Source organism: Novosphingobium sp. PP1Y, assembly GCF_000253255.1.
Taxonomy (GTDB): domain Bacteria; phylum Pseudomonadota; class Alphaproteobacteria; order Sphingomonadales; family Sphingomonadaceae; genus Novosphingobium.
The window spans coordinates 1,053,523-1,168,865 of the sequence record NC_015580.1 but is presented as its reverse complement, the minus strand read 5'-3'; the positions used below and the strand labels follow the sequence as shown (position 1 = coordinate 1,168,865).

Below are 115,343 nucleotides of genomic sequence, written 5' to 3'. Positions count from 1 at the left end.
CCCCATGTCCTCGTTGCTTGTGGAGCCGCCGCGCTGTTCGGCACCGGCTGGGGCATGACCTGGCTCTCCGCCCATGTGCTGATCCTGCGCTACTTCGGTGCGGCCATCGCCGGCGACATGACCGCGATGGCAACCACGGCGACCACGCTCGCGGTACTGGGCCCGGTCGGCGCAGGGACCATCGCCGACCTGACCGGCAGCTACGCCCCGGCCATGCTGGTCTTCTCGATCCTTCTAGTCGGCGCGACCGCCGTCGCCGTGCTGTTCCTGCGTGCGCCGCAGCAGCGCCCGCAAGGCGACGAGGCACAAGGCGGGACGGACGGCGTCGGAGAACTCGTTCCGGCCGAATGAGCCCGAGCGTGGCGGGGCCCAATGCCAAAAATCACTACGCCCAGCGCAAAGCCGCCCCCCTGCGAAGCGGCTAACCTCCCAATATCGTCGGAAAGCGCACGAGGCGCATTCCACCGGTTCGCCCAAAACGGAAACAGGCCAGAATGACTCTCCTCAACGACCAGTTTTTCGACAGTCTCGCGAGTTCCAAGCTCGACACGCTCGAGGCCGACACCCTGCCGCCGGCCTGCTATACGAGCGAGGAATTCTTCCACTTCGAGATGGACGCCATCTTCCAGCATGAATGGCTGTGCGTCGGCCGCGAGGAATGGCTCGGCGAGCCGGGCGACTTCTTCACGGTGACCCGCGCCGACGAGCCGATCATCGTATCGAAGACCCGCGACGGATCGATCAAGGCCCTGTCGGCCGTGTGCCAGCACCGCGCGATGCTGGTTGCCGAAGGGCAAGGCAACGCACGTGCCTTCGTCTGCCCCTACCATCACTGGACATACGATCTCGACGGCACCCTCGTCGGCGCGCCGGCCATGAGCAGGACCTGCAACTTCGACAAGAAGGCCGCGGCCCTGCCCGAGATCCGTCACGAGACCTGGCACGGCTTCATCTTCATCAACCTCGATCCCGAGGCAGAACCGCTGACCCCTCGCCTTGCCGCGTTGGAGCCAGTCGTCGCCAATTACGACTTCGCCTCGCTGCGCGGCCCGCGCCCTGAGGAGCCGACCGTGTTCCCGTGGAACTGGAAGGTCATGCTGGAGAACAACAACGACGGCTATCACGCCAGCCGTCTGCATGCCGGCCCGCTGCACGACTTCATTCCCAGCGGCCTCGCCAGCTTTCCGGAAGTTCCCGAGAACTCGGCGGGCTACTACCGGCTCAACGGAACGCTTCACAGGAACGCCGCATTCAACGCCACCCAGCGCTCGGTCTTCCCGGTCTTCCCGAAGCTGACCGAAGAAGAGCAGAACCGGCTGCTTTTCGTGAACTTGCCGCCGAGCCTCTCGCTCGTCGTGCTCAACGATACTGTCCTCTATCTCATCATGGACCCGCGCTCGGCCGGATCGCACGCGCTGACGATCGGCACGCTCATGGTTCCCGAGGCAATGGACGATCCGCTATTCGACCTGAAAATGAAGATGAACGACCAGGCGGTCGAGGAAATCGTGGCGCAGGACTTCCACGTCGACGAACTCGTCCAGCAAGGGCTGCGATCCAAGCACGCCCCGCGCGGCCGCTATTCCTGGCAGGAAGGGGCCCAACGCCTTCTCAACGTCTGGCTCGTCGAACGCTACTGGGCTGAGTGGGACCGCCGTCGCGGCCCCTCGGCTCCGGTTACCGAGATCAAGCGCTCCGGCGCTGCCTGATCTCACTTATTGCACTGTCCATTCCCGACGGCTGCGGCGTCCGACTCCGGTCGGGCGCCGCCTTTTTGCATGGGCCGTCGCCGCGCCGAAAATCGTCGCGCGAGATCAAGGAATTGTGCGCGTGGCGCCGAGCAAAGTTCCCGCGCCACACTAGGCCTTGTTCCCAGCACAAGGGAGCTATCGATGACCAACAGCCTGATTTTCTTCGACTTTGCCACTGACAATCCGGACAAGGCCGGAAAATTCTACGCCGAAGTCTTCGGTTGGGAAGACGATGCGCGCATGGGCGGGCTCTATCACCGCATGGTCCCGGGCGGCTTCTTCAAGAACAAGGACGGGTCGGACAGCCAGATCGGCAATCTCCACTTCGGCGTATTCGACGCCAGGAACGCTCGCCCCAATCCCAATCCCGACGGCGCGGAGCCGCGCACGCTTTCGACTGAAGGGCGCAAGGCGCGGATCTGGGTACTGGTGAGCGATGACGACACCCCGGAGCGCATCCTCGACACCGCGGAAAAGCTCGGCGCCAAGATCCTGTGGCGCAACCACTACTGGAAGGAATTCAACGGGTTCAACCACTGCTTCGCCGACCCCTGGGGCAACGAGATCCTGCTCTGGGTGAAGGCCGGCGAAAACCCGCAGATCCCGGAGGGCTATACCTGCGAATAAGGCCCTCCCCTTCCCGGTCCTGCGGCAGCGCGACAAGTTCTTGTGCGCCGCGCCGCAAGACCGGGAACACGGCCCCGGCCTAGCCTTCCCCCAACAGCAAAAGATCTACGGCGCCCATCGGGTCGGTCGCCGCGGGAACTCAACGGAGCACACGACAATGAGCCGCCTCCCCATCGTCTTCTTCGGACATGGCAGCCCCATGATCGCCCTGGAAAAGAGCGACGTGACGAAGACCTGGAACGAGATGGCCACGCGGATCGGCAAGCCCAGGGCGATCCTGTGCATTTCCGCGCACTGGCAGACCCGCGGCACGGCCGTGACAGCAATGGCCCAGCCGCGCACGATCCATGACTTCGGAGCCTTCCCGCAGGCGCTTTTCGATGTCCAGTACCCCGCCCCCGGCGATCCCGAGCTGGCCGCCCGCGTCAAGGAACTGCTGGCGCCCATGCCGGTCGGCCTCGATGCCAACTGGGGCCTCGACCATGGCACCTGGTCGGTCCTCGTCCACGCCTATCCCGAAGCCGATGTGCCGGTGATCCAACTCGGCATGGACATTGCCAAGACCCCGGCGGAGCACTGGCTGGTGGGGCGTATGCTGCGCCCCCTGCGCGATGAAGGCGTGCTGATCATGGGCACCGGCAACATCGTCCACAACCTGCCCGCGATGGACTGGGCCAATCCCGCCGCCGCGCCATACCCTTGGGCCGAGCAGTTCAACACCGCGATGTGCCAAGCCATTGCCGGCGACGATCCCAGGACCGTCATCGATTACGAGGCGCTTGGCGAGGCCGCGCGCCTGTCGGTGCCCAGTTCGGACCACTTCCTGCCGCTGCTCTATGTCCTGGGCGCCAGGCACGAGGGCGAAAACGCCCGGTTCGACCCGCATTTCATCCAGCACAAGTCGCTCAGCATGACGAGCGTCCTGATCGACGAGGCCTGAGCCGCCCCTTTCCCGTTTCCACCTGTGTCACAGGAGTTTAGATGGCACTGATCGACCTGAAGCCCGAGTTCGCCAAGCAGACCGCCGCGCCCAGCGCCCTGCACCATCTCAAGGCCACGCCGGAGACGGTGCACTGGGGTTACTTCTCTCCCGAAATCAAGCCCGCCCTGACCGTCAGGAGCGGCGACCTGATCTCCGCGCAGGCCGTCACCCACCATGCCGGCGACGATCCCGAGCTGATGTTCGACGACGATATCCGCCGGATCTTTACCGAGATCGATCCCAGCACCCGCGCACCGGGCTGCCACATCATGACCGGCCCGATCTACGTCGAAGGCGCGGAGCCGGGCGACATGCTGGAAGTGCGCTATTTCCAGATGAAACCGCGCATGAACTACGGCTCGAACCTGCAGGCGAACTGGGGCCACCTCTACGAGGAATTCGGCGAGACCGAGCGCGTGACGATCTACAAGATCGATCCCAACGCCAATACCGCCAGCGCTCTCTATGCCTATGACGTGGCGGAAAAGTACGTCGAACCCGGTCGCATTACCCATTGCCCGGAATGCGACCGCTCGCCCGCCCTGCCCGGCATCACCCTCCCTGCCCGTCCGCACCTTGGCACTGCCGGCGTCGCGCCCGCCGTCAACGATCCGGTCAGCACGATCCCGCCCGGCCTGCACGGCGGAAACATCGACAACTGGCGCATCGGCGCGGGTTCGACGATGTACTACCCGGTGCAGGTCAAGGGCGGCCTGTTCTCGATCGGCGATCCCCACGTCAGCCAGGGCGACGGCGAGATAAGCGGCACTGCCATCGAAGCATCGCTCGACGTCCTGTTCCAGATCATCCTGCGCAAGGACTTCTCGTTCCCCTCGCCCCTGCTCGAGACGCCGGACTGCTGGATCGTCCACGGCTTCGGCGAGGATCTCGACCAGGCCATGAAGGGCGCGTCGCTGGATATGCTCCACCTGCTCACCGAGCATCAGGGCCTCTCGCGCCATGACGGCTATTCGCTGATGAGCGTCGCGGCAGACTTCGGCGTGACCCAAGTGGTCGATGGCACCCAGGGCATCCACTGCCGCATCGAACGGCGCATCTTCCCCGAGAAGGGCACCGTGATCGATCCCGAATGAACATGCCGATTACCGAGAGTGTGCCGGGCGTTCCCAACCGTCCGGCACACGCCTGTTGCTTCTGATGACGAAGGAAAGTGGACGATGGGGTATGAAATGATCGAGGTGCGCCCGATGACCAAGCGGATCGGCGCCGAGATCTTCGGCATCGACTTGCGAGAACCGCTGGGCAACCAGGCCTTCGCGGAAATCCACGATGCCCTGATGAAGCATCAGGTCGTCTTCTTCCGCGACCAGCGGATCGACCACGAAGCGCACAAGGCCTTCGGCCGCGCCTTCGGCAAGCTGCACATGCATTCTGCCGTGAAGGGGCTGGACGATCACCCCGAAGTGGTCGCCATCCATGCCGACGAAAACAGCAAGTTCGTCGCCGGCGAGAAGTGGCATTCCGACCTCTCGTGCGATCCCGAACCGCCGATGGGCTCGATCCTCTACATGCACACCCTGCCCGAGACCGGGGGCGATACCCTTTTCGCCAGCATGTACGCCGCCTACGAAGGCCTGTCAGAACCGATGAAGGCGTTTCTCGAACCGCTGAGCGCGGTCCACGATGCGAACCCGGTCTACAAGGCGCTGTTTCCGGACATCCAGAAAACCTACGAATGCAACAGCCACCCGGTCATCCGCACCCATCCCGTGACAGGGCGCAAGCTGCTCTTCGTGAACTCCTCCTACACCACGCGCATCAACGGGCTTTCACTGGAGGAAAGCGATGCGGTGCTCGGCTTCCTGTACGAGCACATCAAGAACGCCAACTTCCATGTGCGCTTCCGGTGGGAGCCTCACTCGATCGCGTTCTGGGATAACCGCTGTACCCAGCATTTCGCGGTGTGGGACTACTTTCCGGAAGTGCGCTCAGGCTTCCGCGTTACGGTCGCAGGCGACCGCCCCTTCTGATCCACTTCCGTCACTCCGTCGCCAATGCCGACGGGGTGACGAGCGACCTCAGCTGGTGAACAGTGCCTTGCGGATCACCGCATGTACGCCGAAGTTTCCGTTTACCACCTGGCTCACACCGAAATCGACACCTACCGATAGCAGCGATATCGCCTCGTCCTCGCTGAGCTGCTTGGCCGTCATCAGGAAACGGCGGGCCTTGCGGAATGCGTCGCGCATCGCGGAATCGATCGAGGACTGCTTGTACACCTCGCTCTGCGCGTCTTCGCCCAGTTCCTTGAGGTAATCTGGGTGGCTGAAGCCCATGACCACCCACTCGGTCTCGGTCTCGATCAGCGGGTAATCGACATCCTTCAACTGCTCGATAAGGCCCGAGGCCTTGTGGTGGACGACCTGGATCAATCCGGTCATCGAGCATTCGATAGCCGTGCCGCACAGTTCGCTATCGCCTTGCGAAGCATGCGGATCGCCAAGCGAGAGCAATGCCCCGGCTACCTGTACCGGCAGGAAGACGCGCGCGCCCGGGCCGGTGCGCCAGTTATCGAGATTACCGCCGAATGAAGCCGGAGGGACCGAATCCACCAGTCCACCATAGGCAGGTGCGACTGCGATCACGCCGAAGTGCGGGCGGATCGGGATCTCGACATTTCGCAGGACGTCGTAATTGCGCTCGATCGTCGCGGGATCGACAGGGACGCCCGGATAGTCATAGCGGCTATGGGCAATGCCGGAGGGATCGACCTGTTCAGTCCAGCGATACTGGTAGACGGCGTGGGCCGTGGGCGTGCGCGCGCCGGTCGCCTCGACCTCGTAGATCGTGATGACTTCGCGCTTCTTCGGCTCGGTCAGCAGGTCCTGGTAGTGGAAGCCCCAGTAAGTCGCGGCATTGCTGCCGAAACACTTGCCTGCAAAGCGCGGGTTGCCGCTGGGACGGGGCTTGAGATCGAGAATGCGTACTTCCACGAGGTCGCCCGGCATGGCGCCCTCGATCGCAATGGGACCGGTGCAGATGTGAACGCCGAACCCCTCGCCCGGCCCGCGGCCGAAGGCGCTGGCATCCATCGGGCCTGCGCCGCGCCGGTCAACCGCCTTGCCGTGCTCATCCCAGTGGTAGACGCTTTCCGCGCCCGGATCGCCGTGAACCATGCGCTCGGGATCGTCGTTGGCGTGATGGGTCAACGTCTCGATAGTGATGAAATCGCCCGAGCGGACGTGAAGCGCTGGCTTCAGGTCCTTGCTGAGATAACCCCAATGCACTGTTTCGGGCGAGGCCGGAAGATGGTGATGGCGGACCGGCTGGCCGTCGGGCAGGAACTGCGCGGCATCGAGAGCGGGAGCTGACGCCCCCTCCTCCTCGCCGTCCGCGTCCTTGTCGGGCTCGCGTCGGGGGTCCGGCTCCTCGGCAGCATCGACCAGCTTTTCTTCGCCGGAACTGTCCTGCTTTGCCGCACTGCGTTCACCGCGGGCCGGACGGCCGCGCCGGAGCAGCTCTACCGCCTCCTGCTCCTGTGACTGGGCCTTGCGATATTCGCGCGGCGAGATGCCGTACTGTTCGCGAAAGGCCCGGCTGAACGAAGCAGAATCGTTGAAGCCCCATTCGAACAGGATGTCCGAAATCGACTTCTGCACATGAAGCGGGCTGCGCAAGTCGAGGCGGCAGCGCTCAAGGCGCCGCACCTTGACGTAATGGCCGAAGGAATCGCTGATCGATTCGAACAACTTCTGGAGATAGCGCGGCGAAATCCCGTGCTCCGCGGCAACCTGCTGGTAATTGAGATCGGGGTCGGACAGGCGGATCTCGATCGTCTGGAAAATGCGTTCCAACAGTGCCGCACGCATGCCTGCCGCGCCGCCCAATGCCTTTGCCGGCGCGTTGTCTAGCAGGCTGGTGACGAGGAATTCGGGGAACGCCAGTTCAATCGGCCGCGCCTGGTCGGTGGTGATGTCCGAGATCGTGTCCGCAAGCGAACGAAGCATCCCGGCAAAGACGCGCGCAGTGCCGGTATCCGTCGCGATCTTGCGCGGTGCGCCGCCGATTGGCGTCTTCAACCGCATTGACAACTCACTGTGCGGCACCTGCACGATCAGGCTGCGGTTATCGCCCGCGAATGACAGATGCACCGGTGAATCGCCTTTGCCACAGATCATCTCGCCGTCGCCGAGCCGGATTTCCTGCTGCGCGTCGCGCATCGTCGCACTACCGTCGAGAATAATCGCCAGCCAGTAGGTCTGCGGCTGCTCGCGAAAGTCGATCGACCAGGACTGCGGCGTGCCGGTGACACGAATGAAGTCGATATTGGTGCTGGAGCGGAATTGGATCAACTCACCATAGAGCGTCGCCTCATCTACCTCGTCGAGCGTGAGCGACAGGCGCTTGAGCGCAAATCGCCACGCGTCACGGCGCTGTTCCTTGGGATAGACGTTCGTTGTTATGCGCAAAGCGAGGACCACCCGATAAGCTGGTGGCACCCTGTCCCGGGCTATGAACGCTTCTTAACTCTGGCGACCTTTCTGCAAGGTTTATCCAGCGTTTAGGCTACCGGCAAGGGGCATTTCACCCGGTCAGAAAGGCGTATCGTTACCGTACACGCTGGATATCCCGGCAATCTGTCCAGGCGCATCGCCACGGCCGCAAACCGCCAGCATCGTCAGCGCATAAACGAGCGCGCTGGAGGCCATGTCATCGCGCGTCGGCCGCCAGCGCGGCATGCCGGTGGTGACTGCCGGAACGCGGTGCATGTTGAACACATTGTGATCGCGCCACATGCTCGAATAGACCGGATGTGCGGGCTCCAGCGGCGCTCCGCGGGCCAGCCTGGTGGCGGCATCGACCGCACCGACAAGCGGAGCGACTTCGTCCGGGCGGGCCTCGAAACCATGGCGCACGACAACAGGCTCGACATCGAAGTCCTGGCCCGCGACCCCGCGCATGGCCTCGACGATGCCGTGATAGGCGTCCGCCGCCTTCTGCCTGGGGTTGAGCGAGACGTCGATATAGAGCGCGCAGACTTCGGTGCCTGCCCCGAAGTCGATTGGCATTCCGCCGCGCACCGACGCGATCTGGACCTTGGGCGCGATGGCACCGCTATCGGTCTCCAACCGGCTCCTGCGTTCGAAGTCCAGCCCCCAAGCATGAAGCGCATCGATTACAGGGCCAAGGCGGTAGATCGGGTTGGGATGAGCCCGCGCATCCTCAGGCGCATCGAGAATCGGCGAGAACACACCCTGGCCGAATATGCGGACCCGGAACAGCGCATAGCCGCAGCCCTGCCAGGTCAGGCCGTAATCGGTGCCTTCAGCGGCAATCGCATAGTCGGGCGCCACGCCGCCATGATGGAACAGGTAATGCGCGCCGATGTCCTTTCCGTTCCAGTCGATGCCTGTGAATTCCTCGATCGGTTCAGGACCGATCTCACCCGGACAGGCCGTAAGCCAGGTCTTCCCGGCCAGCCCGATACCCGCCTTGCGCAGCGCCTTGGCGGCGATGAGGAAGCAGGACATCGGCCCGCGATCGTTGGAGATCGGATAACCGCGCAGCCGCCCTTCCTCATCGACCCAGCACTTCGTCCATTCCGGATCGGCCAGCGTACTCTCGCGGTAGCGGAACTTGTCGTGTTCGCGCATTCCGCTGGGACTCTCGGTATCGAGATGCGCCGTGAACAGCAGGTTCGCCCCGCGCCCGTTGCCGCCGTATTCACCGATGACGTTCGGCCGCTCAGGCGTTGCGCCGACCTTGCGCGGGCGAAAGCCCTCCTGCGCCATCCAGTCGTGCACGAATTCGGCTGCCGCCAGTTCCTCGCGCGAGCGACTGGGAATATTGCCGAGGGTCAGGGCTAGTTCGACGAGTTCGTCCGCATCGATGGCAGCGGCGATCGCGGCGCGCTCTTCTTCGCTCACCGCATAAGGCGCGCTGGCAGGATCGGCGAAGCCCCCTGCGGCGGCCAGTTCGTTCTCGCAATAGTCAGCCAAACCGGCCTCCCCAAATTCTGGTTTCGTGCATGATCAGTGGCCCGCGACCATCAGGCCCTCGGTCGATTGCCCCGAGCGGATGTAGCGTGGCAGCAGGGTGAGCAGCAGCGCGCCTGCGACGAGCGCGCCGCCGACCCCGATGAGCGCGATGCGATAGGAATGCTGTGCATCGTAAACGGCATCGAGCAGGATCGGCGTCGTCCCCTGCGCCGCAATCACCGCCGAATACATCGCTCCAATGATAGAGCCGAAATGCCGCACGCCGAAATACCGGGCGATGAAGTAGGGCAAGGCGCCAAACTGTCCGCCCAGCCCGACCCCCAGCAACGCCCCGCCCAAGATCAGCTGCGGCATCCCCTGCCCGGTTTCGAGCATGACAAGACCGACGACCGCCATGAGGTACATCGGCACCGCTACCCGCGGGGTCTGGATTCGATCCATGATGCGCCCAGTGGCGATCTGCCAGCCCGAGGTGACGAGCGCGAAAACGCTGACGACCGCGGTCCCGGTAGCAACCGAGAAGCCGCGATCGCTCAGGATCGGGACGACATGGCTGAATACGGCCGTTGTCCCGCCTGCCCCGGCCGCCAGAGCGATGAGGACCAGCCAGAACGACGGCGTCTGCGCCGCCTCGCCAAGCGTCAGTCCGTCACGCTCCGGCGCTTGCTCAAGATTCCCGCCCGCGTTGCGATCGCGCAGCAGCAACCATAGGAGCGGGAAGGCGATCACCATCATGAAACCGCTGATACCCAGATATCCGGCGCGCCAGCCCCAGGCCTGAACCAGCACGGCGGCAAGGACCGGAAGAACTACCGAACCGAGCCCGCATCCGCCGCCAGCGCTTACGCCCAGCGCCGTGCCCCGGTTCTGCTCGAACCAGTCGGCGATCACTTTCTGGAAAATCGGCGTACCAGCCATAGCGCCGAAAACGGCAAGGACCGCGAAGGTGGCATAGAACCGGACCAGACTGCCGCCCGTGAATGACAGCGCCGCGATCGAGATCGCAAGCCCGAAGATCCCGCTAAGCAGCGTGCGCCGCGCTCCGTGCCGGTCGACATAACGCCCGATCATCGGATAGCTCACTGCGCCGACCAGAGCGAGCACCCCAAGCACTCCGGATATGCTCGCGCGGGCCCAGCCGAACTCCTCTGACAGCGGCACCAAGAACAGGCCGAAGACGGCATGGACCGCAGGTGTGACGCTGACGGAATTTCCAAGGGTGCAAGCGGCCAGGACGCCGGCTGGCGAGCCTATCGCGAACCCCTGTCCGCGCTGGCCGCCGCGGTTCAAGACCAGGCCTCCACCAGGTCACTGCAGGTCGTCAGCAAGGCCAGGTTCTTCTGCATCACCTTGAGCGAGGCGATGTGCAGATCCGGCTCATAGGCGGCGCAGGCGTCCGAAACGACGAAAACGTTGTAACCGCGATGAAATGCCCCCCGTGCAGTGGAATCGACGCAGCATTCGGTAGTGACGCCGGTCATCACCAGGGTTTCGATCCCTCGCACCTTGAGCTGGTCGTCAAAGTCGGTCCCGTGGAAACTGTCGAACAGCAATTTCTCGATCTCGATATCCCCGGCTTCGGGATACAACCGATAATAATCGGCGCCCGGGTGATCGGCGCGGCAGATCGCCTCGCCTCCGGCACTGCCCCGGCGGGCCATCAAGGTCTTCAAAGCGGTTGAATCGGTCTCGGGCCGGGTTACCACGCGCATGAAGGCGACCGTCACACCCGCCTTGCGCGCCGCAGCGATCAGGGCCTCGATCCGGTCGATAACCATTTCGATCGGTTCCAGGTCGACCCCGAACGTGCCGGCCAGTCCGTCAGCTGCGGCAAAGTCTTTCTGGATGTCCACCACGACGAGCGCCGTGCTCGCCGGGGGCAGCATCACCTCGAGATTCCCCGCAGCGACATGCGGCAGGTCGAGCACTTCAGCCATGACTCCCGACCTTCACCTTGCCGGGAAATCGCTCACGCAGGACGGGCAGCACCTCCTGGCCGAATTTGGGAATGCCGGTCATGTAATCGGGGAAGATCAGCATGAGACCATCGGTCTGCGACACTTCGAAAAGTTCGGTCAGCCGGTCGATCACGGTCTGCGACGAACCCGCGACATGCGCGGACATGAAACTGGAGCGGGCCTTTTTGGTGAAGGCGTTTTCCTTGCCGATCTCGGCATCGAGGAAGCCGTAAGCGCGCATCATGCCGTGCATTGCGCCCTCATCGAAGCCCGCGGCATAATGCCTGGCGGTCGCTTCGGCTTCCTCATCGGTATCGGCTAGCAGGACCGTCATCATCGAATAGGTGCGCACATACCGACCCATCGCCGCTGCGTCCGCCTTGGCCGCGTGGCTCGCTTCGGCAAGTTCTTCCGGATTGCCGCCGCTCAGGAAGATCGCGTCCATCTCCTCGGACGTGAAATGCATGCCTTTTTTCGAAGAGCCGGCGCAGACGAGAAAGGGCCGCCTTTCCGGCTTGGGCCAGGATTCGCAGTCATCGAGCTGGAAATACTTGCCGTCCATCGTCACCGAGTCCTCGCGCCAGAGGCGCTTGATCGCGGTGACCCATTCCTTGGCGAGATCGTAGCGACCGTCATGGTCGACACCTTCAGGCCATGCCCCCATCTGCGCGAACTCCCCCTTGTAGGAGCCGGTGACGACGTTGAGGCCGCTGCGGCCCTTCGACACCTGGTCGAGCGTGGCCATCATCTTGGCGACGACCGCCGGGTTCTGCAGGATCGTGTGGACCGTGGTCCAGACCTTTACCTTGCTTGTCACCTCCGCCAGCGCGGCCATTAGCACGACCGGATCGAGCGAGCTGTTCCAGTGATGCGTCTCACCGCCGTAACCGCGGAATTTCGACATCGACATGATGAAGTCCAGCCCAGCCTCCTCGGCGAGGATGGCGCAGTTGCGGTTGTAGGCATAGGAGCCATCGAGTTCGGGCTTGTTCTTAGAGAGGATCCACCCGCCATTCGCGATCGGCAGGAAAATGCCGAGGTCCTTGCCGCCGCTGTCGGACGGAATATCGAAGGGCGTGGGCTCGAACTGTGTCATACTCAAGGACTCCCGATCCGCGTCTGGTCGATGTTGGATCAGCTTAGGGAAGCGGCCGCCGGGTTCTTGATTGGCAGCGCATGTTCTGTTGCCGAACCGGAAAGCAGGTCGAACACCGCCCCGCGCGCAGGCATCGAAGGGACCGCGCCGCGGCCGAGAGTGCACAGGGCCGCCGCCGCGCTGGCGATGGGCAAGGCTTCTTCGAGGCGCCTGCCTTCATCGAGCAGCGCCGCCAGTGCGCCGCAGAAGCAGTCGCCCGCGCCGATGGTGTCGACGGAAATGACCGGCACGGCCGGAATGTGGCGATACGAATCCCGCCGTATCGCAAGCGCGCCGTTGGCCCCCAGCGTAACGACGATCGCCTGATCTGCCCGCGCCAGCAAATCCCGGGCCCGCGCAACGATTCCTTCGTGCGAGGGCGGCTCTCCCGTCGACGGGACGTAGACACCCAGCTCATGCTCGTTAAGGACGAGAATATCGACAAGATCGAACAGACAGCGCGCTTCGAGCAGGGCGGGTGCCGTGTTGAGAATGCGGACCGCCCGAGACTGCGCGAAGACCGGCGCCAGGGCGGCAACCGGCACTTCCAGTTGTGAAAGCAGGACACCTTCTTCCACCGGCGCAGGTGCCTTGAGCCTCGCATTGGCGCCCGAGACGACGATGATCTGGTTCTCGCCCTCGGCATCCACAGCGATATAGGCGGTTCCGGTCTCTTCGCCGGGAACGACTTCGACACCGGAAATATCGATGCCTTCCGCCGCCAGCCGGTCTTTCATCCAGCGCCCGGCATCGCCTTCACCCACAGCCCCGATCATGCGCGTGGCCGCACCCATGCGGGCGGCCGCCACGGCCTGGTTCGCGCCCTTCCCCCCGGGCAGACGCGCGGTCGCCCCGGCCAGAACCGTCTCGCCCGGAATGGGCAGGCGTTCGAGCGATGTAATGATGTCGATGTTGATCGAACCGACGATGTGAACAGCCAAGTCTGCGCCCCGTCTTTTTTGCATGTGCTGCGAAGGTGCAGCATGGGACCTGCCACCGGTCAAGCGCGAGGAGCCCGCGTGCGCCCAGGCACAAGATTTGCGGTCGCCAGCGCAAAGAGCGCGACTCCTGCGGGCCATTAGGTTCCTCATCTGCAACAGGAAGGTGACGACGATGACGAATTGGCTGATCACGGGAATCGGTGGCGGTCTGGGCCGGGAACTCGCCAGGGCGGCGCTTGCCCGCGGAGACACTGTAGTGGGCACCAGCCGCAGGGCCGAGGACGCTGAATTCACCAGCTTCGCTCCGGACCGCGCCCACCTGCTGTGCATCGACCTGCGCGACGAGGCTTCGGTGCGTGAAGCCGTGGCCCGCGCCGAGGCGCTGACTGGCGGGATCGACCGTCTCGTGAACAACGCCGGCTATGGATTGATCGGCGCCATCGAGGAAGTGTCCATCGATGAAGCCCGCGACCTGTTCGAGATCAATGTCTTCGGCGCCATGCGCATGATCCAGGCCATGCTGCCGCACATGCGCGGCCGGCGCGCAGGGCATGTGGTCAACATCACATCGGTCAGCGGCCATGCGCCCTGGGCAGGCACGGCCATCTACGGCGCGAGCAAGTATGCGCTCGAATGCCTGGGCCAGACGCTGGCGCAGGAAGTCGCCCCGAAGAACATTCGCGTCACCAATGTCGCCCCGGGCGGCATGCGCACCGAATTTGCCGCATCGGGCCTGCGCATCGCCGGCGCGGACATTGCCGACTACGACGAGGTTGCCCACTTCGCGCGGCGCAGCCTTACCGAGAATGCCGGCAAGGAAAAAGGCGATCCCCGGCGCGCGGCGGCGGCGATCCTCGAAGCGCTGGATGCGCCCGAGCCGCCGCTGCACCTTTTCCTGGGCGAAGACGCCTTGCACTATACGACCGATCAGCACGCCTTCGTCGCCGCGCAGATCAGGGACTGGGAAAAGCTTTCGCTTTCGATCGCCTTCGAGGAAGCCTGATGCACAGGATAGAACTGCCCGACTGGGCAGTTGAGCGCGGGCGCGGGTACAATAGTTTCGACGCGATCGACCCGGAGCGCACGGCGCTTGTGGTGATCGACATGCAAACAGCTTTCGTTGCCGAGGAAGGTGTGTTCGGCAAGGAAAGCGCCCGCGCCATCGTCGAGCCGATCAATACCCTGGTGCGCGCCATGCGCGACGCCGGAGCCTGCGTAATCTGGACGCGCCAGACTGTGAGCGATGCACCGCACCTGGCCGTGCCCGCCTGGCAGTACGACCTCGCCGACCCGTTCGTCGCCCGGGCAGTGGCGTCGCTGCGCAGCGGTACCGCTGCTCATGAAATATATCCACCGATGGCCTGCGGACGCGACGACCTGGTCCTGGACAAGTTTCGTTACGGTGCCTTCTCATGCCCTGCCGGCGCCCTTGCCCGGGTTCTGCACATGCGCGGGATCGAACTCATCGTCCTTGTCGGCACGCTCACCAATGTCTGCGTCGAATCCACCGCCCGAGAGGCCAACATGCGCGGGCACAAGGTGATCGTGGTCGCGGATGCCTGCGCTGCCGCCACCGACGCCGAGCACAACGCCGCACTGCTCAACCTGCGTCTGAACTTCGCCGACGTGCAATGGACACGGGACATCCTGGCCTTGTTGCAGGAGCCCGATCGGCATCTCCCGCTCCTTGGGTAGGCGGCGCCGGTTCCGTGCCGAACCGACGCCGCCATCTCCCAATCCACAGGTGCCGTACGCTCAGGAAAGCAGGCGCGGCACCGCCACGGAAAATATGTCGAAATGCCCGTCCGGGTGCTCCTCGGCTCCACCGCGAGGGGCTGCTCGGTGTTGGACGACGCCATTCTTGCCGAACCCTGGAACCACTGGCCGCCCGGCGTCGCGGCTCAGCCAGAGGCGCAGAAGGTGGCGCTTGCGCTGCGGCTCGGGCCAGTCCCGGAAGGTCGTCCGGGCGTGAAGCGCTGCATAGTTCGACAGCCACTGGATATCGCCTGGCCGGAAGTCCATCGCGATCGCCATGCCTTCCTCGTAAGTGATCTTGTCGAAGAGCTCGAGTACCTCGATCTGTTCGGGCGTCAGCTTGGGTACGCCATCGTATTCCTGCGCAGTGAGGATGTAGAGCGAGCCTGCGTACATGGAGAACACGCCATCGACGAGACTGACGATGGGCGAGGTATAGGTGTCCGCCGGCGCATTGTGGTCCTGGCGCCGCCAGTCCCAATGGAACGGCTCGAGCAGCAGAGGCGCAAGATCGGGTCGGCGCTCGAGAATCTCGTTGTAGATCTGCGCGCCCGAGACCAGACAGGACAGCCCGCCCTCCTTGGCCGGGCGCAGGCACATCAGCGCCACGATGTCCGAACTGTCGGAGTGATAGACGAGCTTGTCGCGCACCTTCGATGACAGCGCGGTCGGATCGTCCATGGTCTTGTCCGAAGTCGCATAGACATGGTCGATCAGGTCGCCCATCTCGTTCTGGCGTATCGGATCGCCCATGTGCAGGCCGAGGATGTAGTAAATCGCGCTCGAAAGCGCGTCGGAATAGAGCTGGGTTCGCAGGCCCCGCACCAGGACGAAGCCGCGGCCGTAATCGACATCGCCACCCCATTCCTTCACCGCGTCGGCGCAGGCTACAAGCGGGTAGTCCTCGGCCCTGACCGTGCGCAGGTCCGGATTTTCAGCCAGGAAGCGCGCACCGAGAATTTCCAGCTCGTCCACCTGCGCATCCGACAGCATGTAGATCCACTCGCCGCTCTGCTCCAGCGCATCGCCGCGCCAGGCCGCGGCGGTCGTGACCGGGGGGACGGCCTCCAGCGATGTGGTAGGGTTGCTGGCCATGCGCTATTCCTTTGCTCCGCACTTCATGACTGATCCGGCTAGCTTAGAGCGGCGCGGTTGCGTCGACTTGTCGCGTCATGTCCGAAAGGTTTTCCCGACACGTACAAGTCGGCTCAGTCGCTTTCGAGGAATTCCAGCACGTTGTCCGCCCTGTCACGGATGAACAGGCCGCGCCCGAAGCGCTCGCCCACTTCCAGCACGATCTCGACGCCGCGCGCGACGAGATTGGCGCGAAAGCCCTCGTAGTCGTCAACCGTGAAAGCGACATGCTTGTTGCCCAGCGTCTGCAGGTCCTTGCGCGGATCGAGGCGGGCGGGAGACATAGGTTGGGGATCGGCAACCTGGAACAGCTCGATCCGCAAGCCGTCGCGTTCGAGGAACATGGCCTTCGTACCGCCCGGGATCGCAAAGCGCCTCTCCACGCGAAAGTCGAGAACTTCCACGTACCATCGCGCGGCCGCTTCGATGTCGGCCACCGACATCGCCCCGTGATGAAAGCCCAATCGCGCCATGCCCTGCCCAATCGTGTCCTGACCGCTCGCGCCCGGTCAGGCCAATGCGGCGCGAATGACGTCCAGCGCCGTCTCGGCGTCGATGACCTCACCGATCTTGGCGCGGATATCGAACAGGTTGCCTTCGTGCGGGCGCGGATCGCGGTCGGCGCAGGCATCGGCAACCACGAGCGGCACGAAACCGTGGCACAGCGCATCTAGAGCGCTGGCCCTCACGCACCCCGAAGTCGAATAGCCGCCGATCAGCAGGGTATCGATGCCCTCCGCCACCAGCATGGGCGCGAGTGCGGTGCCGAAGAAAGCGGAAGGATAGAACTTGGTGATCACGCGGTCGCCGGGCCTTGGAGTCAATTCCTCGGGAAAGGCGCCCAGCGGCGAGCCGGCCATGAAATTGCGCAGCCCCGGCACCTTGCGGAAGAACATGCCGCCTTCCTTGCCGTCGACATATTCGACATTGGTCAGGATCACCGGCACCCCGGCCGCTCGAGCGGCGTCAGCCAGACGGACCGCCTGCGCCAGCGCTGCCTCGCCCTGCGCATAGAGCGGCGATTGCGGATCGAGATAGGCCATGACCATGTCGACCAGCAGCAGGGCTGGACGCTTGCCGGGTTCCAGGCCGCCGCCAAAACCGGCCCCCACGTAGTCGTTGTCGAGATCGGATTTCTCAGCAGCCATATTTCGCCCCTTGAGCCAGCAGCGATTGTGCGCCGGTCAGTTCGTTCAGATCATGAAGCATGCCGGTCTCCTCGCGCAAGCCAGTGCTGGAGCGTGCCGCGGCAAGTCCGGCGAGCCAACGCGGCGCGCCGGTCACGAGCCCGCCGAGCAACAGCATCGGATGCAAGGCGACGGCTATTCCAAGCCTTTCCAGGCACTCTTCGTCATCGGTCGGCGTTACCCCGCCCGCGACGAGATTGTGCACCAGCGGCACACGCCCAGCAAGGCGGGCGGCAATGTCCTCCAGTTCCTGCATGGTGCGGGGACCTTCGATGAAGACAGCATCCGCGCCTTCGGCCAGGAAACTCTCGGCGCGTTCCATTGCCGAGGCGAAGCCTTCGACGCCCAGTGCGTCGGTACGGGCAAAGACCAGCATGTCGACGCGCGCATCGAGTGCAGCGCGAATGCGGCCCAATGCCTCGTCATGGGGCACGACCTGTTTGCCGGCCATGTGCCCGCAGCGCTTGGGAAAGGTTTGGTCCTCGACTTGCACGGCGCTCGCCCCTGCCCGTTCCAGCATGCGCACGAAACGCTGCAGCGTCAGCGCATTGCCGAAACCGGTGTCGCCATCGACGAGCAGCGGCAGATCGCTGGCATCGCGCATCAGCGCCACCGTATCGACGACCCTGTCGGCCGGAACGAGACCGAGGTCGGCTCGACCCAGCGCCGCCATCGACAACGCTGCGCCGGAAAGAAAGCCGGCTTCGCAACCGGCCTTCTCGATCAGCAGCAGGGACAGCGCATCCCAGCATCCGGGCATCGAAACGAGCCCGCACTGCGCACGATCCGCAAGACGCTCGCGCAGCCGGACAACATGCCCGGGCGCACTCATCCCAGTTGGCCGGGAATGTGGCTTTCGTGGTTGGCGAGATACCACTCGGCGATTTCTTCGCGGGTCGCCCACCAGACGCCGGGCAGCGACTTCGCATGTTCGATGAATTCGCGCAGGGCCCGCACGCGATGCGCGCGCCCGGATACGTGGGGATGCAGGCCGACGTTCATGATCCGCCCGGTCTTCTCACCCTCGGCATGGAGCACGTCGAGTTCCTCGATCAAGGCATCGCGGAACTGGTCGGTGGTGAAGTTCTTGCGGGTTATGAAGGTGAAGTCGTTGATTTCATTAGAATATGGAACCGAAACGATCGGCCCGTTGGGCGTGCGCAGCAGCGAAGGCTGATCGTCGTTCATGATGTCGCAGTAGAACGTGCAGCCTTCGCCGGCGAGGATATCGGCAGTCTGCATCGTGCCGCGCAGACTGGAGGAGAGCCAGCCCTTGGCCTTGCGACCGGTGAACTTCTCATACTGTTCGAGCGAGCGCAGGACGACCTGGCGCTCCTTCTCGGGATCGCTTGCAAAGCCGGTGAGCAGCTCTCCCTGTTCCCAGTTGTGCGCCAGCAGTTCCCAGCCACGCTCCAGCACCGCGTCGGTCATCGCCTTGCGGCGCTCGAAAGTCACGGCATTGGTCGTGCAGCTTGCCGGTACGCCAAGTTCGTCGAACAGCTCGAACAGGCGCCAGATGCCGACACGCTGACCGTATTCGCGCCACGTATAGTTGGGAAAGTCGGCGACATTGCCGGGCAGGATATCGGGCAGGATTGCCGGTCCGCCTGCATAATAGGGCTTGTCCGTATCCTTCACGAGATCCCAGGTTTCGAGATTGAAAGTGAGGATCAGGGCAACCCGCGCGCCGTTCGGCCACTTGAGTGGCTTGCGATGCGGCAGGGGGACGTAATCGTATTCCATTACAAGGATCTCCAGGCGTTCTTCTACGCGCCGAGCGAAGTGCGCTCCCACAAGCTCCGGACTAATTCGCTACCCTGCCCCCGGCCTAGCGCGATCGGGCAGGGTGATCGCCTGTCGAACAATGCAGGTCATCGGGGCGTTGCGACGGGTCCTTCACGCGTTATCTGCGGATCGCGGTGCCACCGGAACCACGAGCGCCGCAAGGAAGAAAGGCTAATCAATGGCTCGGCACGTTTCAATGGCATCGCACTTCCATGCAGCCCTGGCGCTTGCGACGGCACCGCTTGCCGCCACGAGCGCGACGGCGGCCGATATACCCTCGAATCCTACCGCGCAGATCGTATCGCGAGATCCGGTGACCATACCGCAGGGACCTGACGGACGCGCCCTCGTCATGCGGATTACCGTTCCGGAGAAAGGCAACGACCTGCCCGTCCTCATCCTGAGCCACGGCAACCTGCTCAATCGGTCGGACTATCGTCCGCTCGTCGAATTCCTTGCGCGAGACGGCTGGATCGTCATCCAGCCCGACCACCCGGACGCGTCGCAGGACGGCTTCCCGCCTGCACCCTATCCTTCCGACACCTGGCGCATTCGGCTCGACCAGGTCGACTGGATCGCCACGCACCTGGGCGCAGTCCTTTCGCGCGTGCCCGGTCTTGCCGCGCGCGCCGACATGAAGCGGCTTGCACTGCTCGGCCACAGCTTCGGCGGGCACACGGCCGCACTGGCAATGGGCGCACGGGTAGAAGACGCCGGCCAGCCTTCACCGACCGGCAGATTCAAGGCTGCCGTCCTGCTGTCGGCTCCCGGAAACTGGGAGGGGCTGACGCCGCAGTGGCAGAAGCGCGGTCCTTATCTCAAGGTCGACTGGTCACAACTGCGCGGCCCCGGCCTGATGATCAACGGCACAAACGACATGGCCGCACTGACCGATCTTGGACCGCAATGGCACGATGACGGCTATCGCCTCTCTGCGCCGGATGCGGACTTGTGCCTGATGCATATCGAAGGTGCCGGGCACTATCTGGGGGGGATCGACTCAGTCCTGCGCCCACCCCAGGGCGACGCGACGCCCGAGCGACGCAAGACCGTCCTGACAGCAGTGGCCGCCTTCCTCGACAGCCGGACCGGCCGCAGAACCGACGCAGCCAGTCGCTGGCTGGCGATCCGGTCCGGCCTGACCTGCAAACTCCAGGCGGAATCGATCAGCCGGCCCTGAGCGCCACCAGGATATTGTCGACGACCTGCTGCCGGCGCCGGGCCAACCGCTCTTCAGTAGCCGCATCGGGTTGATAGGCGTCGATATCCTCTGAAGTGATGCCGTGACGGGCCAACAAGGCCTCGGTCACGATCTGGCGGTCGCACACGACCCATAGCTCACGGGCGAGAGCGATTACCGCTTCGGCCACGTCATCGATGCGCTCGGGGGGTAGAATCTGTCGCTCTGCGGTCAGATCCCGACCGGTCGCTGCAGCGGCGGACTGCGTGGAAATCTGCTCGGTCATACGGGCTTGCGTCCATAGATGATGTAGGGGTCACGCCCCGGATTGGGCTGCCAGCCCCTGACGTCGACGAAGCCGGCCGCGCGGGCCATGGGCTCCATGTCCAGCTTGGCAGTGGAGCGCCAGAAGGGCTCGCCTCCCCAACGCGCCAGCCAGTCGAAACGCCAGGCGGTCATGCGGTCGAGACTCTGGGTCCGCGCGACGTCGGCCATGATCATGTCGCCGCCCGGTTCCAGCACGCGAAATGCCTCGGCAAAGATCGCCTCGATCGCCTTGACCGGCATCTCGTGGTGAATGGCATAGGCGGTCACGAGGTCGAAGCTGGCATCGGCGAACATCGGCATCGTCTCGCCGACGCCTGTGTGCAGGTCCCAGGAAAGGCCCTTTTCATTGGCAACGCGCTGCGCCTGCTCCAGCATCCGCAGCGAGGGATCGATGCCGGTCAATCGGGCATCCGGAAAGACCTCCGCAATCGCAACCGAATGATGGCCCGACGAGGTGCCGATCTCGAGAATACGGCGATAATCGGCGCGTGGCAGGCTTTTCAGAACGGCCCGGCGGTTACCGTAGATGTCGCCCGGAAAGATCTTCGATACGTACTTCTTGTGGACCAGCTCGCCGTGGATGAAACCGTTCCACGGCCCGGCATCCCAGCCTCCCCGCGTGCGGTGGAACCACGTCTGCGACCAATAGCGCGGCGCGTCGACGTCGTGGACGGTGATCGTCGTCCCGCCTTCGCGAAGCTGCTCGAGCGCGGGCACGATGCTCCCGGAAATCTCCTCGAATGCCTGCTCCGCGGCGCGGCCGTGCTGCTTGGCGCACCATTCGCCCAGCAGCGCACGCGCCTGGTACGCCGTGGAACCGGCCAGCGCGCTGTCGATCACCCGGTGCCGTTCTTCCATGTCCTCGGGCAGACCCTGCGCGTCGAGGCCCGCATCGGCCAGTTCGCCTTCGACTGTCTGCTGCAGGCGCGAAGCCGCCAATCGGGTAGTCACTTCGAAATCCATCATGGCACGGCCGCGTTGGCCGAGGTCGAACTGCATGAGTCGCTTCTCCTTTGCGCCTGCATTTCAATGCCACGCCGTAAGCCCTTGTGCCATCTCGCGTTCCCGGCGCTATCCGCTCTGCGACAAGACTCGATCGAACCCGTATGGCGCGCCGCAGCCTTGTGACAGCAATGTCTGCAACGCGAACAACGCCGAGCCTTGCTGAGCATTCGGCCAATTTAGGGATGGAAACTTAGATGAAGAATTTCTGGCTTGCTGGTTCCTCGATCGGACTTGCCCTCATGGCCACCCTTGCCGCACCTGCCATGGCTCAGACCGCAGCATCGGCCGGGGCTTCCACGGGTGCCGACAACGACGTCATGGGAGGCGACATCGTCGTCACCGCCCGCAAGCGCGAGGAAACGATCCAGTCGATCCCCGCCGCGGTCAGCGCCGTCACGCAGGAAACCCTGACCCGCGCCGGCGCCCAGTCGCTCGACGACGTCGCCCGCCTCACACCGGGCCTGACCTTCAACTCGGGCAATGCCGGCGGCCTCGCCGCCCCGACGATGCGCGGCATCACCAACATCACCTCAACCACCTTCGACAACAACGTCGGCGTGTTTCTCGACGGCGTCTACATGTCGTCCAAGTCGAACCTCGACATCGACTTGTACAACCTTGCCCGGGTCGAGGTGATCAAGGGCCCGCAAAGTGCGCTTTACGGCAACAACGCCTTTGCCGGCGCGATCAACTACGTTCTCGACCGGCCCAAGGACTACCTGACCGGCCAGATCAAGGCATCGGTCGGCACCGACAGTCTCTATGAAGTGGCGGGCAAGATCTCCGTCCCGATCACCAGGTCGCTCAGCATCATGGGCGTCGGCACCTATTCGCACTTCGGCGGCACCATCAAGAACGTGCAAGGTTCGAACCTGGGTGGCTGGGACCACAAGATCTCGGCCTCGGGCATGATCGACTACCACCCAGAATCCGATTTTTCCGCCTCGCTGTTCTACTACCACTATGAGGACGAGCTCGACGGCGGCGCGAACTACATGTTCACCAACGACTGCGGCGGCACGATCTCCCCGACGATCCTGCCCAATCGCGGCGGCAGCACACTTCGCTTCAAGTGCGGCACGCTGCAGGCTCCCGACGAGGTCGACGTCGATTCCGCGTCCTACTCGAAGCGCAAGACCAACCTTGTGATCGGACGCATGGCCTACGAATTCGGGCCGGTCACGCTGCGCTACACCGGATCCTATGCCAAGTACGATACGATCGCGCTGCAGGACCAGCACCTCAACAGCTACGGCGGCACGCTCTCTTCGGCGCAGCGCCGCTTTACCCGCCCCTTCGTCGGACCGGTTCGCGAATGGAGCAGCGAAGTCCGGCTCGAATCCTACGACAACGCATTCCTCGACTGGGCGGCAGGCGGCTACTACTATGACCGCGCGGCGAACCAGACCGTCGTCGTCGGCAACAGCCCCGAGCAAGTGAGCCGGTCGCTCGACCTCAACAACGACGAAAATGCGACGATGAAATCGGTCTTCGGGCTCGTGAACTTCAAGTTCACCCCGACCTTCAACATCGAAACGCAGGGACGGTGGACCTGGGAAGACAAGGACGCGGTCCTTACCAACAACCTGACCGGCCTTGTCCGCACCCCCAAGGCAGACTTCTCCTACGGCACCTACCGCGTAACCGCGAACTGGGAATGGAACCCCGACCGCATGCTCTACGCGGTCGTCGCCAGCGGCACCAAGTCCGGCGGGTTCAACAACACCTCGGTCTTGTCCGAACAGTCGTACGGCCCCGAGAAGAATACCTCCTTCGAAATCGGTTCCAAGAACACGTTCCTGGGCGGTCGCGTGATCATGAACGTTGCAGCCTACTACGTCGACTGGAACGATCTGCAGATCTCGGTCCCTTCCTCGGTCACCGGCCAGACCAACCCTGTCACCAACATCGGATCGGCTACCGTCAAGGGTTTCGAGTTCTCGACCGCGGTCAAGCCGTCTCCGAACTGGGACGTCAGCTTCGGCTACAACTACGCGGATTCCACCTGGGATGACGGCACGATCGATTACAGCTCCTCGCGAATCTGCCCGACCGCGGCGGACTGCGGCCTGACCCCGGCAGGGTCCGGCATCGACGTGGGCGGCTTCCAGATCCCGCGCACATCGAAGCACCAGTTCTCGGCGGCAACCAACTACACCATTCCGCTCGCGACCTCGGAGCTCTACCTGCACGCAGACATGTCCTATCGCTCGGAGCAGGCGACCAACGCGATCGCCTTGCAGAAGGTCCCGCAGCAGACCCTCGTCAATGCCCGCATCGGCTGGATCAAGGACGGATACGAGCTTTCGGTCTTTGCCAAGAACCTGTTCGACAAGAACTACATCGTTTCGTCGATCAACGAACCGGAGTTCTTCCCCTCGACCACCTTCACGACCGGTTTCGTCGGCAATGGCCGCGTGATCGGCGCCACTGTCGAGGCCAAGTTCTGATCGCCATGCCCAGCGATCACGCGAATACCGGGGGGCAGGCGCAAGCTTGCCCCCTTCCCTTGCGAGGGGCAAGGTCCGGGGCGATGAGACACCTTCTGTCAACGCTCCTGACCTTGCCGCTTGCGGCATCGGCGCTGGCGGCCTGCACGGCAACGGGCGCGTCAACCGAACCTTTCCGACTTGCCGCGCAGGCAGCCGACAGCGACGCCGGTCCGCCGCCGGACTACGCCCTGGCATCCAGCTGGGCCGCACGGGAAACAAAGTCCGCCGCGCGCGATGCCGACGTCTTCTATATTCATCCCACGACGTTCCAGTCCCGGGACTGGAACCAGAAGATGGACGACAAAGCCACGCGCGCGTGGACTGTGCAAAGCGTGGCCCAGCGCCAACTCAATGCGTTTGCCGCCTGCTGCCGGCTTTTCATGCCGTTCTATCGGCAGGCTTCGAGCCGCGCCTTCATAGAGCGCGACGGGCGCGGGGCGCAGGCTTACGACTTTGCCTATCGTGACGTGCGCCAGGCATTCCGGAACTACATTGCAAAGCTGGGCAAGGGGCGCCCCTTCATCATCGCAGGACATAGCCAGGGCGCCCTGCTCGGCCTCAGGCTGCTCAAGGAAGAGATCGCCGGTACGCCTCTCGCAGATCGGCTGGTCGCCGCCTATCTGCCGGGCATCGGCATTCCCAAGGGCACGCTTCCATCCGATGTTCCCCCTTGTACCTCACCGGGACAGACAAGGTGCGTGGCATCATGGAACGGCTTCAGCGAAAGCGCCGAAACCACCGCGTGGAAACAGCGCTCTGTTGCCGACTATGGCGCCTCCGGACAGGACCCCGCTCTCGTCTGTACCAATCCCATGACTTTCGACGCAACCCTGCCCGCGGCCGGGTTTGCGGACGGCAAAGGCATGCTGCCGGTTGCACAAAAGGATCGGCCCGCCGCGCCCCTTGTTCATCGCGCCGTGGCGGCACGCTGCGTCGATGGGATACTGCGAGTCCGCACGGCATCGACTGTGGAAGCGCAGCCGCTACCCAACGGCAGCCTGCACATGCATGACATCGCCCTGTTCTGGGCCGACATTTCAGCGAACGCGGCACTACGCGCACAGCGCTGGCAAGAGGATCACCGATGACGTCTTTCGCCTCCCTGCCCCGCCGCGCCCTGCTCGGTGCCGCGGCCTCGTTGCCGCTGCTGACGGGAACCCTGCGCCCAGCCGCGGCAAGTGTAGCTCCACGCCCGATCGACGGTCCGTGGACCGAAAGCGGCACCCTCGCGCGTGCGGGAGGCGTGCTGGCCTGGCATGCGCTCGGCCCAAAGGACGGGGAGCCGGTAATCCTGCTGCACAAACTCGGGGGCTGGGCGGCGGACTGGCGCGGCGTCGCACCGCGGCTCGGCCCGGACAAGCGGGTCATTGCCTTCGATCTGCCAGGCCACGGCGATTCGGCCATGAACGGACTCCCCCCCTATGTTCAGACGGTCCCAGAAACGGCGACCATGCTGCTGGCCGCGCTCGATGAACTGGGCATCGCGCGGGCCAGCTTCGCCGGCAACTCGCTGGGTGGGGTCATCTCGACCGAAATTGCGGCGCTCTGGCCCGAGCGCGTGAACAAGCTGGTGCTGGCCAGCGTCAGCCTGTTTCCCGGCTACGATCGCGCCCGCCTTGCCGAACTGGAGGCCCATCGCGATCCGAAGGTCTATACTGCCGATTGGCGACCGGTAGCCCGCGCGACCGGCGGAGCGGGCGATTTTGCAACGCTCGACCCGCAAGTCGAGGTCGAGCAGGACGCAAGCCGCGCCCGGGCCGATCGCTGGATACGGCCGAGCGAGCGTGGGGTCGGCCTGTTCAACACCCAGGCGGCACTGGCCCGCACGATCGCGCCGCTGCTGTTCATCTACGGCGACCGCGGGCACTACGTGAAGTACATCGAGACCGGCATGAATCTGCGCGGCGATGCCGAAGTGATCGAGCTGCCGCAGACCGGTTCCTTCGTCCATCAGGAACGGCCCGTCGAAGTTGCCGCCGCCATGCGCAGCTTTCTCGACGCGCCGCTTTGAGAATCAGGCCACCAGCCTGATCGTGAAGTGCCCCGCCCGCTCGCGCATCGGCGCCAGAGCGCGATATTCCGGCGAGGTGATGTAGGCGCGCGCGGCTTCGGCATCAGCAAAGCCGAGTGCGACCACGATTTCGCCCTCGATGGCGTCGCCCTCCAGGACCTCGCGCACTCCTCCGCGTACCAGCATTTCGCCGCCGAGTCTGGCATTCACCTGGCCCACGGCCGCCCTGTATTCGCCAAATGACTGGCTGTCGGTGATAGTGACCGTCGTGAGAATAAAGGCGCCGTGCATTCGCTGTCTCCCGGGATTGTGATGACCGAGGGCTAGCAGCGAATTCAAGGCAGGCCGCCTGCCCGGCACGCCTCTGCTCACCCTGCGATAAGTCCCTCCTCGCGCCAGCGCTTGGACGACCGGCCCCGTGCTAGCGCGCTCGCGTCACCACCCAAAGGACCGGACGATGATGCAGGAAGCCGAAACGATCTACAGCGAAGTACCGCAGGACGTCCCGAGCTGGCTCGCCGGACTGGGCCTGGAGCAGACGATTGCCAATCGCGATGTTGCATCGCCGTACAGGGACGTGGTGCATCCGGCCAGTGGCGCGATCATCGGCCAGTGCCCCGAAGCGCAAGTCAGCGATGTCGATGCGGCCGTCACCGCCGCCAGGGAAGCATTCCCCGGCTGGGCCGCTCTCGACTGGCAGGAACGCCGCACCCGGCTCGAAGCATTTGCCGATGCGCTGTGGGACAACCGCAAGTCGCTTGCCTTCATCGTCGCAGCGGAGACCGGGCGCCCGCTACGCCGCGCCTGGAGCGAAGTGTTCTTCTCTGTCGACTATGTACGGACGATCGCCGCACAGGACCTGCCCGAGATCGTCTACGACCGCGCGGGCCTGAAGGCACGCCTCGTCCATCGTCCGCTCGGCGTTGCCGGCGCTATCGCGCCGTGGAACGCACCGGTCATCCTTGCTGTCGCCAAGATCGCCAACGCCTTGCTGGCGGGCGATACGATCGTGCTGCGCCCTGCCCCGCAGACCCCGCTCTCGGCGCTCTACATGGGCCAGCTCGCGCGCGGGATCTTCCCGGCCGGCGTCTACAACACGATCACCGGCGATGCATCGGCGGGGGCGGCGATGACCTCGCACCCCGGCATCGCCAAGATCTCCTTCACCGGATCGACCACGACCGGGCGCGTAATCGCCGCAGCAGCCGCACCGACGCTCAAGAAGCTGACGCTCGAGCTGGGCGGCAACGACGCAGCGATCGTCCTGGACGATGCCGATGCCGACGAGCTGGCGGCTTGGACCTATCGCATCGCGCTGGAAAATGCCGGGCAGTTCTGCGCCGCGATCAAGCGCCTCTACGTGCACGAGAGTCTCTATGACGCGGTGCGCGACAAGCTGCTCGCCTTGATGGCGGGCGCAAGCGCGGGAAGTCCCTTCGCTGCCGAGACGACGATGGCCCCCTTGCAGAGCCAGGCCCAGCTCGCCCGCGTCGAAGGATTCGCGCGCGATGCCGCGGAACGGGGCTGCACGGTCCACCAGACTGCATTCGCGCCCGGCACCGCCGGCTACTTCCTCGCCCCCACGCTGGTGGAGGGCTGCAGCGCCGGAATGCCGCTGGTCGACGAGGAGCAGTTCGGGCCGGTCCTGCCGATCATGCCCTTTACCGACGAAGATGCCGTACTGCGTGAAGCCAACTCGTGCGAATACGGCTTGGGGGGGTCGGTCTGGAGCCGGGACGTCGATCGCGCGCTGGCACTTGCGGCCCGGCTCGAATGCGGAACGGCGTGGGTCAACCAGCACGGCGCCTATTCGGCATCCCTGCCGCTCCCATTTGCGAAGCAATCGGGCATCGGCATGGACTATTCGCACTTCGGAGTTCTTGAGCACTCACGCGCTATGCTGCTCAACGCGCGGCTGTGAAGGCCGCGCAAACATTCTCACCAGACGAACAACCCGCCCACTTCACCTCGCCCGAAGCGAGGACTGAACATAATCTGAAACCATCGAACGCAGGAGCCGGGCTCGCAATGACCATGGAACAGACAGCAGTGACCAAGTCCGCGGAACGCGGGCCCGACAATCTAGGCTTTCGGCGCCTGTTCGGCGTTCTGGGCCCCTCCACCAACACGACCGTGCAGCCCGACTTCGACGCAATGCGTCCCTATGGCGTGACCAACCATTACAGCCGCATCATCGTCGATGATGCGCAGGCGGTATCCGATGAGACTTTCATGGCCGGGACCATGGAAATCGACGCCAACACCGCCGACGCGGTGCGCGGTGTGCTGACCTGCCACCCGGACTATCTGGTCATGGGCATGTCCGCGGTCACATTCTACGGCGGCGCCGAAGGCGGGCGCAAATGGCGCGAGCAGATCGAGGCCATCTCGGGCCTCGGCGTATCGACCGGTGCCGAGGCCGTCGTTGCCGCGCTGAAGGCCTATGGCAACATACGAAGGGTCGCGGTCATCTCCCCCTACTGGCCAAGCGCCAATGCGCAGGTGAAGACCTACCTTGCCGACCACGGTTACGAAGTGGTCCGCGACCTGCCGCTGCAATGCCGTTCCTGGACGCAGATCGCGCAGGTCACGCCGGAACGGCTGCGCGAAGGTTTCCATTCGCTGGAGGGCGACGATGTCGAAGCGCTGATCCAGGTCGGCACGAACCTCTCGACCGTCGCCTTCGCCGCCGCTGCCGAACTTTGGCTCGGCAAGCCGGTCATTGCCATCAACACGGCCACCTACTGGCACGCCCTGCGCGCCAACGGGATCGCCGACCGCATGCCCGGATTCGGACGCCTGCTTACCGATTTCTGATCCATTGCCCACGCGTCCGCCAGATTCCGAACGGGCGCGGGAGCGAACCGCTTTCCCTCCCAACAACAGGAAAAACATGTCTTCCATTCGCAGGACCCAGGTTGTCGTCGCCGGTGGTGGCCCGGTCGGTAGCGTTGCTGCCGCCTACCTCGCCAAGCATGGCATCGACGTCGTTCTGGCCGAGACCGGCGCCGATTGCGCGCAAGACTTGCGCGCCAGTACCTTCCACCCGCCGACGCTGGAAATGCTCGACGAGCTGGACGTCACCCCCGCACTTATAGAGATGGGCCTGAAAGCACCCGTCTACCATTGGCGCGACCGACGCAGCGGTGAGATCCTGCCCTTCGACCTGAGCGAGATTTCCGACGTCACGCGCTACCCCTTCCGCATCCAGTGCGAGCAGTATCACCTCGCCCGGATGCTGACCGAACGACTGGCCAAACTCGATCGTGCGCAAGTCCTGTTCAACCACCGCGTCGTCCACTTCAAGCAGGACGAAACCGGCGTCGATGTCGACCTGGAAAGCCCTTTCGGGATCGAGACGATCCGCGCCGACTACCTGATCGGTGCCGACGGCGCGAGTTCGATCGTGCGCAAGTGGCTGGGCACCGAATTCGACGGTTTCACTTATCCCGAACGCTTCCTCACGCTCAGCACCACCTGGCCGATCGAAGAGGCGATGAAGGGTCTGGCCTACGTGAACTACGTGTCCGATCCAGAGGAATGGCTCGTCCTGCTGCGCGTTCCCTCGGTGTGGCGCGTGCTCGTTCCCGCGCATGAGGAAAGCGAGGACTACCTGCGTTCGGACGAGAAGAAGAACGCTGTATTCGACGGCATCATGGGCGACGGCGCGGCGGTGGAAACCCAGCACCGCACCATCTATCGGGTCCACCAGCGCGTCGCCAAGCAGTTCCGGCATGGCCGGGTATTGCTGATGGGCGATTCCGCGCACCTCAACAATCCACTGGGCGGCTTCGGCATGAACAGCGGCATCCACGATGCCTTCAACGCCTGCAGCAAGCTGGTCGAAATCATCAAGGACGGGGCGCCGGACAAGCTCCTCGATCTCTACGACCGCCAGCGCCGCAAGGTCACGTTCGACTTCACCCAGCGCCAGACCATGGACAACATGGAAGCCATGCGCGCAACGCAGGACGAGAACCATCGCAAGCGCGAGGCGGCGATGCGCGCCCTGCTCGAAGACGACGAGAAGCGACGCGCATACCTGCTGCGACAGGCGATGTTCGAAAGTCTCGATCAGGCCGCGGCGATCGTCTGATCGCGCATGCGACGATGCGGATGCCACAAGGATTGAAAAGGGAGGGCCCGGTGCCCTCCCTTTTTTCGTTCCTGCACAATCCCCGCTAGATGGCGCCGCGATAGGCGGAAAGGATGTCGCGTGGTGGGACCTGCGCCTGCCTTCGGGCGATCTTGTCAGGGGTCAGCCATGAGAGAATCGCGCCGTTGTCCTGTCCGGCCTCGAGCGCCTCGCGCACCCACCGCGCAATGGTCTCCGGATGATCGCCGATAACATTGACCACCGCCTCGCGCGCAGCGCGGTTGGCTTGCGGTACGCGGGCGTGTTCCCGAAAGAAGCCCTCTGTCATCACGAGGCCCGGGCTTAAGCCGCCGACGCCGTAGCACTGCCCCTCGGCTTCCGCCGCAAGCGCGCGGGTCATGAATGCAAGCGCCGCCTTGCTGGCAGCATATCCGTTCATGCCGGGCACGGGCTGTCCATCCCATCCCGCGCCCAGCATGTTCCAGATCTCGCCAAGGCCCTGCGCGCGCATGCCGGCGATCGCGACGCGGCAGGCGTTCATCGTGCCGAGCACGTTGATCTCGATCATCCGCGCGAAATCGTGGCCATCGATGTCGGACAACGGCCGGCCGGTCAGCGCGAGGCCGGCATTGTTGATCCACCAGTCGATCCTGCCCGCTTCGCCCGAAACCTTGTCCCACAGCGCCTGCACCTGCGCTTCCTGCGTGATGTCGCAGGCAATCATGCGCAATTGCCCCGAGCCGACGGCTTGTGCGCCTGTGTCGACGACATGAGGGCTGCAGCCGAAAACCCTGTGACCGGCTTCGGCAAGATCGAGGGCGATGGCTCGGCCCAGGCCCTGCCCTGCCCCGGTGACCACGGCGACGCGTCCCTGGCTTTCAGTCATGTCCTTGAAAACTCCTTTCGCGGCTCAGCGATAGATCCAGCCGCGATATTCCCGTCCGGCGACGCGCTGCGGCAGGAAACGATCCAGATCGGCCTCGCGGGCGATGGCGGACAGCGCCCGCGAGGCATTGGCGATCACTTCTTCTTCGTCCCAGCGGGTCGAACGGCCATTCTCGATCAGCTTCTCGCCGGCGACGAAGACTGAGTGGACCTGGCTCGCATGACCGCCCCAGACCAGCGAACCGAGCAGCCGGCGCCCCTCCCACGTCGGCGCGATATCGGCACGCGCGACATCGAGCATGACCGCATCGGCGGCCTTACCCACTTCAAGCGAGCCGCACTCGCTTTCCATCAGCAACGCCCTCGCGCTGCCCAGCGTAGCCATCTCGATGACGGTTTCTGCATTGAGCCAATGGCAATGCTCGGGTCTCTCGCGGCCCTGCGCGGCCTGCGCCTTCACGGCAATGTTCTGTCCAAGGATCGCATGGCGCATGTTCTCGAACGGGTCCTGACTGTCGCTCACCAGCGGCGCATCCGTGCCCAGGCCCGGCAGTATCCCGGCGCTGAGAAAGTCGTGCAGGGGAACGCCCTGCCCATCGAAGAAGCGCAGCGTCGGAACCACCGCAATCCGGGCATCATGCTCGGCGAGGATCGCATATTCGTGGGGCAGCAGGTTCACGCCCTTGCCGGCGTAGATCGGACCGTGATCGAGCAGGCCATGCCTGCGGTACCAATCGACCTGCCCGCCTTCGAACCCCTGACTGCGCAGCAAGGCGCCGCGGCTGTTGTCGGTCATGTCCACGCCGAAGGGTATGCCAAGCGCCAGCGCGCCCTCATGAATACGGCGCATGTCTTCAGGATCGGAACGGAAGCTGTAATTGACGAAGCTTGCGCCCACACTCACCCGGTCACTGGCGAAATGCCGCAGGCGTTCGACTTCGCAAAGCCCCTCCTCGACAGTCTCGCGACCTGACTCGGGGATGCGATCGTCGACGATGCAGCGGAACAGAAGGCCGCGCATGCCGCTCTCGGCAATGGCCTGCCAGCTGCCCTCGACACTGTCCTTGCGGACATTGGTGAAATGCTCGTCATGCGTGGCCGTGTAGCCTGACTTGAGCATCTCCAGCGCGTGGAGGCGCACCAGCGCGTGAGTGCGCTCGGCATCCATGCGCCCGCTCGCAGCGAAAAGCTGTTCAAGCAGGCTGCGCACGGCCTTCGGGATATCGAGGACCGGCCAGCGATCGTCGTTGTAGCCGCGAAAGGCGTTCTGGATGAGGTGATTGTGGCCGTTGCCCATGCCGGGCATGACAACCATGCCCCCGGCGTCGATCGCCTCGCGCGCCTTCGGCATAGCCTCGCCCATCGCCCCGACCGCCACGATCCGACCATCGCGGAAAGCCAGGAATCCCCGTGTATAAACCGTGCGCTGCGGATCGAGCGTCACGAGGTAGGCATCACGGATTAGCGTATCCGCGATGCCTACCTGCGGCTGGGGGCCGGTAGTCTCGATCACCCGTCCTTCTCGGCCTGCGCGAACTTCTTCTCGTCAAGGTCGTAGAAGCTGAGCGCGAAGATGCTGCAGACAAGGAAGGCGAAGGGAATGAACGAAGCGAGCCAGTAGATCGCCGTAATCGCCGAGGCCGGCTGCGCCTGACCGGCGGCATTCTGGATGTAGCCGGTCTGGCCGAGCACGATCCCGGTCAGGGCCGCGCCCAGGGCATAGGCCAGCTTCTCGACGAGGGTATAGACGGCCGCGAGCATGCCTTCGCGGCGCATGCCGGTGCGGCGATAGTCCCATTCCATGGTATCGGGCAGCAGCGACTGGCCGAACAGCAGCACGGCGCCGCCCATGCCGCCCAGCGCCACCGCGCGCAGATAGACCATCGAAAGCGGCTCGTCCGCACCGACGAAATACCAGCTGAGATAGATCGCGCCGTATAGCAGCGTGCCGGCCATGTAGATGTTGCGTTTGCCGCGCAGCTTGGCGAGCCTGACCCAGATCGGCTGAACAAGGATCATCGTGCCGTAGAAGACCAGGAAGTAGATGCCCATCTTCGCATCGCCCAGCTTGAGCACGCGCTGGAAGAGGAAGGGCATGGCCGCCTGCGTGACGGCCAGCGCCATCAACTGCAACAGTTTCACCAGAAGCAGGATGATGAAGGGCCGGTTCCCCGCGAGAGAACGGATCTTCTCGCTCCAGCTCGCCTTCACTGCGGGGCTGAAGTGGAACGCCGCACTGCGGGTCCCGATGAAGCAAGCGAGCGATGCGCAGAGCACCACCACGGCGAGGAACACGGACAGGACAGTGTGGCCCGGGCGCCCGCCTCCCGCGAGGCTCATCAGTTCCGGGCCGACGAACACGGCCAGCAGCGAGGCTACGGCAACGGCGGAGACGCGGAAGGATATCAGGCGCGAGCGTTCGTGGAACGAGGACGTCATTTCGGCTGGCATCGCCATGTATGGCACGCTGAACATGGCGTATCCGGTCGCATAGACCAGCAGGGCAATGACGAAGAAGGTGACCGAAAGCGTTCCACCGCCCGCCGGAATATTGAACAGTGCCAGCGCAGCGATAGCCAGCAGGATTCCGCCCGCCAGAAGGAACGGGCGACGGCGGCCCATGCTGGAACGGGTGCGGTCGCTAGCCGCGCCGACGACCGGATCGATAAAGGCATCATAAAGCTTGGACGCGGCGATCAGGCCTCCGGCGAGAGCGGCGCTGATCCCGGCATAGTCGACGACATAGCGAAGCAGCAGGACATTGACCGAATTGAACAGCGCAGCGACTGCCACCGTCCCCAGTCCCCAGGCAATGCAGGTCTTGACCGGGAGCGTGGTCGGCAGGTCCGACGTGGCGGCCTCCGACGTGTCCGGGGCAGTTTCAACAGTGGCAGTCGATACGGTCACGCAATAAGTCTCCGAGCCTGTCAGTTTGCCGCAGAGCGGACGGATACGGGCACTTCAAGGCCCGCTCGTTCTAGAATTTCCGGCACTGAACGATGCGTGGCCGCAATCGGTGCGCCGGCCACGAGCCGGGCGAAGCGCTCACGCTCGGCGGTGATGGCCGCGGCGAGTTCGCCGGTGGGGACGAATTCGTCGATGTCTTCACGCGTCACGGATCCCTTCGTCTCGAGCAGGTACTCGGTCACGATCTGGCGGTCGCGCATGACCCACACTTCGGAGAACAGCGCCATGAGCATGCGCGCGACGTCGGTCACGCTTTCCGGTCCCAGGTAGTCCTTGCCGGTCGGTTCCATCATGCTGCCTCCGCTTGTGCTTGTGCGCCGGGCTTCATCGCCCGCGTGATCCAGGGGTATTGATCCCGACCGATGGCATAGGATTCGACGTTCACGAAGCCGGCTTCGGCCAGCATCTCATCAAGGCTGTCATGCAGCACGGCCGAAAAGAAGGGCTCCTCGCGATTGTCAGTATCCCAGTCAAGGATGACCGCATGGAAAATCGATACGGCGCGGAACGGCGGCGGATCGGAGATGACGATGTCCGCGCCCGGCTTCATGATGCGGAACATCTCGCGGAACATCTCGCGATTGGCCTTGGGCGGCAGTTCGTGATGCAGGGCGTAAGTGATCACGCCATCGTAGCTCTCGTCCGCCTCTCCGGTGTCACTGGCGCAGTCGGCCAGCTTGAGGTGCACCGGAAAGCCGAAGCGCGAGGCCATCTTCTGGCCATTCTTCAGCAGCAGCGGCGAGAGGTCCGCGCCGTGCAGTTCAGCCTCGGGGAATACCGAATTGACCGCCTTGAGCGTGGAGACACCCCCACAACCCGGTTCGAAGATGCGCCCGTAACTGTCCTTGGGGAACTGCTTGATCGTGTTGACGCGCTGGCTGGTGATGTCATCGCCAATACCCACGGCAGCATAACCGCCGAGGCTGAACACATAAGGGCCTACGCCATAGGCGAAAAGCGCGCCGTAGAGATCGTATCCATCCCAACCGCCCGGCTCGAGGTGCCATTCGATACGGTCATAATACTTGGGAACCGGCACCGACGCATTGAGGTCGAGCGTTCCGAGCAATTCGGTCTCGGCCTGGGCAGCGTTGAACGCCTCGAACTTCTCGCGCCGTTCCTCGATCGCAGGGATACCGCGATTGAAGTTCTCTTCGGCCACGTAACGCTGGAAGAAGCGCTCGAGCCGATACACCGGATCGGACTCGCAGACCTTCCTCGCCTCGGCAATCCGCTCGCGCGGGGACAGTTCGGGTTCTTCCGCCTGATGATCCGCGGCCAGTTCCTTACCCCGCTGCGAGGCATCGAAATTCTCCGCCGCGATCGGCCGAAGCACGCCCGACGAGAATTTCTGCAGGGCGCCCAGCACCTGCATTCCCGCCCGGCCGCGCTGCGAGAGCGTGAAGGTCGGCACGGAGCCGGCCTTCAGCGTCTTGTCGTCGAGGTTGGTGAGAAAGGTCATGCGAGTTCTCTCCTGTCTTTCTTTTCCCGGCCCGCTCAGAAGCGTACCGAAAGGTCCGCACCGATGGTCCGGCGCTGGCCGGGATAGATGCGGGTGTAGCTCACACCCGAAGTCGGGCCGCCGTCGGCTGTCGAGGATACGACGGTCGTGCGGGCGATATACTTGTCCTGCAGCAGGTTCTTCGCCCAGATTGCGAGCTCATAGTTGCCGAACTTGAGGCCGGCGCGAGCGTTGAGCAACGAGATCGATCCCTGATTCTGCATGTTGAGGCTGGTCGAGTACTTACCTGCCTGCCAGCTGTAATCCGCCCGGACATAGCCGTCGAGGCCATCGACGATATCGGGGATGGTCCAGGCCCCGCCCAGCGCGAACTGCTTGTCCGAGGTGCGCGCGATCTGGTTGCCGCCGACCGACGAGGTGCACATGCTTTCGTCGACCGTCGAGTTCGCCAGTTCGCCGCAGATGAACGAGACTTCGCCGTCGATCACGCCATTCTTGTACTTCGGATCGAGCAGTGCGCCGCTGGCGGTGAGCTGGATGTTGCGGGTCAAATTGTAGGCGATCTGCCCCTCGATGCCCTTGACCTCGGCATTGCCGTTGTTGCCGACCACCGAGAGGGTCGAGAACGGCAACTGCTTCTGGGCATTGATGTCCTTCCAGTCGACGTAGAAGACGTCGGCATTGATGGTCAGCGCGCCGCCCAGCCAGCTGGTCTTCACGCCGGCCTCGTAGGTCCAGTTGGTTTCCGCGCCGTAGGTGAAGTATTCGGTGGCGGCCGCGTTGGCATTGAAGCCGCCGGTCTTCACGCCGCGGGCCGCCGTCGCATAGACAAGCAGGTCGGTGCTCGGCTTCCAGTTAACCGAGAGGCGCGGGGTCAGGTACTTGAAGGTCTGGTGCCCTTCGACGCCGAGCGCCGAGCCGGTTCCGCTGAAGTCCTGATCGTCGATGGTATAGCGCAGTTCGCCCTGGATGTTGAACTGGGGCGTGATCTCGAAACCGAGCATGCCATAGATGGCATGACCCTTGGTCTTGAGAATGCCGCCACGGCTCGAATAGACCGGCGGGAAGCTCGTGCCGGGCTCTGTACCGAGCGTCTGGAAGTTGAGCGTCAGGATGTCGGAGACCAGCGAGTCGTAGTAATTGACGCCGACCATCCACGATAGCGGCGCGCCAGGCTTCGATGCAAAACGCAGGTCGTAGTTCCAGTCGGTGGACTTATCCGTCGCCGCATTGGTGAAGAGCTGGCGCGACAAGCCGCCGAACAACGGCGAATTGATCGCATCTGGATTGCCGGTCGTGTCGATCAGAAGCGCGAACTTGGCAGTGGTGTAGCTCACCAGCGCAGTCGCATCGAGCACCTCGCCCGAATAGGACAGCTTGCCATAGTAAACTTCGTTCGAACCGGTCAGGCCGAATGCGGTCTTGTCGTCGAGATTGAACTCGGTCGGATAGGGCACTTTACCGCAGAAGAACGTGTAAAAGGGTTGTCCATTGACCGTTGTGGTCGAACCGCAGTTGTTCAGCGTGGTCGGCAGCGCATAAAGCGAAGGCTGGTCGTTCTTGGTTTCCGAACGCACGCCGAACAGGTCGAGCGTGAGATTGTCGGTAATCTCGGCCTTCACGGCGGCGCCTGCGCTCCAGCGGTCCTTCCAGCCGTCCAGGTATTCCCCGTCGAGGTCGTTCTTGATCGTTCCGTCGAACTCGGAGAAGCCGCCGAACACGCGCACGGCTACGCCGCTGGCGATCGGCAGGTTGATCGCGCCCTTGGCTTCGTGGCGATCGAAATTGCCCAGGGTGAAGGTGGCGTGACCCGAGAACTTCGTCGGGTCGGGCTGCTCGGTCACGTAGTTGATCGCACCGGCGAAGGTATTGCGACCGTAGAGCGCGCTCTGCGGGCCCTTGACTACTTCGATCCGGGCAAGGTCGTACTGGTCGAAGGCCAGCGCCGAACGGTTGTTGAGATAGACGCCATCGATGAAGATGCCGACATTGCCCTGCGGTCCGGTCTGGTCGATCTGCGCAACGCCGCGCAGTACCGGCGCGGCATAGGCGCCGTTGACGTCCTGGAAGGCCAGGCCCGGGGTCGAGGCGGCAAGATCGGCGAGCGAGGAGATGCCCTTCTCCGTCAGATCCTTGCCCGAATAGGCCGAAATCGCGAGCGGCACGTCCTGCAGCTTTTCCGAGCGCTTCCGGGTGGTGACAACGATGACGTTGCTCTCACCGGCTGAATCGGCCTCCGGACCGGTGGCCGAATCCTGCGCCATGGCGGGCGCGGAAATGGCAGCCAGCGCCATGGCTCCGGAAAGCAGGGCGATGCGCAAGTGGGTCGTACGCGATGCAAAATTCTCGTTCATTCGATCCCTCATTCGTTTCTTGTTGATGCCTTGCCCCGCGAAGCGCGCCTCCCGCGCACCGAGGCGATTACTCGTCGTCAGTCAGGTACAAATGCGATGAGATCGAGCAGGGCATTAGCGCCCGGCACGACCAGTGGTCCCCCGATCTTCATGGTGGTGCTTGCAGGCTTCACGCCCGGGAACCACGACGCCCATTCCTCGATGGAATCGGCGAAGTGGGTGCCTTCGTCGTGGAAACAGGCCCGGCGTACGATGTTCTCGACGCGGGTGCCGCCGGCCTCGCAGATGGCCGCTACATTGCCCAGCATGTAGCGCATCTGGTTCTTGCCCGGCAGACCGTACCACGGGAAGTTCTCATGCCGCAGCATGCCTTCGGCAAGCACACCGCGCGAATCGCAGGCCATCTGCTGCGACAGGAACAGGAAGTTGCCGACCTTGACCGCCTGCGGCTCATGGCTGAACGGCTCGGGTGCATCCGAAGTCTCGACCCGCTCGATCCTGAGTGCGGCATCGTCGGCCAACAGAGTCAGCGCTATCTCGACACGGCTGCCCCGCGTGCCCAGGCCCATGTAGGGGATGACGCAGCGCGCCGGCGGGTTGTCCTTGAACCAGCGCTTCCAGGCCCGGTCCAGGCCCGCATAGTCGGAAGGATCGCCGATATAGACATCCGCCTTGACCGCATTCTTCAGCGAACCGCCCGCGGCCTCGGCAATCTTCTCCAGTTTCGACAAGGTGTAGTCGGTCTGCACCTCGATGTCCGAACCGTACCAGACGTGCGGATTGGTGCGCGCCTCGCGGGCCAGTGCACCGGCTTCGCCCATGCTGCGATATTCACCGTAGTCGCCTTGCCAGTCGGTCGGCACTTCACCGGCCAGGAATATCCAGTCGCCGCGGCGCAGCGCCGGAGAGTAGCCGGCAAGCGGGGCAGGTACGCCTTCGGGCGCGGCGAAGCCTTGCGGTTCGCTGCCGTCGACGATGGCAATGACGTCGATCTCTATGCGGGCATCGCGCACCGGCAGCGCGCGGATGCTGACCGCGGTCGATGCCGGGCGCGGATCGCGGATAAACTCGTTGCGCACATCGAGGTACGGCGTGATGCGCAGTCCTTCGGGATAGCAGTCACCCGAAGCGAAGGCTTCCATTGACGGCGTTTCCCAGGGGAGCCATTGCCAGATCCGGGCAACGTCCTTCGCGAGATCGGCGCCGCCCGCGGCGAGCGTGCGCTTCAGCGTTTCCATGACGAAGCGCGACTGCAGCGCCTGCTCGTCGACCAGATTGCCGTTCGCGGGGATCGCTTCAGGCGCAATCCCGGTTTTGAAATCGCTGGCCAGCTGGCCGGAAACAAAGATCCAGTCGGCGGCTTTTACCGCTGGCGAATAGGGCATCAGCGGCTGGGGAATGTCCGGCCAGATCGCCTGCGGCGCCTTGGGGTCAGTCACGTACCTTGGCTCCTTGGAAACGTAGTGAAGAGAAATCGAATGCGAATTTGTTCAAACCAGACCGCCATCGACCACCAGCGTGCGCCCGGTGACCCAGCCGGCATCGCCGGAAAGCAACATCGCCACGGCGCCGGCGATATCCTCGGGCTCGGCAACGCGCGAAAGCGGCGTCTGACCGGCAATGCCGTCCATCGTGTCGTCGTCGATCCATGCGGTCATCGCCGTGCGGGTTGCGCCTGGGGCGACGGCGTTCACGCGGATCTTGCGGCCGCCCAGTTCCCGGGCGAAGCCTTGCGTCAGACTGGCCACCGCGGCCTTGGTCGCGCAGTAGAGCGTCAAGCCCGGAAGCGGCGCGACGGCGAGATTCGATCCCAGGTTCACGATTGCGGCCCCCTCTCCCATGTGCGGCAGGCAGGCCTGCGTCATCAGCACGACGCTGGCGACGTTGACCGACAATTCGCGGTTCACCGCAGCGGCCGACATTTCGCCTACAGCCATGGCCTTGCAGACACCGGCATTGTTTACCAACGCATCGACCGAGCCGAACCGCTCGACCACCGCGCCGACCATGGCCTCCACCTGCGCGGCATCGGTAACGTCTGCGCTCACCGCCATGGCCTCGCCGCCTGCACCGACAATGTCATCGACGACGGCCTGGGCCGCTGCAGGATTGCTGTTGCCATGAACGACCACCCGGTGGCCCCTCGCCGCCAGCAGACGGGCAACGGCAGCACCGATTCCACCCGAACCACCGGTGACGATAGTTGCTCCCTTGCGCGCTTCAGGCATCAGCAAATGGCCTCGCTCAATTGATCTTTTGATATAGCTATAATACAAAATGAATAGCGTCCAGAACGTGTGTTCGCGTTGCGTGCAGGCAGACGCTGAAAACTCCCCGAGCAAAGGCATCAAGTTGTTGGAAAACAGTCATATTAACCTGGATAAAGGCAATTCCACCACTATCCGCAGTGCGGATATGGGGGCGCTCAGGACCTTCGTTTTCACTGTCGCCTGCGGTCTGCTGGCTGCGAACCTGTACTACGCGCAGCCCCTCATCAGTGCGATCGGCAGCTCCCTTCACGTGGCCGAGACGACTCTTGGCCTGATCGTGACCCTCACCCAGATCGGCTACTGCCTCGGCCTGCTTTTCGTGGTCCCGCTCGCGGATCGGATGGAGAACCGGAAGCTCGTCTGCATCCTGGTCGGGATTGCCGCGCTGGCCATGGCAAGCGCCGGGCTCGCCACGAGCGCGACGGTCTTCTTTGCATCGGTTGCGATTGCGGGGCTATCGTCTGTCGGCGCACAAGTGCTGGTGCCGCTCGCCGCCCACCTGTCGCCACCAAGCCAGCAGGGCCGGGTAATCGGGACGATCATGGCAGGCCTGCTGACCGGTGTCATGCTTGCCCGGCCGGTTTCCAGTGCCCTTGCCGGGATCGGTGACTGGCGCCTCGCGTTCCTGCTCCCCGCAGGTCTGCTCGGCATCCTGGCTGTCACGCTATGGATGATCGTACCCGACTATCGGGGCAGTCGGAATCTCGGCTACGGCGCGATGTTGCGCTCGATGTTCGGACTGCTCGCGCAGGAGCCCGTTCTGCGACGCCGCGCCTTCTACCAGGCTTGCCTGTTCTGCGCTTTCAACCTGTTCTGGACAGGGGTGCCGCTGCTGCTGAACCGGCGCTTCGGTTTCGGGCATGAGGAAATCGCCCTATTTGCCCTCGCCGGCGCCGGCGGAGCCCTCGCCGCCCCCCTCGCAGGCCGCATGGCCGATCGCGGCCTGACCCGGATCGGGTCGGGACTGGCCATGCTGACCCTTGCCGTCAGTTTCGCACTGATGATCCCGGCGACATTTGCCGGCATGGTGATCGTGCTGGCCCTGCTCGCCATTGCCCTCGACGCCGGGACCCAGGCTAACCAGGTGCTCAGCCAGAACGTGGTTTACAGCCTGCGTCCCGAGGCCCGCGGCCGGATCAATGCCATTTACATGGCCATCATGTTCGTGGGCGGCGCAGTCGGTTCGGCGCTCGCCCCGCTGCTCTACATCAAGGGTGGCTGGAATGCCTGCGCCCTGGCGGGCACGATCCTCGCACTTGTGGCGCTCGGCACTTTCGCCACGGAAAGGCGCCCGGCACGCGGCGTTCAATGACATCAAGGGCCGCCCGTGCATCTGCTCGTGCGGCCCCAGCGATAGGTATGGATCGCGGGCCCGTCAGTGAGGGTCGGGAAAGAGGCCCGCGTACCTATGGAATGCGATCAACGCTCGGGGCGGGCCCTTGCCATGCCGCCCAGCACCTTCCAGGTCCCGTCCTGCACGATCCAGGTATGCGTCACCTCGTAGTGCTGGTCGACAGGTGTACCGTCGGCAAGCATGGTCCGATGCGTCTTGTAGTAGACGACGGCGGTATCGCCGTTGAGCGCCATGTCGAGAAAGGTCATCTCGAGCCGCTCCTTGGTCTTACCGGCCATCGACGCACCGGTTGCGCGCAGCCCTTCATTGCCCTTGGGCACCTCGTTGAACGGCGGCCAGGCGATGTAATCCGTGGCGGTACTGGCAAGATACAGGGACAGGTCGCCGCGACTGCGGCCCTCGTATATCGCCAGTTCCTTCGGCCAGATCTCGTCCTTCACCGCAGTCCAGCGCCCGGTGTGCGCCTGCCGGACGACCGGGGGCACGGCACCCTCTTCCCGGGCCATGGCACAGCCGCCGCCTGTCAGCGCTACACAGGCCATGGCAATCTTCATGATTTTCACGCAGCGTTCTCCGGAAGCGAGGCAGCCAGTTCACTGGCTGTAACAAATCGGGTCTCGGCTTGCGCGGCGAGCCATTCCAGCAGGCCTTCGAAAGCACCCATCCGGAACGGCAGGCCCATGACGTAAGGCGTGAGGTGGAGCGGCAGCACACGCGGCCCGCTCTCCGCCGCCAGCCAGCCGAAGGCGTCCTGCATCTGCTGGACGTAGCTTTCAGCCGAATGCTGCTGGACGACGATGATCTGGCGGTCCGACAATTCGTGATTGTAGGGAACGCTGACCAGTGACCCGGCCTCGGTCGTCTGCAAGTAGGGCAAATCGTCGTTCACCCAGTCGAGGCAATAGCCGAAGCCTTCCTCGACAAGCAGGCGCGGCGTGTTCCAGCTTTGCTGGCGCGCGATCGACAGCCACCCCTTCGGGGCCTCACCGATCGCGCCGCCAAGCGTGTCGCGCGCCTTGACGATCATCGCGCGTTCGTCCGCTTCGGGCACGGTGCTGTCGATGGTTGCATCCATGCCCGTAGCGTGCGCAACGATTTCGTGCCCGGCCGCGACTACGTCGGCGATGATCGAGGGATAGCGTTCGGCAATCGCGGCATTGACAGCGATCGTCGCCTTCACGCCGACTTTCGCAAATGCATCGAGCAGTCGGTAGAAGCCGACCCGCGTCCCGTATTCGCGCGCAGTGTAATGGCGATAGTCGGGATAGGCGGTCTGCATGTGCCCGGGCGCGGCGAACGGCGCCTTGCCCGGCACGATCGGAAACCATTCCAGGCTGACGAGCGGCGCCACCGCCATCTTCGCTCCACCGGGCAAGCGCAGCGGCTCGCGCTCATGCATGTTCGACCAGGCATAGAGATGGTGATCCATACCGCGGCGGCGCATCGGGTATTCGAGATAGGCCGGATCAAGTGTCATGCCCGGTCCTCCCCGCCCCTGACGGCATAGCGCGCCGCGTCTGTTTCAGCGGCCTCGTAGGCGCCGCTGGCAAGGAAATGGTCGGCAATATCGCCGCTGCGGGTAATCCAGGCCCGGCCGTCGGCGGCAATGTGCCTCAGGACTTCCGCAAATGGCCCGATGCGGTGCGGCTGGCCGATCAGATAGGCGTGAAGCGGAATGCACATCACCGTCCCCCCTTCGTCCGCCAGCCTGTCGTACTGGCGGATCAAGGTTTGCGCATATTCGCGCGGGCTCATGTTGTAGACGAAGAAGCCGTAGTGATCGTTGACCTCCAGGCTGTAGGGCATCGAGATCAACTTGCCGCTTTTCACATGAACCGGATTGGGCCTATCGTCGTGATAGAGGTCGCAGGTATAGGTCAGCCCATATTCGGCTATCAGGTCGAGCGTGCGCGGCGTGTGCGTCAGTGCCGGCGCCAGCCAGCCCTTTATCGTCTGCCCCGTCGCCTCGCGGACGGTACGGATCGAATCCTCGATGATCGAACGTTCCTGCGCCTCATCCATGCCGTAGGAATACCGTGTGTTGTAAATGCCGTGGCTGAAGAACTCCCAACCGCGTGCATCCGCGTCCGCGACGATCTCTGGCATATGCTGGCACATCGAGACCGAAAGGCTTACCGAACCCGGGAAGCCATGCCTCGTCATGACGTCGGCCATGCGCCAATGGGCAACGCGATTGCCGTAGTCGCGGTGGCCATAACCTACGACGTCCGGGTGCACGCGCGGCCAGGATTTGCGGTGCGGATTGGCCGGTGGGTCGATTTCGTAGAACTCGAGGTTTGGAGAAACCCAGACGGCTACTTGCTTGCCGCCGGGCCATTCGAGCGGCGGCCGGTCGCGCCAGGGACGAAAGTCGTAAAGCCCGGGATCGCGCTCGCCTTCCCTCATGCCGCGCCTCCCTGCCGCGCCTCCAGCCAATCGACCACTTCCTGCACAGGCACGACATCGGCGTACTTAAGCTGCAGGTCGGTAAGATTGGCGAAGTGGTAGGATTCGTGCTTGTCGGCGCAGGTCTCGATCGGGACAATTGTCCGATAACCCCGGCTCAGGCTATCCACCGCGGTGGCGCGAATGCAGCCCGAAGTGGAGCCCCCGGTTACGACCACGGTATCGACCTTGTGCCAGACGAGAAGGCTCTGCAGCGGCGTCTCGAAAAAGGCGCTGGGCATGCGCTTGGTGTAGATGGCATCGACCGAAGCATCGATTTCACAGCGATCGTCGAAAGCATGTCGGCGGCTTTCGTACTTGATGTTCTGCAGCGAGTCCGGCGTATCGGTCCGCGTCCCCCAAACTCCTGCATCCGCGGCGCTGTCCATGTAGGCGACATGGGTCCAGATCACCGGCATGCCGGCATTGCGCGCAAGCGCGGAGATCGTGTTCACGTATTCGATCTGCCGTGGATCGGTCTCGTAGGCCGTCTTGAATTCATCGATGCGCGTATAGGCGTTCTGGAAATCGACATTGACGATGGCCAGCTTCTCGCCGAACCCGAACCTCGCCCGAGCCGGATTGGCCATTACGTCCTCGAAGATCTGGCGTGCAGTGCGATCGTCGCGCACCATCCGGGTGCCGGGAATGGTCATGCGAAAGTCCTCAGCTTTTCGGTTGATTGGCCTGGAGCCGACCAGCCCTTGGGAATACCGGCATCGGCGATGAAACCGTATAGCGGCTCGCCAGGCAGCGCGGCCGCGACGACCCGGCGCGATTCCATCAGTCGGTCAAGGTCGATCCCGGTGCGGCACCCTTGCGATTCCAGCATGAATACAAGGTCCTCGGTAACGATGTTCCCGCTGGCACCGGGTGCAAAGGGGCAGCCGCCCAACCCGCCGATCGAGGAGTCGAACGTGCCGATGCCGACTTCAAGACCGGCCAGGACATTGGCAAGACCCAGGCCGCGCGTGTTGTGCAGGTGCAGCCCGGTCACGGCCGCGTCGCCCACCTCGCCGCGAACCAAGCGCACGACGCGCTGCACCTCGTGGGGCGTGGCATAGCCGGTGGTATCCGACAGGCCGACCTCGTCACAGCCGGCCTCCATCAATGCCGCGGCGAGCCGCAGGATCGTCGCATCCGAAATCGCTCCTTCCAACGTGCACCCGAAGACGGTCGACAGGCTGCCCTCGAAGTGTGGCCGCCGCTCTTTGGGAAGTTGAGCGAGCATCGCGCAGATTTGGCGCACTTCGCCCAGCACCTGTTCGTGGGTCTTGCGCAAGTTGGCGAGACTGTGCGTCTCGGACACCGAAAGCGGCAAGGTCAGTTTTTGGACGCCGGCAGAAATGGCATCGGCGGCACCGCGACGGTTTGGCACCAGGGCTGCAACCGTCACCCCTTCATGCCTGCGCGCATGAGCGACGATTTCGGGCGTATCGGCAAGCTGCGGGATCAACTTTGCCGGAACGAAACTGCCGACCTCGATCTCCTTGACCCCGGCGGCGACGAGTTCGTCGATCCAGACTTTCTTGGCTTCGGTAGGCATGACCCGCTTGACGTTCTGCAGACCGTCGCGGGGCCCCACTTCACTCACCAGAATGTCCATGACTATCGTGACCTCGTCCGAACCAGCTTAATAATTGTTCTATTCCTATATCAATTGAACCCGGATGCAAGGGCCTGCCGTCAGGCGAATGCTCGCCTGCCGATCAGACCGGCATCGAATCAGCCGTAAGTCGGCGAAAACTGTCCCTGCTCATGCATGTCGAGCGTGATGCGATAGCGGTCGGCGCGGTAATAGGCATTAGTCACCAGCACCGTCCGCCCTTTGTCGTCTTCGACCAGACGCTCGACGTGCAGGATCGCCGCCCGCGGTTCGGATTGCAGTTTCTCGGCAAGGTCGGGGTCTGCAACCATCGCCTCGATCGTCTGGACAGCACCGCCGATCCTGACCCCGGCATCGCGCAGCAGCGACAGTATCGGCAGTGCAGTGAGCCGCTCGGGCGTGACCGACACTCCCAGCCCCGAACGCATGTGGCTCACGATCAGACCCAGCGGGCCCGACTTGCCCGAACGCAGCCGCACTGCGCGGATCGCCGGTTCGCCTTCGGCGATGCCCAGCTTTTGGGCGGTCGCCGCAGAGGCCGGCTCGGTCGTCACTTCGATCACCTTCACCGCCGTATTCTGACCGAAGGCGATCAGCGATTCCACCGCCTGGTCGATATTGGCCTCGATCGGCTTCGACGGCCTGCGGAAAATCACATGGGTACCCAGCCTGCGACGCCTTTCGACGAACCCGCCCATCGCCAGTTCGTCCAGCGCCCGTCGCGCCGTGATGCGCGAGACGTTGTAGTTGTCGGCCAGTTCCATTTCCGTAGGCACTGAAGATCCGAAAGGCCTGTCGCCGCGCGTGATCTCGTCGCGCAAGGTGAGATAGATCTGGTGGTACAGCGGAATGGCCGCCCCGCGCGCGAGGTTGGAATTACCTGCGCGGCTTCCATTCGTAGCCGACCTGTTCATCACTACCATATCCGCTCCAAAACTTCGTGAGCCACCCTAGACCGCCCAGTACTGCTTCGCCAACACCCCCGGCACATTGATCGCCACGCGAACATTTGCATCATCCATGTGACGTGCAGCCGATCAGCCGATTGCATTGCCTCCAACATTTGTACTATTTATATATCAATTTGAAGCTGAAGATTGCAATAGAGCGCAGGGGAAAGACACTTTGGACATAGCGCGCGAACCGGATTCGAGCGGTCCGGCACCGCTTTCGGGAATTACCGTCATTGAATTCACGCACATGGTCATGGGGCCTTCGATCGGCGTGATCCTTGCCGATCTCGGTGCCGACGTGATCAAGGTCGAACCGCCCGAAGGCGATCGCACGCGCAATCTGCTGGGTTCGGGCGCCGGCTACTTCCCGATGTTCAACCGCAACAAGCGCAGCATCTGCCTCGACCTCAAGGCTCCGGAAGACCTCGCCCAGGCGGAGCGGCTTTGCGAGAAGGCCGACATCCTCATCGAGAACTTCCGCCCCGGCACGCTTGCCCGTCTCGGCCTCGGCTACGAAAAGCTGAGCGAGGCCAACCCGCGCCTGATCTATTGCTCCGCCAAAGGCTTCCTCAAGGGGCCTTATGAAAACCGTACGGCTCTGGACGAAGTCACCCAGATGATGGGCGGCCTCGCCTACATGACCGGGCCTCCGGGGCGCCCACTTCGCGCAGGTTCCTCGGTCATCGACATCACCGGCGGCATGTTCGGCGTGATTGGCATTCTTGCCGCGCTCGAACAACGCCACCGCACCGGTCGCGGCTCACAGATCAAGTGCAGTCTCTACGAGACCACGGCTTTCCTCGTCGGCCAGCACATCGCGCAAAAGGCCGTGACCGGGGCGGCCGCGCAGCCGATGCCCGTGCGCATTTCGGCCTGGGCGATCTACGACGTGTTCGAAACCGCCAATGAAGGCGAGCAGCTCTTCGTTGGCGTCGTCAGCGACGGCCAGTGGAAGACGTTCTGCGAAGCCTTCGGACTGAGCGATTTCGCAGCCCGCACCGAATGGGAAACCAATAACGAACGGGTGAAGGCGCGCGATGAGATCATTCCGCAGGTTTCCGCGCTGTTTCGTTCGATGCCGCGCCAAGAACTTGTGTCCCGCCTTGAAGCATGCGGCCTGCCCTTCGCCCCGATCGTTCGGCCCGACGAGCTCGTCGACGATGCGCATCTCAACGCAGCCAACGGCATGCTCGACGTGACGCTGTCCGACGGCACCGTGGCACGCCTGCCGGCACTGCCGCTGGAGATCGACGGCGCGCGGCCCGGCCTGTTTCGCGACCTGCCGCTTCCCGACGAGCACGGCGAAGCCCTGCGCGCTCAGTTTGCGGAAAAGCCGAAGGGGGGCTAAACGATGCCACGCACCCTGTTCGAGAAACTCTGGGACATCCACCAGGTCAGCGATCTCGGCGGCGGCACCGGCCTTGTCCAGATCGACCGGATCCTGCTGCACGAACGCACCGGCGGGATCGCGCTCAAGACGCTGGAGGAGAGCGGCCGCAAGGTGCGCGATCCTTCGCGGGTGTTCGTGACAATGGACCACGTCGTAGACACCCTCCCCGGTCGTGGTGACCGCACGATCATGCCCACCGGCACGCAATTCATCCTCGCCACCCGCGAAGCGGCTCAGCGCGCCGGGGCGACGCTGTTCGACATCGGAGATCCGCGTCAGGGCATTGTCCATGTCATCTCGCCGGAGAACGCCATCGTCCTGCCCGGACTGACACTCGTGTGCCCCGACAGCCATACCTGCACGCAAGGCGCGCTGGGGGCGCTGGCATGGGGTATCGGCTCCAGCGAAGCCGAACATGCCCTTGCAACAGGAACCCTGCGCGTCGGCAAGCCGGCGCAGATGCGCGTGACGATCGAAGGCACGCTTCCCGCTGGCGTCACCGCCAAGGACCTTGCGCTTCACGTCGTGGCCCGGCTCGGCTCTGGCGGCGGACGCGGCCATGCCATCGAATATGCCGGATCGACGATTGCCGCGCTCCCGGTCGAAGCGCGCATGACCTTGTGCAACATGGCCACCGAACTTGCCGCCTTTACCGCCGTCATCGCCCCCGATGCGACGACGGTCGACTGGCTGGAAGGCCGCGCCTACGCCCCAAAGGGTGAAGACTGGGACGCTGCCGTCGCGGCCTGGGCCGATCTCAGGAGCGACGCGGATGCCCGCTTCGATCGCGAGGTCTCGATCAATGCGGCAGATGTCTCGCCGATGGTCAGCTGGGGCACGAGCCCACAGCAATCGATCGCGGTCGACGCGATGGTTCCTGCCTTTGGCGCCCCTGATCCCGATACCGCCGCAACGACGGCAGATGCCCAGGCCCGCGCGATCGAATACATGGGTCTGGTCGAAGGCGCGCCCCTGCTGGGCCTGCCGATCGATGCCGCCTTCATCGGCTCGTGTACCAATGCCCGGATGTCCGACCTGCGCAGCGCCGCGCGCTTGCTCAAAGGGCGTACGGTCGCCCCGGGCATCCGCGCCATCTGCGTGCCGGGCTCGAGCAGGGTCAAGGCACAGGCAGAAGCCGAGGGGCTCGACAGGATCTTCCTTTCCGCCGGGTTCGAGTGGCGTGAGGCCGGCTGCTCCATGTGCTTCTTCGCCGGCGGCGAGAGCTTTGGAGAAGAAGAGCGCGTGATCAGCACGACCAACCGCAACTTCGAGAGCCGACAGGGGCCGCGCACACGCACCCACATCGCCTCACCAGCAACGGTCGCGGCTTCTGCCATTGCCGGCAGGATCGCCGATCCGCGGACGCTGGAGGCGCACTGATGGAAAAGTTCCTGACCTTGCGTTCCACCGCAGCTCCGCTGATCCGCGACAACGTCGATACCGACGCGATCATCCCCTCGCGCGAGATGAAGTCGGTAAGCAAGAGCGGGCTTTGCGATGGTCTCTTCGCAGGCTGGCGCTACAGCGATGTCGATGCACGTATTCCCAATCCCGCCTTCGTCCTGAACCAGCCGGAATACGCGGACGCCCGGATCCTGCTGGGCGGCGCCAACTTCGGTAGCGGCTCGAGCCGAGAGCACGCCGTATGGGCGCTGGCCGAATATGGATTTCGCGCCGTCATCGCCAAGGGGTTCAGTCCGATCTTCAGGGGCAACTGCATTCGCAACGGGATGCTGCCCATCGTGCTCGATCCCGAGCCGTTCGACCGGCAGGGGCTCGTGCTGGAAATCGACTTGCCCGAACAGGAAATACGCGCCGGCGCAAAGACCTGGCGCTTCGACATTGACGAGGAAGCGAAACTCATGCTGACCGAAGGGCTCGACCCGATTGCGCTGACCCTGATCAATAGCGCCGACATAGAAGCGCACGAGACCGCCGACCGCACAACGCGGCCCTGGGCCTGGTCGGTACTCCCAAAGGGAGACGAGGCATGAGCGAGACGATGCATGTCCCCGTCGTCGTGATCGGGGCCGGCGCCACCGGGCTTTGCGCAGCGCTCGCCGCGACCGATGCCGGCGTCGAGGTCCTCGTGATCGAGCGTGACGATACACCGCTGGGCTCGACGGCGATGTCGACCGGCCTTATTCCTGCCGCTGGAACACCCGAGCAAGCCGAGCAGGGCATCGTCGATTCCCCGGAAATCTTCGCGCAGGACATCGCAAGGAAAACCAAGGGTACAGCCGATCCGGACATGGCGCTGAATCTCTCGCGCGAGTCCGCGGAGACCGTCGGCTGGCTGCGTAAGAAGCACGGTATTCCGCTCGACCTGCTGGACGGCTTCACCTACCCGGGCCACAGCGCCCGGCGCATGTACGGCACCCCCAAGCGTTCTGGCGGAGAGCTCATGGGCTGCCTCCAGGGCGCCGCCGAAGACGCCGGCGTCATGCTGCTGACCAGCGCGACCGTCACCGAGCTCGTCGCCGAGAACGGCCGCGTCACGCTTGTCCGCTTCCAGCGCCCCAACGGCGCCCTTGAGGAAGTGTCCTGCGATGCCCTGATTCTCGCCTGCTCGGGCTTCGCCGGCAATGCCGAACTCGTCGCACGGCACATCCCCGAGATGGCCGAGGCGACTTTTCATGGGCATCCCGGCAACAAGGGCGATGCCTTGCGCTGGGGCGAGCAGCTGGGGGCAGCCATGGCCGACCTCACCGCCTATCAGGGGCATGGGGGACTTGCCGCCGGACACGGAATCCCGATCCTGTGGCCGCTGATCATGCAGGGCGGCTTTCAGGTCAATCTGCAAGGCGAGCGGTTCAGCAACGAGGCCGCCGGCTATTCCGAGCAGGCGGCCAAGGTAAATGCCCAGCCAGGCCATGTCGCCTGGTCCATATTCGATGCCCGCCTGCACGAACTGATGTGCGATTTCGAAGACTATCGCGATGCTCTCTCGGCCAATGCGGTGGTCAAGGCAGGCACGCTCGAAGAGCTTGCCAAGGCGACGAAATTACCCGCCGATGTGCTGGCACGGACCACGGAAGACGTAGCTGCAATGACCCGCGGGGAAGCGCCCGATCCTTTCGGACGCGATTTTACCGGCAAGCCGCAACTGGCCGCTCCCTGGTACGCCGCCAAGGTGACCGGGGCACTGTTCCACACGCAAGGCGGCCTTGTGGTCGACGATCATGCCCGCGTGCTGCGCGCCGACGGCAGCCCGCTGCCCAACCTCTATGCCGGCGGAGGAGCTGCGCGGGGAATCTCCGGCGACGGAGCAGACGGCTATCTTGCCGGAAACGGCCTGCTTACGGCTACAACCCTCGGGAAACTGGCAGGAAGGGCTGCTGCAGCGCAAGTCGAGGTGAAATAGGGACGAAGCCGCGACCGGCGCCTGTCGCCAGTCCGGTCAAAGAATTTGCCATATATGTATTACATTTGTAGCATTGGTGATCTCCACTCCCCGCTCCCAACCGCAAGCAAATGGACATTCAGCGCATGGCTTCATCCGCGATTATCCCGCTCAATCGCAGATCGTACGAAATTCCAGAGACAGCCAACGATGCCGAAGACGGCGCGGCAGGCGGCCGCGGCATTCCCATTCGAGCCATAAGCCGCGCGATCAGCGTGCTGCAGGCCATCAACCGCGCCGGTTCGCTGAACATGATGGAAATTTCGCAGGCCTCGCAGGTTCCCTATCCCACGGCCTGCCGGATCGTGCAGACGCTGCTGCACGAAGGCCTGATCGAGCGCGAGGAACGTCGCAAGCGCTATCGCCCGACCGCGCTTGTCCAGACGCTCTCGCACGGTTTTCAGGGCCACGGCGATCTGGTGCGGGCCGTTCACCCGCACATCGCCCAGCTCACCCGCGAGATCGGCTGGCCCATTTCGCTCTCAACCCATGTCGGCAGCACCATGGTCCTGCGCGATTCCACCCATTCGCTGACTTCGCTGACTTTCAACGAATACCATCCCGGCTACACGATGCCGATTCTCGACTGCGCGGCAGGCCTCGTCCATCTGGCTTTCTGCTCGGCAGACGAACGCGAAACCATACTGGAGAACCTCGAACGCTTCGGCGACGAGGAAACGCGCAACCTGCTTCTACTCCTGCGCGAAGGTGGATTGATCGATTCGGTGCGCAGCAGCGGGTATGCGGCTCGCGGCTACAATCGCTTCACTCTCAACCCGGGCAAGACCTCATCGATCGCCGTGCCGCTTCTCGTCGACAAGGACATCAGGGGCTGCCTGACGGTCGCTTTCTTCGCCACGACGATCGACATGCGGGACGCCGTGCGAGAGTTGCTGCCCAAACTGCGCGCATGCGCCCAGACTATCGGCAATGAACTGGCCAAGGAGGCCCGCGAGGACTGAACACAACGCCAAGACCCGAATATCCGGTCTCCACTGCGCCCCTTGCCCGCGGCAAAGCCTAGACGCCTTGAGATACTTGACCCTGGACGGCGCAATTACTGGCCCTTTGGGGTAAGTCCGAGGGCTTACTTGTGTGCCTGTGTTCACAATGAGACGATAGGCGCATCGGGGGAATACGAATCCTACCAGTGCGACAGTCTCCCGGCGCCGAGGGTCATTTGCATGGTCTATCCTTCTGAACTGTCAGACTGGCGAGCGGACGGACCGCTCGGCAAGGAGGCAATTATGGATGACCGCGACGAGGGTGCCGGGGAACGGTTCAACAAGGTAGCCGCGTTGGCCTATGCCCGTTGGGAGGCCCTTCGCGAAGATGACCAGTTGCCCTCGATCGCCCACAGCGCGATCGAGGAAACCCGCCTGTTCACGCCAAACTGCGTACAGGTGGCATGGGATCCGGAAATCACCTTGCCGACGATTTCCTATCTCGGCGAAGATCTTGCGCCGCAATTGGCGGAGATCTCCGGCGATCCTTGGCCGAACCTCCCGATCGAGAACCCGATAGTCCTGCTTTTGCATCGTATTTCGCAGCAGGCAGTCGAAGAAGCCGATGCGACGGAGTTCAAGGAATGCGTCACGGACTGCAATGGCATGGTCAGGGAATGCCGGGGACTGGCCCTACCCTTTCTCGGGCGCGAGCGGGGGACATTTCTGGTCGACGTCATGTTTAATCTCGACCAGCCCATACAGCCGCTCGAACAGGCCGAGGAGCTTGGCGAACTTCTGCTCGAACAGGAGTTCAATCCACAAGAGATGCCGCGGCTGGCAACAGCGCCGCAGCAACCGCCGGTGCTTTTCGTCTGCGTGTCCGGGGATCGCGACCGCGTTGCCGCACCGCTGCCGCAGCGCCCCCACGATGCGACCATGAAGCCGTATCTCCTGCCGATCAGTGCCGAGATACCGGCCGAGGACGAGGTAAAGGCGAGCAAGCTCGAGGAGGATGAGCCGCTCCTCCTGACCGAGACGTTCGAGGCGCCATCGGCGGACGAAAACCTGCTGATCAACTACGACGAGTTCCTGATGTCGCTGGAAGAGGCGCGCCATCAGGTCGAAGCGGCCAGTTCAAGCGAGGAACGATCGCATGTCGCCCTCTATAAGGCGATCGGCGCGGCCTATGACTTTTCACTCTATGCTCTCGACGCACCCGACCGGCTGGAACGCATGGTTCTGGAAGCGGGTCTGACGATGCAGGCGCGTGCGCCGATGACACCGATCGTAAAACTGGTCTTCGGCAGCCATTACGATCGCTCGCGGCTTGCCGAATATGCAACTGCGCTGGCCCATGGCCGGCGCAAGGGCGTGGCGGCCGGTGGCTTCGTCGCCTATCTGCTCACCTACGATGGCGGACTCAAGGGCATCGTCAAGACCGAGCGCGCACGCAAGCGCAAGGTCGGGGCGCCGCGCCAGTCGAGGATGGAAAGGATCGAGAGCAAGCTGCGGGAGCTTCCCGCAGTACCCGCCCAGGCGATTACACCTAAAGGCGAAGAGTTCGCCCTCGTCATCGCCCGTCGCATGCCCGACGGCACCATCGCGCTGCTCGGCGAAGTGCCGAACGACGAAAAGCTGCTCTGCACGGCCGCGCAAAAGCTTCTGAAGTCATAGGTTTTCATTCGGGCTGACCGCATTGGCTTAACATCGCTGACCGGCCATACCCATTTCGCGTGCGACCTACCGAATCCAGCCATGGCCGGTTGTGCGAGCCCAGCCGGCAACGCGGAATAAAGGGGCATTCCCAAGGAACTATCCCCAGTCCTGCGGTACTTATCGCCCTCTACTTCGAACGCTCCGTCGCCTACTCCAAAAGCTCGCTGGCAAGCCAATCCGATCAACAGCATCCTGCCTCCCGTGAAGTTTCCCGCCCCCCCAGGTTTCGCCCGTTCGCGCATGGCGGCAACGCCGGCCAAACACGTGAAGCAGATGCTCCTCGACCGTGAGACGAAGTACGCGGTCGCGGGGGTCGTTCCCGTCTTCGTGATGGTGATGATGCTGGCCCACAGCGCCAGCCCGGCACCCACGCGCCACGAGGCGATACCGCGCCTCGGCGATACAGTTCCCCCGGCATCGGTCAGATCCGCGAAATTGGTCCAGGCCGCACTGCCGGCTTCACACTGGGTCGGCTCGCCGCAACAACCGGCCATGCTGACTGTGACCTATGCCAAGCCTCGCAGTGCAGCGCCGTTTTTCTACAAGGGGACGACCAGCGACCGCGAACGTGCCGTCAATTGCCTGGCCGCCGCTGCGTGGTACGAAGCCGGAAACGATCCGGAAGGACAGAGGTCGGTTATGCAGGTCGTCCTCAACCGCGTCCGCCACCCCACCTTTCCCAGTTCCGTGTGCGGCGTCGTGTTTGAAGGCAGCGAGCGCACGACCGGATGCCAGTTCACCTTCACTTGCGACGGATCGATGCAGCGCCGTTTCCCCTCGCCGCGGCAGTGGACGCTGGCGCAGGCCCTGGCGGAGAAGGCGCTGACCGGCTCGGTCGACGATACCGTCGGACAGGCCACGCATTACCATGCAGACTATGTCTCGCCCTGGTGGAGCGGCGCGCTGCAGCAGGTCAGCCAGATCGGTGTCCATATCTTCTACCGCTGGCCAGGCGGCCGCGGCCATCTCGCCAGGAACCGGAATTCGGGAGGCGAAGCGAATGAGGCCGAATTGGCACAGGGCCGGCCGCGGCCGGAAACGCAGGGCGAGGCCGCCGCGCTCATCCCTCCGCAAGCGGCCGCACTCGATGCAGCTGCGGTCTCGCCGGTCATCCCGGTCGGCGTCAGCCAAGCCCATTTGATCGGGCTCGACCCGACCTCGCCGAGTGGACCTTGGGCCGTCACTGCCCTGACCCAGTGCCTGAAAAAGCCGGCCTGCATGGTCATGGGGTACGGGCAAGGCTCTGAGCTGAGCCGCAACACGAACCTCATACCGGCGCAGATGGAGCGCCCGCTGTTCCTGTTCGTGCGCGATCGCGCCTCGGGAATGGAAGTCATTCTATGGGATTGCGATCGGACCGCCCGGCCCAGGGAGGATCAGTGCCTACCCAGGGATCGCAAGGCGCTAGACCAGCTCATGCGCAATCGCTGACCGCAAGCACTGACTGAACGGCACTCGAAAAATCGACATGTCCTGCAGTCCGGCGCGGCATTTCACGAACGAGGACCGGCCCTTAACAGGAATAGGCGGGCCGGGGATGGCCCGCCTGTTCAAGATCCGGTGACGAGTCGCCCAGGACGCCCCCGACACCTGTCCTCAGGCATGCAGTTCCATGTCGGACAGCCCGCGTGAGCTGGCCCAGATCGCAGCCTGAGTCCGGTTATGGACATTGAGCTTGCGAAGGATGGCCTTCACATGAACCTTGACCGTCGCTTCGCAAACCATGAGTTCGCGAGCGATAACCTTGTTCGAATAGCCTGCCATCAGGCAGCACAGAACATCAAGTTCGCGCGGTGAAAGGCGGGCTCGGTTGACTTCCTCGTCCGGCTTTTCCGCGGTACGCAGTACCGGCGTGAATGTCTGCTGCTCGAACACATCGACAAGATCGGGCGGCAGTACGCGTTCACCCATGGCGGCGAGCCGCAAGGATGTCGTCAGCGGCAATGCCTTCATCGAACGCACAATATACCCCTGTGCGCCGGACTGGAAGCATTCCAGCATCGTGTTGAAGTCGAATCGCTCCGACAGGATAACAACGGGAACGGTATCGAACCGCGCCTTCACCTTTTGCACCGCATCAGACTGGTCATCCGCGGCAATTCCATCGAGAACGAAGAAGAACTCGGCTCCGAAATCCTGCTTTTCGAGGTCCTTTATGGCCCCATAGGATCCGATAATGTTGAAGCCCTCTGACTTCAGGATATTACCCAGACCTTCCCTGGTTATTTCGCATTCGCTTACTAGACAGACGTCGCTGTACATGTGCAGTCCCCCCGATTGACCCCGCAGGGTAGTGCGACGGTCCAGCAGCATGCCGGACCGATCGGAAGCGCGACTCCATTTTTCTTATGCTGAGACGATGCGGCAACCTGATATGGGAATCAACTATCAGCTAACATGCTTAGTCGTATTATGGGACAAGCATGCCAGATACCTCCAGTAAAGGTACGCTTTTACATGGAGTTAAGGCCGATATAACTCTTTCTGGGTATATCCGAACGAAGAGTGCCGGAGTCCAGCTTTGGATCAGTTTGCAGCCCTCGGTTAACGGGTATTTGTGATCAGAAGAAAGATTCCTGGATGATGATGGTGTCTCCCGGTGCGATCTTCAGGGGCGTTCCGTCCAGTTTGATTCGCGTCGCGACTTGCGCGCTCTGGCGCTGAAGCTTGATCACGCGCTTGTTTGCCCGGGCCGTGAAGCCTCCCGCCTTCGCCACGGCCTGGTTGAGCGTAAGCTCGCCGCTATAGGGATATTCGCCCGGCTTGGTCACTTCCCCGAGGATGTAGAAGGGACGGTGCTCGGTCACCTCGACGGCCACCTTCGGCACGAGAACATAGCCCCCTTTCTGCAAGCGGGTGGAAATCGCCTTGGCCAGTTCACTGGTGGTCAGCCCGTTCACATCGACCGGATCGATCAGCGGAAAGGCCACGGCGCCATCGTCACCCACTTCGTAGTCGCCGGTGAGGGTCGGTTCGTCGAACACGGTTATGCGCAGCTTGTCTCCGGTCGAAACCTGGTAACCGGAAACGAGCCCGGCGTTGGCCTCCTGTGCCGACCTGAGCGGCAGGCCTGCCTGAGCTGGCGCTGTTGCGAGCAGGGTGCCCAGAACGATTCCCGAAAGAAGCAGGTGGGACCTTTTGCAAAGTCTGCGATCCTGGGGACGCATCAACGATCTCCTCAATCCCGAAATGCAACAAACGGGGACGCGGACTCACTTATCGAGCCTCGCGTATGGCTATCGTAACCGCCAATTAAACAGCCTGAAACGACCATTTAGAGCGAATGGGAACACCACTCGGACGACCGGTTTAGCCTCATTGGGTAGAAAGGCGCTACACCGGATGCCCGGTTGTGCGGCACCCCAATCTGGGAAATCGTCAGGGTGCGGTCTGCGATCATTTTTGAACGCAGGCGGGTGGCAGGAATGACTGGTCGAATAGATCGAGAGATGCACACAACAAGCACAGACATGTCACGCAAAGGGAGCGAGGGGGATGAAGCATATGGCTCCTGCATTGCCGTGTCATCGTCCAGCGCCGCCGAGGCGGCGCTGATCTCGAAACCTCGATTCGAAGCGGTGCGCAGCGCCGCCGGGACCGCAGACACTGCGGTCCGGTCGAGGTTGGTCACCGCACAGAGCGGAGATCCTCCCCGCTTCGGGCTGTGCCGGATACGTGACATCGTCTGCGCCCTCGCCCTCATCATCGCGCTCTTGCCTGTATTCGTCGTATTGATCGCCGTCATCCTCATAAATGACCCGGGTCCGCCGATATTCGCGCATCAGCGGGTGGGCAAGAACGGCCGTGCCTTCAAATGCTTCAAGCTGCGTTCCATGTACTGCGACGCGCAGGAGCGCCTCGTCGTCCTGCTGGCCAACAACCCGCAGATGCGGCGCGAATGGGAAGCCATGCACAAGCTGGCCGAAGATCCGCGCGTGACACCGCTCGGCGACTTCCTGCGCCGGACCAGCCTGGATGAACTGCCGCAGTTGTTCAATGTGCTGATGGGATCGATGACGCTCGTCGGCCCGCGGCCCATCGTCTATGACGAACTGCGGCACTACGGGCGCCATGCCTCGTGCTACCTGACCTCGAAGCCGGGCCTCACGGGCCTGTGGCAGGTGACCGGACGCAGCGAGGTTTCTTATCGTCGGCGGGTCGCAACCGACCGTCTCTATGCGCGGCGCAAGTCTTTCAAGCTCGACCTGCGCATTCTGCTCGCGACGGTTCCGGCCGTGCTGGCTCGGAAGGGCGCTTGTTGATGGGGGAACGAAATCAGGTGAGCAGGCAGAAGACCAGAGCCCACAGAACAACCGCCGCGGGCAATGCAATCGCAAGGCCCCGCGCGAAACTGCGCCGTGGGCCACGCGAAGGCGCTTGCGCGGCGGATCGCTTCTCCGTGGTCGGTTCGGTCATGGCAATTACGCTATCCATCACAAGTCGCGCTCTACTCCTTTTGGGCAGCTTGATCCAGCCAATCTTAATCATTCCGGCTATCAGGCGCCGAGTCAACGCACAAAGCGGCTTCGGGTTGCGCAAATCCGCGGGTTTTGCGGCGAATCGGACGCGCCTCTCGACGTCTCGATGTGTCGGCCTGCTGGAGACGATCCCGCTGATCCTGCGCCTGGCCTTCTCGCAAGGGGAACAGCGTGAAAGGCTGGTCCAGCAGGTGATCTACGTGGGCACCCCGGGCGGCGACAGGTCCAGGCCCTCGCTCGCGGCACGCGGCGCCATTTTCCTGGCCCTGCTTGCGATGCCCCGCCTTGCCTCGGCGCAGGCGGTCGACGTTGTCGAGACGCCCACCGACATCTTCGAGCCGGAACGCGGCGCCGGCGTACCGCTTTCCGGAAGCGTGCTGCTCTACAACACCTCGGTCCTTCAGGGCGTGTACGATTCCAACATCTACAACGTCGATCGGAACCGGACCAACGACACCAGCGCCCTCATCCAGTCCGAATTCCACCTGACCACGAACCTCGCGCGTCACGAAGCAGGCGTGCGCGCCGGGGTTACGGCCCGCAAATATTCGGACACATCCGCCGAGAACTCCACGACTTATCATGTCGACGGGCACGCCCATCTCGACCTGGGCGATCGCATCGACGTCTATGCGCGCGGCGGATATCTGCGCGGAATCGAGATTCGCGGCACCGCCGGGGACCAGTTCCTGACCGACCGCCCGGTCCGCTTCGACGACAAGTACGTCGAAGGCAGCATCGAACGCACCGGCGGCATTCTGGAAGCCGGCCTCGCCGGCTCCTTTACCCGCCGCAAGTACCTCAACGCGAGCGTCAACGACACGAGCATCGACCTGAGCTTTCGCGACGCCGAGATCAAGAAGGCCACGCTCAAGGCCAGCTATCGCCTGTCGCCGGTCATGCGGCTGTACAGCGAATTCTCGGTCAACGATGTCACTTACGACCAGAACCCGGGCGTCTCACGCGATTCCAGCGGCTATTCGGCGCTTGCCGGCATCCACTACGAAGTCAGCAAGCTGGTCGATGTGATCGCCGCGGTTGGCTATATTCACCAGAAGTTCGACGCACCGGGCACCAAGGCCGCAACCGGCCTGAACTACCGCGTCGAGGCAACCTGGACGCCGACACCGAAATGGAAGCTTACGGCCAGCGGCGAGCGGTTCGTCGATTCCAGCCCTTTGAGCGACATTCCCGCGATCGTGCGCAGCGATTTCCGGCTCAAGGTGCAACGTGCACTGGGCGACCGGATGCTCGTCGAGGCAGGGGCCGTCTACACCGGCGAAGATTACCGCGGACTGTCCGGAACCGATCGCCGCTACACCGGCTACGGCAACGTCCAGTACCGCATCACGAGGAACATCTCCGCCGTGGTCGAAGGCGGCTACCGCAAGCAGACCGGCGGCGCGAGCGGCCGCAGCTACAGCGGCGCATCGGTTTCGGCCGGCATAAGGGTCGCATTGTGACGATCCAGCCCGGCCATACGCGTACGGACCGCAATCCGCGCGCTGGAGAATGACAATGAGCGGATCACGTGAAATTGTTGCGTCCGGGGCCGAATCGGGCTCGTCGGCGCTCGAGAGGACCACCGGACGATCGCTGGCTTCGGCTGACCGCCTCGATCTCAGCGGAAGCATCAGCTTCTTCCGCCGACGCCTGAAGATCATCATCGCCTTCGCGCTGCTCGGCCTGCTGGCAGGACTGGCAATCAGTCTGCTGTCGAAGAAAGTCTATCGCGCGGAAGCGACCGTCATGCTGGTCGAGCAAAGCAGCGGCTTGCCCAGCGCGGATGACACCCCGACCGCCCCGGTGCCCCTGACCAGCCAGCTGGTCGACACCCAGGTGGAGATCATCAAGTCCCGCCAGATGGCGCGCCGCGTCGCCGATGCGCTGAAAATCGACAAGGGCCTGGATGCAGAGGAGCAGCGCACGCTCTTCGATCTCATGCAGGAAAAGGTGAATGCCCAGCGCACCGGCACCAGCTTCGCGCTGACGATTTCCTATGATGCCGCCGTGCCCAGCGATGCGCGCCAGATCGTCAACGAATACGCCCACCAGTTCGCGAACTGGCAGACCTCGCAGGACGAAGAGCGCAATTCGCAGATCCGCAAGCAGGTCGAGGACCGCCTCGTCAGCCTGCGCGAACAGGCCCAGGCCGACACCAGCGCGCTGCAGCAATACCGTATCGCCAACAACCTGCTCAGCACTTCGGGCGCATCGCTGACCGAACAGGAAATCTCCAACTACAATCTCGAGATGACACGCGCCCGGGCAGAGGCTGCCGAGGCCAGTGCGCGCCTGCAGACCGCACTGGGGCAGTTGCGCTCGGGCTCCTCCGGCGACGACGTCGGCGAGGCGCTGGATTCGCCGGTCGTCTCCTCGCTGCGCACGCAGGAAGGCACGCTGGCCGGCGAAGTGGCAAGCCTCGAAGCTCGCTACGGCCCCAATCACCCGCAGCTCATCCGCACGCGCAACCAGCTCGCGCAGGTTCGCCAACAGATCCAGGACGAGATCGGCCGGGTCATCTCCAACTTGCGCGCCAAGAAGGACGTATCGGAAGATCGCCTCGCCTCGATCGCCGGCAGCCTGTCGAACGCGCGCTCCAAGCTTGCTTCGAACAATGCGGCGATGGTTGGCCTCAGCGAGCTTGAGCGTTCCGCCGAAGCGTCGCAGGGCATCTACGAGACCTATCTCAACAGCTACAAGCAATTGCTCGCGGCCGAGGGCACCTCGAAGCCGATGGCCCGGATCCTCTCGCTTGCCAACGATCCGATGAAGCCGATCTCCCCGAACCTGAAGCTGAACCTCGCGCTCGCACTGGTCATCGGTCTCGGGCTTGGCGTGATTGCAGCCTATATCGCCGATGCGCTGTTCCACGGCATCAAGTCGGCGCATGAGGTCGAACACGATCTGGGCGAGAACTGCCTCGCCTCGATTCCGCTCCTGGCCTCGGTCCACGAAGGCAAGCCGCATGCCATTTCGGCAATCCGCGACAATCCCAAGTCGGTATTCACAGAATCCTTCCGGGTCCTGAGCACGGCCATCGACCAGGCGACGATGAACCGGGCGCAGGTCATTGCCATCACTTCGGCGCTTCCTGGCGAAGGCAAGACGGTGTTGTCGTGTTGCCTGTCCCATGTGCTGGCAGCCGACGGCGAGCGCACGATGCTGATCGACTGCGACTTGCGCCGCCGCGGGATCAGCCGCCTGCTCGACGTCGGCCCCGATCAGCCAGGCCTGATCGAGGTACTCAACGGCACTTCGCCGCTCGATGTGGAAGAGCTTCTGCGAGACCGCGTGCTGTGCGTCCTTCCGCTCGGGCCCAAATCCGACGGACCGGACAAGCTGCTGACTGGACAGCCCTTCATCGACCTGCTGGAAAAGCTGCGGCCGCATTTCGATCGCATCATCCTTGACCTGCCGCCGATCCTGCCGATCGCCGCCACCCGCTCGATTGCCTGTCAGGCCGATGCGGTCGTCCTCGCCGCGCATTGGTGCAAGACCTCCAGCTTCGCGATCCGCACCGCCCGCGCGCGCCTGCCCAAGAAGCTGGTCAACGTCGTGGGCGTCGCGCTCAACCAGGTCGATCTGCGCAAGAAAGCCTACTTCGACCGCGAGGACGTCTCGTTCTACTACAGCAAGTACAGCGAGTACTATTCATGAACGTCGTCGCCAGCCGCAGCGACTGGCGCGCGTCCGCGGACGCCGCGCCATTCTCGCAGCCCCGCGTGGCGATAGTCCATTACTGGCTGGTTTCCATGCGCGGCGGCGAGCGGGTGCTGGAGCAGATGCTGGACCTCTATCCGCAGGCGGACATCTTCACCCACGTCTACGATCCCGATGCAGTCTCCGCGAAAATTCGCGCGGCCAAAGTGACGACCAGCTTCATCGACCGCATGCCGCTCTCGAAGAAGCTCTACCAATACTACCTGCCGCTGATGCCGATGGCCCTCGAGGAACTGGACCTGAGCGGCTACGACCTCGTCATCAGCAGCGAAGCGGGGCCGTCCAAGGGCGTCATCACCGCGCCGACCGCGCTTCACGCCTGCTACTGCCATTCGCCGATGCGCTATTTGTGGGACCATTACCATCGCTACAAGAAGGAGGCGAACTGGTTGGCCCGCGGCGCGATGCCGATGATGTACCACCGGTTGCGCGCCTGGGATGTCAGCTCCAGCGCGCGCGTGGACCGTTTCGCGGCCAATTCCCAGTTCATCCGTCAGCGCATCCGCAAGGTCTGGCGGCGCGAGGCCGAAGTCATCCACCCGCCGGTCGAAACCGGTCTGTTCACGCCTTCGACCGAGATCGACGACTACTACCTCTGGGTCGGCCAGATGGTGCCCTACAAGCGCCCCGACCTTGCGGTGGACGCCTTCAATGCGAACGGGTTGCCCCTGCTCATGGTCGGCACCGGCGGCATGTCGAAAGCGCTCAAGGCGCGGGCCCGGCACAACATCCGCATCGTCGACCGGCTCGATTTCGCTGGGCTTGTCAAAGCCTATGCCCGGTGCCGCGCGCTGGTGATGACCGCGGAGGAGGATTTCGGCCTCACTCCGGTCGAAACCATGGCATCGGGACGCCCTGTCGTCGGCTACGCGCGCGGAGGCCTGCTCGATACGGTCGAACACGGCCGGACCGGGATCTATTTCGAAAGCCAGGAAACCGATGCACTGGTCGACGCGGTCGCGGCAATGGAGGCGTTTCTGCCCGAGTTCGACCCCCGCCATGCGATCAAGCGTGCGGCACAATTCTCACCGCAGAGTTTCGGACAGAAATTCAGACAGTTCACCGAGCTGGAGCGCGCATAGCACCCAACAATTGCAAGTTTCGCATGATATTGCGGGATCAGCCAATGAACGCATGAACAACACATTGGGACACCGTACCGATAACGAGGTGCCTGGGATCACTTGCAGAAATAAATGGAGGGTCGGCCATGCAAGTTAATAAGAGAAGGATCAGCAAGTTAGTGCGCAAAACGGGACTTATCCACGAGTCTTAGCCCGTTTACCCGTTCCGCCGACGCGCCGGACAATGCTAAGAGTATTGCATATAGAACCTAACGGGTGATTTCGGATAACGGGCGCGGAAGCCGCAGAGGCATCTATCTGCTGGTATTGCACATTTCCCGATTGTCCTGTGGAAGCCGACGTCGAGCTGGGGGCCTCGGCATAATGTGTACGCGCTGCAGCAATCGCTTGCAGCTTGGGTTGGATGAGCGCCGATGACATCGTCTGACGATCGATCTGCAAAAATAATGAGAGGACTACAACGCTTGCTCGCAGATCAAAGTTCCTCGAACTTCGTCGACTTCGTCGAGGTGGCGGAGTCCCTGATGGATGGCTATGCCAAACTCATAAAGAATGGCTCTCCGGCGTCCACGGTCGCACTCGCCATGCTGGGCGCCACGCTCAACATGTACGAAATGCTCGGGATGCGCTCGGAGCTACCCTCGCTGCTGCGTACGGTGGCAGACCAGATCGAGTCCGAAAACCGCATGAACTGAAAGCGGGCGCCGCTTGGACCGGGTTCGGGCGCACTAGCCCGCGTCCGCATGCTACGCCGCGCAACAACCCGACTGCCATCGCAGTTGACGGCCCGCTTCGCGCGCCGTCCTGTCAAAGCTCAATAGAGAACTGAAGTCAGTCTGGCGGAACAGTGCCGGAATTCGTTCCTGCGGCGCATGTCCCACGAGCGGAACCGATAGAGCGCCCGCCGCGCCAGCGAGATGCCCTTGCGAAACCGGCGTAGCTCCGGATACTTCCTCAGATAGTCGCGATAGACATCGTGCTCGCGCCGGCCCCAGGGAAAGAACACGCCGTCCCAGGGCTTGGGGTGCGACATGTAATGGATGATCGCCGGCGCCTCCTCGTCGACGAGGTGCATGAACTGACGCGGGAAGTTCCACTTGTTGGAAATCGGGATCCAGGCGTCCCCCTTTACGGCATTCAGCGCTCCCTGATCGTGATAGGCCCCGCCGTTCTCAACAAAGAAATCGAAGGCCCTGCGTCCGATCCAGCCGTTCCGGTTGAACTTTATGACACCGGAATTGAAATAGTCCTCATGGCTCGCTCCATTCAGGACAGCGAGCACCGGAACATAGTCCAGTGCGGCGAGAAACTTGCCCTCGGGCACTCTGTAGTTCTCGAGGTAATCGAGCGGCCCCACGACCTGCACGTCGCCATCCAGGTATATGATCTGCTCGTAGCTTTCGGGAAGCACCGCAGGCAACAGCAGGCGCCCCATGGCGGCAATGCTGATCCGGCCAGCGAATTTCGATTTGTCGAGCACCGACAACCGCTCGCTGAAGAAGGCGCTGGTATCCCGGAAGACGATATTTTCCTTCGCGCACAGGTCCTGTGCGACCTGGCGACCTGAAGAGGCTTCGGTGAAGGTGATCACGACGTCGGTGTCGGGCGAGCAGTGCTTGCGGGCCAGAATGGCCGCAACGAAAGTCGGCAGGAAGAAGTTCTGGTCGGTGACGAATGCAATGCACTGCGTGTTCAATGTATCACCCTTGATCCCGTGCTTGCGTTCGCAAGCTAGATTTTCGAGGCCTGGATCCAGTCGCATTCCGCCCTCGTCAGTTCGGGGTGCGGGAAATCGACCAGCAGCACGACCCGCGGTTGCGCGGAAGTGTTCTCCGCCTCGTGCGCATAGGACGAATCGAAGATCAGCGGCTCGCCGTAGCGCCACTCGCGCCGAATCCCGCCGACCTCGATGTGCCCGCCGAGGGGAACGATCAACGGCAGGTGCAAGGTGAGAAAGACGTTGGAGACGTCGCGATGCGGGCGAATGAAACCGCGGGGCCCGAGAATCGAGAACATAGCGTCGCGGAAGGCCGGATACCCGGGAATCGTCTTCAGCAAGCCGGCCACAACCGGGCACAAGGCAAGGTTCTCGGGCACTTCCTCGTGCCGTTTGACGAAGCTGAAGTTGCGCCAGAAATCACCGTCGAGGCCGACATAGTGATAATGTTCGATCTGCGTCTCGTGATCGAGCAGGACGGCCTCGGCCTCGGCCCGCACGTCATCCACCGCGTCGACGAAGGCGGGCAGCCAGGCAAAGTCCTTGGGATCGTGCCAAGGCCTGGAGGTGAGGCCGGCGAAAGTGAAGCCCTGCGGATTGGGTCGCACCGAGACCGCAGATGCACTGCCCTCCCAGTCGATCGAGGCCCTGACCCGGCCCAGTTCTGCCGGGGCTCCGTTGATTTCGAGGGCCTCGCGCATGATCGCTATGCCGGAATTGATCGCCTGCCAACGCCGCAATGCCGAAACCAGCAGCAACGCCGTCACCGCGGTAGGCACGAGCAGAAGGACGAAGGACACGATCGAGGATTCGACGCCCCCGGGCGATGCCCGGTGGGTCACCAGTACGATCACGGCCGTCGCGGCGAACATGCAGGCAATGGCCAGCAGCATCGGCAGCATCCACTTGCGCATGCGTACCTTGGCGCTCGTGCCCCAATAGATCTCCACCGGCTCCAGCAGGGCGGACCACGCGAACCACAGAAGCGCGAGGATCGCGGAGACAAGCAACAAGTGCTCGGCCATCCCCATCGGCCCGGCGAAGGAAAAGGCTTCGCTGATGAACAGGCTGATGTCGGTCAGTTCGAGCAGCAGGAGCAGCAGGAACTGCAGCATCAGGAAGGCAAAGATGCCGTTGAAGGATTTAGCCGTTCCCATCTTGCGATCTTTCTTCCTTGCGACCTTCTAGGAACCGGCTGATCCTCTTGCGTCCCATCGCGGCAGCATCCTTCGCGAGGGCTGCCGCACCCAGCAGGTTCCATGGGTAGTAATTGAGCTTCATCCGCAGGCGCTCGCTTGACGTCCAGAAGGCAGTCCAGCCCGCCGCCTTGCCGAGGAACTCGTAGCGCTTCAAACCCAGGGTCGCGGCGCGTTGTATGCTCTCGAGCATCAGGAGCTGGCCCGGGGAACAACGGGAGAAGCGCTCGTCGTAGCCGATCTTGAACAGCCAGAAGCTGCCGTCGCATTCAGCGCAGATCTGGGCTGCGGCGATCTCTGTCCCGATCTTCATGAAGGCAATTCGGAAAATGCCTTCCTGCGCGGCAAGCCGCGCATAGCGGCGAAAGAAGTCGAGCTGCACCTTGTTGTCGGCAATCGCGGTGCGGGTGCGCGATTTCCAGCTCTTCGCTTCCACCTCGATCGCCTGCTCGAGCAGCGCTTCAGCCTCGTCGGGGCCAGGCTCGTGAAACTCGAAAGTGACTTCGCCGCCTTCCTCGGCACGGCGGCGCATCCGGCGAAAATCCGCACGTCTGCGCGAATTGAAGCGCGCGAGGGCATCCTTCCAGCTCTCGTCAAGTTCGATGTAGGGCGACCCTTCGGTCGGCGCCGTCACCAGCAGGCCGCGCCGCTTTGCCTTTGCCACGAAGATCTCCGAAAAGATCGTTCCCGCAGGTGGCTGCCCCAGCTTCACCGGCAGGCGATGGTCCAGAATGGCATCGGCAAGCCGCTCCGCTGCTCCTGCATCGGCGTAGGCCGCCTCTGCCGGTTCGGCCAGTTCCTCGGCACCTGCCAGGAACAGGGTCGGCACCGCCCCCTTGCGGACGAAGGCGGCAATTCCCCCGTCGGTGGTAAGCAGAACGGCCTTGCGGTTGCGGTACATCGTCGCAAAGCAGGCTTCGTTCCAGATGAAATGCTTCATCGGAGTAGGATCGATCGCATCCAGTCCCGCCCAGATCGAACGTGGCAGCAAAGCCTCCAGAGAAGAGGCATCGCTTGCAGGCACGATGGAACCGATCTTCATATCGCAGTCAGCTTCTCTGATTTTGACCCAATCTGAATGCGTTGCGCGAGATACCGTCTCCCGGGACGCGCGCCGCCGTCATGGCGCATACACGTAAACCAACGGCCTGCATGATGGCTCAGCGCCATCCACCGGGCACTTGCTGATAAGGATTAGTCCGCTTTTTCAGCGCGCTTCCGGGCGGGAAGAAGCCCTTGCAGGCGCTGGTCGCCGCCCCCCGCCCTTCCGTCTGCAAAAGCCAGTTCGACGCCAAGGCTAACTCGAATGCGCATTGGCGGCACGCTCGTTCGCGGTGCTAGGTTCCTGCTCATGTTCGGCTGCCTGAAGGCATGGAACGCAACGTGCCTAACGAGGTCCAGACAGGCTTCGGACCAGTGCGTACAGATTGGGCAAGGCCCTCTTCGTCCAATCGCATGGCTGCCGAACGGCGCGGGATCATGGGGAATTCTCTTTGGAACTCACCTTCATCGGATTGATCCAGATAGTGGTCGGCGGAGCGATTGTGCTTTTCGGCACCCCCGGCAGCGCTTTCATCTTCCTCATTCTGAGCGGCCTATTCGACGGATCGGCGGCGATCCTCCTGCCCTCGCTCGGTGGGTCCTCGATCCCGCCCGTCCAGTTCGCCCTGCTATTCGTCTACCTGCGTATCGTTGCGCCAAAAGGCGGCCTCTACGGTTACTTTCCCGACGCCGTGCGTGCGAATGCCTGGCTCGTGCTGTTCTGCTTCTACGGCATCGCCAACGCGTACATCGGCCCGCGCCTGTTCGGCGGTGCGATCGAGGTCTACCCAATGCGCCCGATACCGGGGTCGGGCCTGTTCGACGTCATTCCCCTCGGCCCGACTTCCCAGAACCTGACTGCAGCCACCTACCTTGTCGGAACGCTGCTGCTAGCCATTGCCGCCTACATCTTCTGCCAGGCACGTGGATCGAAGAAGGTCCTCATCGACACCGCGATCTGGAGCGGCTGGTTCTTCATCATCACCGGCCTGCTCGATCTGTTGGCACGCGGAACGCCCCTGGAGGATGCCCTCGCGATCTTCCGCAACGGCGACTATGTGCAGATGAACGTCGAAGTCGACGGTTTCGTGCGCATACGCGGTCTTCTGCCCGAAGCCTCGTCCTACGCGGGCTCTTGCTTCATCGCCCTCGTGGTCAATGCCGAGCTTTGGTACCGCTCGATCCGCCCCCGGCAGACGGGCCTGCTGGCAACGATCCTGACCGTCATGCTGGTGATCAGCACCTCGTCAACTGCTTATGTCGCGCTTGCCGGTTATGCCCTGATCTTCCTGGTGCGCGCCCTCGCCTTCCCCCATCTCGCGCCGCAGGGAAAGATCCAGCGCCTTGCGCTCGTCGGGTTCATGATCGTGTTCCTGGTTGCGATCCTGATGGCGCTGATCCCTGAAGTGGCGACGGCGATCTGGAACCTCGTGCTGGAAATGACCGTGGCGAAATCCTCTACCGATTCCGGTCAGCAGCGCCTGTTCTGGGCCATGCAGGGGATCCACGGCCTCATCGATTCCTTCGGACTTGGCATCGGCCCGGGCAGCTTCCGCTCATCCAGCATGCTGACCGCAATCATCGGAGCCATGGGGGTTATCGGCATCGTCTCCTTCGTCATGTACCTGCTGACGATCTTCCAGCCTTCCCGTCGCTCCAGCTGGGGCATCGGCGCCGATTCGTCGCAGACGCTGGGCGGTGCCTTCGCCAGCGCGGCGGTATTCAGCCTCATTCCGGCAGCCATCGCCTCGCCGCTCGCCAATCCGGTGGCGATCTTCTCCATCCTGTCAGGCGCTGCGCTGGCCCTGCGGCCGGGCCGCGAGACAGCGCAGGCCGACCGCGATTCCGACCGCGATTCTTCGCAAATGGCAAGGACCGGAGCGCGCAAGCGCACGGCACTGGACCACCCATGACCCGATCCCCACCTCTTCGCCGCTGCCCGAACCGGCTACCCACTTCCGTCCGGGAGAGGGCTGCATGAAGGCAAAAGTTCTCCCGCCGTCGCAGCTCGACCGCGATCTTCTCGCCCGCTGGAGCTGGCTTTGCGACGCCAATCCGCTTTACCAGAGCCCCTTCTATCGCCCTCAGTTCACCTTGGCGGTGGCCGCGGCGCGACCGGATGCACGCGTCGCAGTACTGGAACGGGGCGGCAATGTGGTCGGCTTCTTTCCCTTCCACCTGACACGCGGTGATGTCGCCAAGCCGGTCGGCGGACACATCAACGATTATCACGGCCCGATCCTGGCGCCCGGAATAAGCGTCACCGGCCCCGCCCTTCTGCGCTCCGCGGGCCTTTCTGCCTACGATTACAACCACCTGCCGACCGCGTTCTCGACGCTGGCAGAAGGCGCGCATACGTTCTCCTACTCGCCTCGTATGGATCTGTCGGATGGCTACGATGCCTACGTCGCGCGCAAGGATTCGCGCTGGACCAAGGCGCAGCGCGAGGTCCGCCGCCGCCAACGCAAGACCGAGACGGAGATCGGCCCGCTGCGCTTCGCCTTCCACGATCCTTCCGAGGCCGTTCACGAACGGCACGTCGAGATGAAGAACGCCCAGTACGCACGCATGGGTCTCAGGGCCATGCTGGGCAGCGGCTGGGTCGGCGATGTCCTCGACAGGCTCAGGACCGTAGACGAGCCCGACTTCGCCGGCGTCATGAGCACACTGCACGCAGGCGACCGCCTGATCGCCGCCCACTTCGGCATCCGTGCAAAAGGCGTGCTGCACTGGTGGTTCCCGTCTTACGACCTTGCGCTCTACAAGCTGGGTCCGGGGATCAATCTCATCAACCAGTGCGCGATGACGGCCAACGAACACGGCGTGACCCTGATCGATTTCGGCAAGGGCGACGAGGACTTCAAGCTCCACTTCGCCGACCACCGGGTCGACTTGTGCGAGGGATCGATCTGCCGGGCCCGCAGCATGGCAGCCACCCTGCGCCAGGGCACGCAGGCACTGGTGGGTCTCGCCGAACGACTACCGCTGGGCCAGTACCGCACCGTCCCGCGCCGTGCCGTCGCCCGGTTGATTTCAGGTGTCACGCTGCCCGAACAGGCCGGATAGGAGACCAGCCGATGAGGCAATGTCCATATTCACCGGCCGATTTCGGGGTAGGCCGAATTATTCACCCTTCGCACGGCCCGCCCGGACCGTGACTAAGGCGGGTTACCGCGATTACGAGGTCGCTCAAGTGCCTGAAATCGGCAAGAGTTTAGTGAACCACAAGCGCAAAAGGATCGGCATTCGAAGGACCGCGAAGACCGAATACCGGGTACCCTCAAGCCAGCCGATCGGCATAAATTGTAATGGTGACGTAGGTTTATGACAGCTGCCAACCTCAACATCGCTAGACAGAATTGCAGCTCCCCGCTTCGGATTCATGTCATCATCGCCACTTATGGCCGGCCCGATTCCGTGCGCAAGCTGCTCAAGCACCTCGAAAACCAGACCCGACCAGCGGACGGTATCGTCGTCATCGGCACTTGTCCCGCGGACATAGCCGGTCTCGACAATGTCTCCGCGAACACGCGGGTGATTGTCGGTCCCCGCGGCACGTGCTGCCAGCGCAATTCTGGCATCGAGATGATCAAGGACGAAGCAGACGTCGTGATCTTCTTCGATGACGATTTCGTTCCGGCCAACGATTACCTCGCTGCGACCGAAGCCCTCATGGTCGCCGATCCCGAAATTGCCGGGTTGACCGGGATGCTGGTCGACGACGGCGTCTCGCACGAGCCCATTCCCTTCGACGTGGCAGTGCGCCGCCTCGAAATCGATGGTGAGCGCCCGCCGCAGACGGAGCATCTACCGCGACAGGCGCTTTATGGCTGCAACATGGCGATGCGTCTCGACGTGCTGGGCGACTTGCGCTTCGACGAAAACCTGCCGCTCTACGGCTGGCTGGAAGACGTCGACCTGACGTATCAACTCGGCAAGCGCGGCAAGCTGATTTCCGGCCCGGAGATCACCGGCATTCACCTCGGCGACCGTGGCGGAAGGCAGCCGGGCAAGCGCCTGGGCTATTCGCAGGTCGCCAACGTGATCTACCTCTATCGCAAGGGAACGATGCAGCCCGATATCGGCTGGCGCCAGCTGCTGAAAAACATCTCGGCCAACCTGGTGCACAGCATCTCTCCCGAACCGCACATCGACCGGCGCGGTCGGTTGGCCGGCAACCTGCTGGCGATTGCCGATTTCCTGCGCGGAAAGCTGGATCCGCGCAAGATCGTCTCACTTTGAAGACTCGTGTGATCGCGGCGGGCCCCGCACCACTTTTACGCCGGGCACGCGCAACCCGGCAGTCGGGATAGGATCATGAACCTCAGGCTCGGCATGATGCACGGGGTCATCTCGCTCGGCAGCGCGCGCCTGACCGGCAACCTGCTGGGCGCGGTCGCCCTTGTCGTGCTGGCGCATCTGCTGACGCCCGAAGACTTCGGCATCGTCGCCATCGCCAGCTCGGTGCTCAGCGTCGTCCAGTCCTGCACCGAACTCTCACTGTCGAATGCCCTGATCCGCAAGGACAAGATCGATGCGAGCCATGTCGACACGGCATGGACGATGGCGCTGCTGCGATCGCTTGCCCTTTGCGTCTTCTTCGTGCTGCTCGCCTGGCCGTTGTCGCTCGTCTATTCGGTTCCGGGCCTGATCCCGGTCCTGCTGGTCTCCGGACTGACCGGCGCCCTGATGGGCCTCCAGAACCCGATGGTGACCGTCGTCACCAAGGAAATGCGTTTCTGGCCCCTCGCCATTTCGCAGCTCAGTCTCAAGCTGATGAGCCTGGGCGTGGCCATTGGCCTGGCCATCCTGCTCCAGTCCTATTGGGCGATCATCTCGGGCAACGCCATCGGTGCCCTCGTCGCCACTGTCCTCACTTACGCGCTGGTGCCCTATCGCCCTCGCTTTTCGCTGGTTCACCTTCGGGAGATCTGGTCCTTCTCGGGCTGGATGTTCTTCAAGCAGCTTTGCGAAACGCTCAACTGGCGGGTCGACCAGCTGATCATCGGCGCGCTGGTCCCGAGGGCGCAATTGGGCATCTATGCCATGGCGGACAGCCTTGCCGTCGTGCCCGCGCGCGAGATGGTCCAACCGATCCGCATGGCGCTGTTTCCGGGCCTCGCCAACCTCAACGGAGACCTCAACCGGCTGCGCAATGCCTGCCTGCGCGCCCAGTCCACCCTGGCCATGATCACCGCACCGCTCGGCATCGGCCTCGCACTCGTGGCGGAACCGGCAGTAAAAGTGGCACTGGGGCCGCAATGGATCGCGGCAGTACCGTTCGTCCAGATCAGTGCGGTCTTCTACACCATCAGCCTGTTCAGCACCGGTCTGCAGCCGGTGGCCATGGCGCTCGGCAGGACGAAGATCCTGTTCGTGCAGCAGGCCCTCGTCCTGGTGCTCAAGGTCCCCCTGGTGGTGATCGGCTTCCTGCTTGGCGGCATGATCGGCGCGGCGCTGGGCCGATGCGTGTGCGAGTTCATCTCGATGGTCTTCGAACTGATCGTCGCCCGGATGCTGACCGGCGTGACCGTCGCGACGCAGGCCGCATCCCATTCGGTCACTCTCGTGGGGCTCGGGGCCATGGCTGTCGGCACATACTTCGTGCATGGCGCGCTTTCGCCGCTGCAGGCCAGCAACCTCGTCCAGCTGGCCATCGAGGTCTGCGCCGGCGGCGCAGTCTATGTCGTCGCGGTGGCAGCCAGCTGGCTGGTGATGGGCCGCCCGGACGGCCCCGTGCGCGAGATCGTTCAGCTCGTCCGGCGCCCGGGCGCGGCCGTCTGGCAGATGCCCACCGCGCAACCGAATTCCGGGCCGGTCGTCCCCTGAGGACAGGGACGCGCCGATGTACATGACGAATTCAGGTGCGGTGCGCCACTGCGCGCGAACCGTGGATGATTGAGGCAACCTTGCGACGTCTGACCCGAGCCAACTATTTCTGCCTGCTGCTGGCTTCCTCGTTCGGCTTTCTGATCGCGGGCATGTTCACGCGCCTGCACCTGCGACACATCGAGAGCCGGTTGCAGATCGCCGCCTTCTGGATCATCGCCATCACCTTTCAGATCATCGTCCACAGGACGCTGAAAGTGCGCTCGGGCAAGTTCGCAATTCTTGTGAGCGGCGTTTCCGCAACCATCGGCATCGTCGCCATCAAGTGGCTGATCGAAGGCCCGCCCCCGCTGTCACGTTGGGCTGAGATTCTCCTCTAGGCGCAATTGGCCGGATTACCGGGAATAAGCAGCACCGGAAGGCGATGGCGTATTGGGCCGTGCATGGAAGCCGTTCAGACCGATCGGCGAACCGCTGCCGTATCCATCGAGAACCGCTTCGGGCGGACGGATCTCTCCACGCTCGCCCCGCGCTTCGGCGACGAGAGCCATCGCCATGTCCTCCACGTCCTTGCTGTTGCGCGGCGCCCAGGGCAGTTCCTCCTCGTCGGTCCGCTGGCGCGGCACGTGCAGCGCATCGAGGACGAAAGGCGCATGGACCGCAAGTGCATCGCGGATCTTCGGATTGTAGCGGAACTTGAGAAAGTCGATCCGGGCATTGAGCCTGTCGACGCTCGACTGTTCGGGAATGAAATCGGCCCAGACCGTGTCCGCCAGCTCGCTGCGGTACCAGCGCGCAGCATCCTGCCAGCGCGCGGGCCGCCGCTTCGACCACGGCTTGGTCGAGGTATAGTGTTCCAGATTGGGTGTCAGCGCGCCGCCGAACTCCAGATAAGTCTCGTGCAGGTTCCAGCGCGGATCGAGGGGCAGCCACTGCCCCTCCAGCGCAAAGTTTAGCGCATCCTGGTCCGGGGCTTCCTGGCAGCTTTCCGGGTGATCGACGAGGAACTGGCGGGCCCGGTCAAGCACCCCTTCCGACAGCATGCGCGGCCAGTCGAAGACCATGACGCCGGACTGCAGGTAAGGCGCATCGTCGGCAAGGAACAGGTCCTTGCGCCGACGGCGAATATTGCCGGTCAGGTAATAGACGAAATCGTGCACAGCGCCGGCGATCCTGCCCTTGAGATCGAGCGACAGCAGCGGAGCTAGCGAAGTCATGATCCGCGTGTCCGCATCGAAATAGATCAGTCGTTCGATGTCCGAACCGAAGATCCGGTCGAAATACAGGCGCAGATAGGCGGCACGCGGCCAACGGGTATTGATCGGCCGTATCGCCTGCTCGACCTCTTTCGATGCGAAGATCCGCACGCTCATCTGTCTCGCCGCGAAGAACTTGCGCGCGGCCTCGAGTTCCGCCTCGTCGACGTCGCAGCACACCAGATTGAGCTCGACGTCACACCCCGGCGGAAGATGGTCCACTACCGACTTCAATTGGCAACAAGCCGCGGGCAGATACCCGCGATCGGAGGCCGTTGTAATTGAAGTCTTCATAATGCCAATTTCCACGACTTGAACCTGAGACGCACGAACCGGCGCGCCGAATACGGATTTTCAGAGGAAAGTCACCTCGCACGATATGCCGAGGCTGCTGACGTAGTCCTCGATCTCGTCCTTGTAGATCCTGTTCATGATCACGATCAGGCCCGGCTTGATCTCGGCCAGTTCCTCCGGCGCGACGATCGGATGACCGGTGCCGGGCATGAAGTGACCGTGACGGTTGGGATTGATGTCCGTGACGCAGGTCACTTCCTCGTCGAGATCGAGCGAGGTCAGGAACGACACCGCCTTGGAGCCCGACCCCCACAGCACCACCGACTTGCCTTCCGCCGCGGCGGCCTTGACCCTGTCGCGCCAGTGCGCCTTGTGGGCCGCCACCCGCTCGGGGAAGCTGGCGACAAGCTGCGCGAGGTCCGCCAGCGAGGATCCGTCATCGCCCTCCTGCTTGCCCGAAGCCGTGGCCTCGATCGTCAGGTACTGGTCGTCGTATTCGATGGCAGTACGCGAAACCGCGAAGTCGCAGTCCTCGAACAAGCGGCGCAGCGAAGTCTCGGTGAAGTACGAGCAATGCTCGTGATAAATGTCCTCGAACGCGCAATGCTCAAGGATGCGGTAGGTCTCGGGCACCTGGAAGAAGACGACGGTGCCCTTGTCCTCGGTCAGTCCGGCCCGGATCGTCGAAATGAAGCTCGCCGTGTCCGGGATGTGCTCCAGGGTCATCTTGCAGCACAGGAAGTCCGGCTCGCTGGCGCAGTGATCGGGCCGGAAGTATTCCGGGATCAAGGTCACCCGCTCGGCGCCCTCGACGCCTTCAAGCCGTTCCGGCAGCGCGCCGGGATCGACTCCGACGCCGGTATTTTCCCCCAGTTGCGAGAGCAGGACGAGGAATTCGCCCTTGCCGCAGCCGATCTCCATGACCTCGCGCCCACGCAAGCCGTGCCGCTCGATCAGTTCCGCCGCAAGATTGCGGTGGAAGCGCGAAAACGTCGGAGAGAACCCTTGCGTCTCCTCGTAGCGTCCCGAGTATTCGGTTAGGAACTGGTCGAAGCTCGCATTGAATATGAAGCCGCAGTTGCTGCAGAAATGCAGCGCAACTTCACCGCGCAGACACCCAAGCGCTTCCTCGCGCGTTGCGAACAGGATGCAGGAGTTCGTCGGAACGTTCTCCACCTTGTAAAACAGCTGCGTCTGAGCCGCCGCGCAACTGGGGCAGGCCACCGGCGTCCCTTCACGCGCGAGCGCGTCTTGGGTCCGCGCCGAAAGGGCTGGATCGACCAGGTTCATTCGACAATCCTCGGTTCGGGGACGGGGACAATGAAGCGGCCGCCGGCATCGCGGTATTCCTGCTGCTGGGCGAGGATCTCGTCCGCGAAATTCCAGGCCAGCATGAGCACGAAATCGGGCTTGCGGGCGACCAGTTCCTCGGGCGCCAGAATGGGCAGGTGCGCGCCGGGCATCAGCATGCCCTGCTTGTTCACATTGCGGTCCACCACGAAATCGAGCTGACGGGTGTCGAGGCCGCAGTAATTGAGCATCGTCGCGCCCTTGGCCGCCGCGCCGTAGGCGGCGATCGAGTGGCCTTCACCTTTCAACTTGTAGACGAGGCCGAGCAGCTTTTCCTTGAGGGTATCCACCCGCGCCGAGAACTCGGCGAAAAAGTCCAGCGTATCGAGCCCGATAGCCTTTTCGTGGGCCATGAGCTTTTCGACGCTCTCGCCGGTAGCCTCGAAGGGTTCGACGAAGATGCGCAGCGAGCCGCCGTGGATCGCCAGTTCCTCGACCCGGTTGAGGAACAGCCCGTGCCGCCGGAACAGGTTGTCCAGCGCCGTGACCGAGAAATAGCACAAGTGTTCGTGATAGATCGTGTCGAATTCGACATGCTCGATCAGTCGCAGCAGATAGGGCATCTCGATCACGGCCACGCCATTGGGCTTGAGCAGGTTGCGGATGCCGGCGACGAAGCCGTTGGTATCCGCCACGTGGGCCAGCACGTTGTTGGCGTGGACGATGTCCGCCTTGCCGTGCTCGCCCACGAACTTGCTTGCGAATTCCTCGGTGAAGAAGTCGCAGAGCGTTGGAACGCCCACCTTGCGGGCGGCGGCGGCGGGACCGTCGGCCGGATCGATGCCGCAGACCGGCACGCCGTGCTCGACATAGTTCTTGAGCAGGTAGCCGTCATTGCTGGCCAGTTCCACGACCAGGCTCGATGGACCGAGTTCCCGCTCGTCCAGCCGCTGCAGGACGTTCGCGCGCGAATGCTCGAGCAGCGCCGGCGAGAAGGACGAGTAGTAGGGATAGGCGTCTGCGAAAAGGATTTCAGGCGCGACCGTCTCCAGGATCTGGACCAGCGCACAATCGGGGCAGAACGCGACCACGAGCGGGAAGGTCAGCTCGGGCGTATCGCCATCCTCGGGCCGGATCAGCCGGTCGGCCAGCGGCGTGAAGCCGAGGTCGAGAAACGGATGGAGCGACTGGCCGCCGCAGCAGCGGCAGGCGGTTTCGGTCTGCGATGCAACGCCGGGTTGATGCAGGAGAATCTGGTTCATGTAGTCCCCCTCAGGCTACGGCAAACTGTTGGACCGGGAAGAGGTCTTCGTTGAGCGACCCTTCACGGATACGCTGCTGGATGTGCGCGATACGCTTGAAGCGCGGCCCTTCGAACTGCTCGACGTTCAGCCCGCTGGACGTGAAGGCCGCGAACAGCTGCTCGACGCCGCGCCGGCAGGTCCATTGCGGCTTGAAGGCGTGGAGCCGGCGCGCGATGTAGTTACAGTCCACGCGGTAATTGCGCAGGTCCGGGCTGGCATCCTCGGCAAAGGCGATCTTCGATCCCGGCACGACATCGCGCACAATCTCGGCAATCTCGCGGATCTGGTAGTTCTCGCTCGTCTGCCCGACGTTGAACACCTCGCAGTGGACGTCTTCGCGCGGGGCTTCGACCGAGGCGATGTAGGCGAGAGCAATGTCCTCTACATGGACGATGGGCCGCCACGGCGATCCGTCGCTCTTGAGATGGACGTCGCCGGTCGTCGTCGCCCACGCCGTCAGGTTGTTGACCACGAGGTCGAAACGCAACCTGGGCGAGAGCCCATAGGCCGTCGAAGCGCGCAGGAAGGTGGGGCTGAAGGTTTCGTCGGCAAGAGCGAGGATGCCCTTCTCCGATTCCACCTTCGACACGCCATAGGGCGTTACCGGATTGAGCGCGCCGTCCTCGGTGATGAAATTGTCGTCCGAGGCGCCGTAGTTGGAACAGGACGAGGCATAGACGAAGCGCGAAACTCCTGCCGCCTTGGCAAGGCGTGCGAGGTCCACCGAGGCCCCGGTATTGATTTCCTGCGTCAGTCCGGGCCGGTAGTCGCCAAGCGGATCGTTCGACAATCCGGCCAGGTGAATGACCGCGTCGAAACCGCGCAGCCGGTCGATGGCATCGGGTTCGAGAACGAAGCTGCGAACGTCCTGACCGATCGAGGCGATGTTCGGAATCGCACCTGAAAAGGTGCACTCGGCGAAGAGATCGCTGTCGAGACCGACTACTTCATGCGCTCGCTCTAGCAAGCGGGGAGCCAGCACTGTCCCGATGTACCCCAGATGCCCAGTCAGCAGGACTTTCATGAACCGTATCCCTCCAGAGTTTCCAGGGCGCCTGGCCCGACATCCAGTAATCGTTGAGAATCTGCTTTTCACGCATGGTATCCATGCACTGCCAGAACGAGGTGTGGCGGTAGGCCATGAGCTGGCCGTCCTGCGCCAGACGGGAGAGCGGGTTCTGCTCGAACATCTCCTCCTCGCTGTCGATGTAATCCATCACGCCCGGCTCCAGCACGAAGAACGCGCCGTTGATCCAGCCTTCGCCAAGCTGCGGCTTCTCGGCAAAGCAGGTGATCCTGTCGCCGTCGAATTCGAGGTGGCCGTAGCGTGCCGGCGGGCGGACCGCGGTCAGCGTGGCGAGCTTGCCGTGCGACTTGTGGAACGCCAGCAGCTTAGGAATGTCGATATCGGCCACGCCGTCGCCCCATGTGACCATCATCGTGTTGTCGCCCAGCCAGGGCGCCAGCTTCTTGATGCGTCCGCCGGTGCCGGCCTTCATGCCGGTTTCAACGAGGTCGACGTTCCAGTTGGGCGCGCAGTCGGGCGAATGGCGCACCAGTTCACCAGTCCGCGTGCTCAACGACACCGATCCGGAGACCGAGAAATGCTCGTGGAACCAGCGCTTGATGAATTCGCCCTTGTAGCCCAGCGCAACGCTGAAGTCGTTGAAGCCATAGTGGCTGTAGATCATCATGATGTGCCAGAGCATCGGCATGCCGCCGATCTCGACCATCGGCTTGGGCCGGGTTTCGGTCTCTTCCGACAGTCGCGAACCCAAGCCGCCGGCCAGGATGCCTACTCTCACCTTGGAGAAATCATGCATAGTCATTTGAACACCACCTGTTTGAGCTGGCGGGGGCCGATCTGCCCGGCGAAATTGCGCTTGAGGAATGCGGCCATCTTCGGCGAGATCATGCCGGCCAGTTCCAGCGAATAACGGCCCAGTTCCACCGGCGTCAGGCTGCGGCGGATCAGGCCCGCCCAGAGCCGATAGGGCGCCACGACATCGCCGTGCCGCGATGCGATCCGGAACAGATGGGACGCCAGCTGGATGTGCTCGGCCGCGGCGCTGCGGCTCTTGCGCCCCGTCTGCCAGAGACTGCGCTGCAGCTTGTCGTCGATGTTGATCGAGCGTTCTTCGTGTTCGCGGTTGTAGAACACCGCATCCTCGACCAGCAGGAACTTGCCCAGGATTGCCATTTCGGCCAGCAACGCGCGGTCCGATCCGTAGTAGGAGCGATGAAGCATCGAACGCTCCAGCAGCTCGGGCCGAAACACCCCGAAGATCGGGAAGCAGGTCTTCGACAGGGCTATCGTCTGCCTGAAGCGCTGCGCCGGATCGTCATTGTCGATCGAGGGCGTCTCGTATTCCGGAATCTCGAAAATCTCGTCCTTGGGGCTGATCTGCAAGGTCCTGCCGTAAGCCAGACCTACGTCGGGGCGCGCTTCCAGTGCATCCACGCAGGCTTCGAGATAGTTGGGGCTGAGGCGATCGTCGTGCGCGCACCACTTGAAGTACTTCCCGGCCCGGTAGGTGAAACCCAAGTTGTAGTTCGCGGCGGCGCCGATGTTTTCCTTATTCCTCACCAGAACGACGCGGCTGTCCTTGCGGGCGTAGGAAGAGACAATATCCGGTGTGTCGTCATGGGAGGCGTTGTCTGTAACGTACAACCTGAAATCGGTGAGCGTCTGACCGAGAATAGATTCTATAGCGTCGGCTATGTAATCTGAACCATTAAATACTGGCAGAGATAATGTTACTTTTTCAGCTCTATCAGTCATGCTTTCACCAAATCGGAATGAAATAAAACGGAAACGACGCCCTCAAGCAAAGTTGAACTTCAGGACCGGAAATCGCATCCAATTCACGACTCATATTGGCATGTTAGGTCTGGGGCAGGAATCACGCACTGTGGTTAGACCGAAGGAGCAGAACCCTAGCCCAAAGGGGCAAAGGGATCGGAAAATCGTTACGATTGCGTGATTTACCTGGAGACGTGCGGCAGCCCCGAAATCCAAGCGCAGTGCTTTGCAAGCTGCGGAAACGCCCCGCGAGGAGCGCCCTGCGGCAGATCGTGCGATCACGCAAAGGATTGCCGCAGGGCCGGTTCGCGCACGCGCCCTGACTGTTGCAACTTTTCCTCGAAGATATCGATGAACGCGCCGATCCAGCTGTCGGGCGTGTGACAGAGCGAATGGGCATCTGCAAAGCCCGCCCGGCTCATGCCTTCGACCAGTTCGTCGTCGGTCGCCAGCTCTCCCATCAGGTTCGCCAGCTTGTCGAAGCGATCGATGTTGAAGGTCCTGGCAAAGCCCAGCCGGACCGCATCGTCGGCGAGGTAGGCATGCGATGCCAGAATGACCGGAAGCCCGCTCATCGCCGCCTCGAGAATCACGAGCCCGAAAGGTTCGGTGACCCTGCTCGGTACGATGATCGCGCGGCATTGCCTGGCTATTTCGGCGATGCCTTCCCGGTCCTGCCAGCCGATGACGCGCGCGTACTTGCTCCTGCGCGCTTCTGTGGTCCCGAGTTGGCCGCTGCCGATCAGGGTGATTTTCTGTCCGGCAGCAACGGCCGCCTTGATCGCAAGGTCGGCGCCCTTGTCGTGGCCAAGCCGGCCGACGAAGAGAAAGCCCTCGTTGCGCTCCGCCGCCACCCGCTCCTCGGTCCAGGCCTGCGCGGGATTGGGGATCGCGACCCTGTTCGGGGCCCGAAATCCACTGCTGGCGAATTTCTCCAGCATCCGGTCATGCAGGAAAGTGAAGGTCGCGCGATTTTCGGCAAAACGCGCAACACTGTTCAAACGCATGTGCCGCAATGCGCGCCAATACTTGCGCGCGCTGCTGATCCGGTCGCACTGGCTCGCGAGGCATTGCGCCGAGAGCGAGCGGTGCTGGCACGGCGTAGCGCTCGGGAAATGGCTAAATCCGCCATTGGGACAGATGTTGAAGAAGTCGTGACAGGTCACGATCAGCCGGTCCTCCACCTCGCGCAATGCGCGGAAGATGGAAGGGGACAGGATCTGCGACCAGTTGTTCAGGTGATAGACCGTGCCGTGGGTATCGTTGTCGCGGATCCAGTCGGCAACCATGCGCTCGGCAGTGGGATTGTGCAGCCCCTGCATCAGCGCACGGCGCGCCGGGAGGTCGAGCAATGCGTCCGATCCCAAGGTCACCTGCGTCACGCCCATGTCGCTCAGCCGCGATGTCGGCGCATCGCCGCAGATATAGGTTACCGGGTATCCCAGCCGGCGATAGAGCCTGACCGCCTCCAGCGCGATAACGGTTGCGCCTCCGCGCGATGCAGAGGCAAAGTCGTTGATGACGACCACTTGATCGATCGCAGTCATCGGGTCATTCGCTCCCCCTGAGATATTGCGAGCGGGCCGACCGCATGCCGAGCGCCGCAGACACCTTGCCCTCGGCCGTGCCCACGCGCGGTACGGCGCCTGTCGCAGATCGTGAGGCCGGACGGCCGCGCGCAAGGCCGGCAAAGCCGCCGACGCGCCTGCGCACGTCCATCACTACCCGCCCGGCCCGCACGTCGAAGTGATGGCAGCCGGTTATGCCGGGCTCGAAATCCGGCTCGATCGCATAGGCGAGGCTTTCCCGGTAGTTGTCGAGGGACAGGTCCTCGATTTCCATGAGCCGCACGCCGTAGCCGTACGTGCCGTGCGAATTGTCCTGCGCGGGCCGATAGAGCCTGCCGTCCAGATCCAGGATACGCCCGGCATTGCGTGCCTCGCGCGCGTCGACGACGACGGGATTGAGGGCGTGGGGTTCCAGCTTCGCAAGATCGGGCCCGTCGGCGCGGAAGATGTGCAACTGCGTGTTCATGTCGAGAAAAGCGTCGTCGGAGATATTGGTGAAAAGCCACCAGTTGCCGTCGATCAGGTTCAGCGTCGAATCGGCCGCCACGACGCCCTCCAGCGCAGTGGCGTGCAGTTCCCAGTCATGCGGAAACGCGCGGCACTTCCAAACTTCGAGCCGCCGGACCTCGCAGCATTCGGGCATCATGTAGAGCTCGCCCTCGTGCTCGAAGAGATGGGGAAACGACAGGTGGTAATCCCGGCGCAGCGCGACCTGAATGTCGGTGAGCTGTCCGTCCTCGAAACGCCCCACGCTGATGTGCCCGCGCCCGGTGCGGTAGTCGAACTCCTCGAAGAAGCAGTACAGCGCCCCCGCCCGCTCCCACAGGAAGGGATCCGCGAAATAGCTGTTCCTCGCCGAGACATGCGGCGTTGCCCTCGCGGGATCGAACTCGGACCACGCTGCGGCGTAGGACTTGAGAAAGAACATGCCCGGGCGTGCACCCAGCTTCTCACCGACTTTCTCAACCACTTTCGCCGCCCCGTCACCCCCAAGACGAGCCAGATAGGTACAAAGACCAGATCCTCCCGGCTGCAGCGGCTCTGCGGACCTGGGCAAGGAAGGCAGTTCGGATGCTTGCGACTGATGCGCCCGCTTCAAGGCGTTGACGATCAGCGGCACCGCCTTTTCGAGCATGAAGTCCTCGTTGCGCGTGGCCAAGAACTTGGTGTTGAGCCGCCCCGTCGCGATCGTGGTCTCCTCCTTGTCCGCAGCGCCGCGCAGTAGCGAAATCGCTATGACCGGATCACGCGCGAGAATCGCGGCCATCGCCGTAGTCCCGGCAGGGCGCCGCAGGAAATCGGGGTACCAGATCCCCAGCCGTGCAGCCTCTGACGGAAAGATCCCGACGGCACGGCCGGACAGATCGACGATCACGTCGAGGTCCATGCCCACAATCGCAAGGTGATCGTCACTGGCAAGGATCGGGAATTTGCCAGGCCGGTCAGCCCCATCGAGAGGGTCTGAGCCCTGCAGCTTGCCCACGACCCTGCGCTCGAACGCGTACCATGTGCGGATCAGGCCGTTACCCGATGATAGCTCCATGCCCGAAGGACAGGCGATGAGGGTCCGCAGGTCGAAACGCGGCTCGGCCTCGATCTGCTCCACCAGACGCGTGCACCATCCGGCGGGCCGATCGGGCGTTGGCAGAACGATCGCAATGCGCAGAGCTTGCATCCTCATCAACCGGCTGCGTGTGGGGGCGCGTCGAAAGGCAATCGGGGCCCACCTCGACAGCACCTGATACCTAACGATAGGTCGCGACCGCGATGCTTCCCATGCCCTATTAGGCGGTAGCTACAATGGGCTGCGCGCACGAAACGGGCAGCAGCGCTAATCCATTCGGATTGTTCGGAATCCCTCGCCCGAGACTGGACCGGTCAGTTCGCGACCGGCGCTGCGGGCATCTGCGCCGGGTCCAGCGACGGCAGCACGAAGTTCCTGCCGCCGATCAGGTCACGGCCCAGCCAGTAAAGCGTCTTCGGGCTCTTGATCGCGCGCTTGAGCGAATAGGGCAGCCAGGCTTCGCCATAGGGAATGTACAGCCGTGCCCCGGCCCCGTAAGGCGCGCCTTCGCGCAGGGCAGCCTCGATAGGCAGCGGATAGACGAACTCCTGCTCGAACGGCGTTCCCGCCTCGGCAAGGATGCGCATGGCCTCTCGCGCAAGCGGCGCATCGTGGGTGGCGACGCCCACGAAGGCGGCCTTTCCGGCAAGACGCCTGATGATGCCGAGATACCCTTCGCGCAAGTCGATACCGGGATGGTCGGGATCGATCCACTCGCCCTTGACCACCCGCACGCGCACGCCCAGCTCGATAGCACGGTCGGCATCGCGCAGACTGCGCTTCCAGCGACCGGGAATGGCAAGGCCGACACCCTCGCGCGGATAGCGCTCGAGAGCCTTGAGCGTGTCGTCCGTCTGCGGCGGCGCGTGGGCATCGAATATGACCGGAGCACCGACCTTGCGGGCCTGCGCGACGACTTGTTCGACCAAGTCCTCCCGCTCCTTGAGCGCGGGCAGTTTGGCGGCGAGCGCGCCATTGATGCGACCCTCGCCGACCAGCGAGAGGATCCTCGAATATTCGCGCACGACAATTTCGGGGTCTTCGGTTCCGTCGTTCCAGTAACACAAGGTGCAGCGCAGGTTCTGCTGGCCGGCACGCAAGGCCAGCTCGGCAGCATCTTCCAGAGTTTCGCCGGCCACGTACTTGCTGGTTGCCCGCTTCAGAACCGGACCGAGAATGGACTTGAGAGCTTCGCGCATCGTTCCCCGCAAATGCATTTTGTCAATCGTTTCACGACGACCCTTTCAGGATTTCGGCGTGACTTCGCGAGACTTCCCCTATGCCCTGACAATAGTCGGACATGCGCGGGTGCAGGTATCGTCCATTGGCATTTAACCCGGAAGAGTAGTTCGCCGGGCCTCGGTCTATACTCTTGCGCGGCAGCTTGCCTTGCAGTCGCCGGTGCGGCGTGCAAACTGCAGGCAGTGGCCCGCCTGGTCTTCAGGCGCCTCCATCCCTTTCCTGTCGGCGACGCTGCGATGAAACCGTTCGGATACACGATCCTGTCACTGGTGGCGGTGATTGCCTGCCACGGCCCGGCGCTTGAAGGCGCAAGCCACAAGCAGGCCGACGTGACCGAAGGCGCAATCACCGAAGCGCAATTCGTCGACTCCATGGGGGTCAATGTCCACCTCAACTTCACCGACGGCGCCTATGCCCGGCTCGACCGGGTTCGCGACGACATGCGCTATCTGGGACTGGTCCACGTGCGGACCCACGACGGCGGCGACACCGTACCGCTCTCCGACTATGCCCGCCTCGCCTCCGAAGGCCTGCGCTTCAACCTGATCGCGACGGCGGACCAGATGGACCGGAACGTCGATTTCGCAGCGAACCTCATGGCCCAGGTCCCCGGAGCGGTCGTGAGTATCGAGGGCTTCAACGAGATCAACAACTGGCCCGTCAGCTATCGCGGCCTGCACAAGGACGAAGCGGGGCGCGCGGCGCAGCGCGATCTCTATGCCAAGGTCAAGGCGCATGCCGACCTTTCGCACCTGCCCGTGCTCTATTTCACGGGCGGAGAAGCGGTTTCGGACCTGTCGGGAATGGCGGACTGGGCGAATGTCCATGCCTATAGCAACAATGCGCAGCAGCCCGGACCGGCGATTCGAAGCGCGTTCGACAAATACACCGGCAGGGCAGCAAAGGCACCGCGCGCCAATACCGAATTCGGCAATTTCACGCTTCCCGAAGGCTGGCCCGAGGGCAAGCCGTACTGGGCCAACTACACGCAGCTCGGCATCGATGAAGTCGCCCAGGCCAAGCTGGTCCTCACCGCCTATTTCGAGGGCGCCGAGAGCGGCATCAGGCGTAGCTACATCTATGAACTGCTGGACGAGAAGCGCGATCCCAAGGGAACGGAGCCGGAATTTCACTTCGGCCTCTTCACTTTCGAACATCGGCCCAAGGCCGCGGCAAAGGCGCTTCACCGCCTGACCGGGTTCCTGGCCAAGACCCGCTCCGACAGGAACGAAGGCCCGATCGGGGCCAGGCTGAAGACGGCGGACGGATCGATCGGCATACTTCCGCTCCAGCGCGAAGATGGCAGCCTGATCGTTGCGCTGTGGAGCCGGGCTCCGTTCTGGCGCTGGGACCAGACTTACGCGGGCCCGGCCCAGATGCCTACGAAGCAGGTGGATCTGGTTTCATGGTTCGGCAGCGGGAAGATCAAGGCCGTGGCTTTCGACCCGCTGGAGGATACGACCGTAAAGATCAAGGTTCGGGGTGGACGCAACATCAGCGTCGCGGTGCCGAACTACCCGATCCTCGTCTATCTCCAGAAGGGGTAGCAGGCTCCTTGCAGAATCGGGCGACCCAGCGCCCCGCGGTCTGATCGACCTTCGGGACGCTGGGCCGCGGGACCTGAAAGAGCGGGGGGACGGGTTTCAGGCCCGTTTCGGTTCAGGCGCCGTCGGTCGTGCTGACGTTCACGCCCAAGCTGGCCGAACCGCTGGCGCCTTCCTTCGAGGCCGAGCCACTGCCCGAACCCGATGCGCTGGAGCTGGCATTACCGGCCGAAGCATTGGCCGAACCGCTGCCGTTACCGCTTGCCTGGGTGCTGGCAGCCGTGCTGGCGGCGTTGCCGGCCGCGTCGCGAACCTGCGAACCCAGTGCGGTGGCCCGATCGCGCACGGCGCCGACCGCACTACCGGCGGCATCGGTCAGCTGCGAAGCCGATGGCTCCGAGCCGACCGGCAGGTCCGCAGCACCGGTCAGGGCCGAGTTCGCCGAACCGGAAGCCGAGCCGCTCGTGCCCGAGCCATTGGCGGAACCCGAAGCCGCCCCGGTCGCCGACCCCATGGCGCTGCCGCTGGCCGAACCGAGCGCACCCTTGGCGCTGCCCACCGCGTTGCCGGCGGTATCACGCGCGGTACCGACAAGGCCGGTGGCGCGGTCGCGGGCATTGGCGGCGGCACTAGTGGCCTTGCCGGTCAATGCGGAAGCGTCCGGCGCGGAAACCTCGGGAGCGGTGACCGACTTGGAGGCCGACGCCTCGCCCGAGCCGTTGACGGTGGACGTTACTGTGCGGCCGGCGCGCGAAACCCCGATGTCGCTCATGGCGCTACCGGCGCCGCCAATGGTGCTGCCGACGCTCCCGACGCTCCCGCCAAGGGTTCCGCCGATCGAGCCGCCGAGGCCGCCCCCAAGGCTGCCCCCGCCAAGCAACTGGGCATTGGCTGCGCCCGGCAGGGCGACGAGTGCCAGGGTAGCGATTGCAGTTGCGAATGTGAGCTTCTTCATGATCTTGCTCCTTCCTTTGCTTTCCTTCCCTTCGGCGTGAACCTTGCCTCGGGGGTCTCTGGTGGAAGGAACGGATGGCACTTTGCCTTTCATCCGCGCGGGGGCCGATTTTTTTTGAAAGTTTTTCGATTTTATCGGTCAGGCGCCCTTGCGGCAGGCCCCGCAGAGTACCCCGCGCCCGGTCCGGCCCGATCCATCGACCGCCTCTGAATCGACCGCTTTGAGCGCCGTTACGGAGCTGCCGAGGCGCGGATACCGGGCCGCAATGCGGGCCGCGGCAAGCGGCGCGGCAAAGGAGGTCCCGCGCAAGGGTATGCGCCCCCGGCCGGGCACGAGCGCGGACATGTCCGCTCCCGGAGCCGCGTAATCGAGATGCAGCGCCTTGCCGGCCTCGATCAGGACGCGGCCCTTGCCATCGACCCCGGTCACGGCAACGACGCCCGGGTAACTGGCCGGGTAGGCCGGGGGCGCCGCGGCGCCGTCATTGCCCACGGCCGCGACCACGACCATGCCGTGCGCACGCGCTGCGGCAATGGCTTTGGCGAGCAGCAGGTTTTTTGGGCCGACCAGGCTGATCGAGACCACCGGCACGGCGTTCTGGCGCATCCAGCCGATTGCCTTGGCAATCGCCAGCGCATTGCCGCCAGCCGGGTCGTCTCCATAGACGTCCGCGCCATAGAGCCTTGCGGTTCCGGCACCGGCAAGGAGCGAGGCGATCGCCGAAGCATGTTCGCTGGCCTTGGGCGCCCCTTCGGCAAACCCGCGCTGGCTGGCCAACCGGTCGGACCCGGCGATCCCGCCGTCGATCACACCAACGGTCCCGCCCAGTGGCAGGTCTGCGCTCGCGGCGGACGATGCGGCCACGCTCAACGCGCTGCCGGACGGAAAATGTATCTGGTCAGCCGTGATCTCGCGCTCGGGAAGCAGCTTGCGCAGGGACCGGATTGCCTTGCCCAGCGGGCGGCCGCCCGGCACCGACAACCGTGCATAGGCAAGGCCGAGACCTTCGATAGTTCCCTGTTCGATCACTCCATAACCCGCGCCTTCGGCCCGGGCGACGTCCTCGCCGGCCGGATCGATCAGGAGCACTTCCCCGCGCCGCGCGGGCGCGCCGGTGTCGTCGAGTTCCACCGTCTCCCGGTTGCTGCGGGCATAGCGGGTCAGGCGCTGCACCCGTTCTCGCGCGAGGCCGCGGGCACTTCGCGCCACATCGCGCACCGGCTCCAGCGCGTCGCGGGCGGTATCGCCCAGATCATGCGTCACCTGTCCCAGGGTGCCCAGCGGATCGCCGGGCAACGGCAGGCCCAGTTGCGCGCGCGCCGGACCTGCGATCAGCAGGATCACGGCCGATACAAGGGCGCATCGCTTGAGGTTCCGGGTCTTCATGGTCTTGTCCGATAACAAAAAAGATAGCACTCAGGGATGAAACGTTCCCGTCCATCCGTTTCATCCCCAGGCAAGGCAATTCGATGAGCACGACACGCTTCTGCGAGGAACTGACAGCGCTGCTGCCGCGATTGCGGCGGTTTGCGCGCGGATTGACGCAGGACAGTGCCGATGCCGACGACTTGTGCCAACAGACGATCGAACGGGCGCTGAAGGCCCGCCAGCAGTGGCAGGAAGGCACGCGGCTCGATGCTTGGGTATACAGGATCATGCGGAACCAGTGGATAGACGAAGTCAGGGCAAGAACGCGCCGGTCGCAGACTTTCGTCCATGAAGACGAAGGCGCGAACGTGGGCGTGGCCGGCGACAGGGACGCGGAGAACCGCGTGGAACTCGGCAATGTCGACCGGGCCCTGCAGCGCCTGCCCGAAGAACAGCGCGAGGCGGTCGTTCTCGTGATGGTCGAAGGCTTCGGCTACAAGGAAGCTGCGCAGATTCTCGGCATTCCGCAAGGAACGCTGACCTCGCGGCTGGGACGCGGGCGCGAAGCCCTTTTGCGCGAACTGGGAGAAGCGGCATGAAGGTGACCGACGAAGAGCTGATGGCCTATGCCGACGGCGAACTTTCGCCGGTCGACGCTGCGCGGATCGAAGCCGCGATCACTTCCGATCCCGACCTCGCCTTGCGACTCGATGCCGAACGCAAGCTGCGGGCTGCCTTGCGCGGCCATCTCGATCCCGTTGCCGAGGAGCCCGTTCCGGACGCCTGGAAGGCAATGATCGCCGCCGCGGCCGAAGAGGACGCGCAGGCCGAGGAACGCAAGGTCGTGAGCCTAGCCGCCGCGAGGGCCGAAAAGGCGAAGAAAGCCGCGCAGGAAGCCAGGGAGACGGCCCGGGCGCGCCCGTTCATGCAGCGCTGGGGCACCGGCGTCGCCATTGCCGCTTCGCTGGCCGTGGGGGTGTTCATGGGCACCCAGCTTACGCTCAAGGGCTCGGTAACCGACCGCGATGGCACACTTGTGGCCTCGGGCGCGCTGGAACGCGGGCTGGACACCCAACTGGCCGCTGCGAGCGACAAGGGATCGCTCCAGATCCTGACGAGCTTTCAGCGCGGCGACGGCGACTACTGCCGCGTCTTCGCTTCCGGCGGCACCTCCGGTATCGCCTGCAAGGACGATCGCGGCTGGGTGCTCGAACGCACGATCGACGGCGGGGCGCGGCAGGGGACCGAATACCGGCAGTCGGGCTCGACCAATTCCGAACTCATGGCCGCCGCGCAGGACATGGCCAAGGGCGCCCCGCTCGACGCGGAGCAGGAGAAGGCTGCGAAAGCGAATGGGTGGAAGGACTGAAGGCCGCAAGCTGCGCGTGCCCCTTCGGCGGGCTCAGGATGATCGGGCTTATCTCGTCACCCCCGCGCAGGCTGGGATGACGGTGTCTGAGAAAATGACGCTCTTTGGGTAGACCTTCAGATTACCGTTCCGGCCTCCAGTAATGCCACCGCGGCGTCCGCGCCTTCGGGTCGGGCCATGGCCCGACCGATCAGCAGCAGCGCGGGCCCGTCTCCCAGCGCGGTGCGGGCGGCGAGGGGGAGCAGGTCGAGGCGCGTATGGAAATGGCGTTCCTGCGGCAGGCTGGCGCTTTCGACCAGGGCAACCCGTGTATCGGCGGGAAGACCGGCCTCGATCAGTCTGGCCGAGACTTGCGGGGCCGCCGCCTTGCCCATGTAGACAGCGAGCGTGCCTTCCGGATCGGCAAGTCGCGACCAGTCGAGCTGCAGCTCCTCTCCGGCGCGCGCATGAGCGGTCACGAAAGTCAGCTTGCGGGCAAGACCGCGCAAGGTCAGCGAGGCGCCAAGGCTGGCCGCCGCTGCGCTGGCGGCGGTCACGCCCGGGCAAATTCGCACGATAACGCCCGCTTCGCGGCAGGCGTCGAGTTCCTCGGTGGCGCGGCCGAAGATCGCCGGGTCGCCGCCTTTGAGACGCACGACTTTCTCTCCCTGCAGCGCGGCTTCAACAATCAGCCTGTCGATCGTGCCCTGGTCTTTCGAGTGGCGACCGGATCGCTTGCCGACATGGACGAGGCGTGCCGAGCGCGCGGCCATCTCGAGAATCTCGGGACCGACCAGCGCGTCATAGAAGACCACGCTGGCCTCGCCGATCAGGCGTTCGGCCTTGCGCGTCAGCAATTCGGCATCGCCCGGACCGGCACCGACCAGCCATACCGATCCGGCCGGGAAGTCCCCTTTGAACACATCGGTCATTCTGCAGCTTCCCTTTCAAGCGTCGAACAGACTTCCAGCAACCGGGCAATCGCCGGCCGGCACGATCCGCAGTTGGTGCCTGCGCGGGTGCAACCGCCGACTTCGGCCACTGTCGCCGCGCCCTCGTTGACCGCCAGTTCGATGTCCTTCTCGCCCACGCCGTGGCAGACGCAGACGATCGGACCGCGATCCGGCAAGGGCGCGCTCGGGCGTCCGGCAAGCAGTTCTGCCGTGCTCGCTTCGTCAAGGCCGAGCTGGTCGGCCACCCAGCCGCGCGAGGGAAGTTCGCCCGAGCGGGTGAGGTAGGCTGCGGCAACGAGCGAGCCCCCTTCCCCGCGCACCGCGATGCGGCGCATGCCGCGCGCAATGTCGGCGACTTCCAGCCGTTCGCCGTCGGGCAGCAACGCGCTGATGTCGATCGCCCCTTCGCCCGCGAGTTCATAGAGCCAGCCCGCCTTGATGCGCGAACGGGTCCAGTACAGCAGTCCCTCGGGCGCGATGACGTCACCGCGCACGACGAAGGCCCGCCACGCGGGCGAAAGGGCAACGACACGCGCGGCGCCGTTCTTGAATCCGGGTTGGCCGGAAACGGGATCCACCGCCTGTGAGGGCAAACGGTTGGAGCGCCCTTCCCCGGCCATGGCGTCGGTCCAGTGCATCGGCACGCAGACTTCGCCGCGGCGTTGCCCCGTGGACACCTGAACCCGATAGACTGCCGATCCGCTTGCCGTCTCGACCCTGCCGAGGCCGCCATCGACAAGGCCGAAGTTTTCGGCATCGGCGGGATGCACTTCCAGCAGCGGCTCGGGACGGTGCTGCGAAAGCGTGGCCGACAGACCGGTGCGCGTCATCGTGTGCCATTGGTCGCGATAGCGCGCGGTGTTGAGGCGCAGCGGGAATTCGGCGCTCGTCACCGGCGCCGGTGGCCGCACCGACACGAGCCGGGCCTTGCCGCTCTCCGTAGGGAAGCGCCAGGCCAGCGGCCGCTCGCCGCCCCACTGGAACGGCTCCATCGCTTCGTATTCATCGTCGCTCAGCCGGGCATGATGCGTCAGGTCGAGGACCTTTCCGCGCGCCTTGGAAAGCGACGTCATGAACGCGTATTCACGGAAGATCTGCGCAGGCTTGTCCCAGGCGAAACTCTCCGCCCAGCCCATCCGCGCCGCGACGTCGGCCATGATCTTCCAGTCGGCGCGGGTCTGCCCCGGCGCAGCGAATAGGGCACGCTGGCGGCTGACGCAGCGTTCGGAATTGGTGACGGTGCCGTCCTTCTCTCCCCAGCCATGCGCAGGCAAGCGGACGTGGGCGAACCTGGCCGTGTCGGTATCGGCAATGATGTCGGAGACGACCACGGTCGGGCAACGCGAAAGTGCTTCGCGTACGAATTGGCTATCGGGCAGCGAGACGGCCGGATTGGTGGCCATGACCCATAGGAACCTGATCTTGCCCTGATGAATGGCGCGGAACATGTCGACCGCCTTGAGGCCGGGCCCGGCGCATATGTTGGGCGCGTCCCAGAAGGCCGAGACATCGGCGCGTTCCTGCTCGGAAAATCCGAGATGGCACGCGAGCGTGTTGGCCAGTCCCCCCACCTCGCGACCACCCATTGCATTGGGCTGGCCGGTGATGCTGAACGGCCCCGCGCCAATCCGGTTGATCCGGCCTGTCGCGAGGTGGAAGTTGATGATCGCATTGCCCTTGTCGGTGCCGCCTACCGACTGGTTCGCCCCCTGGCTGAACAGGGTGACCATGCGCGGATGCTCGGCAACGATATTGCACAGCTTGGCAAAGAGTCCCGGGGTCACGCCGGGATCGCAGTCAAGCCCATCCCAGAAGCCGGCGTCGGCTTCGACCCGATCGCGCAGGAATGCCTGGTCCAGCTTGCCGCGCCGGTTCATCTCGGCCAGCAGGGCGTTGAACAGCGCGGTATCGCCATCGGGCGCGATCGGCACGTGCAGGTCGGCCTGCTCGGCCGTCTCGGTACGGCGCGGATCGATGACCACGATCTTGGTGCCGCGCCGCTCGCGCGTCTTCTCGATGCGCTGCCAGACGACCGGGTGGCACCAGGCGGTGTTCGAGCCGACCAGCAGGACAAGGTCGGTCGCGTCCAGATCCTCGTAAGAGCACGGCACGACATCCTCGCCGAAGGCGCGGTTATGGGCGGCCACTGCGCTCGCCATGCAAAGCCGCGAATTGGTGTCGATATTGCCGCTGCCGACGAAGCCCTTCATCAGCTTGTTGGCGACGTAATAGTCTTCGGTGAGCAATTGTCCCGAGACATAGAAGGCGACGCTGTCGGGCCCGTGCCGGGCGATGCAGTCGCGCATCCGGTCGGCGACGAGATCGAGCGCGTCGTCCCAGCTCGCCTCGCCCTGGCCGATCATCGGCCTGAGCAGGCGGCCCTCCAGCCCCACCGTCTCGGCAAGGTGCGTGCCCTTGGAGCATAGCCGGCCGTTGTTCGCCGGATGCTGCCGATCCCCGACGATGGCGACCCCCCGATCACCATCGCCGGAAACCTCGGCAGTGATGCCGCAGCCTACTCCGCAATAGGCGCAAGTCGTGCGGATCACCTTCATGGCGATCAGGCCGCCGCCCGGGTCTGGGCGGCATCCGTCTCGCCTGTGCCGATAACGGCGGAACGCAGCAGGTAGATGCGTCCGGCATCTACCTTGAGCGGAATGGTCGGGACGCAGCCCTCGTCATCGCCCAGCGCCTTGCCGCTGCGCAGCGAGATGTTCCAGTTGTGCAGCGGGCAGGTCACGACGTCGCCGTGAACGATGCCCTGGCTGAGCGGCCCCTGCTTGTGCGGGCACTTGTTGCGCAGCGCGAAGAATTCGTTGCGCATCGTGTGGAACACCGCGATTTCCTCGCCCCCTTCCACCGGAAGGGTGCGCGCGGTGCCGGCTTCGATCTGCGAAATCGGTCCGATATCAAGCCAGTCGCCGATCATTATGCCTTCTCCAGTTCCAGGGCCATGTCCAGCGGACGCACGGTGGCGATGTGGGCGTGCAGGTCCTTTCGGTCTCCCGCGGCCCGCTTGGCCCAGGGATCGTCCTGCATGAATTGCTGCGAATAGAGGAACCGGGCAGCGTAGGTCCGGACCGCGCCATCTTCAGCCAGCTTGTCCTTCACGTATTCCAGCCCGACCCGTTCGACCCAGGGAGCTGTGCGCTCGAGATAATGTGCTTCCTCCCGGTAGAGCTGAATGAAGGCAGCGCACATCTCGAGCGCATCTTCCTCGCTATCGACCTTGCAGAGCAGGTCGGTCGCGCGGACCTTGATGCCGCCGTTGCCGGCGATGTGCAGTTCGTAGCCGGAGTCGACGCAGACGACCCCGAAGTCCTTGATCGTCGCCTCGGCGCAATTGCGCGGGCAACCGCTGACGGCGATCTTGAACTTGTGGGGCATCCACGAGCCCCAGGTCATCCTCTCGATCTTGACGCCAAGCCCGGTCGAATCCTGCGTGCCGAAGCGGCACCATTCGGAGCCGACGCAGGTCTTCACCGTGCGCAGCGACTTGCCGTAGGCGTGGCCCGAGACCATGCCGGCGGCATTGAGGTCGGCCCAGACGGCAGGCAGGTCTTCCTTCTTGATGCCGAAAATGTCGAGGCGCTGTCCGCCGGTCACCTTGACCATCGGCGCGTTGTACTTCTCGACGACATCGGCAATCGCACGCAGTTCGGTGGGGTTGGTAAGCCCGCCCCACATGCGCGGGACGACCGAGTAAGTGCCGTCCTTCTGGATATTGGCGTGAAGGCGTTCATTGACGAAGCGGCTCTTCTGGTCGTCTTCGTATTCGCCCGGCCACGCGCAGAGCAGATAGTAATTGAGCGCGGGGCGGCACGAGGCGCAGCCGTCCGGCGTGGTCCAGTGCAGTTCCTGCATGACCTCGGGAATGACCTTGAGCTGCTTCTCCACGATCAGCTTGCGTACGTCGTCATGGGTAAAGCTGGTGCACTTGCACATCGTCTTCGGGCCGCTCTCGACTTCGCCGCCCAGCGTCACCGCCAGCAGGCTTTCGACGAGGCCCGTGCACGAACCGCAGGAGGCCGAGGCCTTGCAGCCGCTGCGCACGGCATCGAGCGAGTGTGCCCCGCCGGTGATGCACTGGACGACGGCGCCCTTGGAAACGCCGTTGCAGCCGCAGATCTCGGCATCGTCCGAGAGGGCAGCAACGGCGGCGTTAGGGTCCGCGAGCGCACCCCCGGACGCGAAGGCCTGGCCGAAGATCAGGGCCTCACGGATTTCGGAAACGTCCTCGCCCTTCTTCATCAGGTCGAAGTACCAGGAGCCGTCGGCAGTATCGCCATAGAGCACTGCGCCCAGGACCTTGTTGTCCTTGACGATGACGCGCTTGTACACCCCGCGCGAAGCATCGCGCATGACGATGTCCTCGCAGTCCTCGCCGCCGGAGAAATCCCCGGCCGAGAACAGGTCGATGCCCGAGACTTTCAGCTTGGTCGACGTAACCGAGCCTTCATAGCCGGTCGGGCTCTCGGTAACGAAGTCGGCCAGGGCACGGCACATGTCCCAGAGCGGCGCGACGAGGCCGTAGCACATGCCGCGGTGCTGGACGCATTCGCCCACGGAGAGGATCGCCGGATCGGACGTGACCATGTGGTCGTCGACCATAATGCCGCGCTCGACCTCGAGGCCGGCGGCGCGGGCAAGGCCGGTGGCCGGGCGGATGCCGACGGCCATGACGACGATGTCGGCCGGGATCTCGGTGCCGTCATCCAGCATGACCCCGGCGACCTTGTCGTCCTTGCCGAGGATTTCCCTGGTATTCGCACCGGTCAGGATGGTCTGGCCACGACGCTCCAGCTCGGTCTTGAGCAGCCAGCCGGCTGCCTCGTCGAGCTGGCGTTCCATCAGCGTGGGCATGAGGTGGATGACCGTGACCTTCATCCCGCGCAGCGAGAGGCCGTGGGCCGCTTCGAGGCCGAGCAGGCCGCCGCCGATGACGACGGCATTGCCGCCGCCCCTGGCGTTGCCGGCTTCGGCCGCGCCGAGCATCTTGTCGACGTCATCGAGGTCGCGGAAAGTGACGACGCCTTCGAGGTCCTTGCCCGGTACGGGAATGATGAAGGGATCGGAGCCGGTGGCGATCAGCAGCCTGTCGTAAGGTTCGGCGCGGCCGGACGCGGAAATCACCGTCATCGCCTCGCGGTCGATGTGATCGACCCTGTCGCCCGAGATCAGCGTGATGCCGTTATCGTCGTACCATTGCTGGGTATTGATGACGATTTCGTCGAAGGTCTTCTCACCGGCCAGAACCGGAGAAAGCATGATGCGATTGTAGTTCACCCGCGGCTCGGCGCCGAAAATGGTGATGTCGAAGCGCTTCGGATCGCGCGCCAGGATTTCCTCGACGGCGCGGCAACCCGCCATGCCGTTGCCGATCACCACGAGCCTTTCCCGGCCCTGGCCGGGAAGGTCGCCCTTCTCGAAGTTCATCGGTGCATTCACGTCACGTCTCCGTTCGCAACGCGCACACAAAAAAACCGCCTCGTGCCTGTTCCCAATCGGGAAAGGTACGGGCGGCGTCGTTGCCACGCGTCTGTAAATCTGAAGGCGAGGCGCTCAATTCGTCCAACGGTGGACGGACGCTTTCTCGCTTGGGCTTGTTTAACCGATTCGCCGTGTGCGGCGCAAGACGGTTTTTTGCAGTGCAGCAGGAAAAGGTTGATTATGCATATAAATCAGATGTTTATGATTGCAGATCGGCCTTACCCCGGATGGAATGGCGGTGGAAAGGCGAACAGTCTGAACCTGGCGACCGGCGACCGTCACCCTGAAACGAATTCAGCATGACGGCCGACCTGTGGTAGTACCCCTTACCAGCTCTTGTAGGGAAGGAACTTGCCCGACATCTTCACTTCGATGCGATCGCCCTTCTCGTTGGGGATCTTCTCGACGGTCATGTCGAAGTCGATGGCGCTCATGATGCCATCGCCACCCTTTTCCTGAATCAGTTCCTTCAACGTTTCGCCATAGACGCCGACGATCTCGTAGAAGCGGTAGATGCACGGATCGGTGGGGACGGTCGCCTCGAACATCTTCTTGGGATATTCGGCCAGCACGACCGCTGCCTCCTGCGGCAGGCCCAGGCCTTTCGCAACCCTGTCGGCGCTCTCGCGCGGAAGCGAATTCATGCCGAGGCATGCCGACGTCACGAAGACTTCCTGCATCCCGGCCATCTCGGCGATCTGCGCCCAGGTCACGCCGCCAGCGCGCTTCTTTTCATAGATCATGTCGGTGACATCGGCCTTGGTCATCATTCCGGGATCTCCTCGGTTCTGGGGGTGGAAACTCTATTGGCGCTGCCATGACTAGCGCCAGGCTCGCGCTCGTTGCCGCGTGTCGCGATGGACAGGGCAAGGGCCAGCGCCAGGGCGGCGCTGATCGCCTGCCACAAGCGTTCCGGTCGCCGAGCCAGCCAGGGACGCGGCGGCGGCGCGGCAAGCGCGGTATTGGGATGGGCAAAGTCGTACGTGAATTCGGACAGTTCTTCGTAGCGATCCGCCGGATCGAGCGCGAGTGCCCGTGCCAGTGCGGCATCCATCCAGTCGGGCACTTCGGTGTTGATCTCGCTCGCCGGGATATAGGCCAGCTTCCTCTGCGCCGCCCGTGTACGCGCGGCGCTGAGACGCACACCGTAGGGAAGGCTGCGGGTCAGCATGAAATAGGCGATGGCGCCAAGCGACCACAGATCGGACTTCCGGCTTGCGCCAGCGCCCAGCCATATTTCCGGCGCAGTGAACTGCATGGTCCCGGCGAACATCGCGTCCTCCGCCCGCGGCGCCAGCTCGTCGAGCCCGGCCACGAGTGCGGAGCCGAAGTCGATGATCCGGGCCGTCCCCTCACTGTCGACGATGACGTTGGCGGGTCGCAGGTCGCGATGGAGGATCTCTAGCCGATGAAGCGCCTGCAGGCCGGAGGCGACCTGCTTCACGATCGAACGTATGGCCACAAGGTCGGTGGTCCCGGACTGGAACCCGACCCAGTCCTCCAGGGTCGCGCCTTCGAGAAATTCGGTAACCGCATAGGCGTGTCGGCGAGACGCTCGCGCAGCGGGCGCGCCCAGAACGTGCGTATTCCTGACGCGCCGCGCGATCCATTCCTCCAGCATCAGGCGGCGCAGCTCTGCGGGATCCGCACCATTTTCGGTGGAGGGCACCTTGATCGCCACCCGCTGCCCGGTCTCATCATCGCGCGCGAGATAGACGTGGCTGCGATGCCCGGCATGCAGCTCGCGCAGGACCGTGAAGCCTTCGAAATCCTGCCCGGCAATCAGATGCGGCGCAGGCGGCAGCGCCGCTTCTTCCCCCGCAAGATCGTCCAGGTCGCTTTGCGGCAAGTCCTCCACGCGAAGGATCTGGACCGTGAGATTGTCCTCGCTGCCTGCCGCCAGCGCGGCATCGGCGAGGAAGCGCGCCGCCGCGTCGAGGTCCTCTCCCCTCGCCGCCTCGAGGAAGGCAGTGTCGGGCAGGACGTCGTGGACGCCGTCGCTCGTCAGGATGAAGATGTCGCCCCTCGCCACCGGCACCTTGCGGCGGTCGATCTCGACGCGCCTGTCGATCCCGAGCGCGCGGGCAAGATAGCTTTCCCCCCCGCCCAGATAGACGCGGTGCGGTTCGGTCAGCGGCTCGATGACCGAGCCGGCGACCCGCACCACGCGCGCATCGCCGACATGAAAGACGTAGGCCGAGCGCGACTTGAGGACCAGCGCCGAGAGCGTGCAGACCATGCCCCGCTCGCGCTCCTCGTCGGACAGGTTCGTGCCGCGCCCCTTGAGGTTCTGCGCGTACATCCAGGAATTCGTCGCAGAGATCACGCGGGCCGCGCTGGTCTGGACCGACCAGGCTTCGGAGGTCGCGAAATAGTCTGTAAGGAAGGACTTTACCGCGGTCTCCGCCGCTGCCGCGCCCAGCGCGCTCGTGCTGATTCCGTCGGCCAGGGCAAGGGCCACGCCCTTGGTCCACAGTTCCTCGCCATCGGGAACCAAGGCGCCATGGAAGTCCTGGTTCGCCTCCTTGGTTCCGGCCGTCGAATACTGGCCGATGGTTACGGCAAGCTGGTTTCGCAAGGATCCGTCCTCGCCTGCGGCAGGCACAGGTAATCGGGAAAGGGATCGGGAGGGTTTGCTGGGCCCCTCCCGATCGAATGCAGCCAGCAGGATAGCTCAGGCTGCCATCTTGACCACGCGCTTCGCGCCGGTACGGGCGTGCGTGGTGTAGAGCATGAGACCGGTAAAGGTCAGGCCGCCGACCAGGTTGCCCAGGACGGTCGGGATCTCGTTCCACCAGAAGTAATCGCCGATGGTGAAGTTACCGCCGAGCATCAGCGCGGTCGGGAACAGGAACATGTTCACGATCGAGTGCTCGAAGACCATGTAGAAGAACAGCATGATCGGCATCCACATCGCGATCACCTTGCCCGATACGGTAGTCGAGATCTGGGCACCCACGACGCCGGTCGAGACCATCCAGTTGCACAGCATGCCGCGCACGAAGATCGTCAGCCAGCCGGCCATGCCGTATTCGGCATAGCCCACCGTGCGGGCGACACCGGTGCCCGCGAGTTTGACACCCACTTCGCTTGGCTCGGCGGCAAAACCGTATGTGAAGTAGATGGCCATGAGCACGGCTGTCGTCAGGGCCCCGGCGAAGTTGCCGGTGAAGACGAGCCCCCAGTTGCGCAGGACACCGGACCAGTTGCAGCCCAGCCGCTTGTCCCATACCGCAAGCGGGGCCAGCACGAATACACCGGTCAGGAGGTCGTAGCCGAGCAGGTAGAGCATGCAGAAGCCGACCGGGAACAGGACGGCGCCCGCCAGCGGCTGACCGGTCTGGACGTTGATGGTAACGGCAAACGCCGCAGCAAGGGCCAGCGTGGCGCCGGCCATGTAGGCGCGAACCAGCGTGTCCTTGGTCGACATCATGATCTTCGATTCACCAGCATCGATCAGCTTGGTGACAAATTCTGAAGGCGCAAGATATGCCATCTACGAATACTCCCCGTTGCCAGATAAAAGGTTCAATGCGTACGCTAGACTTTTCCCTCGTTTGAAATCGTTCGGTTCCGGCTGCAGCCCGGGCATTGCTTCGGCATTTGCTCGGCCATGCCTGAACTGCAGCCAGTTCCCCTCCTCAAGTCGGTCAGTACTTGAATGCCAGTTGCAGCCAGAACTTCTCGGTATCGGTACCGAAGTTCTTGGCATCGTAATTCGCGTATTTGAGCAGAACGGCGTAGTTCCTGATCGAGAAGCCCAGGCTGGCATCCCATTCCTGGCCGTAGTTCACGCTGCCGAAATCGCTTTCGAACTTGTGATAGACGACCGCGCCGTTCAGGCCCTTGAGCGGACCGGCGTCGCCGATTTTCTTGGTGAAGCCGCCGTAATAGTCACGCAGACCTGCCGCCGGCGTGGTCAGGAACAGGTCGGCCCAGCCGTTGAAGGCATGGGCGGTGGCCAGCGGGGTCTGGAAGGCGGCCACGCCGTCATCGCTGCCCAGTTCCTCGTATCCGGCCTTGAGCCCGAAGCCCATGACCGATGCGCCCAGTTCGGCATTGATGTAATCCGCGGCATAGTTGACCGGATTGAGCTTGTAATCGCTCTGGCGTGCATAAGTCGCCGAGAAGTTCAGCTTGAACGCATCGCCGAGCGGAATGGCGCCATTGGCGAGCACGCCGTAAGTCTGGCTCGAATAGGCGAGACGGCTGTCGTAGTCGAGCAGGTAGGCGAAGCCCTTCACCTTGGCGACTTTCAGGTCCAGCCCGCCCTGGACGAGGAACATGTCGCCATCGAAGTATTCGTTCGGGCTGTCCGCACCGAAGATCGTGCGCTGGGAAATGGCGTAAGTGCCATCGAACATCACCGGACCGATCTTGGTCTCGGCGCGAATTGCATCGAAAGTCTGCTCGTTCTGGCGCCAGCCGACATTGCCGACGAAACGGGCATTGTCGAGAATGATGCGCTGGCGACCGATGGTCACCTTGCTGCCCTTGGCCGCATAAGCCACCTGCAGACGGTTGAGTTCGACGTTCTGCGGATCGGCCACGACTGAATAGGGCTCTGCGCCCAGATATCCGTTATTGCCGGGAATAGTGTCGTTGTAATGGTCGACGATCGCCAGGGTGCCCTCGCCTTCGGCCAGCAGCGACAGGCCGTGGGTGGACACTTCGGCGCCCGCGCGCAGGCGCACGGTCACGGCATCTGCATCGAGATTGATATCGTCCTGGTCGACGTGTTCATAACGCAGGACACCGTCGATGATGGGGTCGATGGTTACATCGTCACTGACCTTGACCGGGTCCCCGACCTTGGCCTGTGCTGGCGCAGACAGGCCAAGCGTGGCGACAGTGGCGGCAAGAGCGGCAAGCGAGAGAGTCATTTTCATATGCGTAAGCCTCCACGGGCGCCATCCCCCGGCGCCCCTTCCGAACAGGAACGAAGGCAGACACCGTTGCCCGCCGCTATGACCCTCTCCCGGTGCGAACCGTGCGATCCGCTTGTGCGCGTCGGACGAACGGACTCCATTGCCCGTCGCCGCCCCTCATGAGCGCGCGCGTTCGCGGCGGCCGCGCTTTGCGCGCGTGCGGCCATCTTTGTATCAGGCGGCCTTGGCCGCCGGTCCGTGATCGTATTCGGCCAGGAAGTGCAGCACTTCCTGCCGGTATTGGTAGAACTTGGGATGATCGAGCAGCGCCTTGCGATCGCGCGGGCGCGGCAGGTCGACCTTCAGAACCTTGCCGATGGTGGCCTGCGGGCCATTGGTCATCATCACCACGCGGTCAGCCAGCAGGATCGCCTCGTCGACGTCATGGGTGACCATGATCGCGGTGACCTTGGTGCGGTTCCAGGTCTCGACCAGCACGTCCTGCAGGTCCCAGCGCGTCAGGCTGTCGAGCATGCCAAAGGGCTCGTCGAGCAGCAGCAGTCGCGGCGAAAGCGCGAAGGCGCGGGCAATGCCGACGCGCTGGCGCATGCCGTTGGACATCTCCGCCGCCATCTTCTCCTTGGCATCGGCGAGGCCCACGCGGTCGAGGTAATAGTCCACGATGTCGCGGCGCTCGGCCTTGGACGCATGCGGATAGACCCGCTCGACCCCCAGCGCGACGTTCTGGCGCGCGGTAAGCCAGGGCATCAGGCTCGGCGCCTGGAAAACCACCGCCTTGTCCGGCCCCGCAACGTCCACCTCGCGGTTATCGAGGATGATGCCGCCCTTGCTGATCTCGTTGAGGCCGGCCGCCATCGTCAGCACGGTCGACTTGCCGCAGCCCGAGTGTCCGATGAGCGAGATGAATTCGCCCTTGTCCATCAGGAGATTGAAGTCCTCGACGACGGTCAGCGGCCCCTTGGGCGTCGGGTAGACCTTGTGGAGCTTGTAGAACTCCATGTAGCGCCGCTCCACCGCGGTCTTCGCGGCTTCCGTATAGGCTGCGGGAAGCTCGGCTTCCTTGCCCGCAAACAGGTCCAGCGGCACCACTTCGGGCAGTTCGACAGAGCTTTCGCCCACGCTTGAGCCCTGCTCGTTGAGCATGCCGAGGTAGGCGACGATCTGCTTGCGCAGCGACTGGAAGTGGTGATCGTCGTTCACCGCTTCGCGGTCGCGCGGGCGCGGCACGTCGACTTCGAAGATCCGCCCGATCGTGGCGGCAGGCGCAGGCGTCAGGATCGCGACCCGATCGGCCAGCAGGAGTGCCTCGTCGACATCGTTGGTGACGAGGATAATGGTGCGCTTTTCTTCCTTGCGGATACGCTCGATCTCATCCTGGAGCTTGGAGCGGGTCAGTGCGTCGAGCGCGGAAAGCGGTTCGTCGAGAAGCAGGATCTCCGGCTCCATCGCCAGTGCGCGGGCCACCGAGACGCGCTGGCGCATGCCGCCGGAAAGCTGGGCGGGCTTGCGGTCCATCGCGTGGCCCAGACCGACCAGTTCGATCTTCTGCTTCACAAGTGCCGCACGGTCCTGCTTGCTGCGGTCCTTGTGGACGGCATCGACGGCCAGCGCGACATTCTTTTCGACCGTCAGCCAGGGGAACAGCGAATAGGACTGGAAAACGAGGCCACGGTCCTTGTCGGGCCCCTCGATCTGCTTGCCGTGCAGCAGGATCTCGCCCGCGTCGGGCTCGATCAGTCCGGCGATCGAGGAGATCAGCGTCGTCTTGCCCGCGCCCGAGAAGCCGAGGATGGCGATAAATTCGCCATCCTCGACATCGAGGTCGATACCCTCGAGCACTTGCGTGACGCCGCCATTCTGTCCGCCCTTCGCCTTGGACGAGTAGGACTTGGAGACACCCTTGAGCGAAAGGATCGTGGCCATTGTCTGTTTCCTTCGGCTGGTGGGGTTGACGATCAGATCGTGTGGTTACGGTTGGCGAGCGACTGGAGCATCATCATGATCCGGTCGAGCAGGAAGCCGATCAGGCCGATCACGATCACCGCGAACATGATCCGGGCAAGCGACTGGCTGGAACCGTTCTGGAACTCATCCCACACGAACTTGCCGAGGCCAGGGTTCTGGGCGAGCATTTCCGCGGCGATCAGCACCATCCAGCCCACGCCCAGCGAGAGGCGCATGCCGGTGAAGATGTAGGGAAGCGAGCTGGGCAGGACGAGGCGGGTCAGCTTCGCGAACCAGCCGAGCTTGAGCACGCGGCCGACGTTGAGCAGGTCCTTGTCTATCGAGGCACTGCCGATGGCGGTATTGATCAGCGTCGGCCACAGCGAGCAGAGCATAACGACAATGGCCGAGATGACGAAGCTCTTGGCCAGCATCGGGTCGGCGCTGGAAACCGTCGCCGAGACGACCATGGTCACGATCGGCAGCCAGGCGAGCGGGCTGACCGGCTTCATGATCTGCACCAGCGGATTGATCGCGGCGTTGAACATCGGCGAAAGGCCCGCGGCAAGGCCGATGGGCACGGCGAACACCGTGGCCAGGATGAACCCGAGCGCGACCGTCTTGAGCGAGGTCAGCACCTGGTCGAGAAAGGTCGGCGGGCCGGCATAGTTAAAGGCCACAGCCTGGGTTCCCGCCGCGATGCGGCCTTCCTGCGCCTCGTAGAACTCGGCCTTGGCGACATTCGCTGCCTGCCATTCATCGTACAGGGCAACACCCTGCTCGGCGACTTCCAAGGGGCCAGGAAGCGCGCCGAGCGAGGTGTCGACCTGCGGGGCGAGAGCCGCCCAGATGGCAAGGAATGCGGCGATTCCGAGGATCGGGGCAATCAGCCCCTTGCCGAATTTCGCAATGACGTCCTGCACCTTGGCCAGGACTGCCGCCGGCGCGGCCTTTTCGGCCTTGCTTTCGGACGCAGCCGGCTCGGTTGCAGCTTGGGTCACGGCGTTCTCCGACTGGGCCTGAGCCATTCCCTTCGGCTCTACATCGGCAAAGGCGGTTGCCATCGAAATTCTCCTCGGATTAGCTTGGGTGTCAGCCGCCGGTCACGCCGGAAGCCGTCACCTTCTGGCCCTTCTTCAGACCGATCTTGAGCGACTGGATATAAGCATTCGGCTTGTGGCCATCGTAGGGGATGTGATCCATGAAGCCGTTGTCGACCGGCTTGAAACCGTCGGTTTCGGGGATCGCATCGGCAGGGATCACGCCCTTTTCGGCAAGGCCCTTGGCAGCTGCCAGATAGAGGTCGGGACGATAGACGGCCTTGGCCTGGTCGATGTACCACTGGTCATCGTGATCCTCGGGGATCTGGCCCCAGCGGCGCATCTGCGTCAGATACCAGATCGCGTCCGAATAGAACGGATAGCCGGCGTTCTTGTCGAAGAAGATGTTGAAGCCCGGCGCATCGCGGGTATCGCCCGGCTCGAACGTGAACTTGCCGGTCATCGATGCGGCGATCACCTTCTCGTCAGCGCCCACATAGTTGGGCTGCGAGAGGATCTTCACCGCCTCGGCGCGGTTCTTGCCGCCATCGGCATCGAGCCACTGCTGCGCCTTGATGATTGCACGCAGCATGGCTGCGGTCGTGCCCGGATACTTCTCGGCGAAATCCTTGCGCAGGCCGAAGACCTTCTCGGGGTTGTCATGCCAGACTTCGTTGTCGGTGATGATCGGCACGCCGATCTTCTTCTGCACCGCCGCCTGGTTCCACGGCTCGCCCACGCAATAGCCTTCGATGGTGCCGGCCTCGAGCGTGGCAGGCATCTGCGGCGGCGGGGTAACCGAGAGCTGGACGTCCGCGTCGACCGTGCCGCCGACATCGCCGGGCGTGTAAAAGCCCGGGTTCAGGCCGCCGGCGGCAAGCCAGTAGCGCAGCTCGTAGTTGTGGGTCGAAACCGGGAAGACCATGCCCATGTTGAAGGGCTTGCCCTGCTGCTTGAAGCTGGCGACGACCGGCTGGAGGACCGAAGCCGAAATCGGGTGCTTGGGCTTGCCGCCTTCCATCGGAAGGCTTGGCTTGACCATGTCCCAGACCTTGTTGGAAACGGTAATGGCATTGCCGTTGAGATCGAGGCTGAGGGGGGCGATCAGGTCGGCCTTGGTGCCATATCCGATGGTGGCGGCGATAGGCTGACCGGCCAGCATGTGGGCGCCGTCAAGCTGTCCGCCGATCACACCGTCGAGCAGAACCTTCCAGTTCGCCTGCGGCTCGAGCGTGACGTTGAGGCCTTCCTCGGCGAAGAAGCCCTTCTCCTTGGCGATGGCGAGCGGGGCCATGTCCGTGAGCTTGATGAAACCGAGCTTGAGCACCGGCTTCTCGATGCCGCCCGGTGCCGCTGCAGCTTTCACCGCATCGCCCGACGGAGCCTCGCTCTTGCTGCCGCACCCGGCCAGCGCCACGCTGGCCATCAGCGCGATAACTGCAGCGCGACGTGTAAACCCGAACCCCCGCTTCATGCTCATCCGAACAAATCCCCAAGTACATCAGGCAAACGCAAAAAACCGCCTCGACGCGAACCCAAGCAGGGTTACATCGGGCGGCTGCGTTGCCACTGATTTCTGATACCCGCAGTCCGATCTTGCGATGCTCCCGTCCTTGGGAGCTGACCTTTCTGCGTGACTTGATGTTTAAGCGATTCGCCCCGCTCGCGTAAAGGCCTTTTTGCACCGCACAACGAATTTCCGCTCAGGGAAGCCGGGACAGATAGCCCTCGATGTCGCTCGGATCGAACACTTCGCCATCAAAAAACCTGTTCGGTTCCAACTGGATAGCGCCCTGCTGGGTACCAACCACCATGGACGTCTCGATGCTGCCCTCGACCTTCGAACTGGCTCCTGGCAGCGGCTCACCCGTACCCAAGAGTGCACTGCGGTAAACGTCGGGGCGGAACACGCGGGCCGCCCTTTGCGCATCCTGCGCATCGAAAGGCACGTTATCCCAGCGTACCATCTGGGTGTAGAGCCACTCCGCCTGGCTGACCCAGGGGAAGTTCGCCGCCTCGCGATACTGGAACATGAAATCGGGATAGTGGATCAGGGCGCCCCCGCGCGCGATCAGCAACTGGTCCGAGATCGCGCGGCGGATCAGTTCGGCCGATCCGTCGAGATATTCCGGACGCGCGAGAATCTCGGCATTGAGCTCCCAGTTGACCGGATCGACGAAGTGCGCACCGGCCTTGCACAAGGCGCGGATCAGGCGCTGCACGCCCTCGCGCTTCTCGTCGAGAACCTGCTCGCGCAGGGCCAGCACCTTCTCCACGCCCCGCCGCCAGATCTGCGCGGTGGATAGCACGATCTCGCCGGCGCCCTGTTCGACCGCAACCGAATTCCACGGCTCGCCCACGCAAATTCCGTCGACTTCCCCCTGCTTGAGCGCATCGGCACAAAAGGGCGGCGGAACCGTTGTGATGTCGACGTCGATGTCGGGCCGGATGCCGCAGCCCGCCAGCCAGTAACGCAGCATGTAGTTATGGCTGGAATAGCGATGGACGACACCGAAAGTCAGCGGCTTGCCGGCGGCCTTGCGTTCCTGGGCGATTGTCTTGAGCGCCGCGCCCACTTCGGCCGCATCGCCGATCTGCCCTTCAGGCCGGACCATCCGGGCGATCTCGGGCCGCAAGGTCACGGCATTGCCGTTGAGGCCGAGGACAAAGGGCACCGAAAGCGATTGCGCCGGACGCCCGCGGCCCAGCGTCGCGGCAATCGCCAGCGGAGCGACGAGATGCGCGGCATCGCTGTGGCCATAAAGCAGACGATCGAGCACGGTCGCCCAGCTCATGTCCTTCACCAGCGAAAGCGTGACGCCCTCTTCCTCGGCAAAGCCATGTTCCTTTGCCAGAATCGGCAGACACGCATCCACCAGAGGCAGGAAGCCGACGGTCAGCTCGGTACTCACGTCAATGATCCCCCATCAGCCGGTCGGCCGTCACAATGGCCTCGGCGATATCGACTATGCGCTTGCCCTGGTTCATCGCCGCCTTGCGCAGTTCTGCATAGGCCTTCGGTTCGGGCAAGCCCCTGCTGTTCATCAGAATGCGCTTCGCCGCATCGATGGTTTCGCGTTCGGCCAGCTTGCCCTTGGCCGCGGCGAGGTCGTTCTGAAGGCGCGAAAAGGCATTGAAGCGCGTGATTGCCAGATCGAGGATCGGCCGAATACGGTTGGGCGCCAGGCCGTCGACGACGTAGGACGAGACGCCTGCCTCCACCGAAGCGGCAATGGATTCGTCGTCCGACTCGTCGACGAACATCGCGATCGGCCGGTCGAGCGCCCTGCTCACCGAGAAATACTCTTCCAGCACGTCGCGCGAGGGGTTGCCGAGGTCCATGAGGACGATGTCGGGATTGATCTCGCCGATCCGCGCCAGCAGGCCCCGGCGCTCCGTCAGGACAAAGATCTCGCAATCATCCAGGGCGACCAGCCCCTCCTGGATGATCGAGGCGCGCGCGGCGCTTTCGTCGATGACGGCAATTCGCATGATCACCCCATTGTGCAGCGCAGCAGCGCCGTTTGGCAAGTAGCCAGATGCTCGATGCCCCCCCGGGCGGATGCGGCTCATTGCGGCAAAGCGCCCGAATGGCAAGCGTAGAGTGCCGATCAGGCCGATTCAGATCGCGGCGAGGCGCACTTCGCGATCATGGCGGCGCACCTCCACGCGAATGCCGCCGTCCTGTTCGCGCGCTTCGTAGACGAACCCTTCGCTATGCGGGTTCTCCCAGTCGGCCACGGACTTGGGCTCGCCGTCGAGCCTGTGCCATGCGACCGTATCGGGAAAGCGCGCAAACCACGCGCGCCGCTTCGCCCGGACCAGCGAGAGCCGGGCGACATGATCCTCCAGAGCGAGATCGCGGCTTTCCCAGTCGATCCAGCCGATTTCGTTGTCCTGGCAATAGGCGTTATTGTTGCCCTGCTGGGTGCGGCCGAATTCGTCGCCCGCCGTCAGCATGATCGTCCCGGTCGAGGCGAACAGCGTACCGAGAAGCGCGCGCAGGTCATGGGCGCGCCTTGCCAGCACGTGGGGATCGTCCGTCGGACCTTCGGCGCCGTTGTTCCAGCTGTAATTCTCGCCGTGCCCGTCCCGGTTCTCCTCGCCGTTGGCCTCGTTGTGGCGGTGCGCGTAGGAAACCGTGTCCGCCAGCGTGAAGCCGTCGTGCGCGGCAAGAAAGTTGACCGAGCGGCAATCGGCATGGGGCCAGTGCGGCCCGAAGATGTCGGAAGACCCTGCCAGCCGGGTGGCCAGCTTGCCCACGCCCTCCTCCTCGCGCCAGAACCGGCGGACGTCGTCGCGGAAGCGGTCGTTCCATTCCAGCCAATGCGCCGGAAAATTGGCGAGCTGGTAGCCGCCCGGGCCGATATCCCAGGGCTCGGCGATCAGCACCCGGCTCGACAGCAGCGGGTCGTCCTCGATCTCGGCGAAGATCGGCGCGGCGGGATCGAAGCCCGGCCCGCGCGCAAGGATGGGGGCGAGATCGAAGCGAAAACCGTCGACGCCGCACTGACTGACGAAATGGCGCATGGCATCGAGCGCGATCCGGCGCACTGCCGGATTGGCGAAGTCGAGCGTATTGCCGCAGCCGGAATCGTTGATCAGCGCGCCATCCGGTGCGCGGCCATAGACGGCATCGTCGAGACCGCGCATCGAGATCACCCCGCCCTCGACATCGCTTTCGCCGGTATGGTTGAAGACCAGATCGAGCAGGACGCCGATCCCCTCGGCATGAAGCGCCGCGACTGTCTTACGCAGTTCGGCCACGCCACCGGGACACAGGCCGGGATCGAGCGCCATCATGGCTACGGGGTTGTAGCCCCAGGCGTTCACGAGGCCGAGCGGCGGCAAGTGCCGCTCGTCGATCCACGCCACTACCGGCATCAGTTCGACAGCCGTGACATGGAGCTTTTTCAGGTGTGCCACTACCGCCGGATGCGCCAGCGCCGCCACGGTCCCGCGCAGGCGCCGGGGTACGTCGGGATGGCGCATCGTGAAGGCGCGCACATTAATTTCGTAAACCAGTCCGCCGGCGGCGAAGCGCGGCGTCTCGACCGGCACGGATGGCTGGCTCGCGGGAACGCGCGCCTTGGGAACGATGGCGGCGGTATCCTTGCCGAAAGCAGCCAGACGCGGATCCTGACGGAAGCGGCGGTCCAGTTCCACGGCATAAGGATCGACCAGCAGCTTGGCAGGATCGAACCAGCAGCCCTGCTCCGGCGCCCACTTTCCTGCGGCACGGTAGCCATAGCGCGCGCCGGACAGGTCTTCCGGCAATTCGAGCGTCCAGACTTCGCCATCGCGCGCCATTTCATGGCGGGTTTCGCTGCGGCCTGTGAACAGGCACAGCCAGACACGTTCGGCCCTCGGAGAGCGCACCGCAAAACGCGTGGTGCCTTCCCGAACCCTCGCGCCGAGCGGGATCATGCGATCAGCGAACGATAGAGGTCGGCATAGGCCTTGCCGCTTGCCTTCCAGGAAAAGTCGCACTTCATCGCATTCTTCTGGATCTTCTGCCAGACCTCGGGCTGGCGATAGAGATCGACCGTTCGGGTCAGCGCGGCGGCCAGGGCATCGTAGGTCACGCCGTCATGCTGGATGCCGGTGGCGCAGCCCGCGGCAAGCGCGGCCGGGTTGGCGTCGATCACCGTGTCGGCCAGACCGCCGGTGCGCGAGACAACCGGGATGCAGCCATAAGCCAGGCCATAAAGCTGGGTCAGCCCGCAAGGCTCGAAGCGCGAAGGCACAAGGATTGCATCGCCCCCGCCCTGCATCCGGTGCGACAGGTCCTCGTCGTAACCGATGCGGATGCCTATCCGGCCGGGGTGACGCGCGGCGCCTTCGAACAGCTGATGTTCGATATGGGGATCGGCCGAGCCGAGCAGCGCCAACCTGCCGCCGATGCCGACGAGGTGGTCGAGCACTTCGGGCAGGACGTCCATGCCCTTCTGCCAGGTCAGGCGACTGACGACGATGAACAGCGGGCCATCGTCCTCGTCGAGATCGAAATCGGCTTCCAGCGCGCGCTTGTTCGCCATGCGCCGCTCCAGCGTACGCGCCGTGAAGGTAGAGGCCAGCGCCTTGTCGGTGGCGGGATTCCACACATCGGTGTCGATGCCGTTGAGGATGCCCGAAACCGCATTGCCGCGCGCGATGATCAGGCCCTCCAGCCCCATGCCGAACGTCCCGGAGCGGATCTCACGCGCGTAAGTGGGGCTGACCGTGGTCACTGCATCGGCCGAGGCGAGCCCCGCCTTCAACATGCCGACGCCGCCGTGATACTCCACGCCGTCCATCGTCCAGGCCTTGGGCGGCAGGCCGAGCTGCGCGAAGATCTCCCGACCGAACCAGCCCTGGAAGGCCATGTTGTGGATCGTCACCACCGATGGGATGCGCGCAACGCCATAGGGCGCGAAGCGCAGATAGGCGCAGGCCATCGCAGCCTGCCAGTCGTGCGCATGGACGAGGTCAAAGCCCTGCGGCTTGCCGCGCCTTATCATGGCGCCCCCGGCAATATCGGCTGCAGCGCGGCCAAGCGCTGCAAAACGCCGCCAGTTGTCGCTCCAGTCCTTGCCCGAAACGTCGCTGTACGGTGCCCCGTCCCGCGTGAAGAGTTCGGGCGCATCGAGCACCAGCAGCGGATGCTCTGCGCCCTTGGCGCCGATCTTGCCCGACAACAGCCGCGCCGGCGAACCGAGCAGCGAATCCCACTGGTGCACCGCCCTGGCCCGGGCCAGGGCCTTGAGCACGGAAGGGTAACCGGGAAGCAGGGTCGTCATCGCCACGTCGTGATCGGCCACGGCACCCGGAAGCGCCCCGGCCACGTCGGCCAGACCGCCCGTCTTGATCAACGGAACCGCTTCGGAAGCGACGCTCAGGACTTTCAACGTCACGCCCTTACTGCTCCAGTCGATCGATCATCGGCTTGGTGATGAGGCACACCCCGTTCTCGGTACGGCGAAAGCGTCGGCCATCGAGAACCGGGTCCTCGCCCACGACGAGACCCTCAGGGATACGCACGCCGGAATCGATGATGACCCGGCTTAGCCGCGCCTTGCGGCCGATATTGCAGTACGGCAGGATCACCGCTTCATCGACGCTGGAATAGCTGCCCATCTTGACCCCGGTGAACAGCAGAGACCGGCGCGCGGTGGCGCCCGAGACGATGCAGTCGTTGGAGATCAGCGAGGAGATCGCCATGCCGCGCCGCCCTTCCTCGTCATGGACGAACTTGGCCGGTGCGGCGACCACCGCATCCGACCAGATCGGCCAGTCGCGATCGTACATGTCGAGCTTTGGCACGGTGTCCGTCAGGTCGAGGTTGGCCTCGAAATAGGCATCCACCGTACCGACGTCGCGCCAGTACTCCTCGATCTCCTCGGCCGCGCGAATGCACGAATTCGTGAAACGGTGGGCCTGCGCTTTCCCGTGCTTGACGATGTAGGGAATGATGTCCCCGCCGAAATCGCGCTTGGAATTGGGATCGTCGGCATCACGGCGCAGCTGGTCGAACAGGAATTCGGTCTCGAAGACGTAGATGCCCATCGAAGCGAGCGCCATGTCCTCCTGCCCGGGAATGCCCGGCGGGTCGGCCGGTTTCTCGACGAAGGCAGTGATGCAATCGTCCTTGTCCACGTGCATGACGCCGAAACCGGTCGCCTCCATGCGCGGCACGACAAGACAGCCGACAGTGACGTCCGCGCCCGAGTTGACGTGCTGCTGCAGCATCAGCTCATAGTCCATCTTGTAGACGTGGTCCCCGGCGAGGATGACCATGTACTTCGGCCCGTGGGCGGCAATGATGTCGATGTTCTGGAACACCGCATCGGCCGTGCCTTCGTACCACAGCATTTCGGAAATGCGCTGGCTGGCGGGCAGGATGTCGAAACTCTCGTTGCGTTCGGGGCGCATGAAGTTCCACGCCCGCTGCATGTGGCGGATCAGGCTATGCGCCTTGTACTGCGTGGCGACGCCGATGCGGCGAATGCCCGAATTGATCGCATTGGAAAGGGCGAAGTCGATGATCCGCGTCTTCCCGCCGAAATAGACCGCAGGCTTGGCGCGATTGTCTGTCAGTTCCGCCAGACGGCTGCCCCGCCCACCGGCAAGGACATAGGCCATGGCATCGCGCGCAAGCGGCTGACCGATCGGACTTCTCATCACCCCTCTCCTGCTTCAGCCCGCATATTCGAGCATGATAGTACCCAGCGGCGGCAAGGTCACCGTCGCCGCACCGCCTTCGGACTTCACCTGCCCCAGGTTCCCCTTGCCCGATCCGCCGTAATGCGCGGAATCGCTGTTGAGGATCTCGTTCCACTTGCCCTCGTGCGGCAGCGGCACGCGATACCCGCTACGCAGCGCCGGGGTCATGTTGGATATCACCGCAACCGGCTTCGCGCCCGGCGCCTTGCGCAGCCACGCGAAGACCGAATTCTGGGAATCGTCGACGATGAGCCATTCAAAGCACCCCGCGTCGCAATCGCCTGCATGAAGCGCGGGCTTCTGGCGGTAGAGGCGATTGAGATCCTTCACCAGATTGCGGATGCCTTCGTGCGCGGGGGCGTCGCACAGTTCCCAGTCCAGCGCGCGCTCCTCGCTCCATTCGCGGCGCTGGGCGAATTCCTGCCCCATGAACAGCAGCTTCTTGCCGGGATACCCCCACATGAGCGCATAGTAGGCACGCAGGTTGGCGAACTTCTGCCAGTCGTCGCCGCTCATCTTGTTGAGCAGCGAGCCCTTGCCGTGGACGACCTCGTCATGGCTGAGCGGCAGGACGAAGTTCTCGCTGAAGGCGTACATCAGGCCAAAAGTGATGTCCTGATGGTGATAGCGCCGGTGCACGGCATCGCGGCTCATGTACTGCAACGTATCGTGCATGAAGCCCATGTTCCACTTGAAGCCGAAACCCAGCGCGGTCGGCCGTTCCCCTTCTGCGGAGTCGTAGGCAGGCTGGGTGACGCCGGGCCATGCAGTGGATTCCTCGGCGAATGTCATAAAGCCGGGATGCGTGCCGTAAAGCGCGCGGTTGGTGGCGCGCAGGAAATCCACCGCTTCCCAGTTCTCTCGCCCGCCCTGCGGGTTGGGTATCCATTCGCCGGCCTTGCGCGAGTAGTCGCGGTAGAGCATCGAGGCGACGGCATCCACGCGCAGCCCGTCGACATGGTAGCGTTCGGCCCAGAACAGCGCATTGTTGACAAGGAAGCTCGACACCTCGCGCCGGCCGAAATTGTAGATCAGCGTGTTCCAGTCCGGATGATAGCCGAGCCTGGGGTCCTCGTGCTCGTAAAGCGCGGTGCCGTCGAAGCGGACAAGTCCATGTTCGTCGGTGGGAAAGTGCGCCGGAACCCAGTCGAGGAGCACGCCGATGCCGGCGCGGTGCGCCCCGTCGACAAACCGCGCAAAGCCTGCCGGTTCGCCGAAGCGCGCGGTCGGCGCGAACAGGCCGGTCGTCTGGTAGCCCCACGAGGGATCGTAGGGATGCTCGCTGATCGGCAGGAACTCGATATGGGTAAAGCCCATGTCGACAACATAGGGGATGAGACGATCGGCCAGTTCATCCCAATTCAGAAACCAGTTCCACTGGTCGCGCTGCCACGAGCCGGCATGGACCTCGTAGATCGAGATCGGCACCTTGCGCGGATCGACCGAAGCCCAGTGCGAACGATGCGCCTCGTCGCCCCAGTCCAGCTTGGCCGGGTGCGCCGTCATCGAGGCGCTCTTGGGGCGGATCTCGGCCATGAAGGCGAAGGGATCGGCCTTGAGCGGCTGCACCGCGCCGTCGGCCCCGACGATGCGGTATTTATAGGCGCGGTAGTCGCCGATGTCGGGAATGAAGATCTCCCAGACGCCGATGTCCTTGCGATGACGCATGACATGGCGCGCAGGGTCCCAATCGTTGAAATCGCCTACCACGCTGACGAGGCGGGCATTGGGCGCCCAGACCGCAAAGTGGACGCCGCTCGCCCCCTGGTGATCGATGATGTGAGCGCCCAGCTTGTCGAACAGGCGCTGGTGCGTTCCTTCCGCGATCAGCAGGTCATCGAGCGGGCCGAGCACCGGCCCGAAGCTGTAGGGGTCTGTGACGAGCCAGTCGTGCTCGCCGGCGCTGCAGCGGTAGCGCACCGGCTGCGGTTTGCCTGCCAGTTCCCCTTCGAACAGGCAGCGGTCATCGACCTTGTCGAGCGTGCCGAGAGCCTTGCCGTCGAGACTGAAGGCCTCGACCGTATCGGCCCCGGGCAGGATCGCCCGCGCGAAACTGCCAGTGGGACCGGAATACAGACCAAGCAACGAAAATGGATCGGCGTGAGAACCTAGAAGAAGGGATTCAAGGGCGCTCTTCGTTGGCTTCACATCACCTTCCAGATGTCTTTGGCGTATTCCGAGATGGTCCGGTCAGAGGAAAACCAGCCGACATTGGCGATGTTGCGGATCGCCGCCGCACGCCAGCCGGCCTTGTCCTCCCAGCGCGCGTCGACCGAACGCTGGGCCGCGGCATAACTATCGAAGTCGGCCGCGCACATAAACCAGTCGTGGTCGTAGATGCCGCCGACAAGGCCTGTGTAGCGGTTCGGATCGTCGGGCGAAAACACGCCCGAGGCGATGGCGGAAAGCGCCTGCCCCAGTTCGCGCGACCCTTCGATGACTTCGCGCGGATTGTACCCATCGGCACGCTTTTCCGCCACCTCTTCGGCAGTGAGACCGAAGATCACGATGTTTTCGTCGCCGACGTGGTCCCTGATCTCGACATTGGCGCCGTCGAGCGTGCCGATGGTCAGCGCGCCGTTGAGCGCGAACTTCATGTTGCCGGTGCCCGAGGCTTCCATGCCCGCAGTCGAGATCTGTTCCGACAGGTCGGCCGCGGGGATGATCCGTTCGGCCAGGCTGACGTTGTAGTTGGGCACGAACACAACCTTGAGCAGCCCGCCTACGGACGGGTCGGCGTTGACCCTGCGCGCGATGTCGTTGGCCAGTTTGATGACGAGCTTGGCGTTGTGATAGCTCGGCGCGGCCTTGCCGCCGAAGATCTTCACGCGCGGAATCCAGTCGCGCTCGGGATGGCTGCGAATCTGGTCGTAGAGCGCCACCGTCTCGATCAGGTTCAGGAGCTGGCGCTTGTATTCGTGGATGCGCTTGATCTGGACGTCGAACAGGGCATCGGGATCGAGGCGGATACCCATGGTGCGCTTGATGTAGTCGGACAGCGCAACCTTGTTCGAGCGCTTTACTTCGGCGATCCGCTCACCCAGCGCGGCATCGCCGGCCAGGGCATTGAGGGCCGTCAGCTTCGCGGCATCGTCGAGGAATTCGTCGCCGATCGCGTCGCGGATGACCTTGGTCAGCCCGG

98 protein-coding genes (2 of these 98 only partly in view) are annotated in these 115,343 nt (G+C 63.7%); 36 read left to right on the top strand and 62 right to left on the bottom strand.

The window, feature by feature from the left end; all coding sequences use genetic code 11:
- From PP1Y_RS11615 to PP1Y_RS11590, 6 genes are all read left to right on the top strand, one after another.
- Positions 1-351, top strand: partial view of a CynX/NimT family MFS transporter gene (locus tag PP1Y_RS11615; RefSeq protein ID WP_232512636.1) — the 3' portion only. Its footprint begins 918 nt before the window's first position; the window shows 351 of its 1,269 coding nt (coding positions 919-1,269); its start codon lies off the left edge, out of view; the stop codon is at positions 349-351.
- 143 nt (positions 352-494) lie between these two features.
- The gene (locus PP1Y_RS11610; RefSeq protein ID WP_013832409.1) at positions 495-1,709 is read left to right on the top strand and encodes an SRPBCC family protein; all 1,215 of its coding nucleotides are present in this window, start codon (positions 495-497) and stop codon (positions 1,707-1,709) included.
- A gap of 183 nt (positions 1,710-1,892) precedes the next feature.
- Entirely contained in the window at positions 1,893-2,378 is a 486-nt protein-coding gene (locus PP1Y_RS11605) for a VOC family protein (protein WP_013832408.1), read from the top strand.
- A 157-nt stretch (positions 2,379-2,535) separates the two neighbouring features.
- The gene (gene ygiD / locus PP1Y_RS11600) at positions 2,536-3,318 is read left to right on the top strand and encodes a 4,5-DOPA dioxygenase extradiol (RefSeq protein WP_007013630.1); all 783 of its coding nucleotides are present in this window, start codon (positions 2,536-2,538) and stop codon (positions 3,316-3,318) included.
- Between the two features lie 41 nt (positions 3,319-3,359).
- Positions 3,360-4,454, top strand: coding sequence for an acetamidase/formamidase family protein (locus PP1Y_RS11595; protein WP_013832407.1), 1,095 nt, complete (start codon positions 3,360-3,362; stop codon positions 4,452-4,454).
- A gap of 84 nt (positions 4,455-4,538) precedes the next feature.
- The gene (locus PP1Y_RS11590) at positions 4,539-5,351 is read left to right on the top strand and encodes a TauD/TfdA family dioxygenase (protein ID WP_013832406.1); all 813 of its coding nucleotides are present in this window, start codon (positions 4,539-4,541) and stop codon (positions 5,349-5,351) included.
- A 48-nt stretch (positions 5,352-5,399) separates the two neighbouring features.
- Here PP1Y_RS11590 and PP1Y_RS11585 read toward each other — a convergent pair whose 3' ends face one another.
- From PP1Y_RS11585 to PP1Y_RS11560, 6 genes are all read right to left on the bottom strand, one after another.
- Complete coding sequence (locus PP1Y_RS11585; protein WP_232512634.1) at positions 5,400-7,790, bottom strand: acetamidase/formamidase family protein; 2,391 nt, start codon at positions 7,788-7,790, stop codon at positions 5,400-5,402.
- A gap of 123 nt (positions 7,791-7,913) precedes the next feature.
- Positions 7,914-9,320: a peptidase M20 gene (locus PP1Y_RS11580; RefSeq protein WP_148274955.1), complete on the bottom strand. Its 1,407-nt coding sequence runs from the start codon at positions 9,318-9,320 to the stop codon at positions 7,914-7,916.
- Positions 9,321-9,353: 33 nt separating this feature from the next.
- Positions 9,354-10,610, bottom strand: coding sequence for an MFS transporter (locus tag PP1Y_RS11575; protein ID WP_013832402.1), 1,257 nt, complete (start codon positions 10,608-10,610; stop codon positions 9,354-9,356).
- Complete coding sequence (locus PP1Y_RS11570) at positions 10,607-11,257, bottom strand: cysteine hydrolase family protein (protein ID WP_013832401.1); 651 nt, start codon at positions 11,255-11,257, stop codon at positions 10,607-10,609. The genes PP1Y_RS11575 and PP1Y_RS11570 overlap by 4 nt, the downstream gene beginning before the upstream one ends.
- The gene (locus PP1Y_RS11565; RefSeq protein ID WP_013832400.1) at positions 11,250-12,374 is read right to left on the bottom strand and encodes an LLM class flavin-dependent oxidoreductase; all 1,125 of its coding nucleotides are present in this window, start codon (positions 12,372-12,374) and stop codon (positions 11,250-11,252) included. The genes PP1Y_RS11570 and PP1Y_RS11565 overlap by 8 nt, the downstream gene beginning before the upstream one ends.
- Positions 12,375-12,412: 38 nt before the next feature.
- Complete coding sequence (locus tag PP1Y_RS11560; RefSeq protein ID WP_041558803.1) at positions 12,413-13,354, bottom strand: ribokinase; 942 nt, start codon at positions 13,352-13,354, stop codon at positions 12,413-12,415.
- A gap of 172 nt (positions 13,355-13,526) precedes the next feature.
- Here PP1Y_RS11560 and PP1Y_RS11555 point away from each other — a divergent pair, with 172 nt between their 5' ends.
- Positions 13,527-14,357: an oxidoreductase gene (locus PP1Y_RS11555; RefSeq protein WP_013832398.1), complete on the top strand. Its 831-nt coding sequence runs from the start codon at positions 13,527-13,529 to the stop codon at positions 14,355-14,357.
- Positions 14,357-15,049, top strand: coding sequence for a cysteine hydrolase family protein (locus tag PP1Y_RS11550; RefSeq protein WP_007013620.1), 693 nt, complete (start codon positions 14,357-14,359; stop codon positions 15,047-15,049). Before PP1Y_RS11555 ends, PP1Y_RS11550 begins: the two co-directional genes overlap by 1 nt.
- Before the next feature lie 60 nt (positions 15,050-15,109).
- Here PP1Y_RS11550 and PP1Y_RS11545 read toward each other — a convergent pair whose 3' ends face one another.
- From PP1Y_RS11545 to PP1Y_RS11525, 5 genes are all read right to left on the bottom strand, one after another.
- Positions 15,110-16,204: a TauD/TfdA family dioxygenase gene (locus PP1Y_RS11545; RefSeq protein WP_013832397.1), complete on the bottom strand. Its 1,095-nt coding sequence runs from the start codon at positions 16,202-16,204 to the stop codon at positions 15,110-15,112.
- Between the two features lie 113 nt (positions 16,205-16,317).
- Positions 16,318-16,716, bottom strand: coding sequence for a VOC family protein (locus PP1Y_RS24670; protein WP_013832396.1), 399 nt, complete (start codon positions 16,714-16,716; stop codon positions 16,318-16,320).
- 36 nt (positions 16,717-16,752) lie between these two features.
- Positions 16,753-17,391, bottom strand: coding sequence for an isochorismatase family protein (locus PP1Y_RS11535; RefSeq protein ID WP_013832395.1), 639 nt, complete (start codon positions 17,389-17,391; stop codon positions 16,753-16,755).
- Positions 17,381-18,262, bottom strand: a complete 882-nt coding sequence (locus tag PP1Y_RS11530; RefSeq protein WP_013832394.1) for an oxaloacetate decarboxylase — start codon at positions 18,260-18,262, stop codon at positions 17,381-17,383. Before PP1Y_RS11530 ends, PP1Y_RS11535 begins: the two co-directional genes overlap by 11 nt.
- Complete coding sequence (locus PP1Y_RS11525; RefSeq protein ID WP_013832393.1) at positions 18,259-19,173, bottom strand: polysaccharide deacetylase; 915 nt, start codon at positions 19,171-19,173, stop codon at positions 18,259-18,261. The genes PP1Y_RS11530 and PP1Y_RS11525 overlap by 4 nt, the downstream gene beginning before the upstream one ends.
- A gap of 238 nt (positions 19,174-19,411) precedes the next feature.
- Between PP1Y_RS11525 and PP1Y_RS11520 the strand changes: the two genes are divergently transcribed.
- A complete protein-coding gene (locus PP1Y_RS11520) occupies positions 19,412-20,395 on the top strand; it encodes an alpha/beta fold hydrolase (RefSeq protein ID WP_013832392.1) in 984 nt (327 codons plus the stop codon).
- Here PP1Y_RS11520 and PP1Y_RS11515 read toward each other — a convergent pair.
- Both PP1Y_RS11515 and PP1Y_RS24665 read right to left on the bottom strand, forming a co-directional pair.
- Positions 20,382-20,681: a hypothetical protein gene (locus PP1Y_RS11515; protein WP_041558802.1), complete on the bottom strand. Its 300-nt coding sequence runs from the start codon at positions 20,679-20,681 to the stop codon at positions 20,382-20,384. The genes PP1Y_RS11520 and PP1Y_RS11515 overlap by 14 nt on opposite strands.
- Positions 20,678-21,721: a class I SAM-dependent methyltransferase gene (locus tag PP1Y_RS24665; protein ID WP_051010018.1), complete on the bottom strand. Its 1,044-nt coding sequence runs from the start codon at positions 21,719-21,721 to the stop codon at positions 20,678-20,680. The genes PP1Y_RS11515 and PP1Y_RS24665 overlap by 4 nt, the downstream gene beginning before the upstream one ends.
- A 200-nt stretch (positions 21,722-21,921) precedes the next feature.
- Here PP1Y_RS24665 and PP1Y_RS11505 point away from each other — a divergent pair, with 200 nt between their 5' ends.
- The 3 genes from PP1Y_RS11505 to PP1Y_RS24660 all read left to right on the top strand — a co-directional run bounded on the left by PP1Y_RS11505 (position 21,922) and on the right by PP1Y_RS24660 (position 26,230).
- On the top strand, positions 21,922-24,177 hold the full coding sequence (locus tag PP1Y_RS11505) for a TonB-dependent receptor (protein ID WP_041558801.1): 2,256 nt from the start codon (positions 21,922-21,924) through the stop codon (positions 24,175-24,177).
- Positions 24,178-24,260: 83 nt separating this feature from the next.
- The gene (locus PP1Y_RS11500; RefSeq protein WP_013832389.1) at positions 24,261-25,307 is read left to right on the top strand and encodes a DUF3089 domain-containing protein; all 1,047 of its coding nucleotides are present in this window, start codon (positions 24,261-24,263) and stop codon (positions 25,305-25,307) included.
- A complete protein-coding gene (locus tag PP1Y_RS24660) occupies positions 25,304-26,230 on the top strand; it encodes an alpha/beta fold hydrolase (RefSeq protein ID WP_013832388.1) in 927 nt (308 codons plus the stop codon). Before PP1Y_RS11500 ends, PP1Y_RS24660 begins: the two co-directional genes overlap by 4 nt.
- A 3-nt stretch (positions 26,231-26,233) precedes the next feature.
- Here the strand turns inward: PP1Y_RS24660 and PP1Y_RS11490 are convergent, their stop codons facing one another.
- On the bottom strand, positions 26,234-26,521 hold the full coding sequence (locus PP1Y_RS11490) for a DUF1330 domain-containing protein (protein ID WP_013832387.1): 288 nt from the start codon (positions 26,519-26,521) through the stop codon (positions 26,234-26,236).
- Positions 26,522-26,687: 166 nt separating this feature from the next.
- Here PP1Y_RS11490 and PP1Y_RS11485 point away from each other — a divergent pair, with 166 nt between their 5' ends.
- The 3 genes from PP1Y_RS11485 (at position 26,688) to PP1Y_RS11475 (ending at position 30,326) form a co-directional block, all read left to right on the top strand.
- On the top strand, positions 26,688-28,151 hold the full coding sequence (locus PP1Y_RS11485; protein WP_051010017.1) for an aldehyde dehydrogenase family protein: 1,464 nt from the start codon (positions 26,688-26,690) through the stop codon (positions 28,149-28,151).
- A gap of 107 nt (positions 28,152-28,258) precedes the next feature.
- Positions 28,259-29,047, top strand: coding sequence for an arylmalonate decarboxylase (locus tag PP1Y_RS11480; RefSeq protein ID WP_232512632.1), 789 nt, complete (start codon positions 28,259-28,261; stop codon positions 29,045-29,047).
- Between the two features lie 76 nt (positions 29,048-29,123).
- Positions 29,124-30,326, top strand: coding sequence for an NAD(P)/FAD-dependent oxidoreductase (locus PP1Y_RS11475; RefSeq protein ID WP_013832384.1), 1,203 nt, complete (start codon positions 29,124-29,126; stop codon positions 30,324-30,326).
- Positions 30,327-30,411: 85 nt separating this feature from the next.
- Here the strand turns inward: PP1Y_RS11475 and PP1Y_RS11470 are convergent, their stop codons facing one another.
- The 8 genes from PP1Y_RS11470 to PP1Y_RS11435 form a co-directional block, all read right to left on the bottom strand.
- Positions 30,412-31,212 (bottom strand): SDR family oxidoreductase, encoded by an 801-nt coding sequence (locus tag PP1Y_RS11470; RefSeq protein ID WP_013832383.1) that lies wholly within the window; start codon positions 31,210-31,212, stop codon positions 30,412-30,414.
- A 24-nt stretch (positions 31,213-31,236) separates the two neighbouring features.
- Positions 31,237-32,724, bottom strand: coding sequence for an amidohydrolase family protein (locus tag PP1Y_RS11465; RefSeq protein ID WP_013832382.1), 1,488 nt, complete (start codon positions 32,722-32,724; stop codon positions 31,237-31,239).
- Positions 32,721-34,118 (bottom strand): MFS transporter, encoded by a 1,398-nt coding sequence (locus PP1Y_RS11460; RefSeq protein WP_013832381.1) that lies wholly within the window; start codon positions 34,116-34,118, stop codon positions 32,721-32,723. Before PP1Y_RS11460 ends, PP1Y_RS11465 begins: the two co-directional genes overlap by 4 nt.
- 20 nt (positions 34,119-34,138) lie before the next feature.
- On the bottom strand, positions 34,139-34,471 hold the full coding sequence (locus PP1Y_RS11455) for a hypothetical protein (RefSeq protein WP_013832380.1): 333 nt from the start codon (positions 34,469-34,471) through the stop codon (positions 34,139-34,141).
- Entirely contained in the window at positions 34,468-35,640 is a 1,173-nt protein-coding gene (locus PP1Y_RS11450; protein ID WP_041558799.1) for a class I SAM-dependent methyltransferase, read from the bottom strand. Before PP1Y_RS11450 ends, PP1Y_RS11455 begins: the two co-directional genes overlap by 4 nt.
- A gap of 35 nt (positions 35,641-35,675) precedes the next feature.
- On the bottom strand, positions 35,676-37,994 hold the full coding sequence (locus PP1Y_RS11445) for a TonB-dependent receptor (protein WP_041558798.1): 2,319 nt from the start codon (positions 37,992-37,994) through the stop codon (positions 35,676-35,678).
- Between the two features lie 77 nt (positions 37,995-38,071).
- Positions 38,072-39,433, bottom strand: a complete 1,362-nt coding sequence (locus tag PP1Y_RS11440) for a RidA family protein (protein WP_013832377.1) — start codon at positions 39,431-39,433, stop codon at positions 38,072-38,074.
- Positions 39,434-39,484: 51 nt separating this feature from the next.
- On the bottom strand, positions 39,485-40,222 hold the full coding sequence (locus tag PP1Y_RS11435) for an SDR family NAD(P)-dependent oxidoreductase (protein ID WP_013832376.1): 738 nt from the start codon (positions 40,220-40,222) through the stop codon (positions 39,485-39,487).
- A gap of 187 nt (positions 40,223-40,409) precedes the next feature.
- Here PP1Y_RS11435 and PP1Y_RS11430 point away from each other — a divergent pair, with 187 nt between their 5' ends.
- Positions 40,410-41,576, top strand: a complete 1,167-nt coding sequence (locus tag PP1Y_RS11430) for an MFS transporter (protein ID WP_013832375.1) — start codon at positions 40,410-40,412, stop codon at positions 41,574-41,576.
- A 107-nt stretch (positions 41,577-41,683) separates the two neighbouring features.
- Here the strand turns inward: PP1Y_RS11430 and PP1Y_RS11425 are convergent, their stop codons facing one another.
- The 6 genes from PP1Y_RS11425 to PP1Y_RS11400 all read right to left on the bottom strand — a co-directional run bounded on the left by PP1Y_RS11425 (position 41,684) and on the right by PP1Y_RS11400 (position 46,583).
- A complete protein-coding gene (locus PP1Y_RS11425; protein WP_041558797.1) occupies positions 41,684-42,172 on the bottom strand; it encodes a nuclear transport factor 2 family protein in 489 nt (162 codons plus the stop codon).
- 5 nt (positions 42,173-42,177) lie between these two features.
- Positions 42,178-43,095 (bottom strand): polysaccharide deacetylase family protein, encoded by a 918-nt coding sequence (locus PP1Y_RS11420; RefSeq protein ID WP_013832373.1) that lies wholly within the window; start codon positions 43,093-43,095, stop codon positions 42,178-42,180.
- Positions 43,092-44,024 carry a polysaccharide deacetylase family protein gene (locus tag PP1Y_RS11415; RefSeq protein WP_013832372.1) on the bottom strand — a complete coding sequence of 311 codons (933 nt, stop codon included), beginning with the start codon at positions 44,022-44,024 and terminating at the stop codon, positions 43,092-43,094. Before PP1Y_RS11415 ends, PP1Y_RS11420 begins: the two co-directional genes overlap by 4 nt.
- Entirely contained in the window at positions 44,021-44,719 is a 699-nt protein-coding gene (locus tag PP1Y_RS11410) for an isochorismatase family protein (protein WP_013832371.1), read from the bottom strand. Before PP1Y_RS11410 ends, PP1Y_RS11415 begins: the two co-directional genes overlap by 4 nt.
- Entirely contained in the window at positions 44,716-45,657 is a 942-nt protein-coding gene (locus PP1Y_RS11405; protein ID WP_232512631.1) for a hydroxymethylglutaryl-CoA lyase, read from the bottom strand. The genes PP1Y_RS11410 and PP1Y_RS11405 overlap by 4 nt, the downstream gene beginning before the upstream one ends.
- Before the next feature lie 131 nt (positions 45,658-45,788).
- Entirely contained in the window at positions 45,789-46,583 is a 795-nt protein-coding gene (locus tag PP1Y_RS11400; protein ID WP_013832369.1) for a GntR family transcriptional regulator, read from the bottom strand.
- A 211-nt stretch (positions 46,584-46,794) separates the two neighbouring features.
- Between PP1Y_RS11400 and PP1Y_RS11395 the strand changes: the two genes are divergently transcribed.
- From PP1Y_RS11395 to PP1Y_RS11365, 7 genes are all read left to right on the top strand, one after another.
- Positions 46,795-47,970: a CaiB/BaiF CoA-transferase family protein gene (locus PP1Y_RS11395; RefSeq protein WP_013832368.1), complete on the top strand. Its 1,176-nt coding sequence runs from the start codon at positions 46,795-46,797 to the stop codon at positions 47,968-47,970.
- A gap of 3 nt (positions 47,971-47,973) precedes the next feature.
- Positions 47,974-49,392 carry a 3-isopropylmalate dehydratase large subunit gene (locus PP1Y_RS11390; protein ID WP_013832367.1) on the top strand — a complete coding sequence of 473 codons (1,419 nt, stop codon included), beginning with the start codon at positions 47,974-47,976 and terminating at the stop codon, positions 49,390-49,392.
- Entirely contained in the window at positions 49,392-50,006 is a 615-nt protein-coding gene (leuD, locus tag PP1Y_RS11385) for a 3-isopropylmalate dehydratase small subunit (RefSeq protein ID WP_013832366.1), read from the top strand. The genes PP1Y_RS11390 and leuD overlap by 1 nt, the downstream gene beginning before the upstream one ends.
- The gene (locus PP1Y_RS11380) at positions 50,003-51,376 is read left to right on the top strand and encodes an FAD-dependent oxidoreductase (protein ID WP_041558795.1); all 1,374 of its coding nucleotides are present in this window, start codon (positions 50,003-50,005) and stop codon (positions 51,374-51,376) included. Before leuD ends, PP1Y_RS11380 begins: the two co-directional genes overlap by 4 nt.
- Before the next feature lie 125 nt (positions 51,377-51,501).
- Positions 51,502-52,377 (top strand): helix-turn-helix domain-containing protein, encoded by an 876-nt coding sequence (locus PP1Y_RS11375; RefSeq protein WP_013832364.1) that lies wholly within the window; start codon positions 51,502-51,504, stop codon positions 52,375-52,377.
- Positions 52,378-52,662: 285 nt separating this feature from the next.
- Positions 52,663-54,036: a hypothetical protein gene (locus PP1Y_RS24655; protein WP_148274954.1), complete on the top strand. Its 1,374-nt coding sequence runs from the start codon at positions 52,663-52,665 to the stop codon at positions 54,034-54,036.
- Positions 54,037-54,279: 243 nt separating this feature from the next.
- Positions 54,280-55,509 carry a cell wall hydrolase gene (locus PP1Y_RS11365; RefSeq protein WP_232512629.1) on the top strand — a complete coding sequence of 410 codons (1,230 nt, stop codon included), beginning with the start codon at positions 54,280-54,282 and terminating at the stop codon, positions 55,507-55,509.
- A gap of 165 nt (positions 55,510-55,674) precedes the next feature.
- Here PP1Y_RS11365 and PP1Y_RS11360 read toward each other — a convergent pair whose 3' ends face one another.
- The gene (locus PP1Y_RS11360) at positions 55,675-56,340 is read right to left on the bottom strand and encodes a response regulator transcription factor (RefSeq protein ID WP_013832360.1); all 666 of its coding nucleotides are present in this window, start codon (positions 56,338-56,340) and stop codon (positions 55,675-55,677) included.
- 299 nt (positions 56,341-56,639) lie between these two features.
- Positions 56,640-57,245 carry a polysaccharide biosynthesis/export family protein gene (locus PP1Y_RS11355; RefSeq protein WP_013832359.1) on the bottom strand — a complete coding sequence of 202 codons (606 nt, stop codon included), beginning with the start codon at positions 57,243-57,245 and terminating at the stop codon, positions 56,640-56,642.
- Between the two features lie 303 nt (positions 57,246-57,548).
- Between PP1Y_RS11355 and PP1Y_RS11350 the strand changes: the two genes are divergently transcribed.
- From PP1Y_RS11350 to PP1Y_RS11325, 5 genes are all read left to right on the top strand, one after another.
- Complete coding sequence (locus tag PP1Y_RS11350; RefSeq protein ID WP_013832358.1) at positions 57,549-58,340, top strand: sugar transferase; 792 nt, start codon at positions 57,549-57,551, stop codon at positions 58,338-58,340.
- Between the two features lie 269 nt (positions 58,341-58,609).
- Positions 58,610-60,019, top strand: a complete 1,410-nt coding sequence (locus PP1Y_RS11340; protein WP_232512626.1) for an outer membrane beta-barrel protein — start codon at positions 58,610-58,612, stop codon at positions 60,017-60,019.
- A gap of 55 nt (positions 60,020-60,074) precedes the next feature.
- A complete protein-coding gene (locus PP1Y_RS11335; protein ID WP_013832356.1) occupies positions 60,075-62,216 on the top strand; it encodes a Wzz/FepE/Etk N-terminal domain-containing protein in 2,142 nt (713 codons plus the stop codon).
- Entirely contained in the window at positions 62,213-63,361 is a 1,149-nt protein-coding gene (locus tag PP1Y_RS11330; RefSeq protein ID WP_013832355.1) for a glycosyltransferase, read from the top strand. The genes PP1Y_RS11335 and PP1Y_RS11330 overlap by 4 nt, the downstream gene beginning before the upstream one ends.
- Before the next feature lie 467 nt (positions 63,362-63,828).
- Positions 63,829-64,059 (top strand): hypothetical protein, encoded by a 231-nt coding sequence (locus PP1Y_RS11325; RefSeq protein ID WP_051010015.1) that lies wholly within the window; start codon positions 63,829-63,831, stop codon positions 64,057-64,059.
- Between the two features lie 119 nt (positions 64,060-64,178).
- On the opposite strand, the gene PP1Y_RS11320 is transcribed toward PP1Y_RS11325, so the two are convergent.
- The 3 genes from PP1Y_RS11320 to PP1Y_RS11310 are packed head-to-tail and all read right to left on the bottom strand — an operon-like array spanning position 64,179 to position 67,319.
- On the bottom strand, positions 64,179-65,126 hold the full coding sequence (locus tag PP1Y_RS11320; protein ID WP_013832353.1) for a glycosyltransferase: 948 nt from the start codon (positions 65,124-65,126) through the stop codon (positions 64,179-64,181).
- Complete coding sequence (locus PP1Y_RS11315) at positions 65,096-66,238, bottom strand: aspartyl/asparaginyl beta-hydroxylase domain-containing protein (RefSeq protein ID WP_041558792.1); 1,143 nt, start codon at positions 66,236-66,238, stop codon at positions 65,096-65,098. Before PP1Y_RS11315 ends, PP1Y_RS11320 begins: the two co-directional genes overlap by 31 nt.
- Positions 66,225-67,319, bottom strand: a complete 1,095-nt coding sequence (locus PP1Y_RS11310) for a GNAT family N-acetyltransferase (protein WP_013832351.1) — start codon at positions 67,317-67,319, stop codon at positions 66,225-66,227. Before PP1Y_RS11310 ends, PP1Y_RS11315 begins: the two co-directional genes overlap by 14 nt.
- A gap of 451 nt (positions 67,320-67,770) precedes the next feature.
- Here PP1Y_RS11310 and PP1Y_RS11305 point away from each other — a divergent pair, with 451 nt between their 5' ends.
- From PP1Y_RS11305 to PP1Y_RS11285, 5 genes are all read left to right on the top strand, one after another.
- Positions 67,771-69,231, top strand: a complete 1,461-nt coding sequence (locus tag PP1Y_RS11305; RefSeq protein ID WP_041558791.1) for a hypothetical protein — start codon at positions 67,771-67,773, stop codon at positions 69,229-69,231.
- A gap of 64 nt (positions 69,232-69,295) precedes the next feature.
- Entirely contained in the window at positions 69,296-70,384 is a 1,089-nt protein-coding gene (locus PP1Y_RS11300; RefSeq protein WP_013832349.1) for a GNAT family N-acetyltransferase, read from the top strand.
- A gap of 258 nt (positions 70,385-70,642) precedes the next feature.
- Complete coding sequence (locus PP1Y_RS11295; protein WP_013832348.1) at positions 70,643-71,560, top strand: glycosyltransferase family 2 protein; 918 nt, start codon at positions 70,643-70,645, stop codon at positions 71,558-71,560.
- A 75-nt stretch (positions 71,561-71,635) separates the two neighbouring features.
- Positions 71,636-73,147: a lipopolysaccharide biosynthesis protein gene (locus PP1Y_RS11290; protein ID WP_041558790.1), complete on the top strand. Its 1,512-nt coding sequence runs from the start codon at positions 71,636-71,638 to the stop codon at positions 73,145-73,147.
- Positions 73,148-73,212: 65 nt separating this feature from the next.
- Positions 73,213-73,527: a hypothetical protein gene (locus PP1Y_RS11285; protein WP_007013597.1), complete on the top strand. Its 315-nt coding sequence runs from the start codon at positions 73,213-73,215 to the stop codon at positions 73,525-73,527.
- A 15-nt stretch (positions 73,528-73,542) separates the two neighbouring features.
- On the opposite strand, the gene PP1Y_RS11280 is transcribed toward PP1Y_RS11285, so the two are convergent.
- From PP1Y_RS11280 to PP1Y_RS11240, 9 genes are all read right to left on the bottom strand, one after another.
- Positions 73,543-74,625 carry a glycosyltransferase gene (locus PP1Y_RS11280; RefSeq protein WP_041558789.1) on the bottom strand — a complete coding sequence of 361 codons (1,083 nt, stop codon included), beginning with the start codon at positions 74,623-74,625 and terminating at the stop codon, positions 73,543-73,545.
- A 132-nt stretch (positions 74,626-74,757) separates the two neighbouring features.
- Positions 74,758-75,987, bottom strand: coding sequence for a class I SAM-dependent methyltransferase (locus tag PP1Y_RS11275; RefSeq protein WP_013832344.1), 1,230 nt, complete (start codon positions 75,985-75,987; stop codon positions 74,758-74,760).
- Positions 75,984-77,249 (bottom strand): class I SAM-dependent methyltransferase, encoded by a 1,266-nt coding sequence (locus PP1Y_RS11270; protein WP_013832343.1) that lies wholly within the window; start codon positions 77,247-77,249, stop codon positions 75,984-75,986. The genes PP1Y_RS11275 and PP1Y_RS11270 overlap by 4 nt, the downstream gene beginning before the upstream one ends.
- Positions 77,250-77,259: 10 nt before the next feature.
- Positions 77,260-78,315: an NAD(P)-dependent oxidoreductase gene (locus tag PP1Y_RS11265; protein ID WP_013832342.1), complete on the bottom strand. Its 1,056-nt coding sequence runs from the start codon at positions 78,313-78,315 to the stop codon at positions 77,260-77,262.
- Positions 78,239-79,120, bottom strand: coding sequence for a glucose-1-phosphate cytidylyltransferase (gene rfbF / locus PP1Y_RS11260; protein ID WP_274378217.1), 882 nt, complete (start codon positions 79,118-79,120; stop codon positions 78,239-78,241). Before rfbF ends, PP1Y_RS11265 begins: the two co-directional genes overlap by 77 nt.
- Complete coding sequence (locus PP1Y_RS11255; protein ID WP_013832341.1) at positions 79,117-80,073, bottom strand: glycosyltransferase family A protein; 957 nt, start codon at positions 80,071-80,073, stop codon at positions 79,117-79,119. Before PP1Y_RS11255 ends, rfbF begins: the two co-directional genes overlap by 4 nt.
- A gap of 299 nt (positions 80,074-80,372) precedes the next feature.
- Complete coding sequence (locus PP1Y_RS11250) at positions 80,373-81,641, bottom strand: glycosyltransferase family 4 protein (RefSeq protein WP_013832340.1); 1,269 nt, start codon at positions 81,639-81,641, stop codon at positions 80,373-80,375.
- 4 nt (positions 81,642-81,645) lie between these two features.
- Positions 81,646-83,343 carry a hypothetical protein gene (locus PP1Y_RS11245; protein WP_232512625.1) on the bottom strand — a complete coding sequence of 566 codons (1,698 nt, stop codon included), beginning with the start codon at positions 83,341-83,343 and terminating at the stop codon, positions 81,646-81,648.
- Between the two features lie 197 nt (positions 83,344-83,540).
- Complete coding sequence (locus PP1Y_RS11240) at positions 83,541-84,425, bottom strand: proline dehydrogenase (RefSeq protein WP_013832338.1); 885 nt, start codon at positions 84,423-84,425, stop codon at positions 83,541-83,543.
- A 279-nt stretch (positions 84,426-84,704) separates the two neighbouring features.
- Between PP1Y_RS11240 and PP1Y_RS11235 the strand changes: the two genes are divergently transcribed.
- Positions 84,705-86,015 carry a calcium-binding protein gene (locus tag PP1Y_RS11235; RefSeq protein ID WP_013832337.1) on the top strand — a complete coding sequence of 437 codons (1,311 nt, stop codon included), beginning with the start codon at positions 84,705-84,707 and terminating at the stop codon, positions 86,013-86,015.
- A gap of 112 nt (positions 86,016-86,127) precedes the next feature.
- Here the strand turns inward: PP1Y_RS11235 and PP1Y_RS11230 are convergent, their stop codons facing one another.
- A complete protein-coding gene (locus PP1Y_RS11230) occupies positions 86,128-86,967 on the bottom strand; it encodes a hypothetical protein (protein ID WP_041558786.1) in 840 nt (279 codons plus the stop codon).
- Between the two features lie 138 nt (positions 86,968-87,105).
- Positions 87,106-88,353 (bottom strand): S8 family serine peptidase, encoded by a 1,248-nt coding sequence (locus PP1Y_RS11225; protein WP_013832335.1) that lies wholly within the window; start codon positions 88,351-88,353, stop codon positions 87,106-87,108.
- Positions 88,354-88,436: 83 nt separating this feature from the next.
- On the opposite strand from PP1Y_RS11225, the gene PP1Y_RS11220 reads away from it, so the two are divergent.
- Together PP1Y_RS11220 and PP1Y_RS11215 are read left to right on the top strand one after the other, a co-directional pair.
- On the top strand, positions 88,437-88,934 hold the full coding sequence (locus PP1Y_RS11220; protein ID WP_007013584.1) for an RNA polymerase sigma factor: 498 nt from the start codon (positions 88,437-88,439) through the stop codon (positions 88,932-88,934).
- Entirely contained in the window at positions 88,931-89,704 is a 774-nt protein-coding gene (locus PP1Y_RS11215; protein WP_013832334.1) for an anti-sigma factor, read from the top strand. The genes PP1Y_RS11220 and PP1Y_RS11215 overlap by 4 nt, the downstream gene beginning before the upstream one ends.
- 116 nt (positions 89,705-89,820) lie before the next feature.
- On the opposite strand, the gene cobA is transcribed toward PP1Y_RS11215, so the two are convergent.
- The 18 genes from cobA to PP1Y_RS11125 form a co-directional block, all read right to left on the bottom strand.
- Positions 89,821-90,615, bottom strand: coding sequence for a uroporphyrinogen-III C-methyltransferase (gene cobA / locus PP1Y_RS11210; RefSeq protein ID WP_013832333.1), 795 nt, complete (start codon positions 90,613-90,615; stop codon positions 89,821-89,823).
- Complete coding sequence (locus PP1Y_RS11205; RefSeq protein ID WP_013832332.1) at positions 90,612-93,191, bottom strand: nitrate reductase; 2,580 nt, start codon at positions 93,189-93,191, stop codon at positions 90,612-90,614. The genes cobA and PP1Y_RS11205 overlap by 4 nt, the downstream gene beginning before the upstream one ends.
- A 5-nt stretch (positions 93,192-93,196) precedes the next feature.
- Positions 93,197-93,565, bottom strand: coding sequence for a nitrite reductase small subunit NirD (gene nirD, locus PP1Y_RS11200; RefSeq protein WP_013832331.1), 369 nt, complete (start codon positions 93,563-93,565; stop codon positions 93,197-93,199).
- Positions 93,565-96,072 carry a nitrite reductase large subunit NirB gene (gene nirB / locus PP1Y_RS11195; protein ID WP_013832330.1) on the bottom strand — a complete coding sequence of 836 codons (2,508 nt, stop codon included), beginning with the start codon at positions 96,070-96,072 and terminating at the stop codon, positions 93,565-93,567. Before nirB ends, nirD begins: the two co-directional genes overlap by 1 nt.
- A 380-nt stretch (positions 96,073-96,452) precedes the next feature.
- Positions 96,453-96,896: a cyanase gene (gene cynS, locus PP1Y_RS11190; protein WP_051010014.1), complete on the bottom strand. Its 444-nt coding sequence runs from the start codon at positions 96,894-96,896 to the stop codon at positions 96,453-96,455.
- Positions 96,893-98,704, bottom strand: a complete 1,812-nt coding sequence (locus tag PP1Y_RS11185; protein WP_041559244.1) for a bifunctional protein-serine/threonine kinase/phosphatase — start codon at positions 98,702-98,704, stop codon at positions 96,893-96,895. The genes cynS and PP1Y_RS11185 overlap by 4 nt, the downstream gene beginning before the upstream one ends.
- 96 nt (positions 98,705-98,800) lie before the next feature.
- Positions 98,801-99,622 (bottom strand): formate/nitrite transporter family protein, encoded by an 822-nt coding sequence (locus PP1Y_RS11180; protein ID WP_013832327.1) that lies wholly within the window; start codon positions 99,620-99,622, stop codon positions 98,801-98,803.
- A gap of 154 nt (positions 99,623-99,776) precedes the next feature.
- The gene (locus PP1Y_RS11175) at positions 99,777-101,015 is read right to left on the bottom strand and encodes an alginate export family protein (RefSeq protein ID WP_041558785.1); all 1,239 of its coding nucleotides are present in this window, start codon (positions 101,013-101,015) and stop codon (positions 99,777-99,779) included.
- A gap of 213 nt (positions 101,016-101,228) precedes the next feature.
- On the bottom strand, positions 101,229-102,938 hold the full coding sequence (locus PP1Y_RS11170) for an ABC transporter ATP-binding protein (RefSeq protein WP_013832325.1): 1,710 nt from the start codon (positions 102,936-102,938) through the stop codon (positions 101,229-101,231).
- A gap of 32 nt (positions 102,939-102,970) precedes the next feature.
- Complete coding sequence (locus PP1Y_RS11165) at positions 102,971-104,023, bottom strand: ABC transporter permease (protein ID WP_041558784.1); 1,053 nt, start codon at positions 104,021-104,023, stop codon at positions 102,971-102,973.
- 28 nt (positions 104,024-104,051) lie between these two features.
- Complete coding sequence (locus tag PP1Y_RS11160; protein ID WP_148274952.1) at positions 104,052-105,479, bottom strand: CmpA/NrtA family ABC transporter substrate-binding protein; 1,428 nt, start codon at positions 105,477-105,479, stop codon at positions 104,052-104,054.
- A gap of 223 nt (positions 105,480-105,702) precedes the next feature.
- A complete protein-coding gene (locus PP1Y_RS11155; protein WP_013832322.1) occupies positions 105,703-106,911 on the bottom strand; it encodes a CmpA/NrtA family ABC transporter substrate-binding protein in 1,209 nt (402 codons plus the stop codon).
- A 1-nt stretch (position 106,912) separates the two neighbouring features.
- Positions 106,913-107,491: an ANTAR domain-containing response regulator gene (locus PP1Y_RS11150; protein ID WP_041559243.1), complete on the bottom strand. Its 579-nt coding sequence runs from the start codon at positions 107,489-107,491 to the stop codon at positions 106,913-106,915.
- Between the two features lie 129 nt (positions 107,492-107,620).
- On the bottom strand, positions 107,621-109,426 hold the full coding sequence (gene glgX, locus PP1Y_RS11145; protein ID WP_013832320.1) for a glycogen debranching protein GlgX: 1,806 nt from the start codon (positions 109,424-109,426) through the stop codon (positions 107,621-107,623).
- Positions 109,423-110,892 carry a glycogen synthase GlgA gene (gene glgA, locus PP1Y_RS11140; protein WP_013832319.1) on the bottom strand — a complete coding sequence of 490 codons (1,470 nt, stop codon included), beginning with the start codon at positions 110,890-110,892 and terminating at the stop codon, positions 109,423-109,425. Before glgA ends, glgX begins: the two co-directional genes overlap by 4 nt.
- A 4-nt stretch (positions 110,893-110,896) precedes the next feature.
- Positions 110,897-112,159 (bottom strand): glucose-1-phosphate adenylyltransferase, encoded by a 1,263-nt coding sequence (glgC, locus tag PP1Y_RS11135; protein ID WP_013832318.1) that lies wholly within the window; start codon positions 112,157-112,159, stop codon positions 110,897-110,899.
- Between the two features lie 15 nt (positions 112,160-112,174).
- Entirely contained in the window at positions 112,175-114,349 is a 2,175-nt protein-coding gene (glgB, locus tag PP1Y_RS11130) for a 1,4-alpha-glucan branching protein GlgB (RefSeq protein WP_013832317.1), read from the bottom strand.
- Positions 114,346-115,343, bottom strand: the final stretch of a protein-coding gene (locus PP1Y_RS11125) for a glycogen/starch/alpha-glucan phosphorylase (protein ID WP_013832316.1). The gene runs 1,450 nt beyond the window's last position; 998 of the gene's 2,448 nt are visible here — the last part of the coding sequence; its start codon lies beyond the right edge, outside the window; its stop codon occupies positions 114,346-114,348. Before PP1Y_RS11125 ends, glgB begins: the two co-directional genes overlap by 4 nt.

Excerpts from the sequence above, each read along its gene's own strand:
- PP1Y_RS11590 (WP_013832406.1), top strand. The coding sequence starts at position 4,539 with ATGGGGTATGAAATGATCGAGGTGCGCCCGATGACCAAGCGGATCGGC.
- PP1Y_RS11160 (WP_148274952.1), bottom strand. The coding sequence starts at position 105,479 with ATGAGCATGAAGCGGGGGTTCGGGTTTACACGTCGCGCTGCAGTTATC.
- PP1Y_RS11410 (WP_013832371.1), bottom strand. The coding sequence starts at position 44,719 with ATGACCATTCCCGGCACCCGGATGGTGCGCGACGATCGCACTGCACGC.
- PP1Y_RS11430 (WP_013832375.1), top strand. The coding sequence starts at position 40,410 with ATGGGGGCGCTCAGGACCTTCGTTTTCACTGTCGCCTGCGGTCTGCTG.
- PP1Y_RS11525 (WP_013832393.1), bottom strand. The coding sequence starts at position 19,173 with ATGGAATACGATTACGTCCCCCTGCCGCATCGCAAGCCACTCAAGTGG.
- PP1Y_RS24660 (WP_013832388.1), top strand. The coding sequence starts at position 25,304 with ATGACGTCTTTCGCCTCCCTGCCCCGCCGCGCCCTGCTCGGTGCCGCG.
- PP1Y_RS11420 (WP_013832373.1), bottom strand. The coding sequence starts at position 43,095 with ATGACACTTGATCCGGCCTATCTCGAATACCCGATGCGCCGCCGCGGT.
- PP1Y_RS11225 (WP_013832335.1), bottom strand. The coding sequence starts at position 88,353 with ATGAAGACCCGGAACCTCAAGCGATGCGCCCTTGTATCGGCCGTGATC.
- PP1Y_RS11310 (WP_013832351.1), bottom strand. The coding sequence starts at position 67,319 with ATGAAGATCGGTTCCATCGTGCCTGCAAGCGATGCCTCTTCTCTGGAG.
- PP1Y_RS11445 (WP_041558798.1), bottom strand. The coding sequence starts at position 37,994 with ATGAACGAGAATTTTGCATCGCGTACGACCCACTTGCGCATCGCCCTG.
- PP1Y_RS11545 (WP_013832397.1), bottom strand. The coding sequence starts at position 16,204 with ATGGCCAGCAACCCTACCACATCGCTGGAGGCCGTCCCCCCGGTCACG.
- PP1Y_RS11175 (WP_041558785.1), bottom strand. The coding sequence starts at position 101,015 with ATGAAAATGACTCTCTCGCTTGCCGCTCTTGCCGCCACTGTCGCCACG.
- leuD (WP_013832366.1), top strand. The coding sequence starts at position 49,392 with ATGGAAAAGTTCCTGACCTTGCGTTCCACCGCAGCTCCGCTGATCCGC.
- PP1Y_RS11470 (WP_013832383.1), bottom strand. The coding sequence starts at position 31,212 with ATGACTGAAAGCCAGGGACGCGTCGCCGTGGTCACCGGGGCAGGGCAG.
- PP1Y_RS11265 (WP_013832342.1), bottom strand. The coding sequence starts at position 78,315 with ATGAAAGTCCTGCTGACTGGGCATCTGGGGTACATCGGGACAGTGCTG.
- PP1Y_RS11285 (WP_007013597.1), top strand. The coding sequence starts at position 73,213 with ATGATTGAGGCAACCTTGCGACGTCTGACCCGAGCCAACTATTTCTGC.
- PP1Y_RS24665 (WP_051010018.1), bottom strand. The coding sequence starts at position 21,721 with ATGCAGTTCGACCTCGGCCAACGCGGCCGTGCCATGATGGATTTCGAA.
- PP1Y_RS11515 (WP_041558802.1), bottom strand. The coding sequence starts at position 20,681 with ATGACCGAGCAGATTTCCACGCAGTCCGCCGCTGCAGCGACCGGTCGG.
- PP1Y_RS11290 (WP_041558790.1), top strand. The coding sequence starts at position 71,636 with ATGAACCTCAGGCTCGGCATGATGCACGGGGTCATCTCGCTCGGCAGC.
- PP1Y_RS11350 (WP_013832358.1), top strand. The coding sequence starts at position 57,549 with ATGTCACGCAAAGGGAGCGAGGGGGATGAAGCATATGGCTCCTGCATT.
- PP1Y_RS11165 (WP_041558784.1), bottom strand. The coding sequence starts at position 104,023 with ATGGCAACCGCCTTTGCCGATGTAGAGCCGAAGGGAATGGCTCAGGCC.
- PP1Y_RS11480 (WP_232512632.1), top strand. The coding sequence starts at position 28,259 with ATGACCATGGAACAGACAGCAGTGACCAAGTCCGCGGAACGCGGGCCC.
- PP1Y_RS11295 (WP_013832348.1), top strand. The coding sequence starts at position 70,643 with ATGACAGCTGCCAACCTCAACATCGCTAGACAGAATTGCAGCTCCCCG.
- PP1Y_RS11300 (WP_013832349.1), top strand. The coding sequence starts at position 69,296 with ATGAAGGCAAAAGTTCTCCCGCCGTCGCAGCTCGACCGCGATCTTCTC.
- PP1Y_RS11375 (WP_013832364.1), top strand. The coding sequence starts at position 51,502 with ATGGCTTCATCCGCGATTATCCCGCTCAATCGCAGATCGTACGAAATT.
- PP1Y_RS11205 (WP_013832332.1), bottom strand. The coding sequence starts at position 93,191 with ATGAAGGTGATCCGCACGACTTGCGCCTATTGCGGAGTAGGCTGCGGC.
- PP1Y_RS11250 (WP_013832340.1), bottom strand. The coding sequence starts at position 81,641 with ATGACTGCGATCGATCAAGTGGTCGTCATCAACGACTTTGCCTCTGCA.
- PP1Y_RS11215 (WP_013832334.1), top strand. The coding sequence starts at position 88,931 with ATGAAGGTGACCGACGAAGAGCTGATGGCCTATGCCGACGGCGAACTT.
- PP1Y_RS11150 (WP_041559243.1), bottom strand. The coding sequence starts at position 107,491 with ATGCGAATTGCCGTCATCGACGAAAGCGCCGCGCGCGCCTCGATCATC.
- PP1Y_RS11170 (WP_013832325.1), bottom strand. The coding sequence starts at position 102,938 with ATGGCCACGATCCTTTCGCTCAAGGGTGTCTCCAAGTCCTACTCGTCC.
- cobA (WP_013832333.1), bottom strand. The coding sequence starts at position 90,615 with ATGACCGATGTGTTCAAAGGGGACTTCCCGGCCGGATCGGTATGGCTG.
- PP1Y_RS11610 (WP_013832409.1), top strand. The coding sequence starts at position 495 with ATGACTCTCCTCAACGACCAGTTTTTCGACAGTCTCGCGAGTTCCAAG.
- PP1Y_RS11415 (WP_013832372.1), bottom strand. The coding sequence starts at position 44,024 with ATGAGGGAAGGCGAGCGCGATCCCGGGCTTTACGACTTTCGTCCCTGG.
- PP1Y_RS11255 (WP_013832341.1), bottom strand. The coding sequence starts at position 80,073 with ATGACTGATAGAGCTGAAAAAGTAACATTATCTCTGCCAGTATTTAAT.
- PP1Y_RS11270 (WP_013832343.1), bottom strand. The coding sequence starts at position 77,249 with ATGAACCAGATTCTCCTGCATCAACCCGGCGTTGCATCGCAGACCGAA.
- PP1Y_RS11425 (WP_041558797.1), bottom strand. The coding sequence starts at position 42,172 with ATGAAGATTGCCATGGCCTGTGTAGCGCTGACAGGCGGCGGCTGTGCC.
- PP1Y_RS11355 (WP_013832359.1), bottom strand. The coding sequence starts at position 57,245 with ATGCGTCCCCAGGATCGCAGACTTTGCAAAAGGTCCCACCTGCTTCTT.
- PP1Y_RS11220 (WP_007013584.1), top strand. The coding sequence starts at position 88,437 with ATGAGCACGACACGCTTCTGCGAGGAACTGACAGCGCTGCTGCCGCGA.
- PP1Y_RS11475 (WP_013832384.1), top strand. The coding sequence starts at position 29,124 with ATGTCTTCCATTCGCAGGACCCAGGTTGTCGTCGCCGGTGGTGGCCCG.
- glgX (WP_013832320.1), bottom strand. The coding sequence starts at position 109,426 with ATGATCCCGCTCGGCGCGAGGGTTCGGGAAGGCACCACGCGTTTTGCG.
- PP1Y_RS11230 (WP_041558786.1), bottom strand. The coding sequence starts at position 86,967 with ATGAAGAAGCTCACATTCGCAACTGCAATCGCTACCCTGGCACTCGTC.
- PP1Y_RS11555 (WP_013832398.1), top strand. The coding sequence starts at position 13,527 with ATGACGAATTGGCTGATCACGGGAATCGGTGGCGGTCTGGGCCGGGAA.
- PP1Y_RS11320 (WP_013832353.1), bottom strand. The coding sequence starts at position 65,126 with ATGCGACTGGATCCAGGCCTCGAAAATCTAGCTTGCGAACGCAAGCAC.
- PP1Y_RS11400 (WP_013832369.1), bottom strand. The coding sequence starts at position 46,583 with ATGAACAGGTCGGCTACGAATGGAAGCCGCGCAGGTAATTCCAACCTC.
- PP1Y_RS11450 (WP_041558799.1), bottom strand. The coding sequence starts at position 35,640 with ATGACCTTTCTCACCAACCTCGACGACAAGACGCTGAAGGCCGGCTCC.
- nirD (WP_013832331.1), bottom strand. The coding sequence starts at position 93,565 with ATGATCGGCGACTGGCTTGATATCGGACCGATTTCGCAGATCGAAGCC.
- PP1Y_RS11330 (WP_013832355.1), top strand. The coding sequence starts at position 62,213 with ATGAACGTCGTCGCCAGCCGCAGCGACTGGCGCGCGTCCGCGGACGCC.
- PP1Y_RS11390 (WP_013832367.1), top strand. The coding sequence starts at position 47,974 with ATGCCACGCACCCTGTTCGAGAAACTCTGGGACATCCACCAGGTCAGC.
- PP1Y_RS11455 (WP_013832380.1), bottom strand. The coding sequence starts at position 34,471 with ATGATGGAACCGACCGGCAAGGACTACCTGGGACCGGAAAGCGTGACC.
- PP1Y_RS11275 (WP_013832344.1), bottom strand. The coding sequence starts at position 75,987 with ATGAACCTGGTCGATCCAGCCCTTTCGGCGCGGACCCAAGACGCGCTC.
- PP1Y_RS11315 (WP_041558792.1), bottom strand. The coding sequence starts at position 66,238 with ATGGGAACGGCTAAATCCTTCAACGGCATCTTTGCCTTCCTGATGCTG.
- PP1Y_RS11565 (WP_013832400.1), bottom strand. The coding sequence starts at position 12,374 with ATGACACAGTTCGAGCCCACGCCCTTCGATATTCCGTCCGACAGCGGC.
- PP1Y_RS11435 (WP_013832376.1), bottom strand. The coding sequence starts at position 40,222 with ATGCCTGAAGCGCGCAAGGGAGCAACTATCGTCACCGGTGGTTCGGGT.
- PP1Y_RS11180 (WP_013832327.1), bottom strand. The coding sequence starts at position 99,622 with ATGGCATATCTTGCGCCTTCAGAATTTGTCACCAAGCTGATCGATGCT.
- PP1Y_RS11360 (WP_013832360.1), bottom strand. The coding sequence starts at position 56,340 with ATGTACAGCGACGTCTGTCTAGTAAGCGAATGCGAAATAACCAGGGAA.
- PP1Y_RS11235 (WP_013832337.1), top strand. The coding sequence starts at position 84,705 with ATGAAACCGTTCGGATACACGATCCTGTCACTGGTGGCGGTGATTGCC.
- PP1Y_RS11245 (WP_232512625.1), bottom strand. The coding sequence starts at position 83,343 with ATGAGGATGCAAGCTCTGCGCATTGCGATCGTTCTGCCAACGCCCGAT.
- PP1Y_RS11570 (WP_013832401.1), bottom strand. The coding sequence starts at position 11,257 with ATGGCTGAAGTGCTCGACCTGCCGCATGTCGCTGCGGGGAATCTCGAG.
- PP1Y_RS24670 (WP_013832396.1), bottom strand. The coding sequence starts at position 16,716 with ATGGCGCGATTGGGCTTTCATCACGGGGCGATGTCGGTGGCCGACATC.
- PP1Y_RS11595 (WP_013832407.1), top strand. The coding sequence starts at position 3,360 with ATGGCACTGATCGACCTGAAGCCCGAGTTCGCCAAGCAGACCGCCGCG.
- PP1Y_RS11380 (WP_041558795.1), top strand. The coding sequence starts at position 50,003 with ATGAGCGAGACGATGCATGTCCCCGTCGTCGTGATCGGGGCCGGCGCC.
- PP1Y_RS11500 (WP_013832389.1), top strand. The coding sequence starts at position 24,261 with ATGAGACACCTTCTGTCAACGCTCCTGACCTTGCCGCTTGCGGCATCG.
- PP1Y_RS24655 (WP_148274954.1), top strand. The coding sequence starts at position 52,663 with ATGGATGACCGCGACGAGGGTGCCGGGGAACGGTTCAACAAGGTAGCC.
- PP1Y_RS11535 (WP_013832395.1), bottom strand. The coding sequence starts at position 17,391 with ATGGCTGCTGAGAAATCCGATCTCGACAACGACTACGTGGGGGCCGGT.
- glgC (WP_013832318.1), bottom strand. The coding sequence starts at position 112,159 with ATGAGAAGTCCGATCGGTCAGCCGCTTGCGCGCGATGCCATGGCCTAT.
- nirB (WP_013832330.1), bottom strand. The coding sequence starts at position 96,072 with ATGAACTTCGAGAAGGGCGACCTTCCCGGCCAGGGCCGGGAAAGGCTC.
- PP1Y_RS11485 (WP_051010017.1), top strand. The coding sequence starts at position 26,688 with ATGATGCAGGAAGCCGAAACGATCTACAGCGAAGTACCGCAGGACGTC.
- PP1Y_RS11530 (WP_013832394.1), bottom strand. The coding sequence starts at position 18,262 with ATGAGTGCGCCCGGGCATGTTGTCCGGCTGCGCGAGCGTCTTGCGGAT.
- PP1Y_RS11605 (WP_013832408.1), top strand. The coding sequence starts at position 1,893 with ATGACCAACAGCCTGATTTTCTTCGACTTTGCCACTGACAATCCGGAC.
- PP1Y_RS11505 (WP_041558801.1), top strand. The coding sequence starts at position 21,922 with ATGAAGAATTTCTGGCTTGCTGGTTCCTCGATCGGACTTGCCCTCATG.
- rfbF (WP_274378217.1), bottom strand. The coding sequence starts at position 79,120 with ATGACTATGCATGATTTCTCCAAGGTGAGAGTAGGCATCCTGGCCGGC.
- ygiD (WP_007013630.1), top strand. The coding sequence starts at position 2,536 with ATGAGCCGCCTCCCCATCGTCTTCTTCGGACATGGCAGCCCCATGATC.
- PP1Y_RS11550 (WP_007013620.1), top strand. The coding sequence starts at position 14,357 with ATGCACAGGATAGAACTGCCCGACTGGGCAGTTGAGCGCGGGCGCGGG.
- PP1Y_RS11490 (WP_013832387.1), bottom strand. The coding sequence starts at position 26,521 with ATGCACGGCGCCTTTATTCTCACGACGGTCACTATCACCGACAGCCAG.
- PP1Y_RS11520 (WP_013832392.1), top strand. The coding sequence starts at position 19,412 with ATGGCATCGCACTTCCATGCAGCCCTGGCGCTTGCGACGGCACCGCTT.
- PP1Y_RS11335 (WP_013832356.1), top strand. The coding sequence starts at position 60,075 with ATGAGCGGATCACGTGAAATTGTTGCGTCCGGGGCCGAATCGGGCTCG.
- PP1Y_RS11240 (WP_013832338.1), bottom strand. The coding sequence starts at position 84,425 with ATGCGCGAAGCTCTCAAGTCCATTCTCGGTCCGGTTCTGAAGCGGGCA.
- cynS (WP_051010014.1), bottom strand. The coding sequence starts at position 96,896 with ATGATGACCAAGGCCGATGTCACCGACATGATCTATGAAAAGAAGCGC.